General features: G+C 45.9%; 112 protein-coding genes, 2 tRNA genes, 1 other RNA gene and 1 pseudogene. 56 read left to right on the forward strand and 60 right to left on the reverse strand.

Annotated elements, in window-relative coordinates:
- Nucleotides 1-96 (forward strand): IS3 family transposase (locus ICN22_RS00005; protein ID WP_216123889.1); only part of this gene is annotated, 96 nt, incomplete at its 5' end.
- A gap of 71 nt (nt 97-167) precedes the next feature.
- Here ICN22_RS00005 and ICN22_RS00010 read toward each other — a convergent pair.
- The 10 genes from ICN22_RS00010 to ICN22_RS00055 all read right to left on the reverse strand — a co-directional run bounded on the left by ICN22_RS00010 (nt 168) and on the right by ICN22_RS00055 (nt 7,610).
- Nucleotides 168-665, reverse strand: coding sequence for a pilin (locus ICN22_RS00010; protein WP_216168303.1), 498 nt, complete (start codon nt 663-665; stop codon nt 168-170).
- 123 nt (nt 666-788) lie between these two features.
- The gene (locus tag ICN22_RS00015; protein ID WP_216168305.1) at nt 789-1,496 is read right to left on the reverse strand and encodes a TerC family protein; all 708 of its coding nucleotides are present in this window, start codon (nt 1,494-1,496) and stop codon (nt 789-791) included.
- Between the two features lie 83 nt (nt 1,497-1,579).
- Nucleotides 1,580-2,473, reverse strand: a complete 894-nt coding sequence (gene sucD / locus ICN22_RS00020) for a succinate--CoA ligase subunit alpha (RefSeq protein WP_216168306.1) — start codon at nt 2,471-2,473, stop codon at nt 1,580-1,582.
- 14 nt (nt 2,474-2,487) lie between these two features.
- Nucleotides 2,488-3,657, reverse strand: a complete 1,170-nt coding sequence (sucC, locus tag ICN22_RS00025) for an ADP-forming succinate--CoA ligase subunit beta (protein ID WP_216168308.1) — start codon at nt 3,655-3,657, stop codon at nt 2,488-2,490.
- 159 nt (nt 3,658-3,816) lie between these two features.
- A complete protein-coding gene (gene recX / locus ICN22_RS00030; protein WP_216168310.1) occupies nt 3,817-4,353 on the reverse strand; it encodes a recombination regulator RecX in 537 nt (178 codons plus the stop codon).
- A 7-nt stretch (nt 4,354-4,360) separates the two neighbouring features.
- A complete protein-coding gene (gene recA, locus ICN22_RS00035; protein WP_046330807.1) occupies nt 4,361-5,449 on the reverse strand; it encodes a recombinase RecA in 1,089 nt (362 codons plus the stop codon).
- A 116-nt stretch (nt 5,450-5,565) separates the two neighbouring features.
- Nucleotides 5,566-6,099 carry a DUF2878 domain-containing protein gene (locus tag ICN22_RS00040; protein ID WP_216168311.1) on the reverse strand — a complete coding sequence of 178 codons (534 nt, stop codon included), beginning with the start codon at nt 6,097-6,099 and terminating at the stop codon, nt 5,566-5,568.
- Between the two features lie 64 nt (nt 6,100-6,163).
- Nucleotides 6,164-6,240, reverse strand: a tRNA-Met gene (locus tag ICN22_RS00045).
- A gap of 70 nt (nt 6,241-6,310) precedes the next feature.
- Complete coding sequence (locus ICN22_RS00050) at nt 6,311-7,045, reverse strand: fumarylacetoacetate hydrolase family protein (RefSeq protein ID WP_255533805.1); 735 nt, start codon at nt 7,043-7,045, stop codon at nt 6,311-6,313.
- 178 nt (nt 7,046-7,223) lie between these two features.
- Entirely contained in the window at nt 7,224-7,610 is a 387-nt protein-coding gene (locus tag ICN22_RS00055; protein ID WP_255533757.1) for a hypothetical protein, read from the reverse strand.
- A gap of 65 nt (nt 7,611-7,675) precedes the next feature.
- On the opposite strand from ICN22_RS00055, the gene ICN22_RS00060 reads away from it, so the two are divergent.
- Nucleotides 7,676-8,287: an MOSC domain-containing protein gene (locus ICN22_RS00060; RefSeq protein WP_216168314.1), complete on the forward strand. Its 612-nt coding sequence runs from the start codon at nt 7,676-7,678 to the stop codon at nt 8,285-8,287.
- A 79-nt stretch (nt 8,288-8,366) separates the two neighbouring features.
- Here ICN22_RS00060 and ICN22_RS00065 read toward each other — a convergent pair whose 3' ends face one another.
- Both ICN22_RS00065 and ICN22_RS00070 read right to left on the reverse strand, forming a co-directional pair.
- Nucleotides 8,367-10,037, reverse strand: a complete 1,671-nt coding sequence (locus ICN22_RS00065; protein WP_216168315.1) for an MFS transporter — start codon at nt 10,035-10,037, stop codon at nt 8,367-8,369.
- 95 nt (nt 10,038-10,132) lie between these two features.
- Nucleotides 10,133-10,285, reverse strand: a complete 153-nt coding sequence (locus ICN22_RS00070; RefSeq protein ID WP_216168316.1) for a hypothetical protein — start codon at nt 10,283-10,285, stop codon at nt 10,133-10,135.
- Nucleotides 10,286-10,341: 56 nt separating this feature from the next.
- Between ICN22_RS00070 and ICN22_RS00075 the strand changes: the two genes are divergently transcribed.
- The 4 genes from ICN22_RS00075 to ICN22_RS00090 are packed head-to-tail and all read left to right on the forward strand — an operon-like array spanning nt 10,342 to nt 15,068.
- Nucleotides 10,342-11,427: a TRAP transporter substrate-binding protein gene (locus tag ICN22_RS00075; protein ID WP_216168317.1), complete on the forward strand. Its 1,086-nt coding sequence runs from the start codon at nt 10,342-10,344 to the stop codon at nt 11,425-11,427.
- 20 nt (nt 11,428-11,447) lie between these two features.
- Entirely contained in the window at nt 11,448-11,990 is a 543-nt protein-coding gene (locus ICN22_RS00080) for a TRAP transporter small permease subunit (RefSeq protein ID WP_216168318.1), read from the forward strand.
- A complete protein-coding gene (locus ICN22_RS00085) occupies nt 11,987-13,432 on the forward strand; it encodes a TRAP transporter large permease (protein ID WP_216168319.1) in 1,446 nt (481 codons plus the stop codon). Before ICN22_RS00080 ends, ICN22_RS00085 begins: the two co-directional genes overlap by 4 nt.
- Nucleotides 13,433-13,469: 37 nt before the next feature.
- The gene (locus tag ICN22_RS00090; protein ID WP_216168320.1) at nt 13,470-15,068 is read left to right on the forward strand and encodes a gamma-glutamyltransferase family protein; all 1,599 of its coding nucleotides are present in this window, start codon (nt 13,470-13,472) and stop codon (nt 15,066-15,068) included.
- Here the strand turns inward: ICN22_RS00090 and ICN22_RS00095 are convergent.
- The gene (locus tag ICN22_RS00095) at nt 15,055-15,684 is read right to left on the reverse strand and encodes a trimeric intracellular cation channel family protein (protein ID WP_216168321.1); all 630 of its coding nucleotides are present in this window, start codon (nt 15,682-15,684) and stop codon (nt 15,055-15,057) included. The genes ICN22_RS00090 and ICN22_RS00095 overlap by 14 nt on opposite strands.
- Nucleotides 15,685-15,765: 81 nt before the next feature.
- On the opposite strand from ICN22_RS00095, the gene maiA reads away from it, so the two are divergent.
- Complete coding sequence (gene maiA, locus ICN22_RS00100) at nt 15,766-16,434, forward strand: maleylacetoacetate isomerase (RefSeq protein WP_216168322.1); 669 nt, start codon at nt 15,766-15,768, stop codon at nt 16,432-16,434.
- Nucleotides 16,435-16,579: 145 nt separating this feature from the next.
- Here the strand turns inward: maiA and ICN22_RS00105 are convergent, their stop codons facing one another.
- From ICN22_RS00105 to ICN22_RS00115, 3 genes are read right to left on the reverse strand one after another with little or no spacing between them, the layout of a single operon-like run.
- Complete coding sequence (locus ICN22_RS00105; RefSeq protein WP_369411546.1) at nt 16,580-16,885, reverse strand: 2Fe-2S iron-sulfur cluster-binding protein; 306 nt, start codon at nt 16,883-16,885, stop codon at nt 16,580-16,582.
- A 46-nt stretch (nt 16,886-16,931) separates the two neighbouring features.
- Entirely contained in the window at nt 16,932-18,488 is a 1,557-nt protein-coding gene (locus tag ICN22_RS00110; protein WP_216168323.1) for a Rieske 2Fe-2S domain-containing protein, read from the reverse strand.
- Nucleotides 18,489-18,534: 46 nt separating this feature from the next.
- Nucleotides 18,535-19,374 (reverse strand): class II aldolase/adducin family protein, encoded by an 840-nt coding sequence (locus tag ICN22_RS00115; protein ID WP_216168324.1) that lies wholly within the window; start codon nt 19,372-19,374, stop codon nt 18,535-18,537.
- A 147-nt stretch (nt 19,375-19,521) separates the two neighbouring features.
- Here ICN22_RS00115 and ICN22_RS00120 point away from each other — a divergent pair, with 147 nt between their 5' ends.
- Together ICN22_RS00120 and ICN22_RS00125 are read left to right on the forward strand one after the other, a co-directional pair.
- Nucleotides 19,522-20,418, forward strand: a complete 897-nt coding sequence (locus ICN22_RS00120) for a LysR substrate-binding domain-containing protein (RefSeq protein WP_255533758.1) — start codon at nt 19,522-19,524, stop codon at nt 20,416-20,418.
- The gene (locus ICN22_RS00125; protein ID WP_216168326.1) at nt 20,415-21,266 is read left to right on the forward strand and encodes a DMT family transporter; all 852 of its coding nucleotides are present in this window, start codon (nt 20,415-20,417) and stop codon (nt 21,264-21,266) included. Before ICN22_RS00120 ends, ICN22_RS00125 begins: the two co-directional genes overlap by 4 nt.
- 3 nt (nt 21,267-21,269) lie before the next feature.
- Here the strand turns inward: ICN22_RS00125 and ICN22_RS00130 are convergent, their stop codons facing one another.
- The 3 genes and pseudogenes from ICN22_RS00130 to ICN22_RS00140 all read right to left on the reverse strand — a co-directional run.
- Nucleotides 21,270-22,607: an NAD(P)H-dependent oxidoreductase gene (locus ICN22_RS00130; RefSeq protein WP_216168327.1), complete on the reverse strand. Its 1,338-nt coding sequence runs from the start codon at nt 22,605-22,607 to the stop codon at nt 21,270-21,272.
- Nucleotides 22,608-22,673: 66 nt separating this feature from the next.
- Nucleotides 22,674-25,313, reverse strand: a complete 2,640-nt coding sequence (gene mdeB, locus ICN22_RS00135; protein WP_216168328.1) for an alpha-ketoglutarate dehydrogenase — start codon at nt 25,311-25,313, stop codon at nt 22,674-22,676.
- Between the two features lie 34 nt (nt 25,314-25,347).
- A pseudogene (locus ICN22_RS00140) lies at nt 25,348-26,250 on the reverse strand (2-oxo acid dehydrogenase subunit E2); the annotation flags it as partial.
- A 207-nt stretch (nt 26,251-26,457) separates the two neighbouring features.
- On the opposite strand from ICN22_RS00140, the gene ICN22_RS00145 reads away from it, so the two are divergent.
- Complete coding sequence (locus tag ICN22_RS00145; RefSeq protein ID WP_216168329.1) at nt 26,458-26,922, forward strand: Lrp/AsnC family transcriptional regulator; 465 nt, start codon at nt 26,458-26,460, stop codon at nt 26,920-26,922.
- Nucleotides 26,923-26,971: 49 nt separating this feature from the next.
- Nucleotides 26,972-27,733 (forward strand): SDR family oxidoreductase, encoded by a 762-nt coding sequence (locus ICN22_RS00150; RefSeq protein WP_216168330.1) that lies wholly within the window; start codon nt 26,972-26,974, stop codon nt 27,731-27,733.
- Between the two features lie 14 nt (nt 27,734-27,747).
- Here ICN22_RS00150 and ICN22_RS00155 read toward each other — a convergent pair whose 3' ends face one another.
- Together ICN22_RS00155 and ICN22_RS00160 are read right to left on the reverse strand one after the other, a co-directional pair.
- Nucleotides 27,748-28,272 carry a gamma carbonic anhydrase family protein gene (locus tag ICN22_RS00155; protein ID WP_216168331.1) on the reverse strand — a complete coding sequence of 175 codons (525 nt, stop codon included), beginning with the start codon at nt 28,270-28,272 and terminating at the stop codon, nt 27,748-27,750.
- Between the two features lie 35 nt (nt 28,273-28,307).
- Nucleotides 28,308-29,525 (reverse strand): ammonium transporter, encoded by a 1,218-nt coding sequence (locus ICN22_RS00160; RefSeq protein ID WP_216863455.1) that lies wholly within the window; start codon nt 29,523-29,525, stop codon nt 28,308-28,310.
- Nucleotides 29,526-29,647: 122 nt separating this feature from the next.
- On the opposite strand from ICN22_RS00160, the gene ICN22_RS00165 reads away from it, so the two are divergent.
- Complete coding sequence (locus tag ICN22_RS00165) at nt 29,648-30,010, forward strand: Rap1a/Tai family immunity protein (RefSeq protein ID WP_216168332.1); 363 nt, start codon at nt 29,648-29,650, stop codon at nt 30,008-30,010.
- A gap of 55 nt (nt 30,011-30,065) precedes the next feature.
- Entirely contained in the window at nt 30,066-30,353 is a 288-nt protein-coding gene (locus tag ICN22_RS00170; protein ID WP_216168333.1) for a membrane lipoprotein lipid attachment site-containing protein, read from the forward strand.
- An 84-nt stretch (nt 30,354-30,437) separates the two neighbouring features.
- On the opposite strand, the gene htpG is transcribed toward ICN22_RS00170, so the two are convergent.
- The gene (htpG, locus tag ICN22_RS00175) at nt 30,438-32,339 is read right to left on the reverse strand and encodes a molecular chaperone HtpG (protein ID WP_216168334.1); all 1,902 of its coding nucleotides are present in this window, start codon (nt 32,337-32,339) and stop codon (nt 30,438-30,440) included.
- 97 nt (nt 32,340-32,436) lie between these two features.
- Nucleotides 32,437-32,841 (reverse strand): rhodanese-like domain-containing protein, encoded by a 405-nt coding sequence (locus tag ICN22_RS00180; protein ID WP_216168335.1) that lies wholly within the window; start codon nt 32,839-32,841, stop codon nt 32,437-32,439.
- An 81-nt stretch (nt 32,842-32,922) separates the two neighbouring features.
- Between ICN22_RS00180 and ICN22_RS00185 the strand changes: the two genes are divergently transcribed.
- The 9 genes from ICN22_RS00185 to ICN22_RS00225 are packed head-to-tail and all read left to right on the forward strand — an operon-like array spanning nt 32,923 to nt 42,921.
- Nucleotides 32,923-34,185, forward strand: a complete 1,263-nt coding sequence (locus tag ICN22_RS00185; RefSeq protein WP_216168336.1) for a putative Na+/H+ antiporter — start codon at nt 32,923-32,925, stop codon at nt 34,183-34,185.
- Nucleotides 34,186-34,242: 57 nt separating this feature from the next.
- Nucleotides 34,243-35,601 carry a tRNA (N6-isopentenyl adenosine(37)-C2)-methylthiotransferase MiaB gene (gene miaB, locus ICN22_RS00190; protein WP_216168337.1) on the forward strand — a complete coding sequence of 453 codons (1,359 nt, stop codon included), beginning with the start codon at nt 34,243-34,245 and terminating at the stop codon, nt 35,599-35,601.
- On the forward strand, nt 35,573-36,079 hold the full coding sequence (gene ybeY / locus ICN22_RS00195) for an rRNA maturation RNase YbeY (protein WP_369411547.1): 507 nt from the start codon (nt 35,573-35,575) through the stop codon (nt 36,077-36,079). The genes miaB and ybeY overlap by 29 nt, the downstream gene beginning before the upstream one ends.
- A 56-nt stretch (nt 36,080-36,135) precedes the next feature.
- Entirely contained in the window at nt 36,136-36,975 is an 840-nt protein-coding gene (locus tag ICN22_RS00200) for a CorC family transporter (protein WP_216168338.1), read from the forward strand.
- A 56-nt stretch (nt 36,976-37,031) separates the two neighbouring features.
- Nucleotides 37,032-38,516, forward strand: a complete 1,485-nt coding sequence (gene lnt, locus ICN22_RS00205) for an apolipoprotein N-acyltransferase (RefSeq protein ID WP_216168339.1) — start codon at nt 37,032-37,034, stop codon at nt 38,514-38,516.
- 54 nt (nt 38,517-38,570) lie between these two features.
- A complete protein-coding gene (gene glyQ / locus ICN22_RS00210) occupies nt 38,571-39,455 on the forward strand; it encodes a glycine--tRNA ligase subunit alpha (protein ID WP_216168340.1) in 885 nt (294 codons plus the stop codon).
- 16 nt (nt 39,456-39,471) lie between these two features.
- Complete coding sequence (gene glyS, locus ICN22_RS00215; protein ID WP_216168341.1) at nt 39,472-41,610, forward strand: glycine--tRNA ligase subunit beta; 2,139 nt, start codon at nt 39,472-39,474, stop codon at nt 41,608-41,610.
- On the forward strand, nt 41,607-42,179 hold the full coding sequence (gene gmhB, locus ICN22_RS00220; RefSeq protein ID WP_216168342.1) for a D-glycero-beta-D-manno-heptose 1,7-bisphosphate 7-phosphatase: 573 nt from the start codon (nt 41,607-41,609) through the stop codon (nt 42,177-42,179). The genes glyS and gmhB overlap by 4 nt, the downstream gene beginning before the upstream one ends.
- Before the next feature lie 7 nt (nt 42,180-42,186).
- On the forward strand, nt 42,187-42,921 hold the full coding sequence (locus tag ICN22_RS00225; RefSeq protein WP_216168343.1) for a lysophospholipid acyltransferase family protein: 735 nt from the start codon (nt 42,187-42,189) through the stop codon (nt 42,919-42,921).
- Between the two features lie 10 nt (nt 42,922-42,931).
- Here the strand turns inward: ICN22_RS00225 and rsmA are convergent, their stop codons facing one another.
- Genes rsmA through ICN22_RS00245 form a run of 4 tightly spaced genes read right to left on the reverse strand, consistent with a single transcriptional unit; the run spans nt 42,932 to nt 48,711 of the window.
- A complete protein-coding gene (gene rsmA / locus ICN22_RS00230; RefSeq protein WP_216168344.1) occupies nt 42,932-43,711 on the reverse strand; it encodes a 16S rRNA (adenine(1518)-N(6)/adenine(1519)-N(6))-dimethyltransferase RsmA in 780 nt (259 codons plus the stop codon).
- Entirely contained in the window at nt 43,708-44,754 is a 1,047-nt protein-coding gene (gene pdxA / locus ICN22_RS00235) for a 4-hydroxythreonine-4-phosphate dehydrogenase PdxA (RefSeq protein WP_216168345.1), read from the reverse strand. The genes rsmA and pdxA overlap by 4 nt, the downstream gene beginning before the upstream one ends.
- Nucleotides 44,729-46,177: a peptidylprolyl isomerase gene (locus tag ICN22_RS00240; protein ID WP_216168346.1), complete on the reverse strand. Its 1,449-nt coding sequence runs from the start codon at nt 46,175-46,177 to the stop codon at nt 44,729-44,731. Before ICN22_RS00240 ends, pdxA begins: the two co-directional genes overlap by 26 nt.
- The gene (locus ICN22_RS00245; protein ID WP_216168347.1) at nt 46,174-48,711 is read right to left on the reverse strand and encodes an LPS-assembly protein LptD; all 2,538 of its coding nucleotides are present in this window, start codon (nt 48,709-48,711) and stop codon (nt 46,174-46,176) included. The genes ICN22_RS00240 and ICN22_RS00245 overlap by 4 nt, the downstream gene beginning before the upstream one ends.
- Nucleotides 48,712-48,744: 33 nt before the next feature.
- Between ICN22_RS00245 and ICN22_RS00250 the strand changes: the two genes are divergently transcribed.
- The 10 genes from ICN22_RS00250 (at nt 48,745) to ruvB (ending at nt 58,327) form a co-directional block, all read left to right on the forward strand.
- Nucleotides 48,745-49,749, forward strand: coding sequence for an aminoglycoside phosphotransferase family protein (locus tag ICN22_RS00250; protein ID WP_216168348.1), 1,005 nt, complete (start codon nt 48,745-48,747; stop codon nt 49,747-49,749).
- Nucleotides 49,750-49,758: 9 nt separating this feature from the next.
- On the forward strand, nt 49,759-50,475 hold the full coding sequence (gene murU, locus ICN22_RS00255; protein WP_216168349.1) for an N-acetylmuramate alpha-1-phosphate uridylyltransferase MurU: 717 nt from the start codon (nt 49,759-49,761) through the stop codon (nt 50,473-50,475).
- Nucleotides 50,468-51,838 carry an aminopeptidase P N-terminal domain-containing protein gene (locus ICN22_RS00260; protein ID WP_439650964.1) on the forward strand — a complete coding sequence of 457 codons (1,371 nt, stop codon included), beginning with the start codon at nt 50,468-50,470 and terminating at the stop codon, nt 51,836-51,838. The genes murU and ICN22_RS00260 overlap by 8 nt, the downstream gene beginning before the upstream one ends.
- 31 nt (nt 51,839-51,869) lie before the next feature.
- Nucleotides 51,870-53,027 carry an FAD-dependent monooxygenase gene (locus ICN22_RS00265; protein ID WP_216168351.1) on the forward strand — a complete coding sequence of 386 codons (1,158 nt, stop codon included), beginning with the start codon at nt 51,870-51,872 and terminating at the stop codon, nt 53,025-53,027.
- A 151-nt stretch (nt 53,028-53,178) separates the two neighbouring features.
- Nucleotides 53,179-54,195, forward strand: coding sequence for a tRNA dihydrouridine synthase DusB (gene dusB, locus ICN22_RS00270; RefSeq protein ID WP_216168352.1), 1,017 nt, complete (start codon nt 53,179-53,181; stop codon nt 54,193-54,195).
- Nucleotides 54,196-54,220: 25 nt separating this feature from the next.
- On the forward strand, nt 54,221-54,460 hold the full coding sequence (locus ICN22_RS00275) for a helix-turn-helix domain-containing protein (protein ID WP_215325802.1): 240 nt from the start codon (nt 54,221-54,223) through the stop codon (nt 54,458-54,460).
- A 48-nt stretch (nt 54,461-54,508) separates the two neighbouring features.
- Nucleotides 54,509-56,089, forward strand: a complete 1,581-nt coding sequence (gene purH / locus ICN22_RS00280) for a bifunctional phosphoribosylaminoimidazolecarboxamide formyltransferase/IMP cyclohydrolase (RefSeq protein ID WP_216168353.1) — start codon at nt 54,509-54,511, stop codon at nt 56,087-56,089.
- 6 nt (nt 56,090-56,095) lie between these two features.
- Nucleotides 56,096-56,617: a crossover junction endodeoxyribonuclease RuvC gene (gene ruvC, locus ICN22_RS00285; RefSeq protein WP_216168354.1), complete on the forward strand. Its 522-nt coding sequence runs from the start codon at nt 56,096-56,098 to the stop codon at nt 56,615-56,617.
- 26 nt (nt 56,618-56,643) lie between these two features.
- Nucleotides 56,644-57,228 (forward strand): Holliday junction branch migration protein RuvA, encoded by a 585-nt coding sequence (ruvA, locus tag ICN22_RS00290; RefSeq protein WP_216168355.1) that lies wholly within the window; start codon nt 56,644-56,646, stop codon nt 57,226-57,228.
- Between the two features lie 31 nt (nt 57,229-57,259).
- Nucleotides 57,260-58,327: a Holliday junction branch migration DNA helicase RuvB gene (gene ruvB / locus ICN22_RS00295; protein WP_216168356.1), complete on the forward strand. Its 1,068-nt coding sequence runs from the start codon at nt 57,260-57,262 to the stop codon at nt 58,325-58,327.
- 14 nt (nt 58,328-58,341) lie between these two features.
- Here the strand turns inward: ruvB and tyrS are convergent, their stop codons facing one another.
- A complete protein-coding gene (gene tyrS, locus ICN22_RS00300; protein ID WP_216168357.1) occupies nt 58,342-59,574 on the reverse strand; it encodes a tyrosine--tRNA ligase in 1,233 nt (410 codons plus the stop codon).
- Nucleotides 59,575-59,663: 89 nt separating this feature from the next.
- Between tyrS and ICN22_RS00305 the strand changes: the two genes are divergently transcribed.
- The gene (locus ICN22_RS00305; RefSeq protein WP_216168358.1) at nt 59,664-60,794 is read left to right on the forward strand and encodes an anhydro-N-acetylmuramic acid kinase; all 1,131 of its coding nucleotides are present in this window, start codon (nt 59,664-59,666) and stop codon (nt 60,792-60,794) included.
- A gap of 20 nt (nt 60,795-60,814) precedes the next feature.
- Here the strand turns inward: ICN22_RS00305 and erpA are convergent, their stop codons facing one another.
- The 4 genes from erpA to rplM form a co-directional block, all read right to left on the reverse strand.
- Nucleotides 60,815-61,201 (reverse strand): iron-sulfur cluster insertion protein ErpA, encoded by a 387-nt coding sequence (erpA, locus tag ICN22_RS00310; RefSeq protein WP_216168359.1) that lies wholly within the window; start codon nt 61,199-61,201, stop codon nt 60,815-60,817.
- Between the two features lie 83 nt (nt 61,202-61,284).
- Entirely contained in the window at nt 61,285-62,343 is a 1,059-nt protein-coding gene (gene argC / locus ICN22_RS00315) for an N-acetyl-gamma-glutamyl-phosphate reductase (RefSeq protein ID WP_216168360.1), read from the reverse strand.
- Between the two features lie 112 nt (nt 62,344-62,455).
- Nucleotides 62,456-62,857: a 30S ribosomal protein S9 gene (rpsI, locus tag ICN22_RS00320; RefSeq protein ID WP_215305363.1), complete on the reverse strand. Its 402-nt coding sequence runs from the start codon at nt 62,855-62,857 to the stop codon at nt 62,456-62,458.
- 9 nt (nt 62,858-62,866) lie between these two features.
- On the reverse strand, nt 62,867-63,295 hold the full coding sequence (gene rplM / locus ICN22_RS00325; RefSeq protein WP_216168361.1) for a 50S ribosomal protein L13: 429 nt from the start codon (nt 63,293-63,295) through the stop codon (nt 62,867-62,869).
- A 418-nt stretch (nt 63,296-63,713) separates the two neighbouring features.
- Between rplM and ICN22_RS00330 the strand changes: the two genes are divergently transcribed.
- On the forward strand, nt 63,714-64,139 hold the full coding sequence (locus ICN22_RS00330; protein ID WP_216168362.1) for an OsmC family protein: 426 nt from the start codon (nt 63,714-63,716) through the stop codon (nt 64,137-64,139).
- Between the two features lie 11 nt (nt 64,140-64,150).
- Here the strand turns inward: ICN22_RS00330 and rnpB are convergent.
- The 13 genes from rnpB to ICN22_RS00395 form a co-directional block, all read right to left on the reverse strand.
- Nucleotides 64,151-64,457: RNase P RNA component class A (gene rnpB, locus ICN22_RS00335), an RNA gene on the reverse strand.
- 66 nt (nt 64,458-64,523) lie between these two features.
- Nucleotides 64,524-65,582 carry a dihydroorotase gene (gene pyrC, locus ICN22_RS00340; protein ID WP_216168363.1) on the reverse strand — a complete coding sequence of 353 codons (1,059 nt, stop codon included), beginning with the start codon at nt 65,580-65,582 and terminating at the stop codon, nt 64,524-64,526.
- Between the two features lie 2 nt (nt 65,583-65,584).
- Nucleotides 65,585-66,901 (reverse strand): glycerate kinase type-2 family protein, encoded by a 1,317-nt coding sequence (locus ICN22_RS00345; protein ID WP_216168364.1) that lies wholly within the window; start codon nt 66,899-66,901, stop codon nt 65,585-65,587.
- A gap of 9 nt (nt 66,902-66,910) precedes the next feature.
- Nucleotides 66,911-68,734: an ABCB family ABC transporter ATP-binding protein/permease gene (locus ICN22_RS00350; protein WP_216168365.1), complete on the reverse strand. Its 1,824-nt coding sequence runs from the start codon at nt 68,732-68,734 to the stop codon at nt 66,911-66,913.
- A gap of 9 nt (nt 68,735-68,743) precedes the next feature.
- Nucleotides 68,744-69,202: a dihydroneopterin triphosphate diphosphatase gene (gene nudB / locus ICN22_RS00355; protein ID WP_216863437.1), complete on the reverse strand. Its 459-nt coding sequence runs from the start codon at nt 69,200-69,202 to the stop codon at nt 68,744-68,746.
- A gap of 22 nt (nt 69,203-69,224) precedes the next feature.
- Nucleotides 69,225-71,024: an aspartate--tRNA ligase gene (gene aspS / locus ICN22_RS00360; RefSeq protein WP_216168366.1), complete on the reverse strand. Its 1,800-nt coding sequence runs from the start codon at nt 71,022-71,024 to the stop codon at nt 69,225-69,227.
- Nucleotides 71,025-71,040: 16 nt separating this feature from the next.
- A complete protein-coding gene (locus ICN22_RS00365) occupies nt 71,041-71,694 on the reverse strand; it encodes a DUF502 domain-containing protein (RefSeq protein WP_215331560.1) in 654 nt (217 codons plus the stop codon).
- A 64-nt stretch (nt 71,695-71,758) separates the two neighbouring features.
- Nucleotides 71,759-73,345, reverse strand: a complete 1,587-nt coding sequence (gene ubiB, locus ICN22_RS00370) for a ubiquinone biosynthesis regulatory protein kinase UbiB (RefSeq protein WP_216168367.1) — start codon at nt 73,343-73,345, stop codon at nt 71,759-71,761.
- 6 nt (nt 73,346-73,351) lie between these two features.
- A complete protein-coding gene (locus ICN22_RS00375; RefSeq protein WP_216168368.1) occupies nt 73,352-73,969 on the reverse strand; it encodes a ubiquinone biosynthesis accessory factor UbiJ in 618 nt (205 codons plus the stop codon).
- Nucleotides 73,970-74,021: 52 nt separating this feature from the next.
- Nucleotides 74,022-74,933, reverse strand: a complete 912-nt coding sequence (locus ICN22_RS00380) for a Tim44 domain-containing protein (protein WP_216168369.1) — start codon at nt 74,931-74,933, stop codon at nt 74,022-74,024.
- A 57-nt stretch (nt 74,934-74,990) separates the two neighbouring features.
- Nucleotides 74,991-75,734: a bifunctional demethylmenaquinone methyltransferase/2-methoxy-6-polyprenyl-1,4-benzoquinol methylase UbiE gene (gene ubiE, locus ICN22_RS00385; RefSeq protein WP_216168370.1), complete on the reverse strand. Its 744-nt coding sequence runs from the start codon at nt 75,732-75,734 to the stop codon at nt 74,991-74,993.
- Between the two features lie 28 nt (nt 75,735-75,762).
- Nucleotides 75,763-76,152 (reverse strand): gamma-butyrobetaine hydroxylase family protein, encoded by a 390-nt coding sequence (locus tag ICN22_RS00390; protein WP_216168371.1) that lies wholly within the window; start codon nt 76,150-76,152, stop codon nt 75,763-75,765.
- Nucleotides 76,152-79,991 (reverse strand): DUF3683 domain-containing protein, encoded by a 3,840-nt coding sequence (locus ICN22_RS00395; RefSeq protein WP_216168372.1) that lies wholly within the window; start codon nt 79,989-79,991, stop codon nt 76,152-76,154. Before ICN22_RS00395 ends, ICN22_RS00390 begins: the two co-directional genes overlap by 1 nt.
- A 135-nt stretch (nt 79,992-80,126) precedes the next feature.
- On the opposite strand from ICN22_RS00395, the gene ilvA reads away from it, so the two are divergent.
- Genes ilvA through queF form a run of 3 tightly spaced genes read left to right on the forward strand, consistent with a single transcriptional unit; the run spans nt 80,127 to nt 83,396 of the window.
- On the forward strand, nt 80,127-81,647 hold the full coding sequence (gene ilvA, locus ICN22_RS00400; RefSeq protein WP_216168373.1) for a threonine ammonia-lyase, biosynthetic: 1,521 nt from the start codon (nt 80,127-80,129) through the stop codon (nt 81,645-81,647).
- A 13-nt stretch (nt 81,648-81,660) separates the two neighbouring features.
- Nucleotides 81,661-82,569 carry a 5'-nucleotidase gene (locus ICN22_RS00405; RefSeq protein ID WP_215308491.1) on the forward strand — a complete coding sequence of 303 codons (909 nt, stop codon included), beginning with the start codon at nt 81,661-81,663 and terminating at the stop codon, nt 82,567-82,569.
- Nucleotides 82,569-83,396 (forward strand): NADPH-dependent 7-cyano-7-deazaguanine reductase QueF, encoded by an 828-nt coding sequence (gene queF, locus ICN22_RS00410; RefSeq protein WP_216168374.1) that lies wholly within the window; start codon nt 82,569-82,571, stop codon nt 83,394-83,396. Before ICN22_RS00405 ends, queF begins: the two co-directional genes overlap by 1 nt.
- A 73-nt stretch (nt 83,397-83,469) precedes the next feature.
- Here queF and ssb read toward each other — a convergent pair whose 3' ends face one another.
- Both ssb and ICN22_RS00420 read right to left on the reverse strand, forming a co-directional pair.
- Entirely contained in the window at nt 83,470-83,925 is a 456-nt protein-coding gene (ssb, locus tag ICN22_RS00415; protein ID WP_046330869.1) for a single-stranded DNA-binding protein, read from the reverse strand.
- 43 nt (nt 83,926-83,968) lie between these two features.
- Nucleotides 83,969-85,156, reverse strand: a complete 1,188-nt coding sequence (locus tag ICN22_RS00420) for an MFS transporter (RefSeq protein ID WP_216168375.1) — start codon at nt 85,154-85,156, stop codon at nt 83,969-83,971.
- Nucleotides 85,157-85,193: 37 nt separating this feature from the next.
- Here ICN22_RS00420 and uvrA point away from each other — a divergent pair, with 37 nt between their 5' ends.
- Nucleotides 85,194-88,082 carry an excinuclease ABC subunit UvrA gene (uvrA, locus tag ICN22_RS00425; protein WP_216168376.1) on the forward strand — a complete coding sequence of 963 codons (2,889 nt, stop codon included), beginning with the start codon at nt 85,194-85,196 and terminating at the stop codon, nt 88,080-88,082.
- A 24-nt stretch (nt 88,083-88,106) separates the two neighbouring features.
- On the opposite strand, the gene ICN22_RS00430 is transcribed toward uvrA, so the two are convergent.
- Entirely contained in the window at nt 88,107-90,089 is a 1,983-nt protein-coding gene (locus tag ICN22_RS00430) for a monovalent cation:proton antiporter family protein (RefSeq protein WP_216168377.1), read from the reverse strand.
- An 11-nt stretch (nt 90,090-90,100) separates the two neighbouring features.
- Here ICN22_RS00430 and ICN22_RS00435 point away from each other — a divergent pair, with 11 nt between their 5' ends.
- The 9 genes from ICN22_RS00435 to rapZ all read left to right on the forward strand — a co-directional run bounded on the left by ICN22_RS00435 (nt 90,101) and on the right by rapZ (nt 96,556).
- Nucleotides 90,101-91,093 (forward strand): KpsF/GutQ family sugar-phosphate isomerase, encoded by a 993-nt coding sequence (locus ICN22_RS00435; RefSeq protein ID WP_216168378.1) that lies wholly within the window; start codon nt 90,101-90,103, stop codon nt 91,091-91,093.
- A 35-nt stretch (nt 91,094-91,128) separates the two neighbouring features.
- Nucleotides 91,129-91,701 carry a KdsC family phosphatase gene (locus ICN22_RS00440; RefSeq protein WP_216168379.1) on the forward strand — a complete coding sequence of 191 codons (573 nt, stop codon included), beginning with the start codon at nt 91,129-91,131 and terminating at the stop codon, nt 91,699-91,701.
- A gap of 12 nt (nt 91,702-91,713) precedes the next feature.
- Nucleotides 91,714-92,358, forward strand: coding sequence for an LPS export ABC transporter periplasmic protein LptC (lptC, locus tag ICN22_RS00445; RefSeq protein WP_216168380.1), 645 nt, complete (start codon nt 91,714-91,716; stop codon nt 92,356-92,358).
- Nucleotides 92,355-92,906 carry a lipopolysaccharide transport periplasmic protein LptA gene (gene lptA / locus ICN22_RS00450; RefSeq protein ID WP_216168381.1) on the forward strand — a complete coding sequence of 184 codons (552 nt, stop codon included), beginning with the start codon at nt 92,355-92,357 and terminating at the stop codon, nt 92,904-92,906. The genes lptC and lptA overlap by 4 nt, the downstream gene beginning before the upstream one ends.
- Nucleotides 92,903-93,670, forward strand: coding sequence for an LPS export ABC transporter ATP-binding protein (gene lptB, locus ICN22_RS00455; protein ID WP_216168382.1), 768 nt, complete (start codon nt 92,903-92,905; stop codon nt 93,668-93,670). The genes lptA and lptB overlap by 4 nt, the downstream gene beginning before the upstream one ends.
- Before the next feature lie 192 nt (nt 93,671-93,862).
- Nucleotides 93,863-94,186, forward strand: coding sequence for a ribosome hibernation-promoting factor, HPF/YfiA family (gene hpf / locus ICN22_RS00460; RefSeq protein WP_216168383.1), 324 nt, complete (start codon nt 93,863-93,865; stop codon nt 94,184-94,186).
- 33 nt (nt 94,187-94,219) lie between these two features.
- Nucleotides 94,220-94,678: a PTS sugar transporter subunit IIA gene (locus tag ICN22_RS00465; RefSeq protein ID WP_216168384.1), complete on the forward strand. Its 459-nt coding sequence runs from the start codon at nt 94,220-94,222 to the stop codon at nt 94,676-94,678.
- On the forward strand, nt 94,675-95,664 hold the full coding sequence (gene hprK, locus ICN22_RS00470) for an HPr(Ser) kinase/phosphatase (RefSeq protein WP_216168385.1): 990 nt from the start codon (nt 94,675-94,677) through the stop codon (nt 95,662-95,664). Before ICN22_RS00465 ends, hprK begins: the two co-directional genes overlap by 4 nt.
- A 1-nt stretch (nt 95,665) precedes the next feature.
- On the forward strand, nt 95,666-96,556 hold the full coding sequence (gene rapZ / locus ICN22_RS00475) for an RNase adapter RapZ (protein ID WP_216168386.1): 891 nt from the start codon (nt 95,666-95,668) through the stop codon (nt 96,554-96,556).
- Here the strand turns inward: rapZ and mutY are convergent.
- A complete protein-coding gene (mutY, locus tag ICN22_RS00480) occupies nt 96,501-97,658 on the reverse strand; it encodes an A/G-specific adenine glycosylase (RefSeq protein WP_216168387.1) in 1,158 nt (385 codons plus the stop codon). The genes rapZ and mutY overlap by 56 nt on opposite strands.
- A complete protein-coding gene (gene mutM / locus ICN22_RS00485) occupies nt 97,643-98,479 on the reverse strand; it encodes a bifunctional DNA-formamidopyrimidine glycosylase/DNA-(apurinic or apyrimidinic site) lyase (RefSeq protein WP_216168388.1) in 837 nt (278 codons plus the stop codon). Before mutM ends, mutY begins: the two co-directional genes overlap by 16 nt.
- Before the next feature lie 35 nt (nt 98,480-98,514).
- Between mutM and ICN22_RS00490 the strand changes: the two genes are divergently transcribed.
- The 6 genes from ICN22_RS00490 (at nt 98,515) to pth (ending at nt 103,460) form a co-directional block, all read left to right on the forward strand.
- Nucleotides 98,515-100,002: an outer membrane lipoprotein LolB gene (locus tag ICN22_RS00490; RefSeq protein WP_216168389.1), complete on the forward strand. Its 1,488-nt coding sequence runs from the start codon at nt 98,515-98,517 to the stop codon at nt 100,000-100,002.
- Nucleotides 100,003-100,012: 10 nt separating this feature from the next.
- Nucleotides 100,013-100,885 (forward strand): 4-(cytidine 5'-diphospho)-2-C-methyl-D-erythritol kinase, encoded by an 873-nt coding sequence (gene ispE / locus ICN22_RS00495; protein WP_216168390.1) that lies wholly within the window; start codon nt 100,013-100,015, stop codon nt 100,883-100,885.
- 5 nt (nt 100,886-100,890) lie between these two features.
- A tRNA-Gln gene (locus ICN22_RS00500) sits at nt 100,891-100,967 on the forward strand.
- A gap of 62 nt (nt 100,968-101,029) precedes the next feature.
- Nucleotides 101,030-101,998, forward strand: a complete 969-nt coding sequence (locus ICN22_RS00505; protein ID WP_216863439.1) for a ribose-phosphate pyrophosphokinase — start codon at nt 101,030-101,032, stop codon at nt 101,996-101,998.
- Between the two features lie 136 nt (nt 101,999-102,134).
- Nucleotides 102,135-102,773 carry a 50S ribosomal protein L25/general stress protein Ctc gene (locus ICN22_RS00510; protein ID WP_216168391.1) on the forward strand — a complete coding sequence of 213 codons (639 nt, stop codon included), beginning with the start codon at nt 102,135-102,137 and terminating at the stop codon, nt 102,771-102,773.
- A gap of 90 nt (nt 102,774-102,863) precedes the next feature.
- Nucleotides 102,864-103,460 (forward strand): aminoacyl-tRNA hydrolase, encoded by a 597-nt coding sequence (pth, locus tag ICN22_RS00515; RefSeq protein WP_216168392.1) that lies wholly within the window; start codon nt 102,864-102,866, stop codon nt 103,458-103,460.
- A 14-nt stretch (nt 103,461-103,474) separates the two neighbouring features.
- Here pth and ICN22_RS00520 read toward each other — a convergent pair whose 3' ends face one another.
- Genes ICN22_RS00520 through ICN22_RS00540 form a run of 5 tightly spaced genes read right to left on the reverse strand, consistent with a single transcriptional unit; the run spans nt 103,475 to nt 107,630 of the window.
- Nucleotides 103,475-103,741, reverse strand: a complete 267-nt coding sequence (locus ICN22_RS00520) for a YfhL family 4Fe-4S dicluster ferredoxin (RefSeq protein ID WP_216168393.1) — start codon at nt 103,739-103,741, stop codon at nt 103,475-103,477.
- 17 nt (nt 103,742-103,758) lie between these two features.
- Nucleotides 103,759-104,253 (reverse strand): pantetheine-phosphate adenylyltransferase, encoded by a 495-nt coding sequence (gene coaD / locus ICN22_RS00525; RefSeq protein WP_215328105.1) that lies wholly within the window; start codon nt 104,251-104,253, stop codon nt 103,759-103,761.
- Between the two features lie 36 nt (nt 104,254-104,289).
- Nucleotides 104,290-104,919: a 16S rRNA (guanine(966)-N(2))-methyltransferase RsmD gene (gene rsmD, locus ICN22_RS00530; protein ID WP_216168795.1), complete on the reverse strand. Its 630-nt coding sequence runs from the start codon at nt 104,917-104,919 to the stop codon at nt 104,290-104,292.
- Nucleotides 104,912-106,255, reverse strand: coding sequence for a M16 family metallopeptidase (locus tag ICN22_RS00535; RefSeq protein ID WP_216168796.1), 1,344 nt, complete (start codon nt 106,253-106,255; stop codon nt 104,912-104,914). The genes rsmD and ICN22_RS00535 overlap by 8 nt, the downstream gene beginning before the upstream one ends.
- A complete protein-coding gene (locus ICN22_RS00540) occupies nt 106,245-107,630 on the reverse strand; it encodes a M16 family metallopeptidase (protein WP_216168394.1) in 1,386 nt (461 codons plus the stop codon). The genes ICN22_RS00535 and ICN22_RS00540 overlap by 11 nt, the downstream gene beginning before the upstream one ends.
- 62 nt (nt 107,631-107,692) lie before the next feature.
- Here ICN22_RS00540 and ftsY point away from each other — a divergent pair, with 62 nt between their 5' ends.
- Together ftsY and rpoH are read left to right on the forward strand one after the other, a co-directional pair.
- Nucleotides 107,693-108,583 (forward strand): signal recognition particle-docking protein FtsY, encoded by an 891-nt coding sequence (gene ftsY / locus ICN22_RS00545; RefSeq protein ID WP_216168395.1) that lies wholly within the window; start codon nt 107,693-107,695, stop codon nt 108,581-108,583.
- 93 nt (nt 108,584-108,676) lie between these two features.
- Nucleotides 108,677-109,618 (forward strand): RNA polymerase sigma factor RpoH, encoded by a 942-nt coding sequence (gene rpoH / locus ICN22_RS00550; protein ID WP_216168396.1) that lies wholly within the window; start codon nt 108,677-108,679, stop codon nt 109,616-109,618.
- A 30-nt stretch (nt 109,619-109,648) separates the two neighbouring features.
- Here the strand turns inward: rpoH and ICN22_RS00555 are convergent, their stop codons facing one another.
- From ICN22_RS00555 to ICN22_RS00575, 5 genes are read right to left on the reverse strand one after another with little or no spacing between them, the layout of a single operon-like run.
- A complete protein-coding gene (locus ICN22_RS00555; RefSeq protein WP_216168397.1) occupies nt 109,649-110,254 on the reverse strand; it encodes an SCO family protein in 606 nt (201 codons plus the stop codon).
- Nucleotides 110,255-110,261: 7 nt separating this feature from the next.
- On the reverse strand, nt 110,262-111,155 hold the full coding sequence (gene cyoE / locus ICN22_RS00560) for a heme o synthase (protein ID WP_216168398.1): 894 nt from the start codon (nt 111,153-111,155) through the stop codon (nt 110,262-110,264).
- Complete coding sequence (locus ICN22_RS00565) at nt 111,152-112,282, reverse strand: COX15/CtaA family protein (RefSeq protein WP_216168399.1); 1,131 nt, start codon at nt 112,280-112,282, stop codon at nt 111,152-111,154. Before ICN22_RS00565 ends, cyoE begins: the two co-directional genes overlap by 4 nt.
- Complete coding sequence (locus ICN22_RS00570; RefSeq protein ID WP_216168400.1) at nt 112,279-112,938, reverse strand: redox-active disulfide-containing membrane protein; 660 nt, start codon at nt 112,936-112,938, stop codon at nt 112,279-112,281. Before ICN22_RS00570 ends, ICN22_RS00565 begins: the two co-directional genes overlap by 4 nt.
- A complete protein-coding gene (locus ICN22_RS00575; protein ID WP_369411548.1) occupies nt 112,935-113,717 on the reverse strand; it encodes an SURF1 family protein in 783 nt (260 codons plus the stop codon). The genes ICN22_RS00570 and ICN22_RS00575 overlap by 4 nt, the downstream gene beginning before the upstream one ends.
- A gap of 14 nt (nt 113,718-113,731) precedes the next feature.
- Here ICN22_RS00575 and ICN22_RS00580 point away from each other — a divergent pair, with 14 nt between their 5' ends.
- A complete protein-coding gene (locus ICN22_RS00580; RefSeq protein ID WP_046330897.1) occupies nt 113,732-113,944 on the forward strand; it encodes a twin transmembrane helix small protein in 213 nt (70 codons plus the stop codon).
- Nucleotides 113,945-113,956 lie beyond the last annotated feature (12 nt).

Consider the following 113,956-nt stretch of genomic DNA (forward strand, 5'->3'; position numbering starts at 1 on the left):
GAATACATCCATTACTACAACCATGATCGGATCAAACAAAAACTAAAGGGATTGAGCCCGGTGCAATACCGAACTCAATCCCTCGTGCTAACCTAACTAAACTGTCCAACTTTATGGGGTCAGTTCACTAGGGTGGCTTAATTTCTTATGAAGTACTGATCATTGCCTTACTTCGTGATACGGCACTCCGAAGGCAATAGTTGAGGCAACAGATTCGTTTCCGAGGAGCGGCAAGACCATCCACCAGCCCAAGTCGACCCTTCTGGCTTGGATAGATCAATAGCTTTAGGAACATTAGCATCTGGATTATTTGTCGGAATAAGATGCAATGTGTTTTTATTATCTGCAGCAACATTGTTTTGAAAGTCGATGGCAATGGCGCCTGAAGGTGTAATCTCAATCAACTTCACGCTACGTGTGGGTACAAAAGTAAACGAGCCATGGGTTGCCTCATCCATCGGTACAGTACCGCGACTTGCAAAAGCCTCTGTCACAGCGAGCTTGGCACTAGAAGAGAGATTCATGCCCTCTACGATGCGACTACGGGCAATGTAATCTTGATATTGAGGTACAGCTACTGCCACCAGAATACCAATGATGGCAACCACCACCATAACCTCAATCAAGGTAAATCCAGATTCTTGCTGTTGATCTCGTGTAGACATATTTATTAGCTCCTGAGGGTTTAATCCCTCATCATCCAGTCTATACCCAACACACTCAAGATGTCCAAATGTAAGAAAAGCCAGCTTTGAAGGCCGGCTTTTCTGATTAATGCGAAAGAAAAATTAATGCGCTTCTTTAGCCGCGTTCTTTTTCTTGAAATAGCTGCCAACCAAAATCACAATTGCTATACCAACTATTTCAAAAGCTAGCTTCGCATCTCCTAGGGCAGCCTGGATGCTATCTTTGATTGCGGGATCGTCAACCAGCATACCTCCAGCCAAGAAACCTAACAGTCCTGCACCAATAGTAATAATGATTGGGAAACGCTCCATTACCTTGAGCAACATAGCGCTGCCAAAAATAATCAATGGAATAGACATCGCCAAACCAATGATCAAGAGTAAAAGACGAGTTTCCTCGGGACCTTTTTGAGCTGCAGCTGCAACGGCTAGAACGTTATCTAAACTCATCACTAAGTCAGCAATCAAAATCGTACGAATAGCTCCCCAAATACTAGTCTTAGCTTCCATATGTTCTTCGCCACCACTATCAGACAATAGTTGGATGCCGATGTAGAGCAATAGCAAGCCGCCTACGATTTTTAAATATGGCAGCGTTAATAAAGCTACTGCAGTAATCGTGAGAACAACACGCAAGATGATGGCTGCCGCACTACCCCAAAAGATTGCCTTTTTTTGCTGAGCAGGTGGTAAGTTGCGTGATGCCAGTGCGATCACCACTGCGTTATCCCCAGACAGCAAAATATTCGCAACAATGATTGAAAGTAATGCCGCCCAAAAGGCTGCATCAGAAAATGCTGAAAAATCCATAATGTCTCCGTACTTTTATATGTTTTAGTTTTAACTACTGGGTGATACAAAAAACATGCCGACGAGTCGGCATGTCTCTTTGATTACAACATAGCTTTAAGTAAAGCAGCCATTTCTGATGGGTTTCTAGTCACTTTAAAGCCACATTCTTCCATCACTGCAAGCTTTGCATCCGCTGTATCTGCACCACCAGATATCAATGCGCCAGCATGGCCCATACGTTTTCCAGGAGGCGCTGTCACGCCAGCGATAAAGCCAACAATCGGCTTCTTCATGTTTGCTTTACACCAGCGCGCTGCTTCAGCTTCATCTGGACCACCGATTTCGCCGATCATAATAACCGCATCCGTATCTGGATCTTCGTTAAACATGCGCATCACATCAATATGCTTTAAGCCATTGATTGGATCACCACCAATGCCAACCGCTGTGGACTGACCTAAACCAATCGCCGTCAATTGACCAACCGCTTCATACGTCAAAGTACCTGAACGGCTCACTACACCAATGCGACCTTTTTTATGGATATGACCTGGCATGATGCCAATTTTGATTTCATCAGGAGTAATGATTCCAGGGCAATTTGGGCCAAGCAATAAAGTCTTCTTACCACCGGCAACTTCTTTTGCATGCATCTTGTTACGCACTTCCAACATATCCTTAACTGGAATGCCTTCAGTGATACAAATAACAAAATCGAGGTCAGCTTCAACAGCTTCCCAAATAGCAGCAGCAGCTCCAGGAGGTGGAACATAAATAACTGAGGTGCTTGCACCTGTTTGCTGAGCGGCTTCTTTTACAGTTCCATAAATTGGAATATTGAAAATGGACTCGCCTGCTTTTTTAGGATTAACGCCAGCAACAAAACAGTTTTTACCGTTTGCGTATTCTTGGCACTTTTCTGTATGGAATTGGCCAGTCTTACCAGTAATACCTTGAGTAATTACTTTAGTATTTTTATTTACCAAAATAGACATATTGATTTCCTTGATTATTTATTTTTCGCAACAGCAGCAACTACCTTAGTAGCAGCTTCTGCCATTGAATCGGCGCTAATGATTGGTAAACCAGAGTCTGCAAGAATCTTCTTGCCTAATTCCTCATTAGTACCCTTCATGCGTACGACCAAAGGTACAGTCAAGTTCACTGCCTTACAGGCAGTAACCACACCGTCAGCAATTACGTCGCAACGCATAATCCCACCGAAAATGTTCACCAAGATTGCTTCAACGCTCTTGTTCTTGAGCATGATCTTGAACGCTTCTGTTACTTTCTCTGCAGTTGCACCGCCACCAACGTCTAAGAAGTTTGCTGGCTCGCCACCGAACAACTTAATGGTATCCATCGTAGCCATTGCTAAACCCGCACCATTCACTAAGCAACCAATATTGCCGTCCAGTGAAATGTAGGCTAATTCAAACTTAGAAGCCTCAATCTCAGCCGCATCTTCTTCATCGATATCGCGATAAGCCACGATTTCTGGATGACGATACAAAGCATTTGGATCAAAATTGAATTTGGCATCCAGTGCCTTGATCTTGCCATTACCTTCGAGAATTAATGGATTGATCTCGACTAATGAAGCATCAGTTTCCCAATAGGTTTTGTACAAGTTCTTAAACACATCACTTGCCATTGGAATAGAAGCATCAGGAACGCCAATACCTTTGGCAATAATCTGGCAATCAGCATCTGTCAAACCAATCAATGGATCAACAAATACTTTAATAATTTTTTCAGGATGAGTTTCTGCAACCTCTTCAATATTCATACCGCCTTCGCTAGACGCCATGATCACATTCTTCTGTGTACCACGATCGGTAACGATACTGAAGTAGTACTCTTTTTTGATATCGGCGCCGTCTTCAATTAAGAGGTGATTTACTTTTTGACCTTCTGGACCAGTTTGATGGGTTTTTAACTGCATACCCAAAATTTCAGAAGAATATTTCTTCACTTCGTCCATGCTGCGAGCTAATTTCACGCCGCCGCCTTTACCGCGACCACCCGCATGAATTTGCGCCTTAACAACCCATACTGGACCGCCAAGCTTTTCGGCAGCCTTAATTGCCTCATCAACACTAAATGCAGGGATGCCGTTTGGAACTGGCACATTAAATTGGCGTAGTAATTCTTTACCTTGGTACTCGTGAATTTTCATTATTACTCCCGAAACGGTATCTTTTTTAGCAAGCGATGAGGATTAGTTAAACCGAATTAACCTGGTTTACCTATTTGAGTAAACGGTAGCGGTTTAGTCGACTTCGTAAGTCTATCATGCTGCAATGCGGCAACATGCCCTATCTGCTCCGTAATTGCCCTAGCTTGAGCGCCCCGCTATCACCTTAGACACTACATCCGAACTAAAGCCCTTGGAGGCCAGGAAACGATATTGACGAGCCCGTTCCTTCTGTTCTGTTGCTACAGCTCCAAATTTACGTAGCCACAATTCATGAGCACGCTGGTATTCGGTCTCTTTGAGCTTTTTGAGAAGATTTATCGTTTTTGCGCTATCCACCCCAGCTTGGGTGAGCTCATCCTGTATTTTTCGGGTTCCGAAGCGCTCGCTACGACGCCTAACAAGGGCCTCTGCAAATCGCTCATCAGAAAGCCAGCCGCGAGCCTCAAAATCATCTAAGGCAGCCTCAATCTGAACATTTAAGGGAGTGGTTTGTGCACTCTCCTCAGAATCCTCATCTGCAGACTTGAGTTTGAGCATCCTAGCCGCTGACTCTTCAAGCTTTGCTGCCAGCCCCTTGCGGCTGTACTCGCGCATGGATAAAAGGCGCAAAGCCCGAGCTTTGAGACTCGGGCTTTGTTTCTTGTTTTTTTTAACAGTGCTACCTAATTCTGACATCGAAGAATTACGCTTCCTCTTCTTCGCTCAAAACGTCACTGACTATTGCTGTGCCAGTCTTTACGCCCAATTTCGCACGAATCTTAGCTTCAATATCTTGCGCAATAGCTGGGTTCTCTTTCAAGAACTCACGCACATTGTCTTTTCCTTGGCCAATACGATCGCCGTTATAGGCATACCAAGAGCCTGATTTTTCAACGATATCAGCCTCAACACCCATATCGATAATTTCACCTTCTCGAGAAATTCCAGCGCCGTACATGATGTCAAAGATGGCTTCGCGGAATGGCGGAGATACCTTGTTCTTAACTACCTTGACGCGTGTCTCATTACCAACCACTTCATCGCCTTTCTTGATACTGCCGATACGACGAATATCCAAACGCATAGAGGCGTAGAACTTCAGTGCATTACCACCAGTTGTGGTTTCAGGCGAACCAAACATCACGCCAATTTTCATACGAATCTGGTTAATGAAGATAACGGTTGTATTAGTACGCTTGATCGCGCCAGTCAACTTACGCAAGGCTTGGCTCATCAGACGGGCTTGTAGGCCTGGTAATGAATCGCCCATATCGCCCTCGATCTCAGCCCTTGGAACCAAGGCTGCTACAGAGTCAATAACGATTAAATCGATTGAGCCTGAGCGCACTAAAGCATCTGCAATTTCCAATGCTTGCTCGCCAGTATCTGGTTGAGAGATCAACAGATTATTTACATCTACGCCTAAGCGCGAGGCGTACTGAACATCTAAAGCATGCTCCGCGTCGATGAAAGCACAAGTTCCACCAATCTTTTGCATCTCTGCAATCGCATGCAAAGTCAAAGTGGTCTTACCTGAAGATTCTGGGCCGTAAATCTCAATGACGCGCCCGCGCGCCAAACCACCGACTCCAAGGGCAATATCTAAACCCAATGAACCGCTAGAAACCACCTGAATATCTTGATGAATCTCTGCATCACCCAATCTCATGATCGAGCCCTTACCAAATTGCTTCTCAATTTGCGCTAAGGCTGCAGTTAATGCTTTTTGCTTGTCTCCGCTCATACCATCAAATTCGGATGAGGCTGATTTTCTTTTATCGTCTAAGGCCATATATGCTCCCTTTTCGCTATTTGTTGGGCTATTTTTTGAGTTTTTTGAGTTTTTCGTTAACATGGAGTTACTGTATATAAAAACAGTACTATTTGCAAGTGGCTTTTGAAAAGAATTTACTGATTCTGTCGTAGATTTGCACTTACATGACGGTGATGCCAATGAAAAAATAGTGGCATAGCAACCCCCCATACGATTGCTAAGAGGATGAGGCCGCCTAACTGTCCATTGGGCCCCCAGGAACCTGCGCCCATGCGAATACCTGCCTCATAGGACATTGGACCCGCTATTGCCCCTAAGACCGCTCCCAACCATGGCTTGCCACGTAACCAGGTTAAAGATCCGTTAACCGTGCTGGCTACCAATGCCCATAGGGTCCACAACCAAAATGGGGATAAGTAGACGCTAGGCCAAGCGTCTTTAAAGTACAAAAAGCCTAGATTGGCTATAAGTGTGTCAGCACTCACTCCAAATATAACCGCTTTGAATATTAGTTTCAGTTCTAGCTTTGAGTGCTCTGAGCGCCAAATATGTAATGCAAGGTACAAGAGAGTGCCAATGACGGGCCATAAAACCTGCTCATTAGCCGCACCAATAATGCAAGCAAACCAACCAACTTGGAAAAGGACGAAGTTCCAAAATTTAGCCATCGATCAGCTCCAAGCAACATTAGCTAAGAAAAAGGCCACTACCGGTGGGCAATGGCCTCTTGTTTGGTGGCGATTCAGGGATTCGAACCCCGGACCTGTGGATTATGATTCCATCGCTCTAACCAACTGAGCTAAATCGCCGAAGGTGAGATTTTAGCTTATTTGGTCAAAATGCTCAATTAATCCACTTTGGCCAGAGAAACCTGAGCCATCAAACAATCTTAATGCTTAAATCTGGCAAATTATCGATAGTGCATCGAATGACATCACCACGAATCACTGGCCCCACATTCTCAGGGGTACCAGAATAAATAATGTCCCCAGGAAACAATTCATTTGCCTCGGATAGCTTTGCAATTTGCTCTGCTACCGACCAAATCATTTGATCTAAATTGGCCTTCTGTTTCACAACACCGTTTACAGAAAGTGAAATTGCACCTTTAGTAAAGTGGCCAATCTGACTCACTCGAAAGATCGGTCCAATAGGGGCTGAATAGTCAAATGATTTACCGATTTCCCAAGGCTTTTTCTGGTCACCCATAAAGCGCTGTAAATCACGGCGCGTCATATCTAAGCCCAAAGCGTACCCAAACACATGCTCCAATGCCTTCTCTACCGGAATATTCTTTCCACCCTTATTGAGAGCTGCAACCAACTCAACCTCATAGTGATAGTTTTTAGTAAGTGATGGATAAGGATGATCCACTAGCTTATTTGGCGCTACGAACTGAATAGCATCTGTTGGCTTCTGAAAAAAGAATGGTGGCTCGCGAGTAGGATCAGATCCCATCTCACGTGCATGGGCGGCATAGTTTCTGCCGATACAGTAGACGCGACGTACAGGAAATTCAGCATCACTTCCTGCAATGGGTATCAGTGTTTGCGCAACTACAAAAGGAGTCTGAATTGAGTCGCCCAACTTGTGCGCCTGAGCACCGGCAACCATCCCCACAGAAGAGAGTGATGCAACACCAAACTTAATCGCATTACGACGACTAAGAAGATCGTTTTCTTGATTTGACATGCCCAAGCCCTTTAAAAAGATAAATCATCGTAATCCTATTGCCAAATATATACATCAGGAAAATCCCCAGCAAAACTACCACCCACAAGAATATGATGCCTTATTTAATCTGAAAGGCGCTCACCGCCTCATCTCGGTTATAGCGGACAAACACTTCAATTTTCTGAGCTAAAAAGAGTTTCTTCAGGACCTCATCTTTATTTTCAAAAGTGACCGCCGTTTGCTCTGGGAAGCGCGAAAAAGGATCACTCATGACCTCAATAGATTGACCATCTACTTTGATCAGCCGAATAGTGCGCTTATACAGGCGATCAGGCTGAATAAAAATCAGGCGTTTAAGATACTTATCTAAAACCAGCTTTTGCCCCTGGTCATTGGTCTTAAAGTAATAAACCAATTCATCTTTGCCATTAGTGGTGACATCGCGCTCCTCATCCCACTTAGCGAATGCTATCTGGCTGGTCAGCGCCAAAAGAATTGCTACCATGAATAATCTATATAAAGGCATCATTTACTTTCAGAGTTCAATTCATCTTATCAGCCAAAGCACTTATGCGACTACTCTCCATATCCTCCGGCAAAGTGATGCCGCTCTTTGGGTCTCATCACCCAAATTACTCAACCGTAGCTTCAGCTATCGAAAAAAAATCTGTCAGCAATCTCGCCTCCCCCGCCTCCATAGAAATCACCCGCCTTGGCGTTGCGGGCGATGAACAAGCCGATCTATCAGTACACGGCGGTATTGATAAAGCGATTTACGTTTATCCAATCGAGCACTATGCTTTTTGGAACGAGCTACTTTCCCGCGAAACCAAAAAATCAGTCAATCTTCCCCTGGGTGCTTTGGGTGAAAACTTCACAATTGAAGGCTTGCTGGAAAGGGAGATATTTGTTGGGGATCAGATGCACATTGGCGCCCTTCAATTTACTGTAGTCAAGCTACGCGAACCCTGCTTTAAGTTCAACGCCAAAATGAAATACAAGGGTGCAGCCAAATCGATGTTGCAATCGGGCTTTAGTGGATGGTACCTACGCGTAAATCAAACTGGTGCGCTCGAAGCGGGAGATGCAATTACAGTAGTGCCGGGTCAAAGACTGACATCCATTGCGGATCAGAATCAAGCCCTCTTTAATCGGGGTAATCAGAAAGATCTTTGGGATTAATTGCTGTGTTTCATTTTTGGCAATAAAAAACCCGACCACAGAGTGGTCGGGTTTAGTTTTTGAAACGGGCTAATGAAACTTAATCTTTAGCGTAGATATCCACGTCTTTAGTTTCTTTAATAAACAGTGTGCCGATTACCAATGTCACCGTAGCGATGATGATTGGGTACCAGAGACCGTAATAAATATTACCGTTTTGCGCAACCAAAGCAAAAGCGATTGTTGGCATCAAACCGCCGAACCAACCGTTACCAATGTGGTATGGCAAGGACATCGAGGTGTAACGAATACGGGTTGGGAACAACTCAACCAACATCGCTGCAATTGGGCCATAAACCATGGTTACCAAAATCACCAAAATTACCAAGATGCCAAGAATCGCAGCATGGTTGATGCCAGCAGGATCAGCCTTTGCAGGATAACCAGCAGCATTCAATGCATCACGAATGGCTTTCTTGAACTCAGCATCTTTTGCTTTCGCATCAGCTGGCGCCAGACCCTTAGCGGAGTAGCCTTGGATCTCTGTATCGCCAATCTTCACAACAGCAGTACCACCGGCTGGGCCAGCAATGGTTGTGTAACTTGCAGAGTTAGAAGCCATCACCTGTTTTGCAATGTCGCATGAGCTAGTAAACTTCGCAGTACCTGTTGGGTTGAACTGGAAAGTACATTCGTTCACATCAGCAGTAACACTTGCTGGTGCAGTCGCCATCGCCTTTTCTAACGCTGGGTTAGCAAAGTGAGTTAAACCGTTAAACAAGGACACTGGTGTGTTCGGGATGTACAGAATGATGGCGAGTAACAAACCACCCATGATGATGACCTTACGGCCAATCTTATCTGACAAAGTACCGAAGATCACGAAGAATGGTGTGCCGATTACCAATGAAGCAGCAATCAACAAGTTCGCAGTCTTAGGATCTACCTTCAATACTTGAGTAAGGTAGAACAAAGCATAGAACTGACCTGTGTACCAAACCACCGCTTGGCCTGCAACCAGACCAAACAATGCCAAGATCACAATCTTCAAGTTCTTCCATTGACCGAATGATTCGCCCAAAGGAGATTTAGATAACTTACCTTCATCCTTCATCTTCTTAAAAGCTGGGGATTCGTTCATCGATAAACGGATGTAAACAGAAATGGCCAACAATAAGATTGATAAAAGGAATGGAACACGCCAGCCCCAAACGTCGAAGTCTGGACCTGTAAATTCACGTGTAAACAAAATCACGAGCAAAGACAAGAACAAACCTAATGTAGCTGTAGTTTGAATCCAAGCTGTATATGCACCACGCTTACCGTGAGGAGCATGCTCCGCCACGTAAGTAGCAGCACCACCGTACTCACCACCCAAAGCCAAACCTTGAAGCATACGTAATGCGATCAAAATGACTGGAGCAGCAACACCGATAGTTGCATAGTTAGGCAGCAAACCCACGATAAAGGTCGCGCCACCCATGAGCATGATCGTTACCAAGAAAGTGTACTTACGACCGATCAAGTCTCCTAAGCGACCGAATACCAAAGCGCCGAATGGGCGAACAATAAAGCCGGCAGCAAACGCAAGCAATGCGAAAATGAAGGCAGAACCTGCATCTAAGCCTGAGAAAAACTGCTTGGCCATAATCGCGGCCAATGAACCGTAAAGATAAAAGTCGTACCACTCAAAAACCGTACCTAAAGAGGAAGCAAAAATAACTTTGCGTTCTTCAGCGGTCATTGGGGCTGCTTTAGTTGATGTTGACATCAGTAGCTCCTAACTATTTTTATTAAATAAAAAACAACTAGGCGATTATGCTTTGAAAAAAATCAAAGAAATCCACTACTTAGGGTAATTCCCCATCAAATTAGATCGGGGTTTTCCCCATAAATGTGGATTTGTTGCAACGCATTCGATGCATTCTCTAAGCAGGCGTTTGCACCAAGATATTGCAAGCCGCCCAATTTAGGTGCAAATGTAAATGAGCATCCAACGGTATCCCGATTTAATGGCATGAGCGGTCAGTATCTGGCAGCGCACTAAAAAGATAACTAATTAAGGAGCTATACAAATGAAAAGACGTGACTTTTTAAGTAAAACTGCATTGGGTGCAGCTGCTGGTGTACTAGCAGCTCCTGCAATAGCGCAGTCCATGCCTGAAGTGAAATGGCGCTGTGCCTCTAGCTTTCCAAAAAGCTTAGATACGATTTACGGTGGTGGCGAATATATTTCCAAGCGCGTTGCCGCACTGACTGATGGTAAGTTTCAAATCCGTATTTTTGGTGCCGGTGAGATTGTTCCCGCATTTGGTACGGTAGATGCGGTTCAGCAAGGTACTGTTGAGTGCACCCATACAGCTGGCTATTACTTCGTTGGAAAAAATAAAACCTTTGCTTTTGATACCACCGTGCCTTTCGGCATGAACCAACGTCAGCAAAATGCCTGGATGTATTGGGGTGGAGGCTTGAAGCTCCAACGTGAATTCTTGCGTGATTACAACATCGTCTCTTTCCCAGCAGGAAATACCGGTACGCAAATGGGCGGCTGGTTTAAGAAGCCCGTCAAAACAGTCGCTGACCTCAAAGGTCTAAAAATGCGTATTGCAGGCTTAGGTGGTGAAGTGATGTCACGTCTGGGCGCGATCCCCCAGCAAATCGCTGGCGGTGATATTTACCCTGCTTTAGAAAAAGGTGTTATCGATGCGGCTGAGTGGGTTGGTCCGTATGACGATGAAAAATTAGGCTTTTACAAAATTGCACCTTACTACTACTACCCAGGATGGTGGGAGGCTTGCTCGATGTATTCCATGTACGTCAACATCAAGGAATGGGAAAAGTTGCCTAAGCAATATCAAGAGGCATTCGCCTCAGCATGTGCAGAATGCAATATCGACATGATGGCGGAGTATGACTATAAAAATCCAATCGCCTTGCAAAGCTTAATTAAGAATGGCGTGAAACTTCAATCCTATTCAACAGAAATTATGAAAGCAGCCTCTACTGCTGCGTTCGAGATGTATGAAGAAGAGGCTGCCAAAAATCCATCGTTCAAGAAAATTTATGAGCCATGGAAGAAGTTCCGTAACGACCAAATGCTGTGGAATAAGGTTGCAGAGCAGACGCTCATGAGCTTTATGTTGACGAACCCTGTCAAATAAAAACCTACCGATAAGTTGATATGCCAAAACAATTATTAGTTTTCTCAAGTTTCGTTGATCGCCTGAATGACCGTTTTGGTGTTTTAGCGAGTTGGTTGGTGTTACTTGCCGTACTGGTCAGCACAGCAAATGCGCTGATCCGGTACGGCTTTAATGTCAGTTCGAATGGCTGGTTAGAAGCCCAGTGGTATTTATTTGCCGGGATGGTGATGTTTGGTGCCGCCACTACGTTTCGCCTTAATGAACACGTTCGGGTAGACGTTTTGTATGCAATGTATCCAAATAAAGTTCGACTTTGGCTAGATCTTTGCGGTGGTATTGTTTTCTTTTTACCAGTGACGATTGTCATTGGGTATTACTCCTGGGAATTCTTTATCACCTCGGTGATTCAAAATGAGACCTCAAGCAATCCAGGCGGCCTCATTCGTTGGCCAGTTCGCGGCGCCATTACTCTTGGCTTTTTCTTACTGACCCTTCAAGGCCTCTCTGAAATTGTCAAACGATACGCAGCCATTATTGGCGTGATCAAAATCGATCCTAAGTACGAAAGACCTTTGCAATGATTAGTCATGATCTGATGGCCCCCATTATGTTTGGGGGTCTGATTCTATTTTTGTTAATTGGATATCCTGCAGCCTTTTCTCTTGGCGCTGTTGGCTTGTTCTTTTCCTTTATTGGCATCGAGATGGGCATGTTTCAGCCCACCTTCTTGCAAGCCCTGCCAGACAGAGTCTTTGGAATTCTTTCAAATGACCTCTTGCTCTCCATCCCCTTCTTTACCTTCATGGGAGCCATTCTTGAAAAGTGCGGCTTAGCGGAAGACATGCTGGAGGGACTGGGACAGTTATTCGGTCCAATCCGCGGTGGCCTTGCCTATGCTGTCATTATTGTTGGCGCTATTTTGGGGGCAATCACTGGCACGGTCGCAGCTTCAGTCATTGCGATGGGTCTTATTTCTCTACCAATTATGTTGCGCTATGGGTACAACCCACGCGTAGCAACTGGTGTCATTGCAGCGTCTGGAACTATCACCCAACTCATTCCACCTTCGCTCGTATTAATTGTGTTGGCTGATCAATTGGGTAAATCGGTTGGAGATATGTATGCAGGCGCTATTGGGCCATCCATTATTCAAGTAGCGCTCTTTTGCTTGTTTATTTTCTTCCTATCCATTTTTAGGCCGCAAGATGTGCCTGCCCTCCCGCCAGAGGCTCGCCCTAAGATTGACTGGAAATTACTCAAGAAAATTCTCTGGGGCATCGTACCCTCGATTGCCCTGATTTTCTTGGTGCTTGGCACCATCTTGATGGGTCTTGCTACACCAACTGAAGGTGGTGCAATGGGCTCAGTTGGTGCCTTGGTTCTGGCGGCAATGAATAATCGACTTAAAAAGCCTTTGGTCTGGGAAGCCATGACTTCCACTATGCGTATCAATGCCATGGTGATCTTTATCTTGATTGGCTCAACCGTGTTTGGCCTTGCATTTAGAGGAGTGGATGGTGACCTATGGATTGAGAACCTGCTATCTGGGCTACCAGGCGGTCAAGTTGGCTTCTTGATTGCGGTGAACTTATTTGTATTCTTCTTAGCCTTCTTTTTGGATTATTTTGAGATCGCCTTCATCATCATCCCTTTGTTAGCACCAGTTGCCGAAAAACTGGGTATTGATCTCATTTGGTTCGGCGTTCTACTGGGCGCTAATATGCAAACTTCGTTCATGCATCCTCCATTTGGTTTTGCATTGTTCTATTTGCGTGGTGTTGCACCCAAATCTCTCAAAAGTTCGGATATCTACTATGGAGCGCTACCTTGGGTTGGCTTACAGCTCATATTGGTTGCCATCATTATCTTTATCCCAGAAACTGTGACCTATTTTGTTGACAAACCTGCTGCCGTCTTTGATGCTAGCGGTCCATCGGTTGATCCATTGGCTGGTGTAGAGCAAAATGAGATTACGGTAGACTCCAGCTCTGACATTGAACGTCAGCTACGAGAGAATAAATAGCAATACATATTGAGACAGCAGTCAAAGGGATTTGGTAATGCAACAAAAATGGGGAATTCGTGGGATGGCGGTAGCGCCACACTCACTAGCATCTGAATCAGCATTAGCGGTACTGCGTGAGGGTGGTAATGCATTAGAGGCAATGATTGCAGCAGCAGCGACCATTGCCGTTGTTTATCCCCACATGAACTCCATTGGCGGTGACTCTTTCTGGGTAGTTCACTCTCCTGGTAAAGCTATGGGCGGAATTGATGCCTGTGGTGCTGCGGCTGGTCTAGCGACTAAACATTGGTATGCCGAGCGCGGAGTGACTAAAGCTATTCCATTTCGGGGAGCCATTGCGGCTAATACTGTTGCGGGCACCATTTCTGGTTGGGGTGCAGCACAAAAGCTTTCAAAAAAAGGTTTGGGTGGAAGACTTCCACTCTCCCGCTTGCTAGCAGATGCTATTCATTATGCTGAAGCTGGAGTTCCGGTAACGTACAGTCAATCAAGTTTAACTGAAAAAAAGAGAGTGGAGTTAAGCCCTATTCCCGGATTTTCAGAGACATTTTTAGTTAAAGGCAAGGCCCCTGAAGTGGGTAGTATCTTTAAACAAGAACGCCTTGCAAAAACCTTGCGACAAATCTCTCGCAAGGGCACAGAAGATTACTATCGTGGCGATTTAGCTGAATTACTCGCAAAAGAGCTTACAGAGATTGGTAGCCCTCTCAGACTATCTGACCTTCACCGCCATCAAGCGAAACTGATTGACCCGCTTGAGCTCAAGCACAGTACGGGCAATGTTTACAACATGACGCCCCCAACCCAAGGCGTTGTGTCTTTGATGATCATTGGTATCTTGGATCAACTCAATCTCAAGCGCTTCAAAGTAGATAGCGCGGAATATGTTCATCACTGTGTTGAGGCTACCAAACAGGCATTTAAGGTACGCGATCAATTTGTCACCGATCCAGCTTACATGACAAGAAATGCGCAGTCCTTCTTAGCACCTGCTTTCTTAAAGAAATTAGCAAAAAATATTGATCCTGAAAAGGCATTGCCTTGGGGTCAAGGTAAAGGGCCGGCCGATACGATTTGGATGGGTGTGATCGATGGCAATGGAAATTGTGTTTCGTTTATTCAAAGTATTTATCACGAGTTTGGTGCTGGCATCGTATTACCTAAGTCTGGCGTGAATTGGCAAAACCGCGGATGCAGCTTCTCGCTAGATCCAAAAATACTCAATCACCTTGAGCCCTATCGCAAACCATTCCATACATTGAATCCAGCTATGACTTTATTCAAGGATGGTCGATCGATGGTGTACGGCACGATGGGTGGTGATGGTCAACCGCAGACTCAGTGTGCAGTCTTCACTCGCACAGCAACATATGGACTAGATCCACAAGATGCCATTAGTCGCCCACGCTGGTTGCTCGGCAGAACCTGGGGACAAACGAGTGACAGCTTGAAATTAGAATCCCGCTTTAGCCCGTGGGTTGCCAAAGAACTACATTCCCTAGGACATGAGATTGAAATGCTCGACGCCTTTGATGAAACCGTTGGCCATGCCGGTTGCATTGTTCGCGATCCATCCGGCACCCTACATGGCGGCTGGGATCCCCGCAGTGATGGCGCCGTTAGCGCGTTTTAGTAATAAATAATTTGGGTACGCGCAGATCCCAGTAAATGGCTGCTGCGCGTAGTCCAAAAATAGCTAACATGCATATCACCGATCCCTCTAATGTGTACGCTGGGAGGAAATTCAAAATCAGAACATAAATGCAACAACCCAAAGTGACCGGGATTGCATACAGCTCATGTGACATCAATAACGTTTTTCTGCCAGCCAAAATATCGCGTAACAAGCCGCCACCGATAGCGGTCACTACGCCCAAGATGACTGGTGCTACTGGCAATCCGAATTCTAAGTTCCAGGCTTTATCTACCCCCTGAATGCCAAATAAAGCAGCGCCCAGACCGTCGATGTAGAGCATCCAGCGATAAATCTGAGGTTGAGTAAAAAAAGATTCTGCTACGAAAGCGACAATGCACGCGCCCAAGGCTACCCAGATATAAATTTGCGCAATCGACCAAAATGCAGGCACATCCAAAATGATGTCACGCAGAGTTCCGCCACCAATGGCAGTAATCACACCCAATACCATGACGCCAAAAAGATCGACACCCCGATCAGCAATAGCAAGTACGCCAGTTACCGCAAAAGCGATCGTGGCAATGATGCCAATCCAGAAATTGATTTGATCCATACTGACTAGTCTAAATCACCAACACCGATCTCTGAATCAAGCCCTTTATATACTGAGGGCAATACCATCAAGGAATCTTTTATGAAAACTCAGCTTTATAGCTTTTGGCGTAGCTCAGCAGCCTTTCGGGTGCGCATTGCCCTGAACTTAAAAGGCCTGGATTACGAGGTGCTTCCAATTCATATTGTTAAAAGTGGAGGCGCCCAAACTGCTGGTGAATATGCCAACAAAAATCCCAATCGCTTAGTACCCCTCTATACCGATGGCTCTCACACCATTCATCAATCGCTTGCCATCATTGAATATTTAGAGGAGATTCAAACAAATCCTGCGCTACTACCCCAAACTGCAATCGATCGAGCATGGGTGCGCTCAGTAGCCATGGATATCGCCATGGAGATTCACCCACTGAATAATTTAAGGGTGTTGCGCTATCTCATGAAAACTTTAGGCGTAAGCACAGAGGCAAAAGATACCTGGAGTCATCATTGGATGATGCTGGGTTTAGAAAGTCTGGAAAAGCAATTAAGCGTAGATACGAGAGTGAGCCGTTTTGCTTGTGGAGATCAGCCTGGCTTGATTGATATTTGCTTGGTACCGCAAATTTTTAATGCGCTCAGTGCAAAGCTCGATATGACGAGCTACCCAACACTCATGAGGATATTTCATCAATGTATGGCGCTGCCTGCATTTATTAATGCCTCTTGGGAAAAACAAATTGATGCGGAAGGGCCAAATCCTTCTACTTAATCTATATAGTTAGTGCGTTATTCATTATGAATAAGACATCAATAGATTCGTAATGCCTTCTCGCATCTTTTTACTCATTTAGGGCTTGAACGAACATACCGACAAATTAACAGGCAAAGTACCAGCGCCTAGTACCTATATTCTTCTATAAATCAAGGACCAGTGTTCCGCTTTTGATATGAGAGATGCAGGGGGTTAAATACTCTTGATGCTCGAGATCACTCAAAATACAATCTCCATGCTCTACATCACCACTGATATATCTTGTCTTACAGGTACCACATAAACCTGATTGGCAAGAAGTAGCTATCTCAATGCCTGATCTTGCCAGAGCATCGATGATTGACTCGGCTCTCGTGATACTTATTTTTTTGCCAGTACTATGAATCTCGATCACTAGTTGTTGAGAGTCCGTACTGGAAATTGTATTCACTTTTTTGTCTCGCTCCACACAAAGAATGGGCTGTAATCGCAGCCCATTTCTTCTGATCTAAAGATTAATGCTTAAATTGTGCTTTTGCAGTTTGCTCAAGCTCTTCCATTTTTTGCTTTACAAAGTCAGTGCGCTCTTTGCCCTTATGCTGCTCACTCTCCGTGAGAATCGCAATCACACCTTTAGCAACAAATCGTCTTTGCGCTACCTCATCTTCAGTAGTGGCAGCAATTGGTAATTCAAATACATTTCCAGAGCAATAACTATTGGGCGCACCATTCAATTCCTTTAACCACTCAGCAAAGGCTTCTGCACTTGCCGCTGGATTAGAGCCTCGAATAGCATCCCGTAGCATCTTCCTAAATAAATAAGGGCCTGCATCAAATTTAGTGGGATTCTCTAGAGCATGGATTGCTATCGGTCTTTGACTAATGATTGCCTCGTAATCACCTGGCGCATATTGAGCCATCTTGTAATTGGAGCGCGCCCTGTGATCAGCAGGAATGTCCACAATATCGTGAATTGTGTGCTTACCAAAACGCTCAGCTCTTCTCAAGGCAACTTGGCCATCCAAAAAGTCGATTGATTCATATCCGACCAGCTCTTTTTGTCCGATTCCACGAGTATCAATGCCGGGGCCCATCACACGCCAGCCAATCATCTTGCTATTGAAATCATCGACTGGAACCGTCCAGCGAATAATGTGAAACCGGCTAAATAGCTTCTTATTAGAGCCATCCTCAGAAGTGTAGGCATGCAAGCTGAGGTTTGGCAGTACTTGATGTTGAACACGTATAAACAATTTATCGTTATTGACACGACGTGCACCAGAACAAGCCAAGCCTCGCCCACCATGGATTGGCACAAACTGCATATCCGGATGAACTTCCATTGTTGGAGAGCCTACCTCATCAAAAGTTGTGCCTTGAAAGTGACCGCCTACTACGTTTTTGGCAGCATGTAATTCAGCTGTATGAAAGTTATCGGCAGCATTGTCTTGAACTTGTAACCAATTACAGTGTTGGAAATTGCTATATGGCACAAGCTCATCGCCGGAAGCTACCGTGAAATCAGACTCCCACTCTGGAAATGGTGGCTCTTTATCAGGTGCGCCCATATAGGCAAATACCAAGCCATTTCTTTCGAAAGCTTTATAGGCACCCTGTTGAATTGAGCATGCATATTTTTTTGCTTCCGCTTCTTCGCCTTTAGGGAACGGCGCATTCAAACAAGTTCCGTCTACATCAAATACCATGCCGTGATAACAACACTTAATGCCACGATCTTGAATCTGCCCATACTCTAGTGAAGCGCCGCGATGAACGCAGTGCGCATGTAAAACCCCAATGCGGCCACTACCATCACGAAACGCTACCAACTCTTCACACAAGATAGTTAAAAATTTTGGTGTGTCGGTTAATTCAATTGACATACAAACTGGATGCCAAAAGCCGCGCATGTACTCGCCTGTTGGCGTGCCAGGACCAACCTCTGTGAGCTCAGGATCATGTCCTGGAACTTTATTTGTGTAGTAGCCACCGTAAGGAACCAATTTCTTGGGTGTTCCAGACCCTGCAGATGCTCCGACCTTTTTCTCCGCTTGTTCCTGTTTACTTGTCATTAATGGTGCTCCTATTGATTCACTAGCTATGTCTAAAACTATTCAATTACTCAAACATATCAGGCTGGTTTTCTTTTAGATAACCCCAGATTGGCTGGAAGTGTAACCAACCAATATACTCACTGCCCACGTGTTCACGGCTGTAACGCGCAGTTTCTGGTGATAACAACACAGGCTTAACGCCTGTTGCCTCAACTATCATCTGCTGTTTGCAGCAACGCTCTAAGGCTATAAACCAGAAAGCTGCAGCCTCAATACTATGACGACTTACTGTTAATAAGCCATGATTGCGATGAATAATCGCTTTCACTTTTTTTAATGAGCCCGCTACGTTATAGCCTGAATTATCCTCAACGGCGACTTGGCCAGCTTGTTCCGCTAAAACCATATGGTCCTCAAAGAATGCTGCGGCATCTTGAGAGATTGGATCTAGTGGTTTACCTAGCGCTGCAAATGCTGTTCCATAGACTGTATGTGCATGACACATAGCCACGATATCAGGATGCTTTTCATGAACCGCTGCGTGCAATACAAATCCAGCACGATTCAATGCATGTTTACCTTCCAAAATATTGCCTTCATGATCTGCCAGGATTAAGTTAGAAACTTTTACTTGATCAAAATGCACGGCCATTGGGTTGGTCCAGTACAAATTTGGATGCTCTGGATCACGAACCGTTAAATGTCCCGCAAATCCATAATCGAAATTTTCTAGGGCAAATGCTCTGCATGCAGCAACCAATCGCTCCTTGAGATGCTGACGCTCCTCAGCAAAGCTTTTGAATTTTGGCTGGTAAGGAAAAATCTGGGATTTGTCTTCAGGTTGATAAATGGACTCTCTGTCGCCCAAGTTCAATTTACGTTCTTTCTCCATTACCGCAGCCATGTGAATTCCTTTTTAAAATGATGCGAATTTGATGCTTTGACTTTATTCAAAACCTAACTAAGCCGTAATCATCAACTTTCCCAAAGGTTTTGACAAACGATAAGTATTCATGAATAGATGAATAAAAATCATGTATATTCTATTTACATGAGAAAAGTACCAAATTATGTTCTTTTGCGGGCTTTTGAGGCCGCTGCACGCCTTGAAAGCTTCACCTTGGCCGCTAAAGAGCTACACCTCACTCAATCAGCCATTAGCCATCAAATTAGAGAACTCGAAGACTATTTTGGTAAGCCACTATTTCTAAGAAAGAATCGCAAAGTAGAACCAACGGCCGAAGGGCGACGTTTTTTAGAGTCACTTTCCAGAGTGTTTGATGTCATTGAAGCGGCATGTAATGAAGTGACACTCGCTCCAAGCTCACAAGTTCTCGCTTTACACTGCTCACCTAGTTTTGCTGCCAAGTGGCTTAGCCCAAGGTTACCGGAGTTCATTAAAAATAATCCCGACATTACTATCCGGCTTACTTCTGGCGCTGAGCCTATTGATCTTTTGCGCAATCAAGAAATTGATATTGCCATCTCCTATCAAGCAACTCATGAAGGCCCCGGAATTACATCTCTATCTCTGGGCGAAGAAAAAATTATGCCGCTGTGTTCGCCAGACTTAATTGATCCTACACTTTCAGTAGAAGAGTTAATGAGTAAGTTAACCCTCATCGAGTCATCACTGAATCACCATACTTGGGAGCGGTGGTTTGAGATTAATCAACTTAAAAATCCATCAAGCCGAAAGATGTCATTTGATCGTGCAGCCCTCTCAGTCTCAGCCGCCGTCGACGGTATAGGGGCCGTACTTGAGAGCGTTCGGTTTGCCGAAAGAGAGCTCTCACGAGGTGAGTTGGTTGAACTCGGCGAGGGAATCTTTTTACCCACTACCGATAGGACTCATTTTTTATCCTATCGCTCGAATACTAAAAACAGTCAAAAAATGAAGCTCTTTAAAGAATGGATATGCATTAAGGCTGGAGTCTCTGCGGAGTGAAATCCCCAGTCTTCCTTTTTATTCTAAGTGGAATCTGCTTTTCTACAGTAGATGCAATGGCCAAGATTCTGGTCCAAGATACTAATCTCATCGCTGTGGTGTGGTCTCGATTTTTTGGTCAATTATTACTTGCGGCTCCGATAGCCTGGTACTTCCTAGGGAAAAATTTCTGGCGTACTCAAAATTTAGGCCTGCAACTCTTTCGCTCTTGCTTGCTTGTCGCAACTGCAGCCTTATTTTTTGCAGGGCTCAATTGGCTGCCTTTAGCTGAGGCATCATCAATTACATTCACCGCTCCAATTTGGGTGGCAATCCTATCAGGGCCTATATTAGGTGAGCGCGTTGGACTAAAAGATTGGTTGGTTGCTGCAATAGGATTCCTGGGCATCCTCTTCATTGCTAGGCCAGGCTCGGCAATTTTTCATTTAGCTGCGATACTACTTGTTTTCATGGCATTTCTCAATGCCATCTTTCAGCTATCCACTAGAAAACTAGTTGAAGACTCGGAATACACTACTTTCTTTTATAGTGGCATCGTTGGGCTTGTGATCTCTACTGTATTACTACCGATTGCGGCTCCACTTCCCACATTACCTGCATATGAATATGCATTATTTGGTTTGATAGGCTTATTTGGCGGAATTGCCCATCTATTGGTTGTACTAGCGTTCTATCAAATGCGACCCTACAAACTAACCCCTTTAGTTTTTTTACAGCTGATCTGGGCAGTTGGCTATGGCTACCTGATTTTTGGTGAACTACCCGATGGCTTAAGCGTCGTTGGCATGATTCTGATTGCCTCTTCAGGGATCTGGCTGATCTGGAACCATCGCACAATATCTACCTAAGACCTAAGCGAATACTTTTTCCATTTCGCGTCGAAATTGAATGGCTTGCTTAGTAGCGTCGTAATCCACATCACTCCAACATACCGGCTTCCCAGATGGAATCTCTTTGTTTAATACCATATTGTGTGCCAAACCAATTGGTAGGGCGCCAAGCTTGAGTGAATCTGTAGCAGTCATCAGCTTTCCGTAAACTGTGAAGCCGCCCTCTCCATCTAATTTCTCACCAGCCTTCAGTGTGCGCTTAGCAGTAGCAACAACATCGCCCCGCCAGTCCCCAGTTGCTCCTGTCGCTTCCCCCCGTACCGCAATACTGGCGACGGAAATACCGAGCTCTAGTCCAATCAGGTGATAGGGCTTATACATTGCGGCATATTTTCCAGTGCTATCCGTTTTAAGGCCATATTGTGCAAAGCAATCAATCACATATTGACTAGGCGCCTCGAACACTGCAAAAACACCCCAACGCAAATCTCTAAATACTGGGCGACCATCTCTCTCCACTGAAGATACCACTTCGACAGTTCCTTTTTGCTTCAGGATGCCGCCTTCAGATACAGGACGGAAGATATTTGGCAGGTCATCAACCCCACAAGGCGGAAACTCTAAACCGTTACTTGGGGGGATGAGGTTACAGGCATTCGATACTGCAGCCATTTCTAGTGCAGATTTTGTCCCATCCAAAAATGAATTAAACATTTGTGCATTGAAGTCACCACCAGCAACTTGTTCCTCAGAAAATCCATAATGTCCCCAGACAGTATCGGGCGTGGCCTGGTGATAGATAGGTAAATATTTAGTGCCTTTACCTGCACACACCACGTCTAAGCCAATCGTCCTTGCCCAATCTACTAATTCTGCGATGAGTGCCGGCTGATCTCCAGAAGCCATCGAGTAAATCACACCAGCCTCTGCCGCCTTACGTGCCAATAAAGGGCCTGCCAATACATCTGCCTCTACGTTAACCATGATGATGTGCTTGCGATGTTCAAAACAAAGTAGAGCGTGACGAATGCCGGCTGCTGGACTGCCTGTGGAATCGATCACGATATCAATGTGCTCACTAGCTATCATTTTCTCTGCATCGTCAGTCACAAAGGTGGCGCCTGACTTAGCGGCCTCTTGTAATGAGGATGCACTATAACGAGGGGCATCCCAACCTACCCGCGCAAGCGATTCTTTTGCACGAGCAGGAGATAAATCAGCGATCGCAAGCAAATGAATGCCTGGGGTGCGAGGCGCCTGCGAAAGATACATGGATCCGAACTTACCAGCGCCAATAATCCCCACACGCACGGGATTGTTGTTAGCTGCGCGTGCTTTGAGCTTTTGAATAAGGGACATCTGAGCATCTCCAGAAAATTTGGTAATAATAAATAATAAAGTGATCGTAAGGTATCAAGTGAAAGATTATTCTTTCAATGATGCTTGCACTACCTTATAAATACTGCTCGCATTAACGCCGAAATACTCTCGCAATGCTGCCCTCGTATCACTTCTACCGAAACCATCGGTGCCGAGCGTAATATATCCTCTACCTTTAGGAATATATGCGCGTATGCTTTCTGGAAGTGCATGTACGTAGTCAGTAGCAGCCACAATCGGACCCCGACCTTGAGCCAGCAACTCTGAAATATATGCTTGCGTATTATTAATATCCCCTGAGAGTCTTGCCTGCTCCCTTAATTTGCCATCTCGAGACAATTCGCTCCAACTAGTGACGCTAAAGATATCGATATTGATACCAGCATTAGCAAGCTTATCAGCTGCCTTCAGAACCTCAGTCATGATCGCACCAGACCCTAATAGACTTACACAAGACTTACCATCACCGTTGACAGCCTTGATAGTCCTGAATTTATAGCAGCCACGAATCACGCCATCGGCTGCATTCTCAGGTAAATCAGGCTGAGCATAATTTTCATTCATGAGAGTGATGTAATAGAACAAATCTTTTTGGTCAACTAACATGTCGCGCATTCCTTGATTCACTATTACTGATAACTCACCAGCAAAGGCTGGATCATATGCTTTGCAATTAGGAATCGTTGCCGCTACCAGCTGACTACTGCCATCTTGATGTTGCAGGCCCTCACCACCCAATGTGGTTCTGCCAGAGGTTGCGCCCAATAAAAATCCTCTGGCCCGTTGATCTGCTGCCGCCCAAATAGCATCACCAATTCTCTGAAAGCCAAACATGGAGTAATAGATGTAAAAAGGCAGCATTGCAATTCCGTGAACGCTGTAACTTGTTGCTGCAGCAGTCCAGCTGGCAATCGCACCTGCCTCACTAATACCCTCCTCCAAGATTTGTCCATCTAATGCCTCGCGATAGCTTAGTACTGAACCAATATCTTCTGGCTCATAGCGTTGACCAACACTAGAGTAAATACCAACCTGTTTAAATAAATTGGCCATACCAAATGTGCGTGCTTCATCAGCAACAATCGGCACAACCCGAGGCCCCAGCCCTTTGTCTTTCAGCAGGTTTCCAAGCATACGCACAAAGGCCATTGTGGTAGACATCTCTTTATTTTCTGGCTTAATCGCAAATGCTGCATATGAATTGATATCTGGGACATTTAATTTGTCGCATTCTGAATACCGCTTAGGTAGGTGCCCACCAAGCTTATTGCGCTGTTTTTTTAGATATTGCAGCTCTTCACTATTCTCATCAGGCCTAAAGAAAGTCAGGCTTGTTGCCTGCTCATCAGTTAATGGCAAATTAAAACGATTCCGATACTCAATTAATGCTTCATCATCCAGTTTTTTCTGGCTATGCGTCGTCATCTTGCCTTGGCCAGCATTACCCATACCGTAACCTTTTTTAGTATGAGCCAAGATTACGGTTGGCTGACCAGCATGATTGGCTGCAGCTTGATAAGCCGCATGAATTTTGACTAAATCATGCCCACCTCTTTTTAATCGATCAATCTGCTCATCTGTCATGCCTTGAGCAAGACGAGCCAACTCTTCATTTTGGCCAAAGAAATTTTTTCGATTAAAGCTGCCATCTTTTGCAGCAAATGTTTGCATTTGACCGTCAACAGTTTGAGCAAAAGCCTTCACTAGTGCTCCCTCGGTATCCCTAGCAAATAGTCCATCCCAATCACTACCCCAAACTAATTTAATCACGTTCCAACCAGCACCACGAAACAGTTTTTCTAACTCATCAATAATCCTGCCGTTGCCACGTACTGGACCATCTAGGCGTTGCAAGTTGCAATTGACTACCCAAACCAAGTTATCCAGCTTTTCTCTAGAAGCTAATGTCAGTGCACTCATACTTTCTGGCTCATCCATCTCACCATCACCAAATACACCCCATACTTTTCTAGTTGAGCAATCTAATAATTTGCGATCACTGAGGTAGCGCATAAAGCGTGCATGATAAATAGAGCTAATTGGGCCAATCCCCATGGAGCCAGTTGGAAACTGCCAGAAATCAGGCATCAACCAAGGATGTGGGTAACTTGATAAACCTCTTACGCCTGACTCAGGGGCAGTAATTTCCCGCCTGTAATGCGCAAGATCATTTTCGGTAAGTCTTCCTTCTAAATACGCGCGCGCATATACGCCTGGAGCACTATGCGGCTGGAAGAAAACCAAGTCTCCACGATCTTTAGCATCTCCATACTCAGTTCTTGCGCGGAAAAAATGATTAAACCCAACCTCAAATAAATCTGCAGCACTAGCATAGCTAGCAATGTGCCCACCTAGCTCACCATAGGCTTCATTCGCTTTAGCTACCATAGCTAGAGCATTCCACCTCATCAATGAGGCTAGCTTTTCTTCAATTGCTAAATCCCCAGGAAATGGAGGTTGCTCATCTACGGGTATTGAATTGATATAGGGTGTAACTAAATTAGGCACCCAATTAATTTGCTTTTTGTTGGCAAGCTGTATCAAGTTATCCAAAATAAACTTGGCGCGCACACTATCGCCAGAGGCTAGCAAATCCATAAACGCCTCGTTCCACTCTGCAGTTTCTGCAGGATCGGTATCGATATGCTCAAGATTTAAATATTTTTTAATATCGGGGGCGTTCATAAAAAATTCCTCTGTAACTTTTGATCTTGTAAATTCATAACATCGCCCTACGAAAATCGCCCAATAACTGGGTGAGATGTGTAGTGAAGTGTGTTGCTAGGGCGCCATCAATGACTCGATGATCAGCAGTCATAGAAAGGGGGCAAATCAAACGTGGAACAAATTGCACACCATTCCATTTAGGCTTGATGACGGACTTATTCACAGCCAAAATAGCTACTTCAGGCGCATTCACAATCGGCGCGCAATAAGTGCCACCGATGCCACCCAATGAAGAGATCGTAAAGGAGGCGCCCTGCATTTGGTCGGGCTTGAGCCTTCCTTCTTTGGCCAGCATAGCTAGGTTAGCCGTCTCTTTTGCAATCTCATGAATACCCTTTTGATCCGCATTGCGAATCACTGGAACAAGCAAACCGCCTTCGGTATCCACTGCAAATCCAATGTGAAAATATTTTTTCAGGATGAGATCCTCACCATTAAGTGAAGAATTAAATACTGGATATTTCTCAAGGGCAACTACTACAGCCTTGATCAGGAATGCCAATAAAGTGATCTTCATCCCTTCTTGCTGATTCTCTTGATTTAATGTTGCACGAAACTCCTCAAGATCAGTAATATCAGCATCATCGTGATAAGTTACCGCTGGAATCATGACCCAATTACGCGCCAGATTAGCTGCCGATACTTTCTGAATACGACTACGAGCTTGGCGCTCTATCTCTCCGAACTTAGTAAAGTCAACTTTAGGCCAAGGTAAAAAATTAAATCCTGCAATGCCTTGAGCAGTCTGTACAGATGAACTCTCTCTTGCCAACATTGAGCGCTTAATAAATTGCTGAATGTCCTCTTTGGTAATTCGACCTCGTTGCCCACTGCCTCGAACCTGCTGAATATCGACACCAAATTCACGGGCGAATTTTCTTGTTGAAGGGCCAGCCCAAAATTCACAATGAATGATGGCTTGATCCTTTTGGACTCCTGGAGATAGAAACGCAATTTCAATACCCACAACCCCTCCAAAGATTTACAGCTTTATCTAAGGCTTTATTTTGTTGGATTACAGCCAAAATAGGATGCTAATTATTGGTCATATATGATAATTTTTAGCATAATATGCTGAAATAAGTCATTTTTAAGGAATTTTATGAAGCTAGATGTGATAGATATCAGAATTTTGAATGAGCTTCAAAATGATAGTGCCCATAGCAATGTAGAACTCGCTAAGCGGGTTCACCTATCCCCATCCCCTTGCCTCATGCGTGTCAAAGCACTTAAAGATAAAGGCGTGATCAGAAACTATGTTGCATTAGCAGACCCAAAGCTCTTGGGACTTGGATTAAACGTCTTTATTTCTATTAGTCTTAAAGAACAATCTAAACAAGCTTTAGGAGATTTTGAGCAACGAATCTCTGAACACGATGAGGTGATGGAATGCTATCTCATGACTGGAGATAGCGATTATCTGATTCGTGTAGCAGTGGCTGATATGGGTGCGCTGGAAAAATTCATCCTAGAGCAACTAACGCCAATTCCTGGGATTGAAAAAATTCGCTCTAGCTTTGCCTTAAAACAAGTGCGTTATAAAACTGCTTTACCATTACCCAAGTAAATGCAGGGCAATATAAGATTTATCCGAGACATTCATTAGAAAGAAAGCAATGCCACAAATACATAATAAAGTTGCACTTGTCACCGGAGCTGGCGTAGGCATCGGAAGGGCGGCAGCTAAAGCCCTTCTCAAAGGTGACTACAAAGTTGTACTGACTGGACGCAATCTAGAAAAGCTAGAAAAAGCAATTATTGATATTGGTGGAACAAGCGAAAATTGCCTTGCGATCACTTGTGATGTTGGTCAGCCAGATCAAGTAAAGAAATTATTTGCTGCCCTAAAAGAACGTTTTGGGCGCATAGATGTGCTCTTCAATAATGCAGGCATCGGTGCGCCAGCAATTCCAATGGAGGACCTTACTTACGAACAATGGATGAATGTGGTCAATTCCAACCTCTGCGGCGCTTTTTTATGCTCACAGGCGGCGATCCGCATGATGAAAGCTCAATCTCCTCAAGGCGGCCGAATTATCAATAACGGCTCTATTTCCGCCCATGCACCTAGGCCAATGTCGGCTCCATACACAGCAACTAAACATGCGATTAGTGGTCTTACAAAAACAATTGCTCTAGATGGTCGTCCATTTAATATTGCTTGCGGGCAAATCGATATTGGTAACGCTGCAACAGAAATGACTGAACGTATGGCTGCTGGAATTATGCAGGCTGATCAATCAATCAAAGTTGAGCCACGCATGGATGTAGATCATGTTGGAGAGGCTGTCCTGCATATGGCACAACTACCACTAGAGAGTAATATTCTCTCGATGACTATCATGGCGACCAACATGCCTTTTGTAGGTAGAGGTTGATGAGTGGTCGGTAGTTATGCGATTTTCTTCAGCGTCTTAGAGTAACGCTCTGCATTTATGACGTAGCGTCTAGCAATATCTCCAATACTGGCAATTTGCTCTGGAGACAGCGTCTTTACGGCCTTAGCGGGTGAGCCAATAATCATTGAGCCCTCTGGAAACTCTTTACCCTCAGTCACTAGGGCTCCAGCACCAACCAAACAGTTTTTACCAATCTTGGCGCCATTCAAGATGACTGCGCCAATACCAATCAAACTACCATCGCCAATTTGACAGCCATGAAGCATGACTTGATGTCCAACGGTAACGTTCTTTCCAAGAATGAGAGGATAGCCAGGGTCAGTATGCAAAATAGAGGCATCTTGCACATTACTACCCTCGCCAATTTGTATCAGGTCATTATCGCCACGGATCACGACCTTGGGCCACACACTTGCATTTTTGTGAAGCTCAACTCTACCAATCACTTCTGCGCTCTCGGCAACCCAAGCTCCATCGTCTAAGCGGGGAGTATTTCCATCTAGTTCAAATATAGCCATGACTCATTATAGGTAATGGCTATATTTATGACAGCCTACCAGTTGGACTCGCGATCAGGAGAAGAAGAAATCCGGTGAATACTTAAGTCAGCACCTTCGTACTCTTCTTCTTGTGACATCCTGATACCTAAAATAGCTTTTAGCAAACCATAGACCACAAAACCACTGACGAGAGCAATGGCAACCCCCAAGCCAGTTCCAATCAACTGCCCCAAGAAAGTCACTCCGCCAAGACCGCCCAGTGCTTTTGCACCAAAAATGCCCGCAGCCAAGCCTCCCCATAAACCGCATAAACCATGTAGTGGCCAGACGCCCAACACGTCATCAATCTTCCAGCGGTTTTGTACTAAGGTAAACATATAGACAAATAGGGCGCCAGCAATTAAGCCAACTACCAAAGCGCCCATCGGGTGCATTAAATCTGAGCCAGCACAAACTGCTACCAAGCCAGCTAAAGGCCCGTTGTAAGTAAAGCCTGGATCATTGCGGCCAATAACCCATGCAGCTAAAGTGCCGCCAACCATCGCCATAAGGGAATTCATAGCTACTAAACCACTGATTTTATCTATCGTCTGTGCACTCATGACGTTAAATCCAAACCAACCTACTGCCAAAATCCAAGCGCCCAATGCCAAGAATGGAATGCTAGATGGTGGATGCGCCGCAACGTTACCATCCTTGGTATAGCGACCGCGACGAGCACCCAAGAGAATGACAGCTGGCAATGCGATCCAACCACCTACCGCGTGCACCACAACTGATCCCGCAAAGTCATGAAACTCCTCGCCAGTCAGCGTCTTAATCCAAGCTTGAATACCGTAATGCTGATTCCAGGCAATACCTTCAAAGAAGGGGTAAATGAAACCCACCAGAATAAAAGTAGCAATTAGTTGGGGATTGAACTTCGCACGCTCTGCAATACCGCCAGAGATAATGGCTGGAATAGCGGCAGCAAAAGTCAGCAAGAAAAAGAATTTGACTAGTTCATAACCATTTTTCTCAGCCAAGATTTCAGCGCCAGAGAAAAAGTCAACGCCGTAAGCAATGCTGTAACCAATAAAGAAATAGGCAATGGTTGACACTGCAAAGTCCACCAAGATTTTGACCAAAGCATTGACTTGATTCTTTTTGCGTACAGTGCCGAGCTCAAGAAATGCAAATCCTGCATGCATAGCCAAGACCATGATTGCACCGAGCAAAATAAATAAGACATCACTGCCTGATTTCAAAGTTTCCACCAAAATACCCCCCATGTTTTTTGCATCATTATGGGGAATATTAAGACCGAATTTGCTCATTAATGCACTTATTTAGTGCAATTTGCTGCCTTGAATATGGTTTATTAAGAAATTTACATACACCCAAGGGAGAACCCATGAAAAAAGTATTAGTTTTACTAGCCGCCATAGGCACATTTTCTGGATTAGCCCATGCTCAAGAAAAAATTCAGGTTTTGAGCACACAAGAGCTTGTAAACACTTGTAAATTGCCAGCGAGCCCTGAATCCCGCAGCTTTTGCGTAGGCTATATAACCGCTATTTACGACACTTATTTGGCTACACGTCACCCACAGCGCGCAAAGCCTTACATTTGTGTAAAGCAACCAGCACCATCACGTGACGAAGTCATTGGTGAATTTGTGAAGTTTGGACAATCCGATCAACAGACTGCTGATAAACCTGCAGCAGGTGTTTTCTTGGGCTTCTTGGCGTCACGCTTCCCTTGTGCCAAAAAATAATCTAAGCCACCAAGTTATCTAGCCAATTCAATCTATAGACTAAGGAATAGTTGATATGAAAAAAATTATTGTTATTACTGCCGCAACTTTAGTAATCGCAGGCTGCTCCAACATGAGCAATACAGAACAACGCACTTTATCTGGCGCTAGCATTGGTGCAGCCGCTGGTGCAGTTGGCACAGCCATTTTCCACGGCAACCCAATCTGGGGTGCAGTTGGTGGCGCAGCAGTTGGTGCAGCTTCTGGTTACGTATACGATGCCTATAAAAAAGAGCAGGCTTCTGAGTACAACTCTGGATACAACGCTGGGAAAAATAATCAACCTGCTAAAGCTCCGCAGTAATACTAGACTTTTCTAGTAGTAAGGAAATAAAAAAAACCCGACCTGCGTAATGCGAGTCGGGTTTTTCTTTAGAGCTTCAGCCCATTAAGCAAGTAAAAGCTGATTGATACGCTTTACATAAGCCGCCGGATCATTCAATTGACCGCCTTCAGCCAAGAGGGCCTGATCAAACAAGACCTGAGTCCATTCATCAAAGTGCTGGTCATCGGATTTCAGCTTCAGTAGCAAAGGATGCTCCGGGTTGATTTCCAAAATAGGCTTAGTATCCGGCGCCTGCTGACCTGCAGCTTTAAGCATACGTAATAAGTTTCCGGAGAGCTCGTTCTCATCAGAGACTAAGCATGCTGGAGAATCAGTCAAGCGGAAGGTCACGCGCACATCCTTCACCTTGTCTTCTAAGGCCGCTTTCATGCGATCGAGCAAGTCCTTGAAATTCTTTTCAGTCTCTTCATGCTCTTTCTTTTCCTTTTCATCACTGAGGCTGCCGAGATCAAGTCCGCCTTTTGCTACCGAGGTCATCTGCTTAGCATCAAACTCAGTAAAGAAAGAAAGCATCCATTCGTCTACTCGATCGGTGAGTAGTAACACTTCGATACCCTTCTTGCGGAAGATCTCCAAATGCGGACTATTTTTAGCAGCATTAAAAGTATCGCCAGTGACGTAATAGATCTTGTCCTGACCTTCCTTCATGCGTGCAATGTATTCAGCCAAGGAAACAGTTTGATCCGCAGAATCCATGTGTGTACTTGCAAAACGCAAGAGCTTTAGGATGCGTTCTTGATTTGGCTGATCTTCACCAATACCTTCTTTAAGCACTTGTCCAAACTGAGTCCAGAAGGTGCGGTACTTTTCTTTTTTAGCATCGTCATCGCTATTGGCTAGATCCTCCAACATGCTCAGGACGCGCTTAGTGGAACTTTCACGAATAATTTTGACATCACGTGATTCCTGCAGAATTTCACGGGAAACGTTTAAAGGCAGATCTGTTGAATCAACAACACCAGTGACAAAGCGTAAATACATAGGCATTAATTGCTCAGCATCATCCATGATGAATACCCGCTTCACATACAACTTGATACCGCCCCGCTTATTACGATCCCACAAATCAAAAGGTGCACGTGCGGGTACATACAGTAGTTGCGTAAATTCACTACGGCCTTCAACCCTATTCAGGGAATGGCACAGGGGATTTTCGTAGTCGTGAGACAAGTGCTTATAAAACTCGTCATACTGCTCTTGCGTGATCTCCGATTTAGAGCGCGCCCATAAAGCGCTGGACTGGTTAATACTCTCCAGCTCATCTTTAATTACTTGTTCTTTTTTATCTGCATCCCACTCTTCTTTATTCATCTGAATCGGCAAAGAGATGTGATCAGAGTACTTACGAATAATTGACTTGAGCTTATGCGTGGAGAGAAAATCATCCTCGCCTTCACGTAAATGCATCTTGATCGATGTTCCCCGTTGTGGGCGGTCAATGCTTTCTACTGTAAATTCGCCAGAACCATCAGACTCCCAACGGACCCCATCGGTCGCCGGCAGACCAGCGCGACGTGTCTCTACAGTAATACGGTCGGCCACAATAAATGCCGAATAAAAACCTACGCCAAACTGACCAATCAAAGCGGCATCTTTTTGTTGATCGCCAGAAAGCTTAGAGAAAAATTCTTTCGTACCAGAGCGAGCAATAGTGCCCAAGTTAGCAATGGCTTCATCGCGGCTCATGCCAATGCCGTTGTCAGCAATAGTCACGGTCCTGGCAGCCTGATCAAAACTGACGTTGATCTTCAGATCAGGATCATCACCATACCAATCGGGATGCTCGATCCCCTCAAAGCGGAGCTTGTCTGAGGCATCAGACGCATTTGAAATTAACTCACGGAGAAAAATTTCCTTGTTGGAATACAAGGAATGAATCATCAGTTGTAAAAGTTGTTTTACCTCGGCCTGAAAGCCTAAAGTTTCTTTACTAGCTACAGTCATGCGTATTTCCTCTTCCCTCATTAATCAATGAACATCACCTCTAGTAAATGGGGCTTATTTCATACATTTCAAGATCCACACAATGAGAAATTTAACTCTAATGTGGCTTTGAATGTTTCTCCGCTACAGGCAATTCAGCCTTCTTCCAAGCACTAAAACCGCCTTCTAGATGACAAATGCTTGGCACCCCCATTTTTTGAAGGGTTTCAGTTGCTAAAGCAGAGCGCCATGCAGATGCGCAATAAAGCACTATACGCTTGCCTTCACCAAAAATAGGCTTGTAATAAGGACTATCTGGGTCAACCCAAAATTCCAGCATGCCACGAGGCGCATGAATTGCACCTGGAATCATGCCATCACGCTCCAATTCCCTTACATCCCGAATATCTACAAATACTGTGTTTTGATCATCTAGAAATTGTTGCGCTTGCTCTAAGGGCACAGTCTCAATTTGAGCCATCGCATTGGCAATTAATTCTTGATAACCCAATTTCAATTTCATCCAAATCTCCTAAATTGCTAATACTTTTATTTGATCATTCTTAAGGGTCTTATATCAATTCCGCCCTGATAATATGTAGCTATGAACTTTACCCCTACCGAGCTTGGTGCTAGCGTTATTTTTGCCATTGCAGTGCTCCATACCTTTTGCACTTCATATTTTGAAGCGCTTGCTAAAAAATCTCCAAAGCATGCGGGCTTATGGCATCTTCTTGGCGAAGTAGAAATCGTTTTTGGATTTTGGGCGGCTATCCTCATTATTTTTATATGGCTTGCCAATGATCTCGCCACAGCAAAAGAGTACGCCAGCAAACGCAATTTCACCGAACCGCTATTTGTTTTTGCCATTATGGTGGTCGCCGGTAGCAAACCGATTTTGCACTTTGCAACCCAGCTGCTACACAAACTCGGCAAGGTAATTCAACTCGTCTTGCGTAGCAAGCAAGCTCCCACGCTCTATTTCTTGACCCTGAGCATCACGCCCCTACTAGGCTCACTCATTACTGAACCTGCAGCAATGACGCTAGCAGCATTCTTATTACGAGATTTGGTCTATCGCCATAAATGCTCAACTCCACTTCTATTCGGTACTCTGGGTGTGCTATTTGTCAATATTTCGATCGGTGGCACGCTAACAAATTTTGCCGCACCGCCTGTACTGATGGTCGCTTCCACTTGGGGTTGGAGCAGTGCTTTCATGTTTGCCAATTTTGGCCTTGAAGCGATGATCGCCATTTTTATCAACACCACAATCGTAACGCTGCTCTTTCGTAAGCAATTAGTTGAGCCTACGAGTAAAGCTGATCACGTTCGCATTCCGCTCACCATTACAGCCATTCATCTACTCTTTTTACTGGGCATTGTGGGCTTTGCACATGACCCAGTCATATTCATATGGCTGCTACTCTTTTTCATTGGCTACACCACTGCCTATCCAAAACATCAAAACCCACTGATTTTGCGGGAGGCTTTATTAGTTGGATTCTTCTTGGCCGGACTCGTAGTGCTTGGCGGACTGCAAGGTTGGTGGTTACAACCTATTCTGGAAACGATGAGTCCTACCGCAGTGTTTTATGGAAGTCTGGCATTAACAGCGATTACTGATAATGCCGCGCTCACCTATTTAGGCTCATTAGTACAAGGCACTTCCCCAGAATTCAAGCTAGCTCTGGTTGGCGGCGCAGTAGCGGGCGGCGGCCTAACCGTCATTGCCAACGCCCCAAATCCAGCTGGTATTGCTATTTTGCGCAGTTACTTCCCCAATGCGGCCGTTTCTGCAGGCTTACTGTTGGTAGCCGCCATTCCACCAACCATAGTCGCGATTCTGACCCTACGTTTGCTCTAAACCACTTATCCCGTAAAATCTGAGCTTCGCCCCCAGCTATAAACCTGAGAACGGCATATGAAAAAGCTCTATATCAAAACCTTTGGCTGTCAAATGAACGAGTACGACTCGGGCAAGATGGCCGACCTCCTGCATGCCAATGAAGGCATGGTCATGACTGACACCCCTGAAGATGCAGACGTGGTTCTATTGAACACTTGCTCGATTCGTGAAAAAGCCGAAGACAAAGTATTTTCAGATTTAGGTCGTCTGCGTGAGCTCAAGAAAACCAAACCCAATTTATTAATTGGCGTTGGCGGCTGCGTTGCTAGCCAGGAAGGTCAACAAATTATTAGTAGAGCTCCCTATGTGGATGTGGTCTTCGGCCCACAAACGCTACATCGCTTGTCTGATCTCATTACACAACGTCGCGAAACTGGCAGGCCTCAAGTGGATATCTCTTTTCCAGAAATAGAAAAGTTTGATCATCTACCCGCCTCTCGTCAAACTCGCGGCTCGGCTTATGTTTCCATCATGGAAGGCTGCTCAAAGTACTGTAGCTACTGTGTGGTTCCCTACACTCGCGGTGAAGAAGTATCGCGTCCCTTTAATGATGTATTAACTGAAGTGGCTGGCCTTGCAGCTCAAGGAGTCAAAGAAATTGTCTTGCTCGGTCAAAATGTGAATGCTTATCTTGGTAAGATGGGTGGCACGGAAGAGATTGCAGACTTTGCACTACTGATTGAATACATTGCAGAAATACCCGGCGTTGAAAGAATTCGTTTCACTACGAGCCACCCAAAAGAATTTACCCAGCGCTTGATTGATGTCTACGCAAAAGTTCCTAAGCTGGTGAGTCACTTGCATCTACCAGTTCAACATGCATCCGACTCCATTTTATCTGCAATGAAACGTGGCTATACCGCCCTAGAGTACAAAAGTATTATTCGCAAGATGCGCGCTGTGAGGCCCGACCTGACGCTCTCTAGCGACTTCATTGTGGGCTTTCCAGGTGAGACGGATGAAGACTTTGCAAAACTACTCAAAATGGTTGAAGAACTCAATTTTGATAATAGCTTTTGCTTTATCTTCAGCGCACGTCCAGGCACACCCGCAGCCAATTTGAGTGATGACACCCCTTATGAGGTCAAACTTAAGCGACTTCAAACCTTGCTAGCACTAGTTGAATCACAAGCAAATCAGATTAGTAAAAATATGCTGGGTAATACCGAGCGCGTTCTAGTTGAAGGTCTAGCAAAAGATGGTGTGAACCTACAAGGTCGCGCTACCAATAATCGGGTGATTCACTTTACTGCGCCAGATGCAGATATCGAATCACTCATCGGTCAAATGGTAGACATTCGAATCACTGAAGTACTCAATTACACCCTCCGAGGCGATCTCATCAGTGAGCTCACTTCTACGTACGTCCATTAAGATGACAGGCAAGCAATCATCCCCCTCTAAATTAGAGATTGATATTCAGTTTGCCAGTACTGCAATTGAAGAAAAAGTGTTGGCAATTGCTTCTCAAGCAGTAATCAAAAAATGGGTGAAGGCAACGATTCAATTAAATGGGCTAATCACCTTACGCTTTGTTAATAGATCTGAAGGAAAAAAACTCAATTTTGCCTTTCGCAATAAAGACTATGCGACTAATGTCCTCACTTTTCCATACGAGCTCAGCAACCAGACTTTGACTGCCGACATTATTTTTTGCCTCCCTGTGATTCAAAAAGAGGCGTCAGAACAAAGTAAAGCTATGAAAGCCCACTTAGCCCATCTGATTATTCATGGCTGCTTACATGCTCAAGGCCTTGACCATGAGAGCGATAAAGAAGCGAAGAAAATGGAAGGTAAGGAAATTACCCTTCTAAAGTTCTTAGGCTTTGCAAATCCCTACGCACCCATTTAATGCGTCCTTGACACCTCCTTCATTGAATTTACTTATTTCTGCGATATTCTTGCCATATGCCTGACCCCAATAAATCCCTTTTAGAGCGCTTGGCTGAATTTTTAACGCCACAGCCAACCAGCCCAGCCGAACGTCGCCAAGAACTAATCGATACTCTCAGGGAAGCCCAGACAGAGGGTTTAATTGATGCAGATGCCCTCTCTATGATTGAGGGGGTATTTCAGGTAGGTCAATTATGTGCTCGCGATATTTTGATTCCCAGAGCGCAGATTGACTGGATTGACATTAGCCAGCCCTTATCAGAAATTATCAAAAGTGTAATTACTGCCGCTCACTCACGCTTCCCAGTATTTGAAGGCACCCGCGATAATGTCATCGGCACTTTGCTAGCAAAAGATTTATTGCGTCACTCCAGTGAAAAAGATTTTCAGGTACGTGACTGGCTCCGTCCTGCCGTATTTATTCCTGAATCTAAGCGCTTAAGCGTGTTGCTACGGGACTTCAAAGACAACCGCAATCACCTAGCTATTGTCGTAGATGAATACAGTAGTGTTGCAGGTGTCATTACGATTGAAGACGTGCTTGAGCAAATTGTTGGTGATATTGAAGATGAGCACGATATTGATGAAGAGGCAGATAATCTGATTTCTTTAGACAATGGCGATATTCGCGTAAAAGGCATTACTGAGCTCGAGCAATTTAATGAGACCCTGGGTACGCAATTTGAAGTTGACGGCATTGAAACGGTTGCCGGTTTAGTCATTCAACATCTTGGTCGAGTACCGAAGATGGGTGAACTGATCAAAATCGACGGAGTTGAATTTGAAGTTCAGCGTGCTGATCCAAGACAAATTCATATTCTGCTTGCGCGACAACTGCCCAAAAAGCCTGACTAAGGATTGCCTTGATTGATCGCCTACTGCCAAGGCTTAGCGGCAACATCGGCTATCTGATGTTGTTTACTCTTGGTGCAATACTGGCGAGTGTTGCAGAACTACCTTTAGGTGGATGGATTCAGATTCCGATCCTCAGTCTAATTTGGTGGCAAATTACAAAACATCAATCCACTTCTTTTAAGAGTACATTTTTCCTGGGGCTGTCATTTGGCCTTGGCTACTTCGTACTAGGGCTTTGGTGGATCTTCATTAGCCTGCATGACATTGGCGGGATGAATGTCATACTCTCCTGCACTGCAGTTTTCCTATTGGCTGGCTTATTGGCTATCTTTTTCGCTTGCGCCTGCCTCACATTACATTTTTCAAAGGGGCTATTTTTTCCAGGCCTACTTTTAGCGTCAAGCTGGGTAGCAACAGAATATTTTCGCGGCATACTCTTTACTGGCTTTCCTTGGATGGGCCTAGGAGAGGCTCAAGTCTATGGTCCTTTTGCACCAGTTGCCCCATATTTAGGTGGACTGGGATGTACGTTTTTTGCAGTGTTGGCGTCTCGGCAATTACTCTTCTTGAGATCACACTTCAAAGCCAGCTCAATTTCTGTGCTGTCTCTAATCGTACTGAGTCAACTATTAAGCTTTTGGTCTTTTACAAAGCCTACCGGCGATCCTCTCACTGTAGAACTCATTCAGGGAAACATTGCTCAAAGCTTAGTCTTTAAACCAGAGGGTATGCTGCAACAAATTGCGTTTTATAAATCTGCAATGCTCGATTCGCAAGCAGACTTGGTAGTATCTCCAGAAACAGCCTTACCATGGCCTGAGACCAATTTACCCACAGGTACCCTAGAAGATCTACAGGACTTTGCAGTCAACAATAAGCGCTTCCTTTTATTTGGTATTTTGGGGCGGTACTTTAATCCCGCAGATGGAAGAGAATTCTCCAATCGAGCAATCGGCTTTAGTCCAAGTAATCCGCCTTATCGTTACGACAAGTCGCATCTGGTTCCTTTTGGAGAATTTATTCCCCCAGGGTTTCGTTGGTTTGTAAATGCATTTAGCGTGCCATTGAGTGACTTTTCCAGAGGATCTCAAAATCAACCCCTCTTCTTGATTAACAGAGAGGGGCAGTTGCCACTCTATGCAGCCATTACTATTTGCTATGAGGATGTATTTGGTGATGAGCTGGCTACACGTTTACGCAATAGCAAAGAATCAGCCAATCTCTTTATCAATATGACAAACCTCGCCTGGTTCGGGGATTCTCAAGCACCAACACAACAATTACGACTTTCACAATTACGCTCTCTAGAAACAGGTCTTCCTGCATTACGAGCAACCAATACTGGGATCACGGCAGTACTGGGACCAGATGGCAAAATTTTGGCAGAACTCTCCAAATTCACCGAGGGCATCTTAAAGACCAGTATTCAGGCCTACTCAGGCACTACTCCTTATGTACTTTGGGGAAATGCACCTATATTGAGCCTTTCTTGCCTCTTACTCCTCTTGGGCCTGATTCGCCAAAAAAGTATCTATTCGTAATTTCCTAGTTCACCAGCTTAGCCATGTAAAATCAAAGGCTTAGCCAGGTACATCATGCTTACTTTTCAGCAAATCATTCTCAAGCTTCAAGATTACTGGGACCAACAAGGTTGCGCCCTATTGCAACCTATTGACCTTGAGGTCGGTGCCGGTACATCGCATACAGCCACTTTCTTGAGGGCCATTGGCCCCGAGCCATGGAAAGCTGCTTACGTCCAGCCTTCACGCAGACCCAAAGACGGTCGCTACGGAGAAAATCCGAATCGCCTGCAGCACTACTACCAATACCAAGTAGTACTAAAGCCTGCGCCAGAAAATATTCTTGAGCTCTACTTAGGCTCGCTGGCCGCCTTGGGTCTTGATCTTCAAAAGAACGATGTGCGTTTTGTTGAGGATGATTGGGAAAATCCAACTTTAGGTGCTTGGGGCTTAGGCTGGGAGGTCTGGCTCAACGGCATGGAAGTGACGCAGTTCACCTATTTCCAGCAAGTGGGCGGCATTGACTGCAAACCTGTTTTGGGCGAAATCACCTACGGTATTGAGCGCTTGGCAATGTATATCCAAAATTGCTCCAACGTATACGACCTCGTTTGGGCTGACGGTATCTCTTACGGTGATGTGTATCACCAGAATGAAGTAGAACAGTCTTGCTACAACTTTGAGCACTCCAATACCGATCTATTGTTCGCCAACTTTACCAATTACGAAAGTGAAGCGAAGCGCTTGATGGAGGTGCCATTAGCCTTACCCGCTTATGAAATGGTACTCAAAGCTGGACATGCTTTTAACTTACTTGACGCCCGTGGCGCTATCTCGGTTACCGAGCGTGCAGCCTATATCGGACGTATCCGCAATCTCTCGCGCGCAGTAGCGCAGGCTTACTTTGAGTCTCGTGAGAAGTTGGGTTTCCCGATGTGCCAACGTCAATCCAAAGCCTAAGTAGCTCGATCCAATTATGAGTACACCGAATTCCGCCCCTCAATCAGACAACCTTCTGATTGAGTTGTTTACCGAAGAGCTTCCACCAAAATCATTGCGCCGCTTAGGCGATGCTTTTAGTGAAGGTATTTATTCAACTCTAAAAGCTGCTGGACTCTTGCGTGAAAACTCTCTTGCGATTGGCTATGCAACACCGCGTCGCCTTGCTGTTCAAATTACTCATGTCTTGAGCCAAGCTCCAGACTATCCAGTACGTGAAAAATTACTCCCAACTAGCATTGCTTTTGATGCTGATGGAAAGCCAACTGCACCACTGCAAAAGAAATTGGCCTCTTTGGGCTATGCAGATATTGACCTCTCCACCTTAGAAAAAGCGGGCGAAGGTAAGAATGAAGCCCTATATCTTAATGTCATCGCCAAAGGTGCGGCATTAGAGCAAACTGCTCAACAAGCCCTCGAGCAAACACTGGGCAAATTACCCATTGCCAAAATGATGCACTATCAAGTGCTACAAAAAAATGGTGAACTAGCAGACGTTGAGTTTGCACGTCCTGCGCACCGCATCATTGCTCTCCATGGCAAACAAACATTGCATATCAGCGCATTAGGCATTGATGCAGCAAACCAAACAGAAGGTCACCGCTTTTTAGCTCCAGGCCTTATTACGATTGCCTCTGCCGATCAGTATGAGTCCGATCTCACTACTAAAGCAAAAGTATTGCCAAGCTTCAATAAGCGCCATGAATTTATCAAATCTGCATTATTAAAAGCTGCTGGTGCTGATTTAGTGTTGATGCCAGATAGCCTGTTAGACGAAGTGACTGCTTTAGTAGAGTGGGCAGCAATCTATGAATGCCACTTTGATCAAGAGTTTTTAGAGGTTCCACAAGAATGCCTGATTCTGACAATGCAGACCAATCAAAAATACTTTGCACTGACTGATCAGCAAGGCAAGTTACGCAATCGCTTCTTAATTGTTTCCAATATCGAGACTGATAAACCAGAAGCGATTATTTCCGGCAATGAACGTGTAGTGCGTCCAAGACTTTCCGATGCACGCTTCTTCTTCCAACAAGATCAAAAACGTCCATTGGCATCTCGTGTAGCCGATCTAGGAAAAGTGGTTTATCACAATCAGCTCGGCAATCAATTGGATCGCACCAAACGTGTTCAAGGTATTGCAGTTGGCATTGCAAAAACTTTATCGGCTGATGAGACGCTTGCTAGCCGTGCTGCTGAAATTGCAAAAACGGATTTGTTAACTGATATGGTTGGTGAGTTCCCCGAGCTCCAGGGCATCATGGGTCGCTACTACGCAGACCATGATGGTGAAAATTCCGAAGTAGCCTCTGCTTGTAGCGAGCATTACATGCCTCGCTTTGCTGGCGATGCATTGCCACAGACTCAAACTGGCACTATCTTAGCGATTGCCGACAAGCTAGAAACTCTCGTTGGCATTTGGGGTGTTGGTCTTGCGCCAACTGGTGATAAAGACCCTTATGCCCTGCGTCGTCATGCTCTCGGAATCTGCCGACTCTTACTTGAAAAGAATCTCGGCCTAAGCCTGCCCGACTTGATTGAGCTGGCTCGCAAACAGTTTTCGCAAAAAGACGTGCAAGAAAAGGCGAAAGCTGAAGATATTTACGCCTTCATTATTGATCGTCTACGTGCTTACTTACGTGACCAAGCGGTTGCTGGTAAACCGTTCACTACCGAAGAAATTGATGCGGTATTAAGTCAATCGCCTGCACAACTGAATGACTTAATAGATCGCTTAGCTGCATTACGTGAATTTAACGCCTTGGCAGAAGCTTCTCAATTAGCTGCTGCCAACAAGCGTATCAGTAATATTCTGAAAAAGAATGCCACCACTATTCCAGGAGCTTGCTCAAGTAAGCTCTTACAAGTTCCTGCCGAAATTGCTCTATACGAAGCGCTTGAGAAACTCACTCCAACACTAACTGCTGCTTATGAGCAACGTCGGTTTGTAGACCTATTAAAGGCATTGGTGGCCTTAAGCAATCCAATCGATCAATTCTTTACTGATGTCATGGTGATGGATCCAATTCCAGAGCTGCGCGATAACCGCCTTGCTCTCCTGCAACAACTTCACCAGAAAATGAATCTGATTGCCGACCTCGGCAAATTAGCATGAGCAACAGCTCCTCTAAGCTCATCATTCTTGATCGTGATGGTGTGATCAATGAGGATCGCGATGATTATGTGAAGTCGAGTGATGAGTGGGTTCCCTTACCGGGTAGTCTTGAGGCTATTGCACTACTGAATCAAGCGGGCTATCAAATCGCTGTAGCAACCAATCAATCGGGTTTAGCACGAGGCTATTTCAATATTAATGATCTGCATGCAATGCATAGCAAGATGGATAAACTGCTCAAACCCTTGGGCGGTCATATCGATAGTATTTTCTTTTGCCCGCATACCGATGCCAATGCATGCAATTGCCGCAAGCCCCTACCGGGGATGATGAAAGAGATAGCGTTGCGCTATAAGAAAAATCAAAGTGCTACACCTTTATTAGGAGTGCCGATTGTGGGTGACTCCTTACGCGACCTGCAAGCAGGGGTTGCTTTGGGTGCTAGTCCGCATTTAGTATTAACCGGGAAGGGCAGTAAAACCTTAGACAAAGGCAGCCTCCCAGAAGGCACGCTGATTCATGCCGATTTGATGGCATTTGCTACTGCGCTCATGCAAGATCAGGTTTAATGCCAATATGACTTTTATTCGCTCAGCCCTATTTACCCTTTTTTTGCTGATATTTACGCCGATCTGGTCGGTGCTTTGCATCCTGTTTTTTCCGTTTCTTAATCCCGAGAATCGCTATCGCTTTATTGGGCTTTGGAATAAAGTCGTCATCTGGATCTTGCAGCCACTCTGCGGCATTCGTTACGAGATTCGTGGCATGGAAAATATGATGGCAGTTTTAGATAAACCTGTTGTCGTACTAAGTAAGCATCAATCCGCATACGAAACTATTTTTTACATTGCCTTACTACCTAAGCAGGTATGCTTTGTCTTCAAAAGAGAGTTGCTCTGGATTCCCTTCTTTGGCTGGGCTTTGGCTTTGCTCAAGATGATTCACATTAATCGCAACAGCAAAGAAACTGCCGCCATCTCCGTTGTTGGTCAAGGGAAAAAACGCTTAAATGAAGGTAAATGGATTTTGTTGTTTCCAGAGGGGACCAGAACGCCTACCGGGTCTCACAAACCCTATAGCAAAGGTGGTGCAAGGCTAGCAAGTGCTACCGAGGCACTAGTGATTCCAATTGCTCACAATGCCGGTCGTTGTTGGCCTAAGAATAGCTTTCTAAAGCAAGCAGGCACAGTGATCTTCTCAATCGGCCCTGCCATTCCCTCTACCGGCAAAACAGGTGGCCAACTTCATCAAGAAGTAGAGAAGTGGATTGAAGCTGAAATGCGGGTGATTGATCCTGCTGCTTACCAGTGAAATCAGGGGCTTAATGGGCTAAAGTTTTAGCCCACTCAATGTAGCGCTCCACCGGAATATCCTGAGCACGCGCTTTTAATTCAGATTCAGATAGAGACAGTCGATCAGCAAAGGCTGATAAGTTCGTACGCAGCATTTTTCTTCTTTGAGAGAATGCTGCGGCTACTACTTTTTCCAAAGCATGCCACTGCGCATCACTCAAGTCGAAATCTCTACGTGGAATCATACGCACTACAGCAGAGTTGACCTTAGGCTGAGGATCAAATGCTTCAGAGGGAACCTCTAAAACTTGCTCCATATCGTAGCGCGCTTGCAGCATCACCGATAGCCGACTGAATTCAGATCCGCCAGCCTTAGAGACCATACGCTCAACTACTTCAGCTTGGAGCATGAATACCTGCTCATCAATTGCATGGGCAGCAGAAACAAGATGAAAGAGTAATGGAGAGGAGATGTTGTAAGGCAAGTTGCCAACCACCTTACACAGACCACTATTGGCTGGGCGTGTATTTGCCCATCCTAGAAAATCAAACTTGAGGGCATCTCCCTCAATCACATTGAGACCCTTGAGATTCTCTTGATTCCAGTAAGCCACTAAATCTCGGTCAATCTCCAAAAGATCTAGGTGTTCTAGGTTACTTAATAAAGGCCTTGTTAATGCGCCAAGGCCAGGGCCAATCTCAATCACGTGCATATTTTCACTGGGATTGATTGCTGCCACTATGGAATAAATGACCCCGGAGTCCTGTAAAAAGTTTTGACCAAATCGTTTACGGGCTTGATGCCTCATGTTGAGGGATTCTTTATGTTCTTTGTGTTCTTTGCGTTCTTTACATTGACCGCTAATTGATAGGCGAGTCGCAAAGCCTCTAACATGCTGCCTGAATCTGCAATATTTTTACCAGCAATGTCTAACGCAGTACCATGATCTACTGAAGTACGAATAATCGGCAGGCCTAGGGTGACATTCACGCCACCACCAAAACTGACAAACTTGAATGGCGCTAGGCCTTGATCGTGATACATCGCAATAAACGCATCCACGCTATCCAAAGCCTTAACATCAAACATCGTATCCCCTGGATAAGGTCCACTTACTTGAATACCCAAATCTTTAGCAGCCTCGACAGCAGGAATAATGACATCAATTTCTTCACGCCCAAGATAACCGGATTCACCCGCATGCGGATTGAGTCCCGCTACCCGAATGATAGGTTTAGTAATGCCAAACTTTGCCCGAAGATCCCGATCGACAATCTGAATGGTTTCCAGAATATGCTGTTGGCTCAGCGTACTAGGAACCTCCCTTAAGGGTAGATGGTTTGTCACCAAGGCTACCCGAAGGTCACAGCGGTTATGTAATCCTAAGAAGCCAACCGGTAATGTCGCGCACAACATCATGACAACATGATCTTGATGGCAAAGCTTTGCTAGGTATTCTGTATGACCGGCAAATAAATCCTCATTTGAAGTATTTCCTTGGTTGATCGTGCTCTTTTGTATTGGCGCAGTCACCATGGCATCAAAACGATCATTAAGACAACCCTTCACTGCAGCATCCAGAATACTCAGAACATATTGTGCGTTGGCAGGATTTAATTGACCTGCAGTTGCTGGAGAAGCTAGCGGAATAGATTCGAGCTTCAAACGATTAGGAAGTTCTTTAGGAACATCAGTGGCTGAAAATAAGCTGTGATCGCCAAGTAAAGTAATCGTGCTTGCAGGCTGCTCTAGCAAGAAGGCTAATGCAGCTGCAATAGAAACCTCTGGACCAACCCCTGCAGGCTCTCCAGAGCTAATAACGAGATTAACGGGGGCTAGCTGCTGGATCATCTGCGTTAATGATCTTTACCGTAGCGGTGTCGCGTAATTCACGTAGCCAATCTTGATAAGCCTGCTCGAACTTACGTTCACGAATAGCTGCACGTGCAAATTGACGTTGCTTCTCTAAAGTCAACTGCGCTTCACGACGCTCGAGCACCTGAATTAAGTGCCAACCAAATTCCGTCTTTACTGGATTGCTAACTTCACCTATTTGTAAGCGATTCATTGCTTGATCAAATTCTGGAACTAAATCACCAGGGCCCATCCAGCCTAAATTACCTCCATTAGCAGCAGACCCATCTTCAGAATATTTTTTAGCTAAGTCACCAAAATCAGCAGTTTTTGCACGAACCTGATCACGGTAACCCGAGAGACGTCTTTCAGCATCTTGGTCTGTCAAGCCCGCACGACTGCGTAACAAAATATGGCGAGACAAAGTCTGCGTCACCATAATATTTTGTGGGGTGGTCGCACTTTCTTGGGGGGCAGCTTGCTGCGGCTCAGGAGCGCCAGCAACTAGCGCTCGACGATCTAAAACCTTCAGAACATGGTAGCCCGCGGGGCTCTTCACTACAGCATTGGCAACTTGTCCACTGCCTGTATTTCTGACAGCCTCATAAAACAGTTGCGGAAGGCGATCTGGGGTACGGTAACCCAAATCTTGAAACTTAATTTTTGGATTATCTTTTGCGGCCATTGCACCTAACTGCAAGAAATCGACATCCCCACGAGCTTCACGTAAAAGGGCTTCCGCCTTCTTCTTTGCCTCAGCCTGAGCACTAGCCCCAGCATTGGCATCTGCAGGAATAAAAATCTGCGCAAGGTCGATCTCTTCTGGTTCACCTTTTGCAGCAGGGATTGAGCGTGCAGGCTTTCCTCCACCAGCCACCTCACGATTGCGGTCAGAAATAAAGTTATCTATCTCCGCATCAGAAATCTTGACCTTACCCTCGACCTCACGCTCTCGGTAACGACTAATAATCACATCATCGCGCAGCATTTGACTATAGCGCTCATAAGTACTGCCAGTAGCGGCAATTTTTACTTTTAACTCAGCCAGTGTTAATTTATTCTTGGCAGCAATATCACCAATAATCTTATCTAGCTCTTTGTTGCTTACTGCAATGCCTTCTTGATCAGCATTTTGTAATTGAATTTTTTCAAGGATGAGGCGCTCAAGTACTGTCTTACGCAACTCGGCAGCATCGGGAAGCTTGCCCCCCTGCTTTTGCAGAGCAGCGATCCGATCATCAATCTCCTTACGCGTCACGTAGCCTGTATTCACAACTGCCGCAACACCATCAATATTTCGAATTTTGCTATCAGCTGAAGTCTTTGAGCTATCTTGTGCAAACGTAAGCTGAGACAGAAAAGCAGCACCAGCCAAAATAATGGCTGCAAGTACTTGGTTAAATCGATTCCTACGCATCATTGATAGTTCTCATAAATTGAAGGTGGTATAGGCTTGGAAGTAGGCATATATCCGGGAACATTAAGCTTCATGATATCAACTGGATTACTACCAGCACTACCAAAGCCCCTAAATTCTATTTGGAATAAAACCTGAGTAGTTGTAATTTGTGAGGTGTTGAGCATCTGTGAGTAAGCGCCGCGTAAAGTCCAGCAGTCACGCGTCCACTCTAAGGCCACCAGCGTATTGAGCGTTTTAGTGGTTAAAGCATCATAACCCCAACGGCCCAAAACAGATACTTCACGCGTAATAGGCCATTGCCCTGAAACATTGTATTGATCAGTAGTGGTTGCTGAGGGGACAAACGCTTGGTTATTCTGAATAGATGCTTGTGTTGGCGGAGTCCAAACATTCCGATAGCCAAAATTCAAACTTCTTCCAGGCGTAGGCCGCCAACTACCACCTACTGTTGTTTGGACTAAGCGATTTAGTTGCGTGTTGTACTGTCCAAATACATCTGTACTAAAGTTGCCAAGCAGGCGAACTGAAGCAGAGCCCAATGTGTCCGAATAGGTTGTAGGGTTTGCAATAGTGCCATTGAGGCCCACCTTCTGCCCCGTAAAGGCTTGACGTTGTGCAAGGGTTACATTGGCTCGTTCTGCGCCGGTATTGGCCTCGATCATGCGACTGGTGATGCCACCCGTTAACTTATTGTTATCTGCAATACGGTCATTACCAACGAAAGTATTTTCACTAAAAATTTGACTGACACCAAAACCGGCATCCGCCGTATCAAACAGAGGAGTTTGAGCCTGGCTCTCAAATGGCGTATAAACGTAAAAAGCTCTTGGCTCCATTGTGAGCAACATATCGCGCCCAAAGAAACCTTTTAATTCAGCCGCATCTCTTTCAAATGCCAAGCCTGAATCCAAACTCAATGTAGGAATAGTGAATCCTTGAGCAGCTGGGGCACCCACAGGGTTGTATGGTGTTACGTTATAGGTGTTTGACTGAAAACTCACTTTTGGAGTGATGTAGTAACCAGGCGTAATCTGGGGAAGGGCTATGGCGCCCTTAATCACCGTTCGATCGGCCTGACTGTAAGCACCCGGAGCAGTTGCCGCCAAGTTACCACCAATGTTATAGGCAAAGCGCGTGAAATCGGTTGAAAAAGTCGTTGCAGGGCCGGTGGGTAAAGTAATGTACTTACCACTTGCATCAACAACTGCTGGTGCTAAACGATTGTTATAAGCAGCAGTGACATTAGGCAAAATATTGTATGGAGCCTGTACCGTCACAGTAGGATCAGGCTGCAAAGTCTGGAAAGTCATTGCCCTGGCCCCCACAGTCCAATTACTTAAGCTTCCCGTTAAGTTTTTAGTAGTGCCGACCTCTTGACGGAACTGGCTAGTAACCGCACCAGCGATACTTTGGGAAAAGTCAGTTGGATACTTACCATCTGAAACTCGGGCCACATTGGCATAGCCTGTCCATGCACCAACGATCGGGATTCCACCCATTCCCACCGATGAGTCGCCACTAAAGTTTTGTCTTTGCTGCCAGTCATAACGCCAACGACTTGTGCCTGTTTTTTTATCGTAAGGCAAGTAATCACCGGCAAGTGCTCCAGAATATTGCTTATCCATAAATCTATACCATGCACCTAATTGTGTGCCACGCTGGTTCATATAACGTGGCAATAAGAGCAGATCTCGATTAGGTGCGATGTTGACGTAATAAGGTAATGTTGTATCCCAGCCATTATTAGAATTGTATCCAGTTACCGGGGACAATATTCCAGAGCGGCGTTGATTGGATGTTGGTGCAGTGAAGTAAGGCGTGTAAGCAATGGGCACATCAAAGAATCGCATGACACCGTGCGTGCCAACCATTTCTTTTTGCTCATTATCAATTTCCAGCGTACTGGCTGTGAAATACCAATCTAAATTTTCTGGAGTACAAGTTGTATAGGTGGCTTTATCAAACACAAATACATCGGTAGTTTGGATCGTCAGTTTTTTTGCATTACCGCTCGCACGGTTATCACGCAGCTCATAGTAAGGAGTTTCCATTTCTCCTTCACGAGCATCCACTCTAAAACGTGCTTTAGGTCCCTTGAAGGATGTGTTGCCTTTTGAAAACTCCGTATTGCCAGACAAATTGGCTACATCAGTATCAGGGTCGTATTTAATTTCGTCTGCTTTAATCACTGCGCCATTACGACGAATTTGTGCACGCCCTTTTAAACGCATTTCGCGATCAACGATTCCATCAATCGAATCGCTAGAGGTAAAGGTTAAAGCTTGACCATCATTAATCGGTTTACCAACTCGTAATTGATCATCTAACTTCAAGACAGTGACATCGCCACGATCGGGGATTAAAACGGAGTTAGCGGAGCTACCTAAAGACTGTGCTGAGGGGGGTAAAGGTGCGGGTGCCTGAGCCTGACTTGCGAGCGCAAATTGCGACAATACAACCCCCATCATTAAACGCAGGGTAATAGATACAAAAAGAGGGGCGCAAAGGCCGGCACGACGGCGATAATGACTCATAGATCCAGACCAGCCTTATTATACGAATCGACCATGACCGACTCTCGCTTAGACACCCTACGTAACTGGCTAAAAGGCCTTGAGCCTCGCTGGCAATTAGATCTAACCACTTTGGCCCCTGCCTCGGCAGATGCCAGCTTTAGGCGGTATTTCCGGATTGCGTCCAAAAACCTAGATTTTCCAACTTTGATCGTGATGGACGCCCCACCCCATCACGAGCCCTTGGGCACTTTTATTGAGGTCGATTTATTACTCGAAAATGCCGGTTTAAATGTTCCGAAAATCTTAGAAAAAAATGTCGCTGAGGGCTTTCTTTTACTCAACGATCTGGGCGCTAAAACTTACCTTGCAGAACTCAATTCGGAGAGTGCCGACGCTCTCTATAAAGACGCAACGTACGCCTTAGTGCAAATGCAATTAGCAAGTAAACCAAATGTGTTACCAAACTATGATGAGGCATTGCTGAAACGTGAGCTAGATTTATTTCCTGAGTGGTATTTAGGAAAACATCTGCATATCGAATTAAGTAAACTTCAGAATTTGCAGATTAAGCAAGCATTTGAAATTATTCTTCAAAATAATCTTGCGCAGGCACAAGTCTATGTTCATCGTGACTACCATTCACGCAATCTGATGGTGACTGAAAAAAATAATCCTGGCGTGATTGACTTTCAAGATGCAGTCTATGGTCCCATCACTTACGACGCATCTTCACTCTGGCGTGACGCTTACATTGCATGGCCTGAAGAACGCGTGATTGATTGGGTCATTAAATTTTGGGAAGAAGGTCGTCAAGTAGGCTTGCCCATGCCAAACGATTTTGGTCAGTTCTATCGTGACTTTGAGTGGATGGGTTTACAACGGCACCTGAAGGTCTTGGGTATTTTTGCAAGACTGTTTCATCGTGATGGCAAAGATGGTTATCTCAAGGATATTCCATTGGTGCTTGAGTATGCGATTGCGACTGCCAATCGTTACATTGAATTAAAGCCCTTGGCACGCATCCTAGAATCGACGCGCACTACTTTGGATGAATAGTCGCTCATCATGAATAAGCCCAATCCTATTCCATGCTTTTTATTGGCAGCAGGTCGAGGCGAGCGCATGCGTCCCTTGACAGATGAACTACCCAAACCGCTCCTCACCATTAAAAATAAATCCTTACTAGCCTGGCATTTGGAGGCGCTCAGTGATGCAGGCATCAAAGATGTAGTAATTAATCACGCTTGGCTTGGTAAGAAGATTGAAGAATCCTTGGGAAATGGCAGTCAATTTGGGCTCAACATTAGCTACTCCCCAGAAACTAGCGCCCTAGAAACGGCGGGCGGTATTCGGAAAGCCTTGCCTTTACTGAAGCCAAGCGATTATTTCCTAGTGATCAATGGGGATGTTTTTAGCCCAAACCTGCCAATTGATAAGCTCTTGGACCTCGCTTCTGAATTACGAAGCATGCCAAATAAACCTCTGGCACACCTTTTAATGGTTCCCAACCCAACTCAACATCCTAAAGGTGACTTTTATATTAAGGGCTCTCAGGTAGCCAATGAACCCCTAGATGGCGCTGAAAAACTTACCTTTTCGGGCATTGGACTCTATCACCGGGATCTTTTTAAGGACCTGGAATTAGACGCGCCTATTAAGCTCGCTCCAATTTTGAGGGAGGCTATGGCTAAAAATAAGGTATCCGGTGAAAAATATACCGGACCGTGGCACGATGTAGGTACACCCCAACGATTACAAGAACTCAATGCAGCAAATGAATAATTCCGCCATTTACCAACAACGTCGAGTTGAGCTCGCAAAACTGATCTGCGCCAAAACTGATGGTGGCATTGCCATCATCACTACAGCGCTCGAGACAGCGCGTAATCGAGATAGTGAGTTTCCCTATCGTCATGACAGTGATTTTTTCTACCTCACTGGCTTTGAAGAGCCAGGTGCAAGCCTCGTACTCAAAATTACTGGATCGACATCACAACCCCAATTGGAGTCACATCTTTTTTGCAGGCCCAAGGATGCAGAGCGTGAAATTTGGGATGGCATTCGTTTAGGACCAGACGCCGCACCAGTAGCCTTGGGAGTGGAGTATGCGCATAGTAATCATGACTTAGATAAAAAACTGGGTGAGTTATTAGCAGATCAAGATGCTGTCTATATTCGCCTTTCAGAAAGCGCCGAAATAGATCGTCGCTTACGCCATTGGATGAAACAAGTGCGAGCGCAGGCGCGTGCTGGCGTGAACCCCCCTTCGGAATTTCATGATGTTGAAAGTTTGATTCATGAGATGCGTCTTTTTAAAGATGCTCATGAGATTGACATCATGCGTCGTGCAGCCGCGATTTCTGCGCGTGCTCACATTCGTGCCATGCAAGCCTGCAAACCTGGTGTGCATGAATATCATCTCGAGGCAGAACTACTTCACGAGTTTCGCTATAGCGGTGCACAAAGTGTTGCGTACAACAGCATCGTTGCTGGTGGCGCCAACTCTTGCATCCTGCATTACCGCGCTGGTAATACTGAGCTGCGTAGCGGAGACCTGTGTCTCATTGATGCGGGTTGCGAGCTTGATAGCTATGCTTCAGATATCACTCGCACCTTCCCGGTGAACGGAAAATTCTCGGGTCCACAACGCGCTCTATATGACATTACGCTTGCATCGCAAGAAGCCGCTATCGCAATGACGAAGCCCGGCAATACATTTATGCAACCCCATGAGGCAGCGCTTAAAGTGCTCACGCAAGGCTTACTAGATGAGAAGCTGCTTAAGCTGGCGGAATTAGGCTCTTTGGATAACGCAATCGAGACTGAAGCCTATCGTCGCTTTTATATGCACCGCACCTCACATTGGTTGGGCATGGATGTGCATGATGTTGGCTCCTATCGCGAACCACTTGACGCAGCAGCAAACGCTTCAGAAAAGCCATGGCGTGTTCTTAAGCCAGGCATGGCACTCACTATCGAGCCAGGCTTATATATTCGTCCTGCTGATGATGTAGATGAAAGCTTTTGGAATATCGGCATCCGCATTGAGGATGATGCCGTAGTGAACGATTCTGGATGTGAATTGATTTCTCGTGGCGCGCCAGTTAAAGCAGATGAAATCGAAGCACTCATGAAAAATAATTAAAGTCTTACCAATACAAAATAAATTAGCAAGCATGTCAGCAGAAAACTTCGATATTGTGATTCAGGGCGGTGGGCCAGTTGGCTTAGCCTGTACAGCATGGTGCTTGCAAAAATTTCCTGAAGCCAATATCGCGCTACTGGATCGCAATTCTGTAGATGACGCTGATTTAGTTAATGCTGATAGCCGAGGAGTTGCCCTATCTCACGGCAGCAAGCTACTGCTAGATACTATCAATGCGTGGTCTACTGAATGTGCTGATATTCATCGGGTGCATGTCTCGCAAGCAGGTCGCTTTGGTCGTGCTCTGATGACCCGCGAAGAGCTTGGTCAAGAGGCTTTAGGCCATATCATTCGTTATCGCGATATACATCTCACTCTGCGTAAAGCCTTAAGAGATATTCAAAAAAATAGTCCCCACTTTATTTGGAAACATATCGACGCCAGTGACGATGCTGAAAACATTCAAGCCAAGTGTGTAGTGCATGCTGAAGGTGGTTTATTTAAAACCCAAGACTGGGTGGAATCCGGCAGAGACTATGAACAATCAGCTTTAGTTGGCTTAGTGGAGGTTGAGAATGCATTGCCCTTCCAAGCATGGGAGCGCTTCACTTCTGAAGGACCTTTGGCTGTTTTACCTAGCCACTATGGGCCCAAGATTCTGAATCTGATTTGGTGTGGAACTCCAAGTTCATCACAGGCACGCCTAGCTTTAAGTGATGCTGATTTTCTGAAAAGCTTGCAAGCTGAGTTTGGCTCACGCATTGGACAATTTCTTAAAATCCAAGATCGCCGACTTTACGAACTAGGACTCAATTACCGCAAAGAAATTACTCAAGGAAATGAAGTTTGGATTGGCAATGCTGCCCAGACCTTGCATCCCGTTGCGGGACAGGGTCTCAATCTTGGATTGAGAGATGCTTATCTCTTGGCTGAAAAACTCAGCATCCTCTTCTCTAAGTCTGAGGATCAGAAAACGCCTATGGCCATTGAAACCACCCTGCAGGAATATGCCCAAAGTCGCAAGCTCGATCGTTCCGCCACCATAGGTCTAACCGACTTCATGGCCAGAATCTTCACCTCCAATCTACTTCCTGTTGTAATTGGTCGTGGATTGGGTTTATCGGCTCTCCAATGGCTTCCTCCCATCAAAACAGCCTTAGCCCGGCAGATGATGTTTGGTAGGCGCTAAGAGGCTGAGATAGCCTCCAAAATACAAGTATTTCCTGCTTGACCTCAGTCATGGAGTGTGCCTAATTTTTAGGCAAATGCTGGCCGATTTGTGCTAAAGTGACACCCTTTCCTCTAGCCATAAAAGCCCTCCGGAACCTAGCCTGAAACACATGAAGATTGGCTCATACCTTCTCGCAAATAAATTGTTTGTTGCCCCAATGGCTGGGGTAACGGATCGTCCATTTCGTCAGCTTTGCAAAAAGCTCGGTGCTGGTTATGCCGTAACTGAAATGATCGCCTCCAACGCTTTGCTTTGGAAGAGCGAAAAAACCCAACGTCGCGCTAACCACCAAGGTGAATTTAAGCCTATCGCAGTCCAAATTGCTGGGGCTGATCCGCAGATGATGGCTGCTGCAGCCAAGCTTAACGTTGATCATGGCGCCCAAATTATTGATATCAATATGGGTTGCCCAGCCAAAAAGGTATGTAATGTTGCGGCTGGTTCCGCACTGCTAAGAGATGAGCCCTTGGTGCAGCAAATTTTAGAAGCAGTAGTTCAGGCTGTAGGGGTGGGTCCTGATGCGGTGCCCGTGACCTTAAAGATTCGAACAGGCTGGGATCGTGAACATAAAAATGCGATTCATATTGCGCGCCTTGCTGAGCAATCTGGCATCTCCATGCTGACAGTTCACGGCCGTACTCGATCTGATCTGTATCACGGCGAAGCTGAATATGAAACTATTACCGCAGTAAAAAATAGTGTTGTCATTCCGGTGGTTGCCAATGGCGACATCACCACTCCAGAAAAAGCAGAATTTGTTTTGAAAGAAACCGGTGCTGATGCCATCATGATTGGTCGCGCTGCTCAGGGACGTCCTTGGATTTTTCGTGAGATTAATCACTTTCTGGAAACAGGCGGAAAATTACCAACGCCGCAGATTAATGAGATTCAAGAGATCATGAATGCCCATCTGATAGATCACTATGAGTTTTATGGTGAATATGTCGGCCTGCGCACAGCGCGTAAACATATCGGTTGGTACTGCAAGGGCTTGCGTGACTCCCATGCCTTCCGCCAAAGAATGAACACTGCCGATGATTGCAAAACCCAATTACAAATGGTGAATGATTTTTTCAATGAAATGAAATCCCATTCAGATAGTTTGTTATTTTTAGAAGCAGCCTAAATTTAGTTTTTTATTTAATTTATCCATGACTAATAAGCACCCCATCACCGAATGCATTGAGACTCAACTCCAAGCTTACTTGGATGATCTCAAAGGAACACCTCCCTCTGACTTGTATCAAATGGTTCTCGCAGTAGTTGAAAAGCCCATGCTGGAATTGGTAATGCAGCACGCAAAGCAGAATCAATCTTTGGCGGCACAGTACCTTGGCATCAACCGTAATACGCTTCATAAGAAGTTAGTTGAGCATCAGCTCCTGAAATAAGTCAGACCCCATTTGCAAACTCTTGATTAATTCAACCTTCTGAAAAATATGATCCGCACAGCCTTACTCTCTGTTTCCGATAAAAATGGCATTGTGCCGTTCGCTAAAGCCCTTCATGAGCAAGGCATCAAGCTGATCTCTACTGGTGGTACTGCAAAACTTCTGGCTGAAAATAATCTACCCGTAGTGGAAGTAGCTTCGCTTACTAAGTTTCCAGAGATGCTCGATGGTCGCGTAAAGACCTTACATCCGATGGTGCATGGCGGTTTATTGGCTCGCCGAGACTTTCCTGAGCATATGGCTGCCTTAAAAGCACATGGCATCGATACGATCGATATGCTCGTGATTAATCTTTATCCATTTAATGAGACAGTTGCTAAAGCGGATTGTTCATTTGAAGATGCAGTTGAAAACATCGATATTGGTGGTCCTGCGATGTTGCGCGCTGCCGCTAAGAATCATCAAGATGTGACTGTATTGATTTCCCCAGATGATTACGCGCCTGTTCTCGAAGAAATGAAAGTCAATCAAAATATAGTTTCTTATGAGACCAATTTGAGTTTGGCCAAAAAAGTATTTGCCCACACTGCTCAGTATGATGGCGCGATTGCAAATTATTTATCTGCACTAGGTGATGACCTCGATCACAAGCAGCGTTCTGCTTATCCAGAAACACTGCACCTTGCCTTTGAAAAAGTACAAGAGATGCGTTATGGTGAGAACCCACACCAATCGGCCGCTTTCTATAAAGATATCCATCCGGTCGATGGCGCGCTTGCGAATTACAAACAATTGCAAGGCAAAGAACTTTCTTATAACAACATCGCTGATGCTGACTCTGCCTGGGAGTGCGTCAAAAGCTTCACTGGTAATGCTGGTGGTGCTGCAGCCTGCGTCATCATCAAACACGCTAATCCTTGTGGTGTAGCTGTTGCTGCCAACGCCATTGAGGCCTATCAAAAGGCTTTCAAAACAGATCCAAGTTCAGCCTTTGGGGGAATCATTGCTTTTAATGTGCCCTGTGATGGCGCTGCAGCTGAAGCAATTTCTAAGCAGTTCGTGGAGGTGTTAATTGCCCCTAGCTTTAGTGATGAAGCAAAATCCATCTTCGCTGCCAAACAAAATGTGCGTCTCTTAGAGATTCCTCTGGGTACTGCATTTAATACTTTTGACTTCAAACGCGTGGGTGGTGGCTTACTAGTGCAATCCCCCGATGCGAAGAACGTGCTTGAGAATGAAATGCGTGTTGTCAGCAAGCGACTCCCAACTCCAAGCGAAATGCACGACATGATGTTTGCATGGCGCGTTGCAAAATTTGTGAAATCCAATGCGATTGTGTATTGCGCTAATGGCATGACGCTGGGTATTGGCGCAGGCCAAATGAGCCGCGTAGACTCTGCTCGCATGGCAAGTATTAAGGCTGAAAATGCTGGTCTTAGCCTGAAAGGCTCTGCGGTGGCAAGTGATGCCTTCTTTCCATTTCGAGATGGCTTAGATGTCGTTGTGAATGGTGGAGCAAGTTGCGCCATTCAGCCTGGTGGCAGTATGCGTGATGACGAGATCATTGCGGCGGCCAATGAGCATGGTATCGCCATGATCTTCACTGGCACACGCCACTTCCGTCACTAATCATTTATGCGCTGGATAGGAATCGACCCAGGTCTACGAACAACCGGTTTTGGTGTCATTGATGTTGATGGCCAAAAGCTCATTTATGTTGCTTCTGGGACGATTGAAAGTGGTGATCCTGACCAAGGCCTACCTGCGAGATTAGGGATCCTGTACTCGGGGATCAAAGAGGTTTTAGAGACCTACCACCCAGAGCAAGCAGCTATCGAAGAAGTGTTTCTGAACGTCAATCCTCGCTCTACCCTCATGCTGGGTCAAGCGCGAGGTGCAGTGATAGCAGCTTTAGTCTCAGATAAACTTCCCGTTGCTGAATACAGTGCATTAAGAGTAAAGCAATCCATTGTGGGCTCCGGTAGAGCTACTAAGCCACAAGTTCAAGAAATGGTAAAACGTTTACTACGCCTTAGCCGCGCACCCGGAACAGATGCTGCAGATGCTTTAGGGGTAGCGATTTGCGCTGCACATCACGCCCAGATTCCGAAAGCAATTGCTGCCACTCTTGCACCCAAAAAGAGTAGCAAGAAATAACAATACAAACAGGTTAAGATCTTTATATGATTGGTCGCATTCAAGGTATCCTCGTTTCAGTTCATCCGCCCCGCCTCTTGGTAGATTGCCAAGGTGTTGGTTATGAGATCGATGTGCCCATGAGCACCCTGTACCAGCTACCAGAGACCAATCAAAAAATCACACTTCTAACACATTTTCAAGTTCGTGAAGATGCGCAGCAACTTTTTGGATTTGCTACTGAAACTGAACGTGAAGCATTTAGACAGCTGATTAAGATTAGCGGCGTTGGTTCACGCACGGCACTTGCCGTACTTTCTGGCATGAGCGTCAATGAATTAGCACAAGCTATTGCCATGCAAGAAGCAGGACGCTTAACTCAAGTCCCTGGCATTGGTAAAAAGACTGCTGAGCGTCTTTGCCTTGAGCTCAAAGGAAAGTTGGCTCCAGATTTAGGAATCGTTGGCGATAAGCTGCAGGCAGTTGAAGCAAGCAGCGAGGTATTACAGGCCCTCTTGGCGCTGGGTTACTCAGAAAAAGAGGCTCATCTCGCCCTCAAACAAATCCCGCCGGATACTACCGTATCGGATGGTATCCGTATGGGTCTGAAATACCTCTCGAAGACTTCATAAGTAGTTATCCAAACACCACTACACTTGCAGTATGGCAATCCACACAGAAGACCTCAGTTCAATCCCCGAAGATTTACCGGAGGGCAATGACCGTATTGTTAGTGGCGCAGTAGGTAATTCTGAAGCTGTTTTTGAAAGGGCCTTGCGCCCAAAACAACTTGATGAGTATGTTGGTCAAACCAAAGCCCGCGCACAATTAGAGATTTTCATTACCGCGACCAGAGCAAGACAAGAAGCTCTGGATCACGTTCTCTTGTTTGGCCCTCCCGGATTAGGTAAAACCACCTTAGCGCACATCATAGCTAGAGAGCTTGGTGTGAACTTGCGCCAAACTAGTGGCCCAGTTCTAGACAGACCTGGCGACCTCGCTGCCTTACTCACCAATTTAGAGGCAAACGATGTGCTTTTTATTGATGAGATTCATCGCCTCTCTCCGGTAGTTGAAGAAATCCTCTATCCTGCTCTTGAGGACTACAGCCTGGACATCATGATTGGTGAGGGTCCTGCAGCGCGAAGTGTCAAGATTGATCTCAAGCCTTTTACTTTAATTGGCGCAACCACTCGCGCTGGCATGCTGACTAATCCACTGCGTGATCGCTTTGGCATCGTGGCAAGACTCGAGTTCTACACCACTGAAGAGCTCACAAAAATTATTACGCGCTCCGCAAGCCTACTTAAGGCTGATATTGACCCTGAGGGATCAATTGAGATTGCAAAGCGTGCTAGAGGCACTCCACGTATCGCCAATCGCCTATTGCGTCGAGTACGTGACTATGCTGAAGTCAAGGGCACTGGTACCATCACTAAAGACATGGCTGATGCCGCATTGAAGATGCTTGATGTCGACCCAAGCGGTTTTGATGTGATGGATAGAAAATTATTGGAGGCTATCTTGCACAAGTTTGATGGCGGTCCTGTAGGCATTGATAACTTGGCTGCAGCAATTGGCGAAGAGCGTGACACCATTGAGGATGTATTGGAGCCTTACCTAATTCAACAAGGCTACCTACAAAGAACCTCTCGTGGCCGAGTAGCGACGCGTCAAGCCTATGAACACTTTGGGCTCACACCACCAAGTAACTCCGCAATAGAGCCTTAGGAGTTAATTCAAGCTTAATTCAGGGTTACCCTAGCAAACTTACGTTTGCCTACCTGTACAACATAGGTACCAGCCTCAACTTTAAGTTGCTTATCAGCAACTGTTGCGCCATCAATCTTCACACCGTTTTGCTCGATGTTGCGTATCGCCTCTGATGTTGATGGGGCAAGGCCTGCAGCCTTGAGAAGACTGGCGATGCCCATTGGAGCACCAGTCAGACTAACTTCCGGAATCTCGTCAGGTATACCGCCTTTAGCACGGTGATTAAAGTCTTCAAGTGCTTTTTCTGCTGCAGCTTGCGAATGGAAGCGTGTAACGATTTCTTGTGCGAGTAACACTTTGCAATCTTTAGGATTTCTGCCGGCAGCAACTTCTTGCTTCATTAAATCAATCTCAGCAATGGGGCGGAATGACAATAATGTGAAGTAATCCCACATCAATTCATCGGAGATGCTCAAGAGCTTGCCGAACATCTCACCAGTAGGCTCGCTAATGCCAATGTAATTACCTTTGGACTTACTCATCTTATCCACGCCATCCAAACCAACAAGGAGTGGCATAGTCAAAATGCATTGTGGCTCTTGGCCATACTCACGTTGGAGCTCACGTCCAACTAAAAGATTAAATTTCTGATCAGTGCCACCGAGCTCTAGGTCGCTCTTCAAAGCAACAGAGTCATAACCTTGCATCAATGGATATAAAAACTCATGTACAGAGATGGGTACACCACTACGGTAGCGCTTGGTAAAGTCATCCCGCTCCAACATTTGCGCAACGGTATATCGTGCCGCCAACTGAATCATACCGCGCGCGCCCAGTGGATCACACCATTCGCTGTTATAGCGGACTTCAGTTTTAGCGGGGTCAAGGACCATGCTCGCTTGACGATAGTAAGTCTGGGCATTGACAGCAATTTCTTCTGCAGTTAGCGGCGGGCGTGTTGCATTTCGTCCAGAAGGATCACCAATCATGCTCGTGAAATCACCAATCAAGAAAATCACGGTGTGACCTAAATCTTGGAGCTGACGTAATTTGTTCAGTACAACTGTATGACCCAAATGAATATCAGGCGCAGTAGGATCTAAACCCAGCTTAATACGTAAGGGAGTACCCGTTGCTTGGCTTTTAGCCAGCTTTTGAATCCAATCGGCCTCAACCAATAACTCATCACACCCCCTTTTAGTCACTTCAAGGGCTGCAAAAACTTCGGAGGTCAGTGGGTATTTTTGTTCTGGTTTAGCCGTCATGCTGTATTAGTGAACTGATTCAGTTAAATTAGTATTTAGATTGCTAAAGCATAATTGTCGCACTCCTGAGAACAAAGCCCTGATACCGCATGAATAAGACCCACCCCCTTTATATTGGCATGATGTCTGGCACTAGCCTAGATGGGATAGATGCTGTGCTGGCAAGGATTGGGTCGGATGGTGATACCAGTCTTTTAGGGTCTATAAGCACTGCATTTGCCCCTGAGTTGCGTAAAGCCCTTCTGGACTTACAGAGTCCGGGACCAAATGAGATTCATCGGGAAAATCAGGCTGCCAATTCCCTCGCGATAGCCTATGCAGATGCAATCAAGCATTTGCTTGCCCAGAATAATCTTTCTTCTGCAGATATCAGCGCAATTGGCGCCCATGGTCAGACCATTCGCCATCAAGCCGATCTTGCTCATCATCTAGCTTATACGCACCAAACCCTTAACCCCGCACTGCTTGCAGAGTTGACCGGAATTGACGTTATTGCAGACTTTAGAAGTCGCGACCTCGCTGCTGGTGGTCATGGTGCACCTCTAGTGCCAGCTTTTCATGCGCAACAGTTTGCTACGGATAAAAATATCGCCGTATTAAACCTTGGTGGTATTGCTAATCTCACTCTCCTACCAAGCAAGGGTGAGGTAAAAGGATTTGATTGTGGTCCGGGCAATATGTTGATGGACGCCTGGATTGCGGAACAGCAAGGACACACCTTTGATGAAAATGGTACTTGGGCGTCACAAGGCAAAGTCAATCCAGCACTGCTTTCTAGCATGATGACTGATTCATTTTTTGCAAAAGCACCGCCAAAAAGTACAGGCCGTGATGACTTTCATTTGAAGTGGTTGCAGAAGCATATTGGATCAGAAAATATCAACTCGGAAGACGTGCAAGCTACGCTCTTGCAACTGACTGTAGACACATCACTCCAAGCAGTGCTCCGTTATGCGCCGCAAACCCAGATTCTGATTGTCTGTGGTGGTGGTGCCCGCAATACTGCATTACTAGATTTGTTCAAAGCTAGAACTAAAGCAGTATTTAAAAACTTACTCGAGATTGTGACCAGCGATGCGCTTGGGATTGATCCGCAACTCGTAGAAGGTCTTGCATTCGCCTGGTTAGCGTGGGCTCATAAAGAAAAACGACCAGCAAATCTGCCAGCCGTTACGGGAGCGAAGGGTCCTAGAATTCTAGGTGCTTGCTATCCCGCTTGAATAATTAAATTCTTTTTTATTTAAGCAGAGAAAGAAGATCCGCAACCGCAAGTGGTTTGCGCGTTAGGATTCTTAATCACAAACTGTGAACCATTGATGTCTTCTTTGTAATCAATCTCAGCGCCAACTAAATATTGGAAGCTCATTGAATCCACCAATAAAGTCACGCCATTCTTTTCAAATAGAGTGTCATCTTCATTCACAGCATCATCAAATGTGAAGCCGTATTGAAATCCTGAGCAACCACCACCCTGAACGAATACGCGTAGCTTCAATTCTGGATTACCTTCTTCAGCAATCAAGTCAGCCACTTTTGCAGCGGCGCTGTCCGTAAACACCAAGGGGGTTGGTGGCTCGGCTAAGTCTTGTACTAGTTGTGCAGTGTCTTGCGTGGCTAATTGGGTCATGATTTACTCCTAATTCAAAAGACGATGTTTCATTTTAGGCTTTTAATTCCAAGCTTGCTGAAAGGTCTTTCCAGCTAGCCCCATTATGGTGAAACAGCAATCTGTGTCAATCCAGTGGTCTCAGGCAAGCCAAACATCAGGTTCATACACTGAATCCCTTGGCCTGAAGCACCCTTCACCAAGTTGTCCTCAACCACCAAAATAACTAAAGTATCTCCGTCGCCGGGACGATGAATGGCGATCCGTAAGCCATTACTACCCCGCACAGAGCGTGTTTCTGGATGGCTACCCGCCGGCATAACGTCCACAAAAGGCTCGCCTTTGTAGAAATCCTCATATAGCTTTTGGAAATCCACCTTCATTCCAGCCTCAGTCAAGCGCACATACAAAGTTGAATGAATGCCCCGAATCATTGGCGTCAAGTGTGGCACAAATGTCAGACCAATCTGATCGTGACCAGCGATAGCCTTCAATCCTTGGACAATTTCCGGAAGATGACGATGACCCTTAACAGCGTAAGCTTTAAAGTTATCGGATGATTCTGACAATAAAGTCCCAATTTCTGCCTTGCGTCCAGCACCAGAAGTACCTGATTTAGAGTCAGAAATAATATGTGTGCCATCAATCAACTGTTTGCCACCAGTAGACTTTGGTGAGAGCAATGGGGCAAGTCCTAGCTGAACAGATGTGGGGTAGCAACCAGCCAAACCGACAACACGGGCTTTTTTAATTTCCTCGCGATTGATTTCTGCCAAGCCATAAACTGCTTCAGCCAAAATTTCTGGGCAGCCATGTTCCATGCCGTACCACTTAGCAAATTCTTTGACATCTTTTAAACGGAAGTCGGCAGCTAGATCCAAAATCTTCACATTATTAGCAAGCAATTCTTTTGCTTGCGCCATTGCTACGCCATGTGGTGTTGCAAAGAACACGACATCGCATTCATTTAACTTAGCTTCATCAGGGGTTGTGAATTTCAGATCAATGCGGCCACGTAAAGAAGGAAACATCTCGGCTACTGGCATGCCAGCTTCTGTACGAGAAGTAATTGCCTGAATCTTGACGTCGGGGTGCTGCGCTAACAGGCGCAGTAGCTCCACCCCGGTATATCCCGTGCCGCCTACGATGCCAACTTTAATCATGCCATTCTCCAAAATACCGACAGATGCATTTTATCTCTCTAATACCCTGATTGTAGAAACAAAAAAGGTCGCTTGCGCGACCTTTTCGATAAAACTATAGCGACTGAAAGAATTAGCGCTTGCTGAACTGCTTACGACGACGCGCGCCATGCAGACCAACTTTTTTACGCTCAACTTCACGAGCATCGCGAGTGACCAAGCCTGCTTTGGACAGGGCTGGCTTCAAAGTGATGTCGTAATCCATCAATGCACGGGTAACGCCGTGACGAACTGCACCAGCTTGGCCAGTTTCACCGCCACCGCTAACGTTTACTTTGATATCAAAGGTTGTTAGGTGAGCTGTGAGAGCCAAAGGCTGACGAGCGATCATGCGAGATGTTTCGCGAGCAAAGTAAGCATCGATAGGTTTACCGTTAACAGTAATCTCACCTTTGCCAGATTTAATGAATACACGTGCTACAGAGCTCTTGCGACGACCTGTACCGTAATTCCAATTTCCGTAATTAATAGCCATTTGGTTTCCTTAAAACTCTAACGCTTTTGGCTGTTGAGCCGCATGCGGATGACTGGCGTCGCCATAGACTTTTAATTTCTTAATCATGGCATAACCTAGTGGGCCTTTTGGCAACATACCCTTCACAGCCTTCTCTAAGGCACGACCTGGGAAACGATCTTGCATCTTATCGAAGTTAGTCGAGCTAATACCACCAGGGTATCCGCTGTGACGGTAATAAATTTTGTTCAAGCCTTTTGTGCCTGTAACACGCAGCTTAGAAGAGTTGATGACAACAATAAAGTCGCCGGTATCAACGTGTGGGGTGTATTCAGGCTTGTGCTTGCCGCGTAGACGGAGTGCCACTTCACTGGCGACACGACCGAGGACTTTGTCCGTAGCGTCAATCACGAACCATTCATGCACCACCTCATGGGATTTTGCAGAAAAAGTTTTCATGATTTCTCAAATTGTTATAGTCAAAAAAAGTTACTCCAACTGAACCACGTCCACCTTGGCCCTGCTTATGTTTGCAAGCTCGCAGATTCTGTAATTCACTTGGTAAAACAATTACCGCTGACTGGTTCGGTAATTCAGTAAAGCCTTGAATTGTATCCCAAAAAAAACCCAGGAACTAGTCCTGGGTTGGAATCCACCTATGTCTAAGTGGAGGAGACACTGGGCGGTAAATCAATCTCTTATATAAGACTGACTACCAATATGGTTATTGTATCGAGAAATATGGTGCAACGCAAGAATATTGACCAAAATCAATTTTCTGATGCTTTTAAGGAAAAATTGCTGAGCAGCTAAGCCCCATTATTATTGTTAAACTATTGATAATATTGATTAATTTATTAAATTAGGGGTCACTAACATGGAATGTCAAGTAAGTTGGTTAGGTAATGGCAGCATGGCGTTTTCGGCAAAAACAGGCAGTGGCCACCAAGTCACAATGGACGGACCGCCCGAAGCTGGAGGCAAAAATAGCGCCCCAAGACCTATGGAGCTGATTTTGGCGGGGACTGGAGGCTGCGCTGCCTTTGATGTGGTGGCAATCCTACAAAAAGCTCGCCAAGAGGTTAGCACCTGCGATGTCCAGCTAACAGCTGAGCGGGCAGAGACTGAACCCAAAGTATTCACCAAAATTAACCTGCATTTCAAGGTCAAAGGCAAACAACTCGATTTATCCAAGGTTGAGCGTGCAGTGAAGCTTTCCCATGAAAAGTATTGCTCCGCGACAACCATGCTCGCCAAAACGGCAGAAATTACTTATTCCATCGACGTCCTGAATGACGAATAAGTATTGAGAAAGTGCAGAGTCAATCGATAAGCCGGATTCTGTCGCCTAGATTTGCATCTAGGGGCAATCATTCCTCTAGGCCGGCAGTTACCTGACGGCTCAAGCTCCCTACCCGCAGACTCAGCGGGACGCCTCATCGCCTGCTTACTTGGGATTGCTCCAGGTGGAGGTTACCGCGTTTCACCGTAACTAAATACGCTCGTCTCTGTGGCCCTATTCCTCACGTCACCGTGGATGGCCGTTAGCCATCACCCTTCCCTATGGAGTCCGGACTTTCCTCCCCCTCAATAATGAGGCGGCGATTGCCCAATTGACTCTGCGCCTGCAGTCTAACGCAGTCGCATAAGTTTGGTCTAAAAATGAATTAGGGGCTTGTGTCGCAACTTAAGCCAAGGTCCAAGCAATCGTCTCACCTGCACGTAGCGGCACAATCGTTTCGTCACCTAAAGGAAGCTCTGCAGGAATGCTTTGCGCCTGCTTTACCAAAGTTACTTTCTTGGTATTGCGTGGCAATAGATAAAAATCTGGGCCGAAGAAACTAGCAAAGCCTTCAAGTTTATCCAACTTGCCTACACTCTCAAATGCTTCAGCGTATAAACCTAATGCATTAAAAGCACTATAACAACCAGCACAACCGCAAGCAGCTTCTTTAACACCCTTGGCGTGAGGCGCACTATCGGTGCCCAAGAAAAATCTGGGGTTGCCACTCGTTGCAGCCTCCAATAGGGCGACGCGATGTTCTTCACGCTTGAGTACTGGCAAGCAGTAGTTATGCGGACGAATACCGCCAGAAAAAATCGCATTGCGATTCATTAATAAATGTTGCGGAGTAATCGTAGCGGCTATATTGTTTTTTTCAGCAGTATGCGCATCACGTACATAGTGCGCAGCTTGCTTAGTAGTAATGTGCTCAAACACAATCTTCAGTTCAAGAAAATCTTGACGTAAAGGTTCGAGCACTTGATCAATAAACACCGCCTCACGATCAAATATATCAATGTGAGCGCTAGTCACTTCACCATGTACTAACAAGGGCATACCGACGGCCTGCATTGCTTCCAGTGCAGCATAACAACGCTTGATGTCACTCACACCCGCATCACTGTTGGTTGTCGCTCCTGCAGGGTAAAGCTTAAATCCAGTAATGCCAGCATTCTTTGCTTTACGTACTTCATCCGCAGCAGTGTTATCTGTGAGATACAAGGTCATTAGCGGTGTAAAGCCAGTCACGCCCAAAGATTGAAGGCTAGCTTCAATCCGACCGCGATACGCATTTGCCAAATCCACCGTAGTTACTGGTGGCTTCAAATTCGGCATGATGATGGCACGCGCAAATTGGCGCGCAGTATCCGCTAATACATCTCGCATTACTTCACCATCACGAATATGCAAATGCCAGTCATCCGGCTGAATCAGTTGAATTTGTGTTGGGCTATTGGACATAATTATTTATCAAGCAAGATGATGCGGAAATCGTTTACGTTTGTCAGTGTGGGGCCAGTTTCTACTAAAGCATCTAATTGCGCAAAAAAACCATAGCAATCGTGCTTCGCTAAGAACTGCGCGGGGATCAGACCTTGCTTATCGGCGGCCTGGCGAATCGCAGGAGTAAACCACGCACCAGCATTCTTTTCACTACCATCGATACCATCAGTATCTGCAGCCAATGCGGAAACATAGGGAAGATCAGTTGATGCTGCGAAGAATGAAAGTAGATACTCACTACAACGACCACCGCGGCCTTTAATTCCATTGGGGATCGTTACCGTGCACTCGCCACCCGAGATAAGAGCAATTGGCTTATCCACTTTCAAGTGCTGACGCGCTAGAGAAGCTTGTTCCATTCCTACAGCTTGAGCTTCCCCGGTAATAGTGTCTCCCAAAATCACTGGCTCATAGCCTTGTGTGAGTACGTAGTCCGCTGCAGCCTCAAGACTCTTATAGGCCGTAGCAATCACATGATTACAGACCGCAGTATTTTGTAGATCTACTTCTTTTAAGGTCTCTGGAACTTCACCCGCAACACCACGCTGCAAATGAGATAAAACAGATTCTGGAATAGTGTCAGAGCTTAAGTGTTGTTTAGCCAAAATGTCCAGAGCATCTTGGTAAGTCGAATAATCTGGCGCACAAGGTCCACTGGCAATATCTGCAGGGGCATCTCCAGTAACATCCGAAATCAGCAATGCTTCAACTCGAGCACCACGTGCAATAGCTAGCCTTGCCAAATTGCCACCCAGAATCGCTGACAAATGTTTGCGAACGACATTCATCTCCTCAATTGGCGCACCTGAGCGTAATAGCGCTTCGGTAGTCTTGCGCATATCTTCGATACTGATGCCAGCTTGAGGCAAAGTGAGCAAACTTGAACCGCCGCCAGAAATTAAGGCAATCAAAACGTCGCTAGTTTGTAATTCACCAACTAAGCGATAGATTTCTTTAGCGCCGTCCATGCCGGCTTGATCAGGCACTGGATGACCCGCTTCGATAATTTGGATATGACTAGTAGGGGAGTTGTGCCCATAGCGGGTCAACACTAACCCCTCAATCATTGCATTAGGCCAATGACGCTGAGCATGCGACTCTAGAGCAGTTGCCATTGATGCGCTGGCTTTGCCTGCGCCCACCACTAAACACCTTCCTTTGGGCTCCGAACCTTGAGGAAAGATCTTGCCGAGGCATTTAGGAATGATTTTATTTGGATCAGCCACCGCTAAAGCTGCGGCAAAGGCATTTTTGAGAATAGTTTCTTGCTGACTCATAAAGACATTCTAATCAAGAATGATGCGCTCTTGCATTTGCCACATTTCAGCATATCGGCCACTAGCAGCCAATAGCTCTGCATGCGTTCCACGTTCCACTATCTGGCCATGCTCCATGACCAAAATTTGATCCGCATGAATGATAGTAGAAAGTCGATGGGCAATGATTAAAGTCGTACGATTTTTAGCCAAACCAAGCAGCTCTTCCTGAAACGCCCGCTCCGTTTTAGAGTCCAGCGCCGATGTTGCCTCATCAAAAATTAACATTGCTGGCTTTTTGAGTAGAGTACGTGCAATCGCAACACGCTGCTTCTCACCACCAGATAATTTCAGACCCCGCTCACCTACTTGGGTGTCATAGCCATCTGGAAGATGCTTGATGAAACGATCAATTTGCGCCGCCCTAGCGGCCTCATGAACTTCTTCAATCGAAGCATTAGGATTGCCATAAGCAATGTTGTAGCCAATGGTGTCATTAAACAAGACAGTATCTTGAGGAACAATACCAATTGCCTTGCGTAAACTCAATTGAGTGACATCCACAATATTTTGATCATCAATCAGAATCTTGCCGAACTGAACATCATAAAAACGAAACAGTAAGCGGGCTAAGGTGCTCTTGCCAGCGCCGCTCTGCCCAACCACTGCAGTAATCGTTCCCGCTGCGATATCAAAGCTGACACCCTTCAGAATTTCACGCTTAGCATCGTAATGAAATGAGACATTCTCAAAACGAACGTCTGGGCCACGGCTTTGATTACTGATACGCAAAGCCTGGGCATTAGGCACATCCGCAATTTCCTTCTCCGTATTCAGAAGCGAGAACATACGATCCATGTCAGTTAGCGCCTGCTTAATCTCACGATAGATCACACCTAAGAAATTCAGCGGAATATACAACTGAATCATCAGGGTGTTAACCAAGACCAAATCACCTAAGGTCATAGATCCATCAATTACACCTTGCGTCGCGCGCCACAAAATTAGGACTAATCCAACGGCAATAATTATCTGCTGTCCAAGATTGAGTACAGCTAAAGATTTTTGTGACTTCACTGCAGCTGTTTGGTAGCGGATCAAATTTTGATCGTAACGGCTAGCCTCAAAGGCTTCGTTACCGAAGTACTTGACTGTCTCAAAATTCAACAAGGAATCAATTGCCTTCTGATTCGCCTTAGAATCCATGTCATTCATGGTGCGGCGGAAATGCGTCCGCCATTCTGTTACCACAACCGTAAACGCAATATAAAGCAGCAATGCCACCAAGGTAATGATGGCAAACCACATATCGTATGCATAGGCCAAGTAACCAAGCACCAAACAAAATTCAATCAGAGTTGGCAGGATGCTGTAAAGCGAATAGGAGATCAGCGATTGAATACCACGTGTACCACGCTCAATATCTCGACTAACCCCACCGGTCTGACGAGCTAAATGAAAGCTCAGCGCTAGAGAGTGTAGATGCTCAAAAACTTGTAGCGCCACTTTACGAACGGCATTTTGGGTAACACGAGCAAAGAGGGATTCGCGCAGCTCAGTAAATAAAGAAGCAGAAACCCTCAAGAGACCGTAGGCCAATATCAATCCGGCCGGTACAACCAATAAAGCTTGAGGAGAGCCTACTTTGATATTGAGCTCATCAATCAATTCCTTCATCAAAATCGGAATGCCAAGATTGGTGACCTTGGCAGCAAGCAAACAAGTCAGGGCAATCGCAACCCTAAACTTGTACTCTAATAGGTAAGGAAGTAAGTCACGAATAACCTTCCAGTCGCTACCCTGTGATGGCTTTGAATCTGCTGCTGAATGATGATGCCCTGATGAATGTCGCATCACGCTATCTTAGTCAGTTACGCTCTGATGCGCAGAAAATAACTTGAGAATTGCTGCGCCATTACTAGGAGAGAAACATTTTTTCGCTGCCTCAGTGTGAGGCAGCCATTGATAGGCAATGTGCTCTCTTGGCGACAATCTGACTGGGACCTCATTCGGAACAAGCAATGAGAACCAATGCTCGGTATTTATGGTCACTCCAGGGGGGTAGCGGTGACGCCATTGTGGATAAATCTCATACTCAATCCGATATTGTAGATCTCGTAAAGAGCCTGCTGGAAGAGATTGGACATCAATTCCGGTCTCTTCAAAGACTTCGCGTGCGGCAGCAGCACTAAGATCCTCATCGAGGAAATCAATGCTACCGGTAACGGATTGCCAAAAATTAACTCTATCAGCTCGCTCAATTAGCAAGACCTCCCCATTCGATTTGTAAATAACAACTAAAACCGAAATGGGGATTTTCAAAATGATCTAAATACTGTCTTACTTAAGCAGCGGGGGCAGCTTGGCGCAAACGAATATGCAACTCTTTTAACTGACGCTCGTCTACCGGGCTAGGAGCCTGAGTAAGCAAGCACTGGGCGCGCTGTGTTTTTGGGAAGGCGATGACATCACGGATAGATTCAGCACCGGTCATCATCGTGACGATACGATCTAAACCAAATGCGATGCCACCGTGTGGAGGTGCGCCGTACTGCAAGGCATCCAATAAGAATCCAAACTTAGCTTGAGCCTCTTCGGCACCAATCTTCAAGGCGCGGAATACCTGGCTTTGCACTGCTTCTTGATGAATACGAACTGATCCACCACCAATTTCACTGCCGTTTAGCACCATGTCATAAGCTTTGGCTAAACACTTTCCAGGACTCGATTCGAGATACTGCATATGTTCATCTTTAGGGCTAGTGAATGGATGGTGACATGCAACCCAACGGGCGTTATCTTCATCATATTCAAACATGGGGAAATCAACCACCCACAATGGCTTCCAACCTTCAGAAGATAGGCCATGCTCTTTACCCCAAGCAGAGTGACCAATCTTGAGGCGTAAACCACCGATTGCATCATTTACAACTTTTTCTTTATCAGCACCGAAGAAAATGATGTCGCCATCTTTAGCGCCAGTGCGCTTCAAGATGCCTTTGATAGCAGCATCATGCAAGTTCTTGACGATGGGTGATTGCAAGCCATTACGACCCTCTGCAACTGAGTTCACCTTGATCCAAGCCAAACCTTTGGCGCCATAGATCGCTACAAATTGAGTGTAGTCATCAATTTCACTACGGCTAATCTCAGCACCGCCTGGTACGCACAAACCAACTACGCGCCCACCCTCTTGGTTTGCTGCACCAGAAAATACTTTGAAATCGACATCTTTCATTAAATCAGTCAATTCAGTAAATTCAAAATTCACACGCAGATCTGGCTTGTCTGAACCAAAGCGTGCCATACCCTCTGAGTAAGGCATGGTTGGAAATGGGTTTGGCAACTCTACGTTCATGGTGACTTTGAAAATATGGCGAATCATGTTTTCAAATAGCTCACGGATTTCTAGTTCATCCAAGAAAGCGGTTTCACAGTCGATCTGAGTAAATTCAGGCTGACGATCAGCACGCAAATCTTCGTCACGGAAGCACTTAGTAATTTGGTAGTAACGATCAAAACCGGCCACCATCAACAACTGTTTAAATAGCTGGGGAGACTGTGGCAAGGCAAAGAACTGGCCATCATGAACACGTGAAGGCACCAGGTAGTCGCGCGCTCCCTCAGGGGTACTCTTCGTTAGCATTGGTGTTTCGATATCGATGAAACCTGCAGCATCGAGGTAGCGACGGCATTCCATGGCCACGTTGTAACGTAAACGTAAATTCTTTTGCATTTGCGGACGACGCAAATCTAAAACACGGTGAGTTAAGCGAGTAGTCTCAGATAAATTCTCATCTTCCAATTGGAATGGAGGAGTAATAGACGCATTCAAAACTACTAGGCTATGGCAAAGCACTTCAATTTTTCCGCTAACTAAATCATTGTTCTCAGTACCAGCGGGACGTGCACGCACCAAACCTTTAATCTGAATACAAAATTCATTACGAACCTGCTCAGCTAATGCAAACATTTCAGGACGATCTGGATCGCAAACAACTTGAACGAAACCTTGGTGATCACGCAGGTCAATAAAGATCACGCCACCGTGGTCACGCCGACGATTAACCCAACCAGAGAGGGTGATCTCTTGGCCAATGAGTGATTCAGTTACCTGACCGCAGGTATGGCTTCGCATCGACATAACAATTTCCTATAAATCAAAGATGATGGTTTGACTTAGCAGCAGTCAAACCAGTTGAACTGGTGGGGGGAACGGATCCCATTGAAACAATATGTTTGAGCGCCTCTTCGACACTCATCTCTAATTCAATGGTGTGCGCACGTGGGACGATCATAAAAAATCCAGAGGTTGGGTTTGGAGTAGTTGGCAAGAAAACATTAACGTAGTCCTCGCCCAACTTAGCCGCCACTTCTTTTGCTGGCATACCAGTCTGAAATGCAATTGCCCAAGAATCTGCATGGGGATAGCGAATTAATAATGCCTTGCTAAACGCCTGGCCACTACCAGAAAATAAAGTGGAGGATACCTGTTGAACGCTAGAGTAAATCGATCGCACAATCGGAATGCGATTCACCAATCGATCCCATACCTTCATCCACCACTGCCCCGCAAAATTGATTGCAAGTAGTCCGGTAATCATGATGACTGAAACAACAATCAGAATGCCCACACCTGGTAATTCACGGAAATGTTGTAAATCACCGGAAAACTGATTAGGGAACACAGTAATAATGGCATGCATTACAGAACCAAAAACACCGTCGAGCAAGCCCAATCCCCATCCAATCACCCAAATGGTGATTGACATCGGTGCCCACACCAGAATTCCTGCGATAAAGTATTTTTTCATTTGCCCACGCTTACGCTTTGCCTAACCTGGCATTTTAGCGGTTTAAGCGGCAATCGGCGACAGTCTAGTGAAGACCAAGGCCGATTATCAGAATCCCAGCCAAAAAGCCGCCCGCAAACAGCAAGGTTCCCACCAAAAGGCGATGAGTCCGTCTTTCCTGCATTAAAAGGCATTTTAAGACCTCTAATTCAGCATTTTGCTCTCTTTTCGGACCGTGCCCTTGCGCCAAACTCTCCGCAATCAGGCGGGGTAAGGTTGGTAGTATTTTTGCCCAAGAGGGCGCTTCACTCTTAAGCCCCTCAACCAATCCACGCCAACCCAGTTGCTGACTGATCCATTTTTCCAGGATCGGCTTTGCAGTCTGCCAAAGATCGAGATCGGGGTCTAATTCACGCGCTAGACCTTCTACATTGAGCAATGTCTTTGATAGCAAGGATAGTTGAGGCTGCACTTCGACCTTAAAACGACGAGATGTTTGGAACAAACGAACTAGAACAATGCCCAAAGAAATATCTTTTAAAGGTCGATCAAAGTACGGTTCGCAAACAGATCGCACCGCACCCTCTAATTCTTCCACACGGGTATCTGCAGGAACCCAGCCAGATTCCACATGCAATTGTGCGACACGCCGGTAGTCTCGATTAAAGAAGGCTAAAAAGTTGAGTGCCAAGTAGTTTTTATCGCTTTCACTTAATGCGCCAACAATTCCGAAATCCAAAGAAATAAATCGCCCAAAACTATCAGGCTCTAAACTAATCATGATATTTCCAGGATGCATATCTGCATGGAAAAACCCATGTTCGAATACTTGGGTAAAAAATATCTCCACGCCCTCTGCGGCTAATTTTTTAAAATCGACTCCAGCGGCACGTAATTCATCAAAACGACCGATAGATATACCGTTCATTTTTTCCATGACAATCACATTGGTGCGACATAGATCCCAATACATTTCTGGAATCATGAGCTTGTCTGAATCAACAAAATATCTTCTTAACTGACTGGCATTAGCAGCCTCACGCATGAGGTCGAGCTCATCGTGTAGATGTCTATCAAATTCAGCAACGTTTTCAGTTGGCTTTAAGCGACGCCCATCAGAAGACAATTTTTCAACCACTTTTGCCAGGTCATACATTAAAGCAATATCGCTCTCAATCACCGGGAGGATACCTGGACGCAACACCTTGATCGCAACCTCTCGCCCATCCCATTCTGGATGTCTCTCAGTAGCACGCAAGATTCCAAAATGTACTTGAGCAACAGAAGCGCTAGCTACCGGAGTTGCATCAAAACTAATAAAGACTTCTTCAATCGGTAAATCAAGCGCCTTCTCAATTAAGAGTCGTGATTCTGCATTAGAAAATGGCGGCACTTGATCCTGCAACTTTGCCAATTCATTGGCAATATCTTCCGACAATAGATCACGTCGAGTAGAAAGCACTTGTCCAAATTTTACGAAGATCGGACCGAGTGCTTCTAGGGTCAAACGAATGCGCTCACCCCTTGGTAGCGATTGCCCTGGTGATACCCAGCAAAGAATGGTTAAGAAGCCACGAGCAATCCCAGGCTTCAAAATGTCGCGTAGCAGTGGTAATAGACCATAACGCCATGCTGTAAAGAAAATGAAATAGAGGCGGGCTAAACGACGCACAATCAATTAACCTTTTCGCTCTAAAAGTTGGATGCGCTTATCTAGACGATCAACCGCATCACGCATCACACTTAATTCATTTTTATGAATTAAAAAATCTCGTTTATTCAAAAGGACTTTTCTTTCTTCACTGACATACTCAATGACATTTTCCAGTAGATCAGTCGCTGCAGACTTCCCAGCAGAAATGAATTTCTTACCTTGACGTACAGCAAAGTTTGCAGGCGCATCACCGATGAAACGCGCCAAGTCTTCCTCATACTCCCACCGAATTTGACCTGCTAAGCGGCCCAATAACTGCGCTAGGTCAGCATCGCCAGTAATCTTCGCTGACTTCATGGCTTGCTCACGTAAGTTGCCAGAGCCACCAGCTAAAGCACTCAATGCTTCTGGGGAAACTTCTAACTCTAATGAAGGGGTATCCGCATGAGTCAATGCAAGCAGAGAGCCCTCGGGTGCTATCTCAAAAAAGAGCTGCCCAATTGGCAAGTTGAGCAAAATGACTTTGCCAGCATGACGCGCCAACTCACCCATAGCCCATGGCTCAGCCTTGAGGATATGATTTATTCCTCGGCAAGCGGCAGACGCTGCAAAATGGTGGGTGGTTGGAGATGCGGTGGTCATCAGTGTAAAAAACCCGCACAAGTGCGGGCTTTCAGTGGAAAGTACTACAAGCTTAAACTAACTGGGAGATACCCGCTAGTACCCAGCCTCCAGGGCCGCTTACCGGCTTGCTGAGATTCCATACTTCAGAGAAGTTATTCGCCTGCGCGCCTACTTGTTCACGAATCATGCCAGTGAACTGCACGCTACAGTAATACGTATTGTCAGCTGTTTCAATTCCGAGCAACTGCGCATTGAGTGTCACTACATCGGTTTGATTAGCGCTGTCAGCACGTCCGGCCAAGTCTTGCTCAATCGTGGCGAACATGTCTCGGGTGGTGTACTCACGTAATGCGGCTAAATCGCCCTGATCCCACGCCTTTTGTAAGCCTGAGAAAAACTGTTTAGCGTTATCCAAAAATGCGTATTCATCAAACCCTGGCGGAAGCGTTGATTGAAATGGTGCGGGCTCGGCGGCAACACCACCGAGTGCACTAGCAGCCGGCGTAAACGCAGGCTCTTGTCTTGGCGCCTGATCTAGATTGCTACGCTGCATACCTTGCGGAGTCATTTGAGGACTTTTATTAGTACCGGATAAAGCAGGCATCATTTTTCTCATGATGAACATGATGGCAAAGCCAGCGAGAGCTGCAATCAGCAATCCAGTGATTAATGAAGATGCGCCCTCACCTAAACCAAAATGGGATAAGAGGAAACCAATACCAAGACCTGCGGCTAAGCCACCCAAAATGCCGCCCATACCACCGAAGCGACTTGGTGCTGGTGCTTGAGGAGCCGCAGCTGGTGCTGCTGGTTGCGCTTGTTGAGTTGGCTTTTGAGCGGGAGTAGCTTGTTTTTGCATTGGCGCACTTGGTGCCTTGCCGACACTTTTACCACCACCTAAACGGGCAGCATTGGCGTAACCAACGGTAGCAAATATTAAGCTAAGACTCAACACAACTGCTTTAAAAAAATGCTTATTCATATTTTTGATCCCCTATAGAGCTACTTTAATTCTTGGCCAGCAAAAACTACAAAATCACTAGTATTTAATACCAATATGCAGCGCAACGATACCCCCAGTCATTCTGTGGGTATCTACCTCGTCAAAACCTACCCCCAGCATGATGTCTTTAAGGGTCTCAGCATCTGGATGCATCCGAATAGATTCAGCCAGGTAGCGGTAGCTCTCGGAATCTTGGGCAATCTTTTCGCCTAACCAAGGCAAGACCTTGAATGAGTAGGTGTCATAAATCGGACCTAAAAAGGCATCCGGCTTTGAGAACTCGAGCACCAACACTCGACCCCCAGGCTTAATTACTCTGAGCATCTCTGCCAAAGCAATGTCTTTGTGAGTCATGTTTCGCAGGCCAAATGCCACTGTCACCACATCAAAGTGATTTGCGGGGAAAGGAATTTTCTCCGCATCGAACTGCACGCAGGGTAAAGCCATGCCCTGATCGAGAAGGCGATCACGGCCAACTCCCAACATGGAGGCATTAATGTCACTTAGCCATACTTGAGCTTCAGGGTTATGACCCCAGCCTGCTGCACGTGCAAAGGCAGCAGCTAGGTCGCCCGTACCACCAGCAATATCCAATACTTTTTGACCAGGGCGCACTTGAGCACGTGCAATCGTGACTTTTTTCCACAAGCGATGTAGCCCGAATGACATCAAGTCATTCATGACGTCATATTTACTTGCTACAGAATGAAATACCTCGGCAACCTTACCCGCTTTTTCAGCTTCATCAACGCTTTGGTATCCAAAATGGGTCTTGCTCATATTCTTCTTTACTTAACTAAAACGACGGTTAATGGCTGCCACAAGATTTACCACCGGCAACACCCATTGGAGAGTCACGATCTAGACCAGCAGCAGCGAGTTTATCCAAGTGCTCTTTCCACAATGCCTCTTGGTTCTCGCATAAAAATTGCAGGTAGTCCCAAGAATACAAACCAGAATCATGTCCATCGGAAAATGAAGGCTTAAGAGCGTAGTGGCCCACTGGCTCAATATTCGCTATCAGCACTTCACGCTTACCAGTTTGCAAAGTCTCCTGTCCAGGACCGTGACCTTGGACCTCGGCCGAAGGAGATACCACTCTTAAAAATTCAAAAGGTAGGCGAAAGGTATTGCCATTCTCATAAGAGAGCTCTAGCACTTTTGACTGCTGATGTACTACAACATTAGTTGGAATCATTAAACCAATACCCTCTCAATACCACCTTGATTTGCCTTAGCAACGTAATCTTGCATCCAATCAGGACCTAATAATTTTTGCGCCATTTCAACCACAATGTAATCGGCAGTAGTATCGCTATCGGCATCAAAGCGAGTGAGGCCTTGTAAGCAAGATGGGCAACTAGTGAGCACTTTGACATCACCAGTGAAATCATCTTTGCGCAATTCATCGGCAGCCTTTTCCATCTCGATCTGCTTACGGAAACGCACCTGAGTTGAAATATCGGGACGTGTCACCGCAAGAGTTCCAGACTCACCACAGCAGCGGTCATTCTTCTGAATTGCTTTGCCATCTTCTGACTGAATCAGCTCATTCACCGTCTTAAGAGGGTCTTGCAACTTCATTGGTGAGTGGCATGGATCGTGATACATATACTTCACACCGGTCACATTCGTAAGCTTGACACCCTTCTCCAGCAAGTACTCATGAATATCAATGATGCGGCAACCCGGGAAGATCTGTTCGAACTGATAGCCCGCCAACTGGTCATAACAAGTGCCACATGAAACTACCACGGTCTTGATATCCAAGTAATTGAGAGTATTGGCTACGCGATGAAAGAGAACACGGTTATCCGTAATCATCTTTTCTGCTTTATCGAAGTCGCCATTGCCACGCTGTGGATAGCCGCAGCAGAGATAGCCTGGAGGCAGTACTGTTTGTACGCCCACATTCCACAGCATCGCTTGCGTAGCTAAACCGACCTGCGAGAACAAGCGCTCAGAACCACAACCTGGGAAATAGAACACTGCCTCAGTATCCGCGGAGGTTGTTTTTGGATCTCGAATAATCGGAACGTAATTCGCATCCTCAATATCTAAGAGTGCACGAGCAGTTTTCTTCGGCAGATTACCAGGCATCTTCTTATTTACAAAGAAGATGACCTGCTCTTGAATATTGGGCTTGGTTACCGTGGCGGGTGGGTGCGCAGTTTGTTTGCGAGCGAACTTACGAAACACATCATTACCCAAACGCTGGAGCTTATAACCCCAACCAATCATGGTCTTACGAAGCAAGTTGATAGTGTCAGGATCAGTAGCATTTAAGAACATCATCGATGCCGCTGTTCCGGGGTTAAAGCGTTGCTGCCCCATCTTGCGCAACAAGTTACGCATGTTCATCGAAACCTCACCAAAATCAATATTGACAGGGCAAGGTGTTAAACACTTATGGCATACAGTGCAATGTGCTGCAACGTCATCAAACATTTCCCAATGACGAATCGATACGCCACGACGCGTTTGCTCTTCGTACAGGAAGGCTTCGATTAAAGAGGAGGTTGCCAAAATTTTGTCACGTGGGCTATACAACAAATTAGCGCGCGGTACATGTGTAGAGCAGACTGGCTTACACTTACCGCAACGTAAGCAATCTTTCACGCTATCAGCAATTGCACCAATATCGCTTTGCTGCATGATGATGGACTCATGCCCCATCAAACCAAAGCTCGGGGTGTAAGCAATGCTGAGATCGGCATGTGGCATCAACTTGCCCTTATTGAAGCGACCCTCAGGATCAACACGCTTTTTGTAGGCGCGGAAGTCTTTCAGCTCAGCCTCAGTAAGGTACTCCAGCTTAGTAATGCCGATACCATGCTCACCAGAAATCACACCATCTAATGAGCGAGCCAATTTCATAATCCGATCGACAGCGCGATGAGCATCTTGCAGCATCTCGTAGTCATCCGAATTCACCGGAATATTGGTATGCACATTACCGTCACCCGCATGCATGTGGAGCGCTATGAATACCCGCTTACGTAAAATATTTTTATGAATGGCTTCCAGTTCATTGAGGATGGGCTCAAATGCTAGGCCACCAAAAATGATTCTGAGTTCAGCGCGCACTTCTGTTTTCCATGAGGCGCGCAAACTATAATTCTGTAGATCCGGAAAATACGTATCCATCTGCATCAGCCAATCTGACCAACGCGCCCGTACCTTATCAATTAGTTCAAGAGCTTGCTGTACGCGATCACCCAAAATTTCAGCGCTGGGGATTTCATAATCCTCATCGTTTTTGCCGAGTGGCAGGGCGCTCTTTTTTAGGAAAGCTTTGAGGCCATCTAAAACTTGTAACTTATTTTTGAGTGAGAGTTCAATGTTGATGCGCTCGATACCATTGGTGTACTCACCCATGCGCGGCAGTGGAATTACGACATCTTCATTAATCTTAAAAGCATTGGTATGACGAGCAATCGCTGCTGTACGCGCACGATCTAACCAAAACTTTTTACGCGACTCAGCGCTAACCGCCACAAAACCTTCGCCCACACGATTGTTGGCCATGCGCACAACTTCGCTAGTCGCAGCTGCTACCGCCTCTTCATCGTCACCAGCAATATCACCAATCAATACCATCTTAGGCATTGCATTGCGCTTGGATTTAGTGGAATAACCAACTGCTTTTAAATACCGATCATCCAAGTGCTCTAGACCAGCCAAGATTGGTCCACCGTTCTTGCTCAAGCCATCGAGATACGCTTTGATTTCTACAATACTGGGAATAGCTTCTTGCGCTTGACCGAAAAACTCCAAGCAAACAGTTCGCATGAATTTAGGCATACGATGCAAAATCCAAGTAGCGCTCGTAATTAATCCATCGCAACCTTCTTTTTGAACGCCGGGCAGGCCTGATAAAAACTTATCAGTCACATCCTTGCCTAGACCCTCTTTACGAAAGCGCTTACCTTCTACTTCTAAGGTTTCTGTTTTGAGAATGTGTTCGCCCGGCTCACTCTCACCATCAGACCAAGTCAGTGCAAAACGTACTTTTTCTGCTACGTGAATTTTTCCTAAGTTGTGATCAAGGCGCTCAACCTCAAGCCAATTACCTTCTGGATCCACCATGCGCCAGCTGGCCAGATTATCTAATGCAGTACCCCATAAGACCGCCTTCTTGCCGCCGGCGTTCATGGCAATGTTGCCACCAATACAACTCGCATCCGCTGAAGTAGGATCGACTGCAAAAACTAGACCAGCTCGCTCCGCAGCTTCCGCCACTCTACGTGTCACTACACCAGCGCCAGTAAAGATGGTTGAAACTTCATGGTCCACGCCCGGCAAACGCTTGGCCTTGACGCTATCAATCTGCTCAAGCTTTTCAGTATTAATCACTGCCGACATAGCGTAGAGAGGAATAGCGCCACCGGTATAGCCGGTACCACCTCCACGCGGAATAATAGTTAAACCCAAAGCAATACAAGCCTTTACTAGGCCAGGGATTTCAGATTCGTAGTCAGGCTTCAGAACTACAAGCGGAAACTCAACGCGCCAATCCGTTGCATCGGTCACATGCGCTGCACGTGAGACACCATCAAAACAAATATTATCTGCGGCCGTAATACGGCTTAGCTCTTTACGAGCACGCTTACGAATCTCAGTCACTTCTTTAAAGCCTTGCTCAAAATTCTCAACCGCACGATGTGCAGCATTCAATAAAACTTGAACTTGCTCAACCGATTCACCGCTAGATCTTTTCTTTACTTCACCAAGGCGATGCCATAAAGCGTCAATTAATAACTGGCGGCGACTAGCACTATCTAATAGGTCGTCTTGTAGGAAAGGATTACGCTGAACTACCCAGACATCACCCAACACCTCGAACAACATACGAGCTGAGCGGCCAGTACGGCGAATCCCACGCAAATCATTCAGAACACGCCATGACTCCTCGCCCAGCAAGCGGATAACGATTTCACGATCGGAAAAGGAAGTGTAGTTATAGGGGATTTCGCGGAGGCGGGGTGAACCCGCTTCAGCATCCAACAACTGATTTAAAGCTAATGGGGCGTTCATAGCGTCATATTTGGTAAATATGCATTTTAATTGAGGGATGCTGATATTGGCAGGAAACCAATAAAGATGTTGGCTTGGGTTGATAAACCCCTGCAAATTTAAGGGCTTAGAGCCCGTTCATGGTACGCTCATCGCATGGCAATGAACTATTTAAAGAAAATTTTATCGGCCCGAGTCTACGATGTAGCCAGGGAAACAGAGCTCCAAGTAGCCCCCGAACTCACAAAGCGCTTAGGCAATCAAGTATTGCTCAAAAGAGAGGATAACCAGCCGGTTTTCTCATTCAAATTACGTGGTGCCTATAACAAAATGGCCCACTTACCCTCAGAAGCCTTAAAAAGGGGGGTAATTGCCGCTTCAGCAGGTAATCATGCCCAGGGCGTCGCTCTAGCCGCAGCCAAAATGAAGTGCAAAGCAGTCATCGTGATGCCACTTACCACCCCCAGCCTCAAAATCGATGCCGTCAAAGCACGCGGCGGCTCTTGGGTAGAGGTGATTTTGCATGGTGAATCCTATAGCGATGCTTTTAATCACGCCGAGCTTTTAGAGAAAAAAAGAGGGCTTACCTTTGTTCACCCTTTTGATGACCCTGATGTGATTGCAGGACAAGGCACGATTGCCCTAGAGATCTTTCAGCAGCACCAAGAGCCGATTGATGCCATTTTTGTGGCCATTGGTGGTGGCGGTTTAATCGCCGGCATTGGGGAATATGTCAAAGCAGTCAGCCCCAAAACTAAAGTGATCGGCGTTCAGTCGGTTGACTCGGATGCAATGAGAAGATCACTTGAAGCCAATAAGCGCATCGAGATGAAAGATGTAGGTCTTTTCTCGGACGGAACAGCAGTGAAGTTGGTTGGCAAAGAAACTTTCCGTATTTGCAAACGCGTGGTGGATGACATCATAACTGTAAATACCGATGAAATCTGTGCTGCGATCAATGATGTTTTCACGGACACCCGGAGCATTCTGGAGCCCGCTGGCGCACTAGCTATTGCTGGTATGAAAAAGTATGTAGATAAGCATCGCCTGAAAAAGAAAACATTGGTAGCGATTGCTTGTGGTGCCAATATGAATTTCAGTCGCCTGCGCTTTGTCGCAGAACGTGCCGACGTGGGTGAATTCCGCGAAGCCGTTTTTGCTGTAACGATTCCAGAGGAGCGTGGCTCCTTCAGACGCTTCTGTGAATTACTCGGCAATCGCAATGTCACTGAATTTAACTATCGTATTGCTGACCAAAGTGAAGCCCATATCTTTGTAGGTATTGGAACGCAAAAAGCAAGTGACAGCAATACGATTGCAAAGCATTTCCGTAAAGCCAAGTTTGCAACGATTGATCTGACTCATGATGAGCTAGCAAAGTCTCACTTACGCCATATGGTGGGCGGCCGCTCAGCCCTTGCCCAAGATGAGTTACTGTACCGCTTTGAATTTCCGGAGCGCCCAGGCGCACTGATGAAGTTCCTCACCAGCATGGCACCGAACTGGAATATCAGCCTGTTTCATTATCGTAATCATGGTGCAGACTATGGCCGCATTCTCGTTGGCTTACAAGTGCCAAAAAATGAACAGAAGAAGTTCCAAAACTTCTTAGCGTCACTTGGCTATCCACATTGGAATGAAACCGATAATCCGGCTTATCGCCTATTTCTCAAATAAGAGTTAATCCTTAATGTCATACACACTTACCGGAAAACTCGTTGTGGCGATTTCATCGCGCGCACTATTTGATTTCGAGGAAGAGAATCGTATCTTCGAATCTACTGATGACAGCGCCTACATGAAGCTGCAATTAGAGCGCCTCTCTAAGGCTGCTCAAACAGGTGTTGCTTTTCCATTGGTAAAGAAGTTATTAGCCTTCAATGAAGAAGGTGAGCAACGTGTCGAGGTGGTGATCCTCTCTCGCAATGACCCAGTGAGTGGCTTACGCGTGTTTCGCTCGGCCGAACACCATGGCCTTCATTTAGAGCGTGGCGTATTCACGAGAGGGCGCCCACCCTATCACTACCTACGCTCTTTACATGCCAATCTATTTCTCTCGGCAAATGAAGATGATGTGCGTGCTACGATTGATGCAGGCTTTCCTGCAGCTCGCGTCTACCCAGAATCTAGTAAGACTGCAGAGTCTCATCCTAATGAAATCCGCATCGCATTTGACGGAGATGCCGTTCTCTTTTCTGATGAAGCCGAACAAGTCTTTCAGAGTGAAGGTTTAGTAGCCTTTGTCGATCATGAAAGCAAAAAAGCTGCTATCCCTCTGCCGCCTGGCCCGTTCAAGCCTTTGTTAGAAGCACTCCATCGTTTACAACGTACCACTAGCGAGAAAGGGATGCGCATCCGTACTGCCTTGGTAACGGCTCGCTCCGCACCTGCGCATGAGCGCGCTATACGCACGCTGATGGCCTGGGGTGTTGATGTTGATGAAGCCATGTTCCTGGGTGGACTTTCCAAAAGCGAATTCCTACGCGAGTTCGAGCCAGACTTTTTCTTTGATGACCAAACCGGTCACTGCCAATCTGCTGCCTCAGTAGCACCGACGGGTCACGTGGTATCTGGCGTATCCAACAAGCCTAAAAACTAATGTCAATGCTTACACTTGGTCAAGCAACGCCGTATCCCGATCAATATGATCCAAGCTTGCTATTCCCCATTCCCCGCTCAGAGAATCGTCTCAAACTCGACATCAAACCAAATCAAGCTCTTCCTTTTGTAGGCATCGATATTTGGAATGCCTTTGAGTTGAGCTGGCTGAACAAAAAAGGTAAACCTCAGATTGCCTTAGCAGAATTTCAGGTTCCAGCTGATTCGCCAAACATGATTGAGTCCAAATCATTCAAGCTCTACCTCAATAGTTTTAATAGCGCCCGCTTTGACGATGAAACAGCAGTGCGCGAACAATTAATCACTGATTTATCAGCTGTAGCAGGCAGCAAGATTGCCACCCGCATTAATCCAACTGAAGCGGTTGCGAAAAAAGGTATGCAGGAGATGAGTGGTGTGCTGATGGACCGCCTTGATATCGAGATCGATCCAAGCTTATCTGCCGATCCCGCCTTGCTTGAAGTCAATGAGTCTTTTGGACCAATCGAGCAATGCTTAGTTTCTCATTTACTCAAATCCAATTGTCCGGTGACTGGTCAACCAGATTGGGCTAGTGTGCAAATTCGTTACCAAGGTCGGCCAATTTTGGAAGAAGGCTTACTTCGCTATCTGATTGGATTCAGGCAAAAAGGTGAATTTCACGAGCATTGTGTTGAAACGATCTTTACCGACATCAAGCGCCAGTGCAAACCAGAGAAACTCTCTGTCTACGCGCGCTACACCCGACGTGGTGGGTTAGACATTAATCCCTTCCGTACTGATCACAATGCGCCTTGGCCAGAAAATACTCGCCATGCGAGGCAGTAAGAAAATCAGCAGGTAAACAAAAAGCCCTTCAAGAAGGGCTTTTTGTCTTGGGTAAAACGAATTAACGCAATTCTTAAAACGGAATATCGTCGTCCATTGCGCCAAGGGATGCTGCATTAGAAGATGCTGGTGCAGAGTTCTCAACCGGCTTTGAGCGGCTATAGCTTTCACCACCATCACCACTGCCACCTACTGGCTTGCCACCAAGCATTTGCATTGTTTCTGCAACGATCTCAGTAGAATATTTTTCTTGGCCACTTGCATCAGTCCATTTACGTGTGCGTAAACGTCCTTCTACATAAACTTGTGAACCCTTTTTGAGATATTGACCAGCAATCTCTGCCAATTTTCCAAAGAACGCAACACGGTGCCATTCTGTGGTTTCTTTCATTTCGCCAGACTGCTTATCTTTGTAACGATCCGATGTCGCTACTGAAATATTGGTTACTGCGTCGCCGCTTGGCATATAACGCGTTTCTGGATCACGTCCTACATTACCTACGATGATGACCTTATTTACCGAAGCCATGTTGTCTCCCGAAGAAAAATACTGCTGTTATTACTGCTAAAGGTTATGTTATTACTTCCACTGCATTCTTTGTATCTACTACTTTCGCAGGCAATTCGCCCATGAACCAAGCAATTATAAGCCAGCATAAAAGGAGTGCTGCACTGATTTTAAAGACCGCCATATCGCCAAGGGCATCGATTAAATAACCCCCTATAGCAGCACCAAAAAATAAACCAATCGATTGGGTAGTGTTGAAGATGCCCAAAGCAGTTCCCTTTGATTGATTTGAAAAACGTGACACCAAGGAGGGTAATAAGGCCTCCAAAAGGTTGAAGCCAATAAAGTAGACCAATAAAGAGAGTGCTATGACAATAATTGATCTTGCCTGAGAGAACAAAATCTCAGCAATCACAAGAAAAATGATTGCGATTAAAAAAACCAGTCGCAGGCGATGACGCCTCTCACCAAATATCAAAATAGGTGCCATCATCAAGAACGACAGTAAGACAACTGATAAATATATTTTCCAATGATCAGCTAGCGGCATACCTGCCTCTACCAATAAATGCGGCATCACTAGAAACATGGCGACTTGTGTTGCGTGTAATAGCAGCACACCAAAATTCAAGCGCATTAACTCCGGAATAAAGAAAACCTCTTTTAGGGAGGCTTGCTCCACCCTAGCTTCCACTTTATTGCTGGGCAAAATGTAGAAGGTCACAAACATCGCGAATACACCCAAAATAGCCAGGACCAAGAAAATACCACTCAAACCCATGACCCGATAAATAGGTGCAGCAATCACTAGTGATAGTGCAAAAGAGAGAGCAATGCTACCTCCAACAAGCGCCATTGCACGAGTACGCACCTGTTCACGAGTGAGATCGGCAACCCAAGCTGAAATAGCGGCTGAGACTGCACCGGCGCCCATAATGCCGCGCCCGATGGCAATCCAAAGGAGGTCGTCCTTTGCAGCACAAATGAGAGCCCCGGCAACAAACAGGGACAAGCCCCATAAAACAACTGGTTTACGGCCAATTCGGTCAGAAAGACGGCCTAAGGGGATATAAAAGCAAGCCTGAACAATATTGAAGATCCCCAGGGTCAGGCCAACCCATAGAGCATGCTCGCCACCAGGTAAGCCCCGCGCATGAATACTAAAAACCGGCAAAAGCAGGAATAGGCCCAACATACGAAGGCCAAAGATGCCGGCTAAGGCCAGAGTGGAGCGAAGTTCAGAAGGATTCATGGGAAAGAGCTATATTAACAAGTTACGCTAAAAAATCATGAATAACGAAATCAAGATCCGCGGTGCCCGCACCCACAACCTCAAAAACATCAATCTAGATATCCCTAGAGAGAAATTAGTCGTCTTGACTGGCTTATCTGGCTCAGGCAAAAGCTCATTGGCTTTTGACACCCTGTACGCCGAAGGTCAGCGTCGCTATGTAGAGTCCCTATCTGCTTATGCCCGCCAATTCTTGCAGCTGATGGAAAAGCCTGATGTCGATACGATTGAAGGCCTTTCACCGGCAATCTCAATTGAGCAAAAAGCGACCAGCCATAATCCCCGCTCGACTGTGGGTACAGTTACAGAAATTCATGATTACCTGCGTTTGTTGTTTGCACGCGCTGGAACCCCGCATTGTCCAGATCACGATCTACCGCTAGAGGCGCAAAGCGTTTCTCAAATGGTCGATACCGTTTTGGCTATGCCAGAAGACACTAAGCTCATGATCTTGGCTCCCGTGGTGAGTGAGCGTAAGGGTGAATTCGTAGACTTATTCCAAGATCTTCAGGCGCAAGGCTTTGTTCGCTTTCGTGTGCGCTCTGGTGGTGGAACAACCAATACAGCCAAAGCAGAGATCTTTGAAGTAGATCAATTGCCAGCATTAAAGAAGAACGATAAGCATTCAATTGAAGTGGTCGTAGATCGCATTAAAGTACGTCCGGATATTCAGCAACGTGTAGCAGAATCTTTTGAAACTGCTCTGCGCCTTGCCGATGGCAAAGCCATGATTGTCAACATGGATACCGGCAAAGAGATGATTTTCTCCAGCAAGTTTGCCTGCCCAATTTGCTCCTATTCATTACAAGAGCTTGAGCCACGCCTCTTCTCTTTTAATAATCCAATGGGCGCATGTCCTTCTTGTGATGGCTTGGGCCATCAATCCTTCTTTGATCCTAAGCGTATTGTTGCCCACCCAGACCTATCGCTAGCCTCTGGTGCAATTAAAGGCTGGGATCGTCGTAACCAGTTTTATTTCAAGCTCTTACAAACACTTGCTAAGCATGGCGGGTTTGATGTCGAGAAGCCTTTTGAGACTCTCAATAAGAAACAACAAGACTTGATTTTATTAGGCTCGGGCGATGTCACCATTCCTTTTGAATATATCAATGAGCGCGGCAAAAATAGTACTCGTGAGCATGCCTTTGAGGGCATTGTTGCTAATTTTGAGCGCCGCTATCGTGAGACTGACTCGGCAACCGTTCGAGAAGAACTATCACGCTACCAAAACGTACAAACCTGTCCATCGTGTAGTGGCAGTCGTTTGCGTAAGGAAGCGCGTTTTGTCAAAGTCGGTGAAGGCAAGCAATCACGCGCGATTTATCAAATCAGCGCCCTCCCCTTGAAAGAAGCTAAAGAATATTTTGAAGCACTCGAACTCAAAGGTGCCAAACGAGAAATCGCTGACAAGATTGTGAAAGAAATTGGTTCACGCCTACGCTTCCTAAACGATGTCGGCTTAGACTATTTGTCGCTTGAGCGTAGTGCAGACACCCTCTCTGGCGGTGAAGCTCAACGTATTCGTCTGGCATCACAGATTGGCTCTGGCCTGACTGGTGTCATGTATGTATTAGATGAACCCTCCATTGGATTGCATCAGCGTGATAACGATAGACTCATCGGTACCCTGAAGCATTTACGTGACTTAGGTAATAGCGTTCTAGTGGTTGAGCATGATGAAGATATGATCCGCGCTTCTGACTATGTAATTGATATTGGTCCTGGTGCTGGAGTACATGGCGGTGAAGTGGTAGCCGAGGGTACCCCCGCTGAAGTAGAGGCTAATCCTAAATCTCTCACAGGCGCCTATCTATCTGGTCGAGAGTGGATCGCCGTACCTGAAAAACGTATTCCGGTAAACGATAAGTTCTTAGAAATTATTGGTGCGCGCGGCAACAACTTGCAATCTGTTCACGCCAAAATTCCTGTCGGCTTATTAACCTGCGTCACTGGCGTATCTGGCTCAGGTAAATCTACCCTCATCAACGACACATTGCACCATGCAGTTGCACATCATATCTACGGCTCCAATGCAGAGCCAGCAGCGCATGATGCGATCAAAGGCTTGGAGAACTTTGACAAGGTCATTAGCGTAGATCAATCCCCGATTGGTAGAACTCCACGCTCAAACCCAGCGACTTACACTGGGTTATTTACGCCTATTAGAGAACTCTTTTGTGGCGTACCTGCTGCACGCGAGCGCGGCTATGAAGCAGGACGTTTTTCTTTCAACGTCAAGGGTGGTCGTTGTGATGCCTGTGAAGGTGATGGCGTTATTAAAGTAGAAATGCATTTCTTACCAGACGTATATGTTCCTTGCGATGTCTGTCACGGCAAACGCTATAACCGCGAAACTTTAGACATTCGCTATAAAGGCAAGAATATCCATGAAGTGCTGTCGATGACCATCGAACAAGCCCATGAATTCTTTGAAGCCGTTCCGATCGTCAAACGAAAACTCAAGACCTTGCTCGATGTGGGCTTGGGTTATGTGAAGTTAGGCCAAAGCGCTACGACTTTGTCTGGTGGTGAGGCGCAACGCGTCAAACTCTCTTTAGAGCTTTCCAAACGCGATACCGGCAGAACGCTCTACATCTTGGATGAGCCAACTACGGGCTTGCATTTCCATGACATTCAATTATTGCTGACTGTTCTTCAGACCCTGAAGAAACAAGGCAATACGATCGTCATCATTGAGCACAACTTAGATGTGATCAAAACTGCCGATTGGATTATTGACTTGGGACCTAAGGGTGGCGCCGGTGGTGGGCAGATTATTGCTACTGGTACGCCCGAGGAAGTTGCGAAGAATGGGGCCAGCTTTACCGGTCACTACCTGGCGCCACTACTAGTTCGTAAACCAGCGCCCACCAAAAAGAAAAAGTGATTCTGCCGAGTGGGTCGAATAACCTCATCCGAGCAATTTAGATTCGGCTAAATCAGTTGCTTCTGAATTGCCTGACAGTACCAGAATGTCGTTTGCTTGCAAACGCAAATCTGGAGTGAGCTCTAATTTGACGTAGTCAGAGCCGCCCACTTTTCGCCTGACTGCCTGCACGCTCACACCTTCATTTTCAAGATGCAACTCTTCAAGTGTCTGCCCAATACTGGCTGACTCAGGCAGCAAAGTAACTGAATGTAAGCGCCACGATTCCTTCGTGTCCACCTCATCATTAACGCCACGGAAGTAGCCGCGTAATAGGCTATAACGCGCTTCACGTGCGCCGGTAATGCGACGCACCACCTTACGCATAGGCACACCCATGATCAGTAAGACGTGGGATGCCATCATCAAGCTACCCTCAATCAACTCCGGCACCACCTCGGTCGCACCAGCTGCTTGTAACTTAGCTAGATCTGCATCATCTTTTGTGCGCACCAATACTGTCATACCAGGACGCAGGTGCTCGACTTGATGCAATACTTTAAAACTAGCTGGTGTGTCGGCATAAGTAATTACCACTGCCTTTGCTCTTGACAGGCCAGCAGCTACTAAATAATTTTCTCGACTGGCGTCACCATAGACCACGTTATCTCCAGCAGCGGCAGCCTCCTTTACGCGATCAGGATCCATGTCTAATGCAATGTAAGGAATTTTTTCTTGATCGAGCATGCGGGCTAAGCTTTGACCTGAGCGGCCAAAACCACAAATGACCACATGATTTTCTGTGCGGACACTTTTTGCCGCAACACGTGTCAGTGCCAGCGATTGCAACAACCATTCATTGCTAGAAAAACGCATCGCGATACGATCACTATGTTGAATTAAGAAAGGCGCACCAAACATTGACAGCAGCATTGCTGCCAATATGGCTTGACTCAAAGCAGGATCAATTAAATCCAAACCATCAATTTGATTTAAGAGTACGAAACCAAATTCACCAGCCTGCGCTAAACACAAACCTGTCCGAATAGAGATGCCAGGACTTGAACCAAAAGCACGTGACAATAAAGCAATCAAGCCGAACTTAAAAATCAACGGGCCAATTAATAAGAGTAGAACTAGCATCCACTGTTGATGAATCACTTCAAAATCCAGCAGCATGCCAACGGTAATAAAGAAGAGGCCCAAGAGCACATCTTTGAAAGGCTTAACGTCCTCTTCCACTTGATGGCGATAGGGCGTTTCGGCAATTAACATTCCAGCCAAGAAAGCCCCTAAGGCTAGCGATAAGCCAAAGTGTTCAGTCAGTCCCGCCATCCCCAAAACAATCAACAAGAGGTTGAGCATGAATAACTCTTGGGAGCGTAATTTAGCAACCAAACCGAACCAACGACTCATCAAGGTTTGGCCAATAACAAAAATGAGTACTAGAGCTACCGTGATCTTGATGGATGCTGCAGTCAGGGCTAAAAATAGGTCGCCAGGATTCTTACCAAGCGAAGGCAACAAAATTAATAGGAAAACTACCGCCAAGTCCTGAAAGAGCAAAATACCGATGATGTTGCGCCCATGCTCAGTTTCAATTTCGGAGCGCTCAGAAATGAGTTTGGTAACGATCGCTGTAGAGGACATTGCTAAAGCGCCCCCCAGCGCAATTGCCGCCTGCCAGGAAATAGGGTAAATCCAGTTCATCAAAAGGCTGGCTGGGACTGCAAGCAGCATGGTCAAAATGACCTGACTGCCGCCCAAGCCAAATACGATGGTCCGCATGGCTCGTAGCTTATGGAGGTTGAATTCCAGGCCAATTGAGAACATCAAGAAAACCACGCCAAATTCAGCTAAATACTTGACTGTGGCGGAATCATTGGCCAAGCCAAGGGCATGTGGCCCAATCAGGACACCAATAGCCAAATAGCCCAAAATAGGGGGTAGCCCAAAATAGCGGAAAATAACTACCCCGGCCACCGCAGAGGCCAACAAGATGAGAGTTAACTGAAGGACTGACGGCATATACTCACCCCATGATAGCTAAGACTCGTGACCGAACCCTAAAGCTTGCACGCGACACCCTCACGCTTGAGGCTGCTGCACTGCATACCATGCGCGATCGCCTTGAAGGTGCAGACGCTGATGCCCTAGTATTGGCAGTTGATCTACTGCACTCCTGCAAAGGCCGCATCGTCGTCTCTGGAATTGGTAAATCAGGGCATATTGCTCGCAAGATTGCTGCTACCTTTGCCTCTACAGGCTCCCCCGCTTTTTTTGTTCACCCCGCAGAAGCTAGTCATGGCGATCTAGGGATGGTGACTCGTGATGACGTCTTTGTTGCACTCTCTAATTCCGGCGAGACTGATGAGCTACTCACCATCGTACCAATCGTCAAGCGCACTGGTGCAAAACTGATTGCACTGACTGGTGCACCCAATTCCTCTTTGGCAAAGTTAGCGGATGCCCATTTAGACACTAGTGTTGAAAAAGAAGCTTGTCCACTCAACCTTGCCCCAACCAGCAGCACAACCGCAGCACTCGCTATGGGTGATGCCCTTGCGGTTGCCCTACTAGATGCGCGTGGCTTTCAGGCAGAAGATTTCCAACGCTCACACCCAGGCGGCCGCCTAGGTCGCAAACAGCTCATGCATGTCAGTGAGGTTATGCGTAGCTTTGATGAGACTCCTAAGATTGCAATCTCCGCCTCCCTGCAAGATGCTTTACTCGAAATGACTGCTAAGCGTATGGGCATGGTGGTTACTTTAGATAATGCAAACAAAGTTGCCGGCATCTTTACAGATGGTGACTTACGTCGCTTACTTGAGAAAAGCACCAATTTAGATGGTCTCACTTTAGAAAAAGCAATTACTTCAGCACCGCGCACAATTCCGCCCGAGTTATTAGCAGAGGAGGCTATTGAAATGATGGAAAAACATCGCATCAATCATTTGGTAGTAACCGATCCTGCAGGTGAATTACTTGGAGCACTCAACCTCCATGATTTATTTGCCGCTAAAGTTATTTAATTCACCTATTTTTTATTATTCATTTACCCGCTTATATGCCAACTGCCTTTCACACTCATAACACTAACCCTTTAAGCCAATATCCACAGGCTTGGGATCGTGCTGGGGCGGTCAAGCTTCTCGTTCTAGATGTTGATGGCGTATTGACCAATGGCCAAGTTTTTATCGGTGAAAACGGTAAAGAGTCCCTCAAAGCTTTTGATATTCAGGATGGCTTGGGAATTAAGTTATTGGAAAAGATAGGTATTTCGACAGCGATCATTACGGGCCGTAACTCCAAAATGGTTTTGGCCCGTTGCGATGAGCTTGGCATCAAACACGTACACATGGGTGTTGAAGATAAAGCCGCAGCCTTAAAAAATATGCTGCAATCTCTCGAGTTGCAGTCTAGCGATTGTGCAGTGATGGGCGATGACTGGCCTGATTTTCAAATGATGAAGTCTGCAGGTTTGAAGATATGTCCTGCGCAAGGACATGATGCTGTGAAAGAAATAGCTCACTTTGTCACCACTCGATCTGGCGGTAGTGGTGCGGTACGTGAAGTCTGTGATCTGATCTTGAAGGCGCAAAACCGTTATGAGGAATTACTCGCTCAGGCGCGCGCTTAAGGTCAATAAGCAATGGAACTAAATACCCAAAAAATCAAACTGAGCATCTGGCGTACATCCTTACGTCTGATGCCTTTGATTCTGATGGGCACGCTCACTCTTGTCACGTTTTGGTTAGTGAAGAAAAATACACCGGCAGAAAAATCAGCAATTGAACGTGTGCGCCTTCATGAGCCTGACTACACAATTAGCAATGGCGCCTTATCCGCCCTCAATGAATCCGGTGATACTAAATATCGCGTGCTTGGCAAGAAAGTGATTCACTACGACGACGATGCTTCAATCGATATTGAAACACCGCGCATACGCTTGTTCCCTCCTGAAAAGTCACCGGTGACTGTCAAGGCAGACAAGGGTCATTTAGACGGCGATCTGACGATTTTGGATCTGATTGATAACGCCGAAATATTTCGGCCACAACAAGCTGCTTCGGCATCTGAGCCAGCAAGACCGCGTATGCTTGCGCGCTCCTCTTATTTCAAAGTGCTCATTAATGATGACATTATTAAAACGGATAAACCTATTACGCTTGAGCAAGGGGTTTCTGTGATGCACTCAACTGATGGCGGCGTATTTAACAACATCGAACAAAGCATGGTTTTATCTGGTCAAGTAAAGGGTCGTATCGAGCGCATACAACCTGGAGCGCAGCAATGAAACTATTGCGAAAATTTCTTATAGTGTCTGCGCTACTAGGCACTTGCCTTACCGCTCATGCTGAAAAAGCCGATCAAGATAAACCCATCATCTTGGAAGCAGAAAAAGTATCTGTGAATGACGTACAACAAGTCTATGAGCTTGATGGTGAAGTGCTCTTAATCAAAGGCAGTATTTTGATTACTGGTGCGAAGGGCAATATCAAAGTCGACCCCGAGGGTTATGAGTACGTTGATGTTCAGGGTAATTCAGAATCTACTGCCAGCTTTAGACAAAGACGTGAAGGGCCCGCTAATGAGTTTATGCAGGGTCGGGGCAAAACGGTTACCTACAATGCAAAAACTGAGCTTCTCACGCTAACTGGTGATGCCAGCTTGAAGCGTCTTCACAATATGCAAATGCTAGATCAATTACACGGTTGGAAAATTGACTACGATGATGTTCAGCAGCGCTATCAAGTCTTACCGCCTACTGATGCCAAAGCAGAAGACCTGCCACTAGCTCGAGCCATCCTTTCACCAAGAAGAAAAGCTACACTAGAGAAATGACCACGAATTCCAGTAGCACTCAAAAACCAGCAACCTTAGGTGCTCAGCACCTTCAAAAGCGCTATGGCTCTCGCACAGTAGTTCGGGATGTATCGATAGAAGTGAAATGCGGGGAAGTGGTTGGGCTTTTGGGGCCAAATGGCGCCGGCAAAACAACCTCTTTCTACATGATTGTTGGTCTAGTTCCTTTGGATGGTGGGAGCATTGTTTTAGACGGCATTGATATTACGCGTCTACCCATTCATGAACGAGCTCGTATGGGCCTGTCCTACCTCCCACAAGAGGCTTCTGTTTTCAGAAAGCTCAATGTGGCTGAAAATATCCAAGCCGTCTTAGAGCTGCAAGTACAAGGTGGAAAAACATTAAGCAAGGCTGAAATAGCACATCGCCTAGATGAGCTCCTGGGCGAGCTCCAAATCAGTCATCTACGCGACAACCCCGCTCTCTCCCTATCTGGTGGCGAGCGCCGCCGTGTTGAGATTGCTAGAGCACTAGCCTCCCAGCCTAAGTTCATTTTGCTTGATGAGCCATTTGCTGGCGTTGACCCAATTGCGGTTGGAGAAATCCAGCGGATTGTACGTTTCTTAAGAGACCGCCAAATTGGCGTACTTATTACCGACCATAACGTTCGAGAGACCCTGGGGATTTGTGATCATGCCTACATCATCAGCGAAGGTAGCGTTCTAGCAGAAGGCAAACCAGACCAAATTATCGAGAATGATGCCGTCAGACGAGTCTACCTAGGCGAAAACTTCCGCATGTAAGTATTCGAGGCTTTTCGAGTATTTATCAAATAAACATGATCTGCCCCCTTGGTTTTCAGCAAAATCGCTGATACGCTGGAGGTTCATGAAGTCCATTTCCGTATAAACAAGTACAACATTACAGGGGCCTGCTGCGCACCTCGGGTAATTATTTGCGCACGCATTTTGTTTTTCTATGAATAGGAGCTGCTGATGAATCTGAAAATTAATAGCCGTCATGTTGAAGTTACTCCAGCTATGCGTTCCCACCTCGAAGCTGGGATGGAAAAAATTCGTAAACACTTTGACCACGTTTTAGATGCCACCGCATTTCTGATTGTCGATAACGCCAAAGAAAAAGGTCTTCGTCAAGCAGCCGAGATCACCATCCACCTTAAAGGTAAAGAACTCTTTGCCGAAGCACATAACGCAGACCTCTACCATGCCATGGATGCAGTAGTTGATAAACTTGAGCGTCAAGTTGTGAAGCACAAAGAAAAAATTCAAGATCATCACCACGAAAAACATTTTGAGTAATCTCTAATGTCAGGACATCTATAATCTAGTGACATGAATGCCCTGACCGATCTTTTCGCTTTAGACCGTATTGCCTTAAATAGTCCCTCTAAAAATAGGACTGAGGCATTTTCGGCCGTAGGGCAACTATTTGCCAAACAAGCAGGTCTTGAAGCCGAGGCAATTGTTGGATTCTTAAATGCGCGCGAAGACTTAGGCTCTACCGCACTAGGCGCTGGCGTTGCCATCCCACACGGTCGCGTAAGGGGGCTAAAACAGCCGATTGCTGCATTCGTCAAACTACAAGAACCGATTGAATTTGCTGCGCCCGATGGTGAGGCTGTATCCATCCTCATTTTTTTACTTGTTCCTGAAAAAGCAACTCAGCAACATTTAGAAATTCTGTCCTCGATTGCACAGCTCTTATCCGATCAGAATACCCGTAAGCTCCTAGCATCGGAGGGCAGTCCAGAGAAGGTGTGTGAAATCCTACAAACGTGGGGTTCAACTTGACTACTCAGCCCCTACTACTTGAAGGAATTACCGCCCAACAGATCTTTGATGACAATGTTTCTGATCTCAAGCTGTCCTGGATTGGCGGCCTTGAAGGTGCGGACAGACGATTTCCGCCAGAGGCAGTTAAAGCTGCCGCAGCTAGCTCAGACTTGGTGGGTCACTTAAATCTCATTCACCCAAGCCGTATTCAGATTTTTGGTGAGCAGGAGATTAATTATCACGCCCAACTTGAGACGCAGCAGCGAGAAGAACAGATCTTCGACCTCATCTCTAAAATGCCACCTTGTGTGATTGTGGCCGACGGTAAAGCAGCGGATGCTGCCCTTCAACTCTTTTGCCAACGATCCTCTACCCCACTCTTTACAACAGCCATATCAGCTGCTGAAGTAATTGATCACCTTCGCACCTACCTGACTAAGATTGGCGCGCCCCAGATTACGATGCACGGCGTATTTATGGATATTCTGGGCTTAGGAGTTTTGATCATGGGCGAGTCTGGCTTAGGTAAAAGCGAATTGGGTTTAGAGCTGATTTCTCGGGGCCACGGCTTGGTAGCTGATGATGCAGTGGACTTTGCTCGACTCGGGCCAGACTATATCGAGGGTCGCTGCCCTGTGATTCTGCGCAATCTCCTGGAAGTTCGAGGACTAGGCTTATTGGATATCCGCACCATCTTTGGTGAAACAGCCGTACGTCGGAAATTAAAATTGCGCTTAATAGTGCAATTAGTTCGTCGCAACGATGGTGAGTTTGAGCGCCTACCTCTAGAAACTCAACATATTGATGTACTGGGCGTGGCAATTAGAACTGTCAAAATTCAGGTAGCTGCAGGTCGTAACTTGGCAGTTCTCGTAGAGGCTGCCGTACGCAATACGATTTTGCAACTACGAGGGATTGACACCTTAAAAGAATTCATGGAGCGCCAGCGTTTGCAAATGAATGCTGAAGCAGAGTCCTCAAAGTCACAAGGTCGTCTCATTTAATATGCAAATTAATCTGATTACCGGCATCTCTGGCTCAGGTAAATCAGTTGCACTGAGAGCCTTTGAGGATGCAGGTTATGACTGCGTTGATAACCTTCCAGTCACTCTTCTAGAAAATCTCATCACTACACTAGAGGGTGAAAAAAGTGAACGTGTTGCGGTTGCTATTGATGCACGTCGCGGCCAGTCAATTGCAGAGCTTCCTCAGATTTTAGAAAATCTCAGACGCAACCATCAGGTACGTATTGTTTTCCTGAATGCTGATACCAATACGTTGATCCAGCGTTTCTCTGAAACCCGCAGGCGCCATCCGCTTTCTGGAAAAACGCAGCAAACCCAAGCTGCCACCCTGATCGAGGCTATTGATAAAGAGCGCAATCTCTTAGAGCCTCTGCGTGCTCAAGCGCATAGTATTGATACTAGCAATCTACCCGCTCATGCTCTACGATCCTGGATCCAAGATCTTCTAAAAGATAAGCCACAAGGACTCACCGTTATTTTTGAATCTTTTGGATTTAAAAAAGGCTTGCCCAGTGAAGCGGATCTCGTATTTGATGTTCGCTGCCTACCCAATCCACACTATGACAAAGTGTTACGTCCTATGTCTGGTAAAGATCAGCCAGTTCGCGAGTTCTTAGAAAAAATTCCTGAAGTCGTCAGCATGGAAAATGACATCATTCATTTTATTGAAAAATGGTTGCCTCACTACATTGCAGATGGTCGTAGTTATCTTACGGTCGCTATCGGCTGTACCGGCGGACAGCATCGCTCGGTGTATCTTGTGAGTCGCATCATTGCGCATTTTCTGCCGCAAAAGGATTTGACAGAACTCCAAATTAATTTCTTAAGTCGTCACCGCGAGCTAGACTCAATCCCTGCAAAAGCAATTTAATTGGCTGAGGCAAGCCGTACTTTCCTAGCTGTCGCAAAGGAATCCACTTCAAATCAGCGCTAGCGAATTTCACCGTAGTACCTAAGGTTACGTGCCAAATCTGCATCCATAAACGACGATGCGTGAAGACATGCTTAATTTCAAGCCCCCGTTCAATTGAGTAAGCACTCTTTGAGGCGCTAGAGATCTTTTCGTCTGGCAGCGTCAGCTGAAACAATTCTTTCGCAGTTAAATTAACTGCATTGCTTGTAGGTTTAGAGCTTTTTTCTTTGGTTCTCCAAGTAGACTCAGGTAAAGACCAAAGTCCGCCCCAAATGGCTTTCTCGGGACGCCTTTGTAGCAATACTGAATCACCCTGACGGAGTAACAACATGTCGCAACTAAATTCAGGGGATTTTGTTTTGATGACTTTACGAGGCAATAGCAGGACCTGATCACTGAGATTGGCTTGGCACTCTTTTTCAAATGGGCATTTTCTTGCCCCACTCAAACAGATAGGTTTACGAGAAGTGCACCAGGTAGCACCAAAATCCATCAAAGCCTGTGTATACACCGGCATATCCGCAGCTTTTTTAGGGAGCAGTGTTTTAGCTAATAGCCACAACTCGTCGTTTACTGCTTTTTCTTGGATAGCGCCATCCATGCCAAATAGTCGCGCCAAAATTCGTTTGACGTTCGCATCCAGAATCGGTGCCCGCTCATAAAAGGCAAATGCGGCTATAGCACCTGCTGTAGATCTACCAATACCCTTGAGCTGTTCGAGCAATACTGGGTCATTGGGAAACTTACCCCCAAATTCTTCCATCACCTGCTTGGCACAAGCATGGAGATTGCGAGCACGCGTGTAATAGCCAAGTCCCGCCCACTCGGCTAAGACATCATCTAGTGGTGCAGCAGCCAATTTTTTTACCGTCGGAAAACGTTTCATAAAACGGGGGTAGCGCTCTAGAACAGTAGCTACCTGAGTTTGTTGCAGCATGATTTCAGAAACCCACACTGCATAGGGGTCTCGAATACTCTGCCACGGCAAGCCTTGGCGTCCATCCTTGCCATGCCAAGCGATCAGATTAGTAGCAAAGTGCTTGATTAACGCTTCTGACATTGAGGGCAAAAGTAAGTAGAGCGCTGACCTTGCACTATTTGTTTAATCACTGTCTTACATACCTTGCAAGGCTGATCTTTGCGATCGTAGACTTTGGTTTGCACCATGAAGTACCCTGGGTCACCTTCGCTGTTCACAAAGTCTTTTAAAGAACTACCACCTGCAGCAATCGCTTTTTTCAAAATCAATTTCACCGCAGTCGCCAGCCTAGAGCATTGTGGACGCGTGAGTTTTCCAGCAGCTTTTGCCGGATGAATCCCCGCCTCAAATAAACTTTCAGAACAATAGATATTGCCGACACCCACCACTGCTTGCCCTGCTAATAAAAATTGCTTCACAGCAACACTACGTTTGCGTGAGCACTGATACAGAACCTCAGTACCAAGCTCGCCTGCAAACTCAGGGGAAAAAGGCTCCACTCCTAGTTTTTGTAAAAGCGCATTACTCTCAATTGGTCCTATGGATTTTGGGTGCCATAAAACAGCCCCAAACTTTCGGGGATCATGCAAACGCAAACTCAGCTTGCCAAACTCGAATGTCACCCGATCATGTAACTTAAGAGGATCGCTACTGGGTAGGACCCGTAATGTTCCGGTCATACCTAGGTGCAGCAATAGATAACCCGTACCAAATTCCATTAAAAGATACTTGCCACGGCGTTCTATCCCCAAGACTTTCTGACCGGTAAGCAAGGTATTTAAATTTCTCGGGACCGGCCAGCGCAAGCGACCATCGATAATTTTGACTGCGCTTACCCTGAGCCCCTCTAAATGGGGCTGGATACCCAATCGGGTAACTTCGACTTCTGGAAGTTCTGGCATAAATGAATTGTAGATTCGCGGATTAGAATGTGCTTATGACCAAATTCTCATTAGAACCCTCTATTAGGGTCTTACTGCTTGCTACTGGGCTAGGCTTTAGCCTACTTTCCAGCAATAGCATCGCGAAACCTAGCAGTCTGGATAGCGGTCAAGCTGTATTTGAGGTGCTGGCCTCTGAAATCGCCCTTCAGCGTGGCGAGGCCGGCTTGGCATACACCACCTATCTGGACCTCGCTCGCCAGCTAGAGGATCCCCGTTTAGCGCAAAGAGCTATGGAGATCGCGATTACTGCAGGTGCGCCTGATCTTGCACTACAAGCAGCGCAAACTTGGGATGGTTTAGCTGGATCGAAACAAACTAAACCCAAAGAAGTGCTCGTCACTCTCTTAATTCTGAATCAACGCTGGTCAGATGCAGTCAAACCTGCCATCTCACTCTTAAATCAGCTAACACCGGCGCAACGTGAAAATACTTTGCTACAGATTCAGGCGCTATTAGTTAAAGCAAGTGATGAATCAGAAGCGCTAAGAGCTTTCTATGAAATTGTTTCAACATTAAAGTCAGAACCAAAAGATCAAGGACTTCTTTACACCTATGCCATGTCTGCTGAAAAATCAGGACATCTCGATGTAATGGAGAAAACCCTGCGCGAAATCTTGCGCAAGAACCCGAATGATGTCAATAGCCTAAATGCACTTGGCTACTCACTAGCCGATCGCAATCAGAAGTTGCCAGAAGCATTTAAGCTCATTAGCAAAGCACATCAACTCTCGCCTAAGGATGGTTTTATATTAGACAGTCTTGGTTGGGTGAACTTTCGCATGGGTAAAAATGATCTTGCCTTAGAACAACTGCGACAAGCATTTAGTATGAAACCTGAAGCAGATATTGCCGCACATATTGGGGAAGTCCTATGGGTAATGAATCGCCCAATCGAGGCGGAAGATATGTGGCGCAAAGGGCAGCAATTAGATGCCAATAACCCGACCCTCAAAGAAACTTTGAAGCGCTTAAAGCCTGATTGGTCGCTAGCAGATACCGCCCTCAAAGGCATATGGGACGGTCGTTTTGCGGTGAAGATTACCGGACTCACCGAAAGTAAAAATCAGGGTGGCTCAGGTGGATTTACATTGACTCAAGATGCATTGATCGACGTATTAGAAATTCGCAATCCAGTAGGTGGGTCTATTGCAAAAATCACGATAAAACCGGGTGAGGCGATTCTGGAGCGAGATGGACAACTCACTACAGCTATCGATGCTGACACTCTGATACAAAATACATTAGGACTTCCACTACCTGCTCGTGGTTTATCAGACTGGTTACGTGGGAAAACGCGTCCCGGTGGTAATGCCAGTGTTGAGCGAAATACAAAAGGACAAGTGAGCAAAATCACGCAAGACGGTTGGACCTTAAATTACAACTGGAATAATGCGCAGCGTTTAGAAAAACTCATGATGACTCGCAGCTCTAATATTGGCTCGATTGATATCCGCTTGGTGTTTGATAATCCGAATGAGTGAAGTGTGATTGATGAGTAAGACTGTAGAAATCCACTGTCCCGCAAAGCTCAATCTATTTCTACACATTGTTGGGCGTCGTGAAGATGGCTATCACCTACTCCAATCTGTTTTCCAGTTGATTGATTGGTGTGACGTCCTCACCTTAAAGCACATTTCTAAAAATGAGATTCGTCGTATTGATCCCATTCCAGGCGTTCCCCCTCAACAGGATTTAGTTGTTCGCGCCGCCCAAGCCTTAAAAGATTTTTGCAAGATCAATCAGGGCGTTGAAATCGGCTTGAAAAAAATGATCCCCATGGGCGCAGGTCTTGGCGGTGGATCCTCTGATGCTGCATCCACACTCATTGGCCTCAACACCCTATGGGGCCTCCATCTTGATATCGCTACCTTGTGTCAGCTCGGCCTAAAACTGGGGGCAGATGTGCCATTTTTCATCTTTGGCCAAAATGCATTTGTTGAAGGTATTGGTGAGAAATTACAGGCAATTTCCTTGGAAACCCAAGACTTTGTCGTGATCTTCCCTAATCAGGGAATTGCCACTGCTCAGATTTTTCAAGACTCTCAATTGACCCGCGATCATGCACCGATTACAATAGATGGTTTTCTTGCATCGCCAAGCTCATATCAGTCGAATGATTGCCAGGTAGTAGCGGTGCAGAAATGTCCTGAAGTGAAGCAAGCTTTAGATTGGATTTACCAAGCAGTGCCAAACTCGGCGCCTTGTATGTCCGGCTCTGGAAGTAGCGTTTTTGCCGCCTTAGACCCTAAGACGGACACCGCAAATCTGGAAAATCTTCTGCAAAATCTTCCAAAAGGATGGATAGGTCGAATTGTTCGGGGACTAAATAAAAATCCCGCTTACAATTTGATTTCTTCAGATTGACCTGTAGGGGAATCGCCAAGCTGGTTAAGGCACTGGATTTTGATTCCAGCATGCGAAGGTTCGAATCCTTCTTCCCCTGCCAAACTCTGTAGATACGACCAAAAAAATATCCATTCGACCCCTACCAAAACTCCGAAATCACCTATGTCCGCCCCAATTAACGCTGATTTACTGACTCTTTTCACAGGCAACGCAAATCCGGTTTTGGCTCATGCGGTAGCCAAAGAGCTCCAGCTCCCCATGGGAAAAGCATTTGTTGGTCGATTCTCCGATGGTGAAATCCAGGTAGAAATTCAAGAAAACGTCCGCGGCAAGAACGTGGTCGTTATCCAATCGACTTGCGCTCCAACGAACGATAGTTTGATGGAACTCATGATCATGATTGATGCTCTTAAGCGAGCATCGGCAAGCCGCATAACCGCAGTGATTCCTTACTTCGGTTACGCTAGACAAGATCGTCGTCCACGCTCTGCACGGGTTGCTATCTCCGCCAGAATTGTTGCAAACATGCTTCAATCTGTTGCTGGTATTGAGCGGGTTTTGACCATGGATCTTCATGCCGACCAAATTCAGGGCTTCTTTGATATCCCAGTGGATAACATTTATGCCTCCCCGGTTCTCTTGGCAGATTTAGAGGCTCAGAAAACTAAAAAAGATCTCATTATTGTTTCGCCGGACATTGGCGGTGTTGTGCGCGCTCGCGCAATGGCTAAGCAATTAGGTACAGATTTGGCGATTATTGATAAACGCCGCCCTAAGGCTAACGTATCAGAAGTAATGCACTTAATCGGTGAAGTAGAGGGTCGCCACTGCGTCATCATGGATGACATTATTGACACCGGCGGAACCCTTTGCAAAGCTGCTGAGGCACTGAAAGAGCGTGGTGCCAAGGGCGTTACTGCTTACTGTACTCATGCAGTACTGTCTGGCGGTGCTGTAGCCCGTATTGCTGCCTCTGAGTTAGACGAATTGGTTGTTACTGACACCATTCCATTGACTGCTGAAGCCTTGAAAGTGAGCAAAATTCGTCAATTGAGCGTTGCCCCCATCCTGGCTGAAACCCTTTCTCGCATTAGTAAGGGTGATTCAGTAATGTCAATGTTCGCCGAATAAGCCAAAAATGGCGTTTACACCCCAGTTTTAGGCAATGTTGAGCCTTTTCTAGGCAAAAAGTACGATTCCCAAGATATAATTAAAGGCTTTTCTGTTTGGTCGCGAACGGAAATTAACCTTAATTTAGGAATTGAATATGAAAGTAGTAGCCTTTGAAAGAAGCGTACAGGGAACGGGTGCGAGCCGCCGTCTGCGCAACTCCGGTAAAACTCCGGGCATCATCTACGGTGGTAAAGACACCGCAACTGTAATTGAGTTGGATCACAACGCACTGTTCCATGCTCTCCGTAAGGAAGCATTCCACTCATCCATCCTTGATCTCGAAATCGGCGGCAAAGCACAAAAAGTGTTGTTGCGCGATTACCAGATGCATCCATTTAAGCCTTTGGTTCTGCATATCGACTTCCAGCGCGTTTCCGCGACTGAAAAAGTTCACATGCGCGTTCCATTGCACTTCATTAATGCTGACACTTCAGCTGCAGTGAAATTGCAAGGTGCCGTCATTAGCCACATCTCTACTGAATTGGATATCTCTTGCTTACCAGCAGATTTGCCAGAGTTTATTGAAGTGGACTTAAGCAAGATTGAAGTTGGTCATGGTATCCATGCTAAAGATATCGCACTACCAAAAGGCGTTACCTTGGTATTGCATATTGAGCAAGAAAATCCAGTACTAGCTAACGCGCGTATCCCGGCAGTGAAATCTGCTGATACTGAAGCTGCTCCTGTAGCTGCTGCGGCTCCTGCTGCTGAAGCCCCAAAGGATAAAGCTTAATCATTTAAGCCTTATTTTTGCGACAGAGGAAGCCCGCTTACAAGCGGGTTTTCTTTTTTGTAGAAAAGCTTTTATCCTTAAGCATTCATTATGACTAAATTAATTATTGGCCTAGGCAACCCAGGTGAAGAACACATTGAAGATCGGCACAATGCTGGCTTCTGGTTTGTGGACGCACTCGCCAAACAATTAAACGTCCGCTTTGAAACTGAAAAACGTTTTCATGGAAAAGTGGCTAAGGCTAAATGGGAAGATGAGGACCTCTTCTTACTCAAGCCCAGCACTTATATGAACCTGAGCGGTCAGGCTGTTGGAGCACTATGCCGCTTTCATAAAATTACACCTAAAGATGTGCTGGTAGTGCAGGATGAGCTAGATCTCAAGCCTGGTACTGCACGTATCAAGCTTGGTGGCGGTACTGGTGGACATAATGGTTTAAAGGATATCCAAGCTCACTTAGGAACCGCTGACTACTGGCGCCTACGTCTGGGTATTGGCCACCCACGCGATCTTGCTGCAGAAGGCGCAAGAGTCATGGATGTTGCGGACTACGTATTGAGAAGGCCGCTGCAAGCGGAACAAAAACAGATTGATGCAAGTATTGAAAATGGCTTGCACATTCTGCCCTTATTCCTCAAGGGCGATGCTCAGGCAGCGATGCTGGAATTGCACTCCAAAACGAATTAAACAATACTAATTGCTTATTTAGCGAGTGCTTTTTTGGCAGCAGTTAAGGCTTGATACTTTGCCATTAACTGCGTTTGATTTTCAGTGAACTTGGGATTCATCGGTATACAGTCTACCGGGCATACTTGCTGACATTGGGGCGCATCGTAGTGGCCTACACATTCAGTGCATTTATTGGGATCAATCTCGTAGATCTCTAGACCCATATAGATTGCATCGTTTGGGCATTCAGGCTCACACACATCGCAATTAATGCATTCGTCCGTGATCATTAAAGCCATATGTGCGCCTAGAGACCTTACTCTTTACTCTTATTGGCTTCAATCTTTTTGATCAACCACTTCTCTACCGATGGGAATACGAACTTACTCACATCACCACCCATAGAGGCAATCTCACGCACAAAGGTGCCGGAGATAAATTGATATTGGTCTGATGGCGTCAGAAATAGTGTCTCAACATCGGGTAATAAATAGCGGTTCATACCAGCCATCTGGAATTCATATTCAAAATCAGACACTGCACGTAAGCCGCGCACAATTACGCGCGCATTATGTTCGCGAGCAAAATCCTTTAACAGACCTGTAAACCCGACGATCTTCACGTTGGAGTAATGGCCAAGAACTTCTTTGGCAATCTCAATGCGCTCATCCAGCGCAAAGAAAGGGCGCTTGCTACGACTATCAGCAACACCCACAATGAGCTCGCCAAAAATACTTGAGGCGCGGCGTACTAGGTCTTCGTGACCACGAGTAAAGGGATCAAATGTTCCAGGGTATACAGCAACAGTCATAAGGCTCCTAAGGCTTTTTCAGCTACAGGGGAGAGTTTAGCCCTTCTTAGAGCGAAATAGACAAGCTTTTACTTGTCCAGCCTCTAAGTATTTTTTACAGTGCCAATCAGGTACTAAGGCCTCAATCTGCTCACGGGGGCGACTAGCAGGAAACTCTACATAAATTCCCCCACCAGCACTGTCATCACAAACACGAGCAGCCTCTATAAGCGCTTGATTTAACAGGCTCTCTTCCTGAAATGGTGGGTCTATAAAGATCAAGTTGCTAGAGCGATCAGCTTGTTGTTTTAAGAACTCCAAACTATCTCTATGCAGAATCTGCACCTCTCCAGGAGCAGGAAATGATCCTAGCAAAGCAAAATTAGCCAGGAGTTTGGCATAGGCCTGTTTGTCTTTTTCTAATAGGGTTACTGAATTAGCATGTCGTGAGGCGGCCTCAAAACCTAATGCGCCAGTACCAGCAAATAAATCTAAACAATGCAAACCGACCAAATCTTGCCCGAGCCAATTAAAGAGAGTCTCACGGACACGATCGGTACTAGGACGCAGACCAGGTAAATCCAACACGCTGAGCAAACGACTACGCCAAACCCCGCCAATAATACGAACTTTCTGTGGGGGCTCAGAGCCTCTACTTAATGAAGCTGACTTAACAAGCCTATTTATTTTTCGCTCCTAAGACCACAATTTTCATGCGATCCATGGCTAAGTATTTTTGGAACGCCACTTTGACTTGCTCAAGGTTAACTGCCTCGACTTGCTTAGTCCAAATCTCCATCGTATCGAGAGGCAAATTATTCCAAGCAATGGATGTCACGTTATCAAGCAACTTGCGATTGTTATCAATTCTTAAAGGGTAGCCATTAATCAAGTTTGCTTTGGCTGCCTCGAGCTCCGCTTGCGTTGGGCCATCCGTAATAAATTGCGCAATGGTAGAGCTCATTACCTCTAAAGCTAAAGTAGCTTGATCATTCTTTGTTTGTACGCCCGCCTGAAATATCCCTGCATCCTTACCAGGGGCAAAGTAACTAAACACGCTATAAGCAAGGCCACGCTTTTCGCGCACCTCTGACATCAGGCGGGATACAAAGCCGCCACCGCCCAAAATATAGTTACCCACTAGTAACGGAAAGAAATCGGGGTTGTTACGGTTTATCGCAGTCATCCCCATGGCAATATGCGCTTGCTGAGAATCAAACGGAATAACAACTTCACGTTGACTTAAAGGCTCTACTGGTGAGCGCTCAAACTCAGGTAACTTAGCTACAGGAGATCCAGACTGAGGCACTCTTTGCAATAAACCCTGAACAATTTCAGCAGCCTCGGTTTTACTTACGTCACCCACAATACTGACAATCATTCGATCGCCGCGGTAAAGCTGCTTATGAAACTGCTGCAGGTCGGTTGAGCTAATATTGGCAATACTTTTTACCGTTGGTGAATTGGCCAGCGGATAGTTTCCATAAACGGATTTTCTAAAGCGACGCTCCAAAACTGACTCTGGTTTCGTCTCCGACTCTAGCAAGGCAGTAGTCATTCTTTGCTTCTCACGAGCTAAGATCTTTGCATCATAAGTAGGTGCGCTCAACATCGCCGAAGCCAACTGAACGGCGCGATCACGCAAATCTTTACGACTCAAAGTCCGAATACGCATGACAGCGCGCTCACCACCAACAGAAATACCGAGGTTTGCGCCAAGGTCTGCAATCTCATCAGCAATCTGTGCCTCGCTCAACAAACTCTGATCAGATTTAGCGCCATAGTTCATTAGCCGCCCGGCCATCGTAGCTAAGCCACTTTTAACTTCTGGATCGTAACGGTCGCCTGCATCAATACTGATCTCGATATCCACCATGGGCAGTGCCTTGGTTTGCACCAAATAAGCTTGCGCGCCCTTGAAGGAGTCTAGCTTTTCTATAGGCAATATCGCGTGTGCAGATGTACTTACTCCAACTATCAGTGCGATTGCAGTGCTGGCTTGCGAGAAGAATTTATTTAGCATCACGATTGCCTCCTTGCTTGCTCTCACCCGACTGGCGTGCTTGTGGGTCTAGTACAGCTATGGTGAGCCCCTCATCTACTAAATATTTTTTTGCAACGGCTTGTACTTGTGCGGGAGTAATGGTTTGCATCTTCTCGAGCATCCTATCAATATCTTTCCAGGAGAATCCAGCCATCTCTGTAGTGCCGATTTCCATAGCCTGACCAAAAATGGAATCGCGCTTATAAATTTGATCAGACAAAATGCGCACCTTCACCCGCTTGAGCTCTGACTCTAAGATTCCTTTATCAACAACTTCTTTTAAGGCTTTACGAATACTTTTTTCCGCCTGCTCTACTGTCTTGCCTTTAGCCATGCTGCTTCTAATAAAAAAGAGTTCAGGCCCTCTAGAAATCATATCGTAACCGACGCCTACATCATTCACTACGCGCTCTTGCTTTACCAGCGTGCGATTTAAACGTGCGTTGTCATAACCGTCAAGCACAGCAGATAAAAGCTCTAGCGCATAAGGTTCATTATCGTCCAGCCTCCCTACTTCTAGTTTAGGAACTTTCCATGCCATTGCAAGTTGCGCACTATCGGCAGGCGCTTTTACTTGCACTCGCTTAGTACCTTTTTGCACGGGTTCAATCTGGGGCTTACGTTCTGGTAACTCTTTAGCGGAAGCAACTCCGTAGTATTTTTCTACTGCTCGCAGAATCGCTTGAGGATCAACATCACCTGCAATGACGACAGTTGCGTTATTTGGTTTGTACCAACTGCGATACCAATCACGTGCATCTATGGCTTTCATATTGATCAAATCATTCATCCACCCAACCACCGGATAACGATAAGGGGAACTCATATAAGCGGTGGCAGTGAGCGCTTCATTAAGCAAACTACTGGGATTATCTTCCGTACGCAGACGACGCTCCTCCATTACCACCTGGATTTCTTTCAGAAATTCTGCATCATCAAAATTGAGGTTAGACATCCGATCAGCCTCTAATCTCATTACCTCATCTAACTTAGACTTTTCAACTTGCTGAAAGTAAGCCGTGTAATCACGAGAGGTAAAGGCATTTTCTCGACCGCCTACTGCCGCAACCAAGCGAGAGAACTCGCCTGACTGTACTTTGTGGGTGCCCTTAAACATCATGTGCTCCAGCACATGCGCTACCCCAGTCTTGCCGTTCACCTCATCTATAGATCCAGCGCGGTACCAAACCATGTGGGCGACGGTAGGTGCTCGATGATCTTCACGCACAATCAACTTAAGGCCATTGGGGAGTTGAAACTCGTGGGTATTTGCTTGACCCACCTCTGGAGCTGCCAAAGCAGCAGAACAGCTGAGGACTAAATAGAGAGAGAAACTAAATAAAGTTGAACGCATCTGCAAGATCACCTATCCCAAGAATTTAATTGATAAGATGCAAGGATTAAATTGTATCGATTATGTTCGGCCTACGTAAAACCCTCGGATCCCTATTCAAATCTAGTCAGACTGATGAAGCCTGGTTTGATGCCCTAGAAGAATCTCTCATTCTGAGCGATGTGGGTCTGCCCACGACCGAACAATTGATTAGCAAGCTCCGTAAAGCCGCCAACTCGGAAAAGGCCAGCAGCCCGGAAGAGCTCAAGCAACTACTGATCGAAGAAGTGGCGATGCTCCTGAAAGTTTTGGAGCCCAACCCCAATCCCTTGTATGTCCATGAGCAAAAGACCACACCAGAGGTGTGGCTAGTAATTGGTGTCAATGGCGCTGGCAAGACCACCACGATCGGTAAACTCTGCAAACTTTTTCAGTCTCAAGGCAAATCCGTCTTACTGGCAGCCGGTGATACTTTCCGAGCTGCGGCACGCAACCAGCTCCTTGAATGGGGTGGCCGCAATCAGGTCGATGTCATCATGCAAGAAAGTGGTGATGCGGCGGCAGTGGCTCACGATGCTATTCATGCGGCAATTTCTCGCAAAAGCGATATTTTGATTATTGATACTGCTGGCAGACTAGCTACTCAAGACCATCTAATGGAAGAGTTAAAGAAGGTCAAAAGAGTGATTGGAAAGGCCCTTCCTGGGGCGCCTCACCAAACTTTGCTTATCCTAGATGGCAACACTGGTCAAAACGGTTTAAGCCAAGTAAGGGCCTTTCATGCCGCTTTAGAACTCTCTGCCCTAATCGTGACTAAATTGGATGGCACCGCTAAGGGCGGGGTAATCTGCGCCCTTGCCCACACCCTCAAAGATGATCCCAAACCAGCGGTTCTAGCCTTAGGCAAAGGCGAGGGAATCGATGATTTAGCCCCCTTCACGGCCAGCCAGTATTCTTCTGAATTATTCAATTAAATCATAGACTTATAGAAGTAAAAAACCATTAGCACTCTCTTGACAAGAGTGCTAAAATAGACTTCTACTAATACCAAAAGTATATAGAAGAAAATGGTTCAAAAGAAAGCATACAAACCGCAATTGCAAGCAAGGCAAACATTGCCAGCAGCGCAGACTGCTGCGGCTTCGCTCGCCTTTCCGATGCTGCCTTCCCTAGGGGTTGGCACACTCGACTCTTACATCTCCTATGTGAATCGGGTGCCGATGCTCAGCGCTGCAGAGGAGCTGCACCTCGCGCAAGAATTTCGTCGCACTGAAAATGTCGATGCTGCGAAGACTTTAGTTCTCTCGCACCTGCGCTTAGTCGTATCTGTTGCACGTCAATACCTTGGCTATGGCATTCCTCACGCTGACTTAATTCAAGAAGGCAATATTGGTTTGATGAAGGCCGTCAAACGCTATGACCCTAACCAAGGTGCGCGCTTAGTCTCCTATGCTATCCATTGGATTAAGGCAGAGATTCATGAGTACATCCTCAAAAATTGGCGCTTAGTCAAAGTTGCTACAACCAAAGCCCAACGCAAGTTGTTCTTTAATCTGCGTAGTAATAAGCCCACTCTAGCTGCTCTGACACCAAATGAAGTTGAGGCTTTAGCAAAAGCGCTCGATGTCAAAGGCTCTGACGTGAAAGAAATGGAAATGCGTCTTGCTGGTGGCGATGTTGCACTAGAGGGTGATGACAGCAATGATGAATCAGCTTACGCACCTATTCAGTGGTTAGCTGATAACAGTCAAGAGCCTACTGAAATGATCACTGCTGCTGCGACTGATGCATTACATGGCCCTCAGCTTGACCAAGCACTCATGGCACTCGATGAGCGTAGTCGCAATATTGTGCAGTCACGTTGGTTGGCTATGGATGCAGAGGGTCATGGAACGAAAACATTACATGATCTCGCCAGCGAATATGGCATTTCTGCAGAGCGCGTTCGTCAGATTGAAACTGCTGCGCTCAAAAAAATGCGCAGTCTCTTGCAAACTGAAGCTGCTTAATCTTCGTAATCAGCCTTCGCTTCCAAGCTTTTACTTCAGAAGTTCTTTCAAGTCTTGCGCCAAGGTCTCAGCACCTTGCGCATGCTTGATGTAAAGGCGTAAACGCCCTTCTGGATCAAAGGCATAACTTCCTGCCATGTGATCCATCGTGTATGACCCAGCACTCGTGCCGGGCACCTTCTGGTAGTAAACCTTAAAGTCCTTAGTCACTTTTTCTAAAGATGCTTCATCGGCTGGACGCAAACCCAAGAAGCGCAAATCAAATGCCGGCACATACTGTTTTAAGATTGCTGCGGTATCTCTTTGTGGGTCCACAGTTACAAACAGTACTTGCACCTTGTCTGCCTGAGGACCCAATAAAGTCATGACCTGCTGCATCTCAGTCAGCGTCGTAGGACAAACATCGGGGCACTGCGTATAACCAAAGAACATCAAAACTGCTTTGCCTTTAAAGTCAGCGAGTGTTCTCACCTTTCCGTCAGGATCGAGCAAACTAAAGTCAGTACCAAATGCCTTGCTACCCGTAATATCCACGTTCTTAAAGCTCTGCTGGGGACTGCAAGCTAGCAGAGCTAAGCCGATCAGTGCCATTACCAATAGACGTGAAATATCAAAGTAAGATTTTTGTAAATGCATCTTCATCTCAAACAAAATAGTGGTCAATTAACAGGGTTGCAAAAAGGAGAGATAGATACGTAATTGAAAAACGGAAGGTCTTCTTAGCTAGCGCATCGCTGTAAGAAACAAACAAAGCAATGACATAGGTAAGGAATATCAAGCCCAGAATGATTGCTGAGATCAAATAGATTACGCCACTCATGCCGTAAATATAGGGCAATAAGGTCGCCGCAATTAAAATCAATGTGTATAGCAAAATATTGAGCAGCGTAAAACGCTCTCCGTGGGTTACTGGCAGCATTGGTAAACCACTTTGCACATAATCATCGCGACGGTATAGTGCAAGAGCCCAAAAGTGTGGCGGAGTCCAAACAAAAATAATCAGCACCAAGAGCCACGCTTCCGCCGACAAAGTATTGGTGACCGCCGCCCAACCTAAGGCCGGCGGCATCGCGCCTGAGAGACCGCCAATGACAATATTCTGGGGCGTAGCAGGCTTGAGTAACCAGGTATAAATCACCGCGTAACCAACAAACGTGGCTACGGTGAGCCACATGGTTAACAGATTACAGAAGATCCACAAGATAGCCATTCCCAAACCGCCGAGAATCATTGAGAAAACAATAATGTGAAAAGGCGTCACCTCACCAGTTGCGGACGGCCTCCAAGCAGTTCGCTTCATCTTGGCATCGACAGCTTGCTCGATTAAACAATTCATTGCAAAAGCGGCTCCTGCCAACAACCAAATTCCAACAATACCGCCAATCAGGACTGGATAAGGAACCATGCCGGGAGTAGCCAAGAACATGCCAATGACTGCACAGAACACTGCCAACTGCGTGACGCGGGGCTTGGTGAGAACCCAATATTGACGCCAACGTGGCATCGCTTCAGGATTCGGGGAAGTTGGACTACTCATAATGATTTAGACATCTTCATGTGAATGGGGGCAGTCCAAGAGGACCATTGGACTAAACGCACCAAACAGAACACCAATGCAGCAGAACCTGCCGTATGCATTAAGGCAGCAAGGAGCGGCCACTGAAAGACTACATTAGAAATACCAGTCAAAGCCTGGAGAACGAGCAAGCCTAATAATAACTTGGCAATTCTGGCCATTCCTGATGATGTGAAATTACTTAAACGCAGAGCACTCATGCCTAAGGCGCCAAGGACCACTACCGCAACCATAGCAAATACGCGATGTGCCCAATGGATTGTTTGCAAAGCGACAGGGGTAATAGATTCACCTTGAGCATTCAGGCCTAAGCCACGCCATAGGGTGAAGCCTTCTTGCCAAGCCGTTTCTGGCCAAAGTCGATCCATGCAAGTCGGAAAATCAGGGCAAGCCAATACAGCATAATTAGTGCTCACCCATGCACCTAAAAAGATTTGCATACACAAGACGATTGCTGCGAGCAAAAGTAACTTCGCAGAAAGAAGCTTGCTCTGTAGACGAATTGCTGAGGAAGATGTATTCATCCACTCTTGTTGCGCATAAGTCGTTAAGCACGCCAATAAAACCAAAGCCAACATCAAGTGAATCGTCACAATAATAGGCTGCAATTTCAGAGTGACTGTCCATGCACCAAATGCCCCTTGGATACACACCAAAATCAGCAAGCCAAGACTGCCTAATAAAGGTTTCTTACCCAGGCTGCGGAGCTTGCTCCAAGCAACCACTACCTGAATCAAAATCAGCGCTCCGACTGTCATCGCTAAATAGCGATGAATCATTTCAATCCAAGCTTTGATCACAGTCACAGGGCCAGTAGGCATGCTCGCCTCAGCTTGCTGGATCTCACTAATTGCATGCCATGGATTTGATGTGCCATAACAACCAGGCCAATCAGGACATCCCAGACCAGAGTCCGTGAGGCGAGTAAAGGCGCCAAACACAATCAAGTCAAATGTCATGAAAACTAAAACCCAATTGAGCTTTTGGAAAAAGTTATAAGCCGGCCTAGTCCAGAGATAGGCCAGGGGTAGGCCTGCAAAGACAATTGCGATTGCAGCTAACTCCGCAAGCAATAGCATGCTGCTCATTGCAATTTTTCACCCTTACGATTGAGGCGCAACAGTTTTTCAAGATCCTTTTTCATACTGCCAAATTCTTTAGGTGAATTAGTCACAGGAAAAATCATCATCTTGGCCGGGCTCGGATCAATCAGCTGAATCTTCTGACCTGCTCCATCACGATTAAGCCACGCATCAAATTGCGCCCTTAATTGAGGATCTACTGGCAAATCTACAATCTGAAATCCCGCCGTCTTTTGATCGTATGCTAGCAACACCTCTGGATCTACTGCTTTGCCATCAGTATTGACCCAAACTAACTGAACTCGAGCGCTCTCACGACCAACAGCAATGCGTAGTTGGCGCATTAAAAATAGAGCCTCAAGACAAGATTCATTTTTAATGGTGCATTCGCCAGCTGGCCTTGCCACTAGCAAGGTCCACTTTCCATTGAAAGGAATATCAAACCAAGCAGGATTCATCTCTTGTATAGGCTGAACTAGCGCTCCAAAGTTAGTCTTTCCACCCTCTGGCTTAAAAACGTAATACGCTAAATAGGAGGCAATCACTGGTGCAGCGCAAGCAAGCAACAATAGCAGCATCTGAATACGCCCACGTCGAGTTTGCGCGTCAATTACAGATGCATCTGTTTGTGATGCCGGAATCAATAATTCTTTATCACTCACTCTCTATCTCCATTCACAGCAAGCTCTCGCCGATATTTCATTAGCCCATTAATGAACCAAAATAAAAATCCAGTCAATGCCAAAGCAAACCACTGGAATGCATAAGCATAATGGCGATCGACTCCGTTTGTTGGGGAGGGCCAATTTCTAAGTAAACCATCCTCTGTCGAAGATCTGGACTCTCGAACAATGAATGGCAGTTGCTTCCATTCATGACCTTGAGCCTCAAGACCTAAATCAAAATTTTGCTCAATCCGAGGACTCACTTTCGTAGAGTCTTTCTTTCCTAACTCATAAACCCTTCCAGGATGAGGGAAAGCAATTCCCTCAATAGTCACCACTTCATCCGCTGTTTTTATTGGGGGTAACTCAATACGATTTTCATTATTACGAGGAGCCCAACCCCGATTAACCCAAAGCACCAGCTCTTGGCCATTCAATTTCAGGGGCATCATCACATAAAAGCCGGATTGTCCTGCAGCACCAGTACCTCCCTCGGGAATGGGGCGAGGACGGTTATCCAGCCAAATTGCCTCATCTTGAATAAAACGTCCACGGGCTAAAATTCGGCGCTCTGTAGCCTGCTCTAGGGTCAAGCTATTGGTATTGGCATTCAGAACAGGCATTTGCAGTCTTGCACTTAAAGACTCGCCCAAGCGAATCTTTTGCTCTGCTCGATTTAGCTGCCAAACACCAGCGCCGCAGCCAACTACAATCACCACAAGAGCTGATAATGTAGCAACTAGACGACTAGTAATTAAGCTAGAAAAAATATTCACAAGGGTACTTTGAAATGAAATGGGTTATTCCAGTTGCGCTACTAATCATTGTTGGGAGCTTAGGCTCAGCACTCTATTTCATGATGAAAGACAAGGGTCGTAGTTCAAGAATGGTTCAGTCACTTATGTTACGTATTGGACTGTCAATCGTACTCTTCTTAGGAATTCTGATTGCCCACTACTTTGGCTATATCGAAGCTACCGGCGTTCGAGTGGGAACAAACTAAGCGCCCTCCATA

It is taken from the genome of Polynucleobacter bastaniensis (assembly GCF_018882205.1).
Lineage (GTDB): Bacteria > Pseudomonadota > Gammaproteobacteria > Burkholderiales > Burkholderiaceae > Polynucleobacter > Polynucleobacter bastaniensis.

What these genes read in the sequence shown, in the direction of transcription:
- argC (WP_216168360.1), bottom strand. Translation starts at nt 62,343, where the DNA reads ATGATTAAAGTTGGCATCGTAGGCGGCACGGGATATACCGGGGTGGAG.
- lptC (WP_216168380.1), top strand. Translation starts at nt 91,714, where the DNA reads ATGGAACTAAATACCCAAAAAATCAAACTGAGCATCTGGCGTACATCC.
- ICN22_RS00265 (WP_216168351.1), top strand. Translation starts at nt 51,870, where the DNA reads ATGTCAGCAGAAAACTTCGATATTGTGATTCAGGGCGGTGGGCCAGTT.
- ICN22_RS00040 (WP_216168311.1), bottom strand. Translation starts at nt 6,099, where the DNA reads ATGGCTAAATTTTGGAACTTCGTCCTTTTCCAAGTTGGTTGGTTTGCT.
- ICN22_RS00070 (WP_216168316.1), bottom strand. Translation starts at nt 10,285, where the DNA reads ATGCCATTAAATCGGGATACCGTTGGATGCTCATTTACATTTGCACCT.
- uvrA (WP_216168376.1), top strand. Translation starts at nt 85,194, where the DNA reads ATGAATAACGAAATCAAGATCCGCGGTGCCCGCACCCACAACCTCAAA.
- ICN22_RS00510 (WP_216168391.1), top strand. Translation starts at nt 102,135, where the DNA reads ATGAAAGTAGTAGCCTTTGAAAGAAGCGTACAGGGAACGGGTGCGAGC.
- ICN22_RS00225 (WP_216168343.1), top strand. Translation starts at nt 42,187, where the DNA reads ATGACTTTTATTCGCTCAGCCCTATTTACCCTTTTTTTGCTGATATTT.
- ICN22_RS00150 (WP_216168330.1), top strand. Translation starts at nt 26,972, where the DNA reads ATGCCACAAATACATAATAAAGTTGCACTTGTCACCGGAGCTGGCGTA.
- miaB (WP_216168337.1), top strand. Translation starts at nt 34,243, where the DNA reads ATGAAAAAGCTCTATATCAAAACCTTTGGCTGTCAAATGAACGAGTAC.
- recA (WP_046330807.1), bottom strand. Translation starts at nt 5,449, where the DNA reads ATGGCCTTAGACGATAAAAGAAAATCAGCCTCATCCGAATTTGATGGT.
- rapZ (WP_216168386.1), top strand. Translation starts at nt 95,666, where the DNA reads ATGCAAATTAATCTGATTACCGGCATCTCTGGCTCAGGTAAATCAGTT.
- rpoH (WP_216168396.1), top strand. Translation starts at nt 108,677, where the DNA reads ATGGTTCAAAAGAAAGCATACAAACCGCAATTGCAAGCAAGGCAAACA.
- erpA (WP_216168359.1), bottom strand. Translation starts at nt 61,201, where the DNA reads ATGACCCAATTAGCCACGCAAGACACTGCACAACTAGTACAAGACTTA.
- coaD (WP_215328105.1), bottom strand. Translation starts at nt 104,253, where the DNA reads ATGACTGTTGCTGTATACCCTGGAACATTTGATCCCTTTACTCGTGGT.
- mutM (WP_216168388.1), bottom strand. Translation starts at nt 98,479, where the DNA reads ATGCCAGAACTTCCAGAAGTCGAAGTTACCCGATTGGGTATCCAGCCC.
- ICN22_RS00490 (WP_216168389.1), top strand. Translation starts at nt 98,515, where the DNA reads ATGACCAAATTCTCATTAGAACCCTCTATTAGGGTCTTACTGCTTGCT.
- rsmA (WP_216168344.1), bottom strand. Translation starts at nt 43,711, where the DNA reads ATGAGGCATCAAGCCCGTAAACGATTTGGTCAAAACTTTTTACAGGAC.
- ICN22_RS00165 (WP_216168332.1), top strand. Translation starts at nt 29,648, where the DNA reads ATGAAAAAAGTATTAGTTTTACTAGCCGCCATAGGCACATTTTCTGGA.
- dusB (WP_216168352.1), top strand. Translation starts at nt 53,179, where the DNA reads ATGAAGATTGGCTCATACCTTCTCGCAAATAAATTGTTTGTTGCCCCA.
- sucC (WP_216168308.1), bottom strand. Translation starts at nt 3,657, where the DNA reads ATGAAAATTCACGAGTACCAAGGTAAAGAATTACTACGCCAATTTAAT.
- ICN22_RS00345 (WP_216168364.1), bottom strand. Translation starts at nt 66,901, where the DNA reads ATGAGTCAGCAAGAAACTATTCTCAAAAATGCCTTTGCCGCAGCTTTA.
- ICN22_RS00180 (WP_216168335.1), bottom strand. Translation starts at nt 32,841, where the DNA reads ATGAAATTGAAATTGGGTTATCAAGAATTAATTGCCAATGCGATGGCT.
- pyrC (WP_216168363.1), bottom strand. Translation starts at nt 65,582, where the DNA reads ATGTCCAATAGCCCAACACAAATTCAACTGATTCAGCCGGATGACTGG.
- glyS (WP_216168341.1), top strand. Translation starts at nt 39,472, where the DNA reads ATGAGTACACCGAATTCCGCCCCTCAATCAGACAACCTTCTGATTGAG.
- rpsI (WP_215305363.1), bottom strand. Translation starts at nt 62,857, where the DNA reads ATGGCTATTAATTACGGAAATTGGAATTACGGTACAGGTCGTCGCAAG.
- ICN22_RS00060 (WP_216168314.1), top strand. Translation starts at nt 7,676, where the DNA reads ATGCGACTACTCTCCATATCCTCCGGCAAAGTGATGCCGCTCTTTGGG.
- ICN22_RS00375 (WP_216168368.1), bottom strand. Translation starts at nt 73,969, where the DNA reads ATGACCACCGCATCTCCAACCACCCACCATTTTGCAGCGTCTGCCGCT.
- ICN22_RS00050 (WP_255533805.1), bottom strand. Translation starts at nt 7,045, where the DNA reads ATGGTTGCCGGTGCTCAGGCGCACAAGTTGGGCGACTCAATTCAGACT.
- ICN22_RS00110 (WP_216168323.1), bottom strand. Translation starts at nt 18,488, where the DNA reads ATGACAAGTAAACAGGAACAAGCGGAGAAAAAGGTCGGAGCATCTGCA.
- ICN22_RS00010 (WP_216168303.1), bottom strand. Translation starts at nt 665, where the DNA reads ATGTCTACACGAGATCAACAGCAAGAATCTGGATTTACCTTGATTGAG.
- mutY (WP_216168387.1), bottom strand. Translation starts at nt 97,658, where the DNA reads ATGTCAGAAGCGTTAATCAAGCACTTTGCTACTAATCTGATCGCTTGG.
- ICN22_RS00540 (WP_216168394.1), bottom strand. Translation starts at nt 107,630, where the DNA reads ATGCGTTCAACTTTATTTAGTTTCTCTCTCTATTTAGTCCTCAGCTGT.
- glyQ (WP_216168340.1), top strand. Translation starts at nt 38,571, where the DNA reads ATGCTTACTTTTCAGCAAATCATTCTCAAGCTTCAAGATTACTGGGAC.
- ssb (WP_046330869.1), bottom strand. Translation starts at nt 83,925, where the DNA reads ATGGCTTCGGTAAATAAGGTCATCATCGTAGGTAATGTAGGACGTGAT.
- maiA (WP_216168322.1), top strand. Translation starts at nt 15,766, where the DNA reads ATGAAAACTCAGCTTTATAGCTTTTGGCGTAGCTCAGCAGCCTTTCGG.
- ICN22_RS00130 (WP_216168327.1), bottom strand. Translation starts at nt 22,607, where the DNA reads ATGTCCCTTATTCAAAAGCTCAAAGCACGCGCAGCTAACAACAATCCC.
- ICN22_RS00275 (WP_215325802.1), top strand. Translation starts at nt 54,221, where the DNA reads ATGACTAATAAGCACCCCATCACCGAATGCATTGAGACTCAACTCCAA.
- ispE (WP_216168390.1), top strand. Translation starts at nt 100,013, where the DNA reads ATGAGTAAGACTGTAGAAATCCACTGTCCCGCAAAGCTCAATCTATTT.
- ICN22_RS00170 (WP_216168333.1), top strand. Translation starts at nt 30,066, where the DNA reads ATGAAAAAAATTATTGTTATTACTGCCGCAACTTTAGTAATCGCAGGC.
- tyrS (WP_216168357.1), bottom strand. Translation starts at nt 59,574, where the DNA reads ATGACGGCTAAACCAGAACAAAAATACCCACTGACCTCCGAAGTTTTT.
- ICN22_RS00520 (WP_216168393.1), bottom strand. Translation starts at nt 103,741, where the DNA reads ATGGCTTTAATGATCACGGACGAATGCATTAATTGCGATGTGTGTGAG.
- ICN22_RS00350 (WP_216168365.1), bottom strand. Translation starts at nt 68,734, where the DNA reads ATGCGACATTCATCAGGGCATCATCATTCAGCAGCAGATTCAAAGCCA.
- ruvB (WP_216168356.1), top strand. Translation starts at nt 57,260, where the DNA reads ATGGCAATCCACACAGAAGACCTCAGTTCAATCCCCGAAGATTTACCG.
- ICN22_RS00085 (WP_216168319.1), top strand. Translation starts at nt 11,987, where the DNA reads ATGATTAGTCATGATCTGATGGCCCCCATTATGTTTGGGGGTCTGATT.
- ICN22_RS00395 (WP_216168372.1), bottom strand. Translation starts at nt 79,991, where the DNA reads ATGAACGCCCCATTAGCTTTAAATCAGTTGTTGGATGCTGAAGCGGGT.
- ftsY (WP_216168395.1), top strand. Translation starts at nt 107,693, where the DNA reads ATGTTCGGCCTACGTAAAACCCTCGGATCCCTATTCAAATCTAGTCAG.
- ICN22_RS00535 (WP_216168796.1), bottom strand. Translation starts at nt 106,255, where the DNA reads ATGCTAAATAAATTCTTCTCGCAAGCCAGCACTGCAATCGCACTGATA.
- ICN22_RS00245 (WP_216168347.1), bottom strand. Translation starts at nt 48,711, where the DNA reads ATGAGTCATTATCGCCGTCGTGCCGGCCTTTGCGCCCCTCTTTTTGTA.
- murU (WP_216168349.1), top strand. Translation starts at nt 49,759, where the DNA reads ATGAATAAGCCCAATCCTATTCCATGCTTTTTATTGGCAGCAGGTCGA.
- ICN22_RS00365 (WP_215331560.1), bottom strand. Translation starts at nt 71,694, where the DNA reads ATGAAAAAATACTTTATCGCAGGAATTCTGGTGTGGGCACCGATGTCA.
- ICN22_RS00115 (WP_216168324.1), bottom strand. Translation starts at nt 19,374, where the DNA reads ATGGCTGCGGTAATGGAGAAAGAACGTAAATTGAACTTGGGCGACAGA.
- ICN22_RS00120 (WP_255533758.1), top strand. Translation starts at nt 19,522, where the DNA reads ATGAGAAAAGTACCAAATTATGTTCTTTTGCGGGCTTTTGAGGCCGCT.
- lptB (WP_216168382.1), top strand. Translation starts at nt 92,903, where the DNA reads ATGACCACGAATTCCAGTAGCACTCAAAAACCAGCAACCTTAGGTGCT.
- gmhB (WP_216168342.1), top strand. Translation starts at nt 41,607, where the DNA reads ATGAGCAACAGCTCCTCTAAGCTCATCATTCTTGATCGTGATGGTGTG.
- ilvA (WP_216168373.1), top strand. Translation starts at nt 80,127, where the DNA reads ATGGCAATGAACTATTTAAAGAAAATTTTATCGGCCCGAGTCTACGAT.
- ICN22_RS00430 (WP_216168377.1), bottom strand. Translation starts at nt 90,089, where the DNA reads ATGCCGTCAGTCCTTCAGTTAACTCTCATCTTGTTGGCCTCTGCGGTG.
- ICN22_RS00200 (WP_216168338.1), top strand. Translation starts at nt 36,136, where the DNA reads ATGCCTGACCCCAATAAATCCCTTTTAGAGCGCTTGGCTGAATTTTTA.
- lptA (WP_216168381.1), top strand. Translation starts at nt 92,355, where the DNA reads ATGAAACTATTGCGAAAATTTCTTATAGTGTCTGCGCTACTAGGCACT.
- mdeB (WP_216168328.1), bottom strand. Translation starts at nt 25,313, where the DNA reads ATGAACGCCCCCGATATTAAAAAATATTTAAATCTTGAGCATATCGAT.
- ICN22_RS00555 (WP_216168397.1), bottom strand. Translation starts at nt 110,254, where the DNA reads ATGCATTTACAAAAATCTTACTTTGATATTTCACGTCTATTGGTAATG.
- ICN22_RS00240 (WP_216168346.1), bottom strand. Translation starts at nt 46,177, where the DNA reads ATGATGCGTAGGAATCGATTTAACCAAGTACTTGCAGCCATTATTTTG.
- ruvA (WP_216168355.1), top strand. Translation starts at nt 56,644, where the DNA reads ATGATTGGTCGCATTCAAGGTATCCTCGTTTCAGTTCATCCGCCCCGC.
- purH (WP_216168353.1), top strand. Translation starts at nt 54,509, where the DNA reads ATGATCCGCACAGCCTTACTCTCTGTTTCCGATAAAAATGGCATTGTG.
- ICN22_RS00090 (WP_216168320.1), top strand. Translation starts at nt 13,470, where the DNA reads ATGCAACAAAAATGGGGAATTCGTGGGATGGCGGTAGCGCCACACTCA.
- ruvC (WP_216168354.1), top strand. Translation starts at nt 56,096, where the DNA reads ATGCGCTGGATAGGAATCGACCCAGGTCTACGAACAACCGGTTTTGGT.
- ICN22_RS00015 (WP_216168305.1), bottom strand. Translation starts at nt 1,496, where the DNA reads ATGGATTTTTCAGCATTTTCTGATGCAGCCTTTTGGGCGGCATTACTT.
- ICN22_RS00160 (WP_216863455.1), bottom strand. Translation starts at nt 29,525, where the DNA reads ATGGGGGGTATTTTGGTGGAAACTTTGAAATCAGGCAGTGATGTCTTA.
- pth (WP_216168392.1), top strand. Translation starts at nt 102,864, where the DNA reads ATGACTAAATTAATTATTGGCCTAGGCAACCCAGGTGAAGAACACATT.
- lnt (WP_216168339.1), top strand. Translation starts at nt 37,032, where the DNA reads ATGTTGTTTACTCTTGGTGCAATACTGGCGAGTGTTGCAGAACTACCT.
- queF (WP_216168374.1), top strand. Translation starts at nt 82,569, where the DNA reads ATGTCAATGCTTACACTTGGTCAAGCAACGCCGTATCCCGATCAATAT.
- ICN22_RS00435 (WP_216168378.1), top strand. Translation starts at nt 90,101, where the DNA reads ATGATAGCTAAGACTCGTGACCGAACCCTAAAGCTTGCACGCGACACC.
- ICN22_RS00065 (WP_216168315.1), bottom strand. Translation starts at nt 10,037, where the DNA reads ATGTCAACATCAACTAAAGCAGCCCCAATGACCGCTGAAGAACGCAAA.
- ICN22_RS00305 (WP_216168358.1), top strand. Translation starts at nt 59,664, where the DNA reads ATGAATAAGACCCACCCCCTTTATATTGGCATGATGTCTGGCACTAGC.
- ICN22_RS00330 (WP_216168362.1), top strand. Translation starts at nt 63,714, where the DNA reads ATGGAATGTCAAGTAAGTTGGTTAGGTAATGGCAGCATGGCGTTTTCG.
- ICN22_RS00505 (WP_216863439.1), top strand. Translation starts at nt 101,030, where the DNA reads ATGTCCGCCCCAATTAACGCTGATTTACTGACTCTTTTCACAGGCAAC.
- ICN22_RS00580 (WP_046330897.1), top strand. Translation starts at nt 113,732, where the DNA reads ATGAAATGGGTTATTCCAGTTGCGCTACTAATCATTGTTGGGAGCTTA.
- ICN22_RS00075 (WP_216168317.1), top strand. Translation starts at nt 10,342, where the DNA reads ATGAAAAGACGTGACTTTTTAAGTAAAACTGCATTGGGTGCAGCTGCT.
- ICN22_RS00260 (WP_439650964.1), top strand. Translation starts at nt 50,468, where the DNA reads ATGAATAATTCCGCCATTTACCAACAACGTCGAGTTGAGCTCGCAAAA.
- htpG (WP_216168334.1), bottom strand. Translation starts at nt 32,339, where the DNA reads ATGACTGTAGCTAGTAAAGAAACTTTAGGCTTTCAGGCCGAGGTAAAA.
- ICN22_RS00055 (WP_255533757.1), bottom strand. Translation starts at nt 7,610, where the DNA reads ATGGTAGCAATTCTTTTGGCGCTGACCAGCCAGATAGCATTCGCTAAG.
- ICN22_RS00380 (WP_216168369.1), bottom strand. Translation starts at nt 74,933, where the DNA reads ATGAATAAGCATTTTTTTAAAGCAGTTGTGTTGAGTCTTAGCTTAATA.
- ICN22_RS00420 (WP_216168375.1), bottom strand. Translation starts at nt 85,156, where the DNA reads ATGAATCCTTCTGAACTTCGCTCCACTCTGGCCTTAGCCGGCATCTTT.
- recX (WP_216168310.1), bottom strand. Translation starts at nt 4,353, where the DNA reads ATGTCAGAATTAGGTAGCACTGTTAAAAAAAACAAGAAACAAAGCCCG.
- ICN22_RS00185 (WP_216168336.1), top strand. Translation starts at nt 32,923, where the DNA reads ATGAACTTTACCCCTACCGAGCTTGGTGCTAGCGTTATTTTTGCCATT.
- ICN22_RS00390 (WP_216168371.1), bottom strand. Translation starts at nt 76,152, where the DNA reads ATGATTCCAACTAATGTTGTAGTACATCAGCAGTCAAAAGTGCTAGAG.
- ICN22_RS00440 (WP_216168379.1), top strand. Translation starts at nt 91,129, where the DNA reads ATGCCAACTGCCTTTCACACTCATAACACTAACCCTTTAAGCCAATAT.
- ICN22_RS00565 (WP_216168399.1), bottom strand. Translation starts at nt 112,282, where the DNA reads ATGAGCAGCATGCTATTGCTTGCGGAGTTAGCTGCAATCGCAATTGTC.
- ubiE (WP_216168370.1), bottom strand. Translation starts at nt 75,734, where the DNA reads ATGAGCAAGACCCATTTTGGATACCAAAGCGTTGATGAAGCTGAAAAA.
- aspS (WP_216168366.1), bottom strand. Translation starts at nt 71,024, where the DNA reads ATGTCGATGCGAAGCCATACCTGCGGTCAGGTAACTGAATCACTCATT.
- pdxA (WP_216168345.1), bottom strand. Translation starts at nt 44,754, where the DNA reads ATGATCCAGCAGCTAGCCCCCGTTAATCTCGTTATTAGCTCTGGAGAG.
- ICN22_RS00155 (WP_216168331.1), bottom strand. Translation starts at nt 28,272, where the DNA reads ATGGCTATATTTGAACTAGATGGAAATACTCCCCGCTTAGACGATGGA.
- ICN22_RS00465 (WP_216168384.1), top strand. Translation starts at nt 94,220, where the DNA reads ATGAATGCCCTGACCGATCTTTTCGCTTTAGACCGTATTGCCTTAAAT.
- hpf (WP_216168383.1), top strand. Translation starts at nt 93,863, where the DNA reads ATGAATCTGAAAATTAATAGCCGTCATGTTGAAGTTACTCCAGCTATG.
- ICN22_RS00095 (WP_216168321.1), bottom strand. Translation starts at nt 15,684, where the DNA reads ATGGATCAAATCAATTTCTGGATTGGCATCATTGCCACGATCGCTTTT.
- rplM (WP_216168361.1), bottom strand. Translation starts at nt 63,295, where the DNA reads ATGAAAACTTTTTCTGCAAAATCCCATGAGGTGGTGCATGAATGGTTC.
- sucD (WP_216168306.1), bottom strand. Translation starts at nt 2,473, where the DNA reads ATGTCTATTTTGGTAAATAAAAATACTAAAGTAATTACTCAAGGTATT.
- ICN22_RS00145 (WP_216168329.1), top strand. Translation starts at nt 26,458, where the DNA reads ATGAAGCTAGATGTGATAGATATCAGAATTTTGAATGAGCTTCAAAAT.
- ICN22_RS00250 (WP_216168348.1), top strand. Translation starts at nt 48,745, where the DNA reads ATGACCGACTCTCGCTTAGACACCCTACGTAACTGGCTAAAAGGCCTT.
- cyoE (WP_216168398.1), bottom strand. Translation starts at nt 111,155, where the DNA reads ATGAGTAGTCCAACTTCCCCGAATCCTGAAGCGATGCCACGTTGGCGT.
- ICN22_RS00080 (WP_216168318.1), top strand. Translation starts at nt 11,448, where the DNA reads ATGCCAAAACAATTATTAGTTTTCTCAAGTTTCGTTGATCGCCTGAAT.
- ICN22_RS00405 (WP_215308491.1), top strand. Translation starts at nt 81,661, where the DNA reads ATGTCATACACACTTACCGGAAAACTCGTTGTGGCGATTTCATCGCGC.